This is a genomic window from Bradyrhizobium sp. 141 (genome assembly GCF_023074055.1).
GTDB lineage: Bacteria > Pseudomonadota > Alphaproteobacteria > Rhizobiales > Xanthobacteraceae > Bradyrhizobium.
Genome location: NZ_JADPKR010000013.1, coordinates 115343 through 230685, shown reverse-complemented (window position 1 = coordinate 230685; position 115343 = coordinate 115343). Strand labels below are relative to the sequence as shown.

At 60.7% G+C, this 115343-nt stretch carries 99 protein-coding genes (2 of these 99 running past the window's edge); 28 read left to right on the top strand and 71 right to left on the bottom strand.

The features are described 5' to 3' along the window. The 7 genes from IVA81_RS03325 to IVA81_RS03295 form a co-directional block, all read right to left on the bottom strand. On the bottom strand, positions 1-1501 hold the 5' portion of the coding sequence (locus tag IVA81_RS03325) for an Ig-like domain-containing protein (RefSeq protein WP_247312189.1). Its footprint begins 905 nt before the window's first position; the window shows 1501 of its 2406 coding nt (coding positions 1-1501); its start codon is at positions 1499-1501; its stop codon lies beyond the left edge, outside the window. 604 nt (positions 1502-2105) lie between these two features. Further along, a complete protein-coding gene (locus IVA81_RS03320; protein WP_247312186.1) occupies positions 2106-3143 on the bottom strand; it encodes a glycosyltransferase family 2 protein in 1038 nt (345 codons plus the stop codon). A 107-nt stretch (positions 3144-3250) separates the two neighbouring features. Beyond that, entirely contained in the window at positions 3251-3976 is a 726-nt protein-coding gene (locus IVA81_RS03315) for a polysaccharide deacetylase family protein (protein WP_247312183.1), read from the bottom strand. After that, entirely contained in the window at positions 3973-5139 is a 1167-nt protein-coding gene (locus IVA81_RS03310) for a glycosyltransferase family 4 protein (RefSeq protein WP_247312180.1), read from the bottom strand. Before IVA81_RS03310 ends, IVA81_RS03315 begins: the two co-directional genes overlap by 4 nt. A 598-nt stretch (positions 5140-5737) precedes the next feature. Continuing rightward, complete coding sequence (locus IVA81_RS03305; protein ID WP_247312178.1) at positions 5738-6619, bottom strand: glycosyltransferase; 882 nt, start codon at positions 6617-6619, stop codon at positions 5738-5740. Between the two features lie 82 nt (positions 6620-6701). Continuing rightward, complete coding sequence (locus IVA81_RS03300; protein ID WP_247312176.1) at positions 6702-8075, bottom strand: O-antigen ligase family protein; 1374 nt, start codon at positions 8073-8075, stop codon at positions 6702-6704. 99 nt (positions 8076-8174) lie between these two features. After that, positions 8175-9182 carry a glycosyltransferase family A protein gene (locus IVA81_RS03295; protein WP_247312173.1) on the bottom strand — a complete coding sequence of 336 codons (1008 nt, stop codon included), beginning with the start codon at positions 9180-9182 and terminating at the stop codon, positions 8175-8177. Between the two features lie 545 nt (positions 9183-9727). Between IVA81_RS03295 and IVA81_RS03290 the strand changes: the two genes are divergently transcribed. Next, the gene (locus tag IVA81_RS03290) at positions 9728-10483 is read left to right on the top strand and encodes a class I SAM-dependent methyltransferase (RefSeq protein ID WP_247312170.1); all 756 of its coding nucleotides are present in this window, start codon (positions 9728-9730) and stop codon (positions 10481-10483) included. A 377-nt stretch (positions 10484-10860) separates the two neighbouring features. Here IVA81_RS03290 and IVA81_RS03285 read toward each other — a convergent pair whose 3' ends face one another. The 20 genes from IVA81_RS03285 to rfbC all read right to left on the bottom strand — a co-directional run bounded on the left by IVA81_RS03285 (position 10861) and on the right by rfbC (position 37682). Beyond that, positions 10861-11775 carry a glycosyltransferase family 8 protein gene (locus IVA81_RS03285; protein ID WP_256469293.1) on the bottom strand — a complete coding sequence of 305 codons (915 nt, stop codon included), beginning with the start codon at positions 11773-11775 and terminating at the stop codon, positions 10861-10863. A 63-nt stretch (positions 11776-11838) separates the two neighbouring features. Next, positions 11839-12819 carry a glycosyltransferase gene (locus tag IVA81_RS03280; RefSeq protein WP_247312164.1) on the bottom strand — a complete coding sequence of 327 codons (981 nt, stop codon included), beginning with the start codon at positions 12817-12819 and terminating at the stop codon, positions 11839-11841. A 26-nt stretch (positions 12820-12845) separates the two neighbouring features. Then, positions 12846-13979 carry a DegT/DnrJ/EryC1/StrS family aminotransferase gene (locus IVA81_RS03275; protein ID WP_247312162.1) on the bottom strand — a complete coding sequence of 378 codons (1134 nt, stop codon included), beginning with the start codon at positions 13977-13979 and terminating at the stop codon, positions 12846-12848. Next, positions 13976-14134, bottom strand: a complete 159-nt coding sequence (locus IVA81_RS03270) for a hypothetical protein (RefSeq protein WP_247312160.1) — start codon at positions 14132-14134, stop codon at positions 13976-13978. Before IVA81_RS03270 ends, IVA81_RS03275 begins: the two co-directional genes overlap by 4 nt. A gap of 282 nt (positions 14135-14416) precedes the next feature. Beyond that, positions 14417-14932 (bottom strand): UDP-N-acetylglucosamine--LPS N-acetylglucosamine transferase, encoded by a 516-nt coding sequence (locus IVA81_RS03265; protein WP_247312157.1) that lies wholly within the window; start codon positions 14930-14932, stop codon positions 14417-14419. Positions 14933-15111: 179 nt separating this feature from the next. Then, positions 15112-15969, bottom strand: coding sequence for a glycosyltransferase family 2 protein (locus IVA81_RS03260; RefSeq protein ID WP_247312154.1), 858 nt, complete (start codon positions 15967-15969; stop codon positions 15112-15114). Positions 15970-16119: 150 nt separating this feature from the next. After that, on the bottom strand, positions 16120-17142 hold the full coding sequence (locus tag IVA81_RS03255; RefSeq protein WP_247312151.1) for an NAD-dependent epimerase/dehydratase family protein: 1023 nt from the start codon (positions 17140-17142) through the stop codon (positions 16120-16122). Then, positions 17115-18293: a DegT/DnrJ/EryC1/StrS family aminotransferase gene (locus tag IVA81_RS03250; protein ID WP_247312149.1), complete on the bottom strand. Its 1179-nt coding sequence runs from the start codon at positions 18291-18293 to the stop codon at positions 17115-17117. The genes IVA81_RS03255 and IVA81_RS03250 overlap by 28 nt, the downstream gene beginning before the upstream one ends. Positions 18294-18384: 91 nt before the next feature. Continuing rightward, positions 18385-18909, bottom strand: a complete 525-nt coding sequence (locus IVA81_RS03245) for an acyltransferase (RefSeq protein WP_247312147.1) — start codon at positions 18907-18909, stop codon at positions 18385-18387. 28 nt (positions 18910-18937) lie between these two features. Continuing rightward, positions 18938-20437 (bottom strand): lipopolysaccharide biosynthesis protein, encoded by a 1500-nt coding sequence (locus IVA81_RS03240; protein WP_247312144.1) that lies wholly within the window; start codon positions 20435-20437, stop codon positions 18938-18940. Between the two features lie 22 nt (positions 20438-20459). After that, positions 20460-21521, bottom strand: a complete 1062-nt coding sequence (locus IVA81_RS03235) for a Gfo/Idh/MocA family oxidoreductase (RefSeq protein WP_247312141.1) — start codon at positions 21519-21521, stop codon at positions 20460-20462. 268 nt (positions 21522-21789) lie between these two features. Next, entirely contained in the window at positions 21790-22302 is a 513-nt protein-coding gene (locus IVA81_RS03230; protein WP_247312139.1) for a glycosyltransferase, read from the bottom strand. A 587-nt stretch (positions 22303-22889) separates the two neighbouring features. After that, positions 22890-24317: an HlyD family type I secretion periplasmic adaptor subunit gene (locus tag IVA81_RS03225; protein ID WP_247312136.1), complete on the bottom strand. Its 1428-nt coding sequence runs from the start codon at positions 24315-24317 to the stop codon at positions 22890-22892. Beyond that, a complete protein-coding gene (locus IVA81_RS03220; RefSeq protein ID WP_247313306.1) occupies positions 24314-26455 on the bottom strand; it encodes a peptidase domain-containing ABC transporter in 2142 nt (713 codons plus the stop codon). Before IVA81_RS03220 ends, IVA81_RS03225 begins: the two co-directional genes overlap by 4 nt. A gap of 55 nt (positions 26456-26510) precedes the next feature. After that, positions 26511-26831, bottom strand: coding sequence for a hypothetical protein (locus IVA81_RS03215; RefSeq protein ID WP_038948915.1), 321 nt, complete (start codon positions 26829-26831; stop codon positions 26511-26513). Positions 26832-26842: 11 nt separating this feature from the next. After that, positions 26843-33856 carry a DUF4082 domain-containing protein gene (locus IVA81_RS03210; protein ID WP_247312133.1) on the bottom strand — a complete coding sequence of 2338 codons (7014 nt, stop codon included), beginning with the start codon at positions 33854-33856 and terminating at the stop codon, positions 26843-26845. Between the two features lie 402 nt (positions 33857-34258). Next, positions 34259-35146 (bottom strand): glucose-1-phosphate thymidylyltransferase RfbA, encoded by an 888-nt coding sequence (gene rfbA, locus IVA81_RS03205; RefSeq protein ID WP_247312130.1) that lies wholly within the window; start codon positions 35144-35146, stop codon positions 34259-34261. Beyond that, positions 35055-36044 (bottom strand): dTDP-4-dehydrorhamnose reductase, encoded by a 990-nt coding sequence (gene rfbD, locus IVA81_RS03200; protein ID WP_247312127.1) that lies wholly within the window; start codon positions 36042-36044, stop codon positions 35055-35057. The genes rfbA and rfbD overlap by 92 nt, the downstream gene beginning before the upstream one ends. 7 nt (positions 36045-36051) lie before the next feature. Continuing rightward, on the bottom strand, positions 36052-37110 hold the full coding sequence (gene rfbB / locus IVA81_RS03195) for a dTDP-glucose 4,6-dehydratase (RefSeq protein WP_247312125.1): 1059 nt from the start codon (positions 37108-37110) through the stop codon (positions 36052-36054). Between the two features lie 14 nt (positions 37111-37124). Beyond that, positions 37125-37682, bottom strand: a complete 558-nt coding sequence (gene rfbC, locus IVA81_RS03190) for a dTDP-4-dehydrorhamnose 3,5-epimerase (protein WP_247312122.1) — start codon at positions 37680-37682, stop codon at positions 37125-37127. A gap of 344 nt (positions 37683-38026) precedes the next feature. Between rfbC and IVA81_RS03185 the strand changes: the two genes are divergently transcribed. The 3 genes from IVA81_RS03185 to IVA81_RS03175 all read left to right on the top strand — a co-directional run bounded on the left by IVA81_RS03185 (position 38027) and on the right by IVA81_RS03175 (position 44078). After that, on the top strand, positions 38027-40366 hold the full coding sequence (locus IVA81_RS03185; RefSeq protein ID WP_247313304.1) for an AAA family ATPase: 2340 nt from the start codon (positions 38027-38029) through the stop codon (positions 40364-40366). 75 nt (positions 40367-40441) lie between these two features. Further along, the gene (locus IVA81_RS03180) at positions 40442-42457 is read left to right on the top strand and encodes a hypothetical protein (protein ID WP_247312120.1); all 2016 of its coding nucleotides are present in this window, start codon (positions 40442-40444) and stop codon (positions 42455-42457) included. Between the two features lie 151 nt (positions 42458-42608). Beyond that, positions 42609-44078, top strand: coding sequence for an exopolysaccharide biosynthesis polyprenyl glycosylphosphotransferase (locus IVA81_RS03175; RefSeq protein WP_247312117.1), 1470 nt, complete (start codon positions 42609-42611; stop codon positions 44076-44078). Between the two features lie 55 nt (positions 44079-44133). Here the strand turns inward: IVA81_RS03175 and IVA81_RS03170 are convergent, their stop codons facing one another. Continuing rightward, positions 44134-44502: an H-NS histone family protein gene (locus tag IVA81_RS03170; protein WP_247312114.1), complete on the bottom strand. Its 369-nt coding sequence runs from the start codon at positions 44500-44502 to the stop codon at positions 44134-44136. A 710-nt stretch (positions 44503-45212) separates the two neighbouring features. Between IVA81_RS03170 and IVA81_RS03165 the strand changes: the two genes are divergently transcribed. Then, entirely contained in the window at positions 45213-45599 is a 387-nt protein-coding gene (locus IVA81_RS03165; RefSeq protein ID WP_247312111.1) for an H-NS histone family protein, read from the top strand. Between the two features lie 157 nt (positions 45600-45756). Here the strand turns inward: IVA81_RS03165 and IVA81_RS03160 are convergent, their stop codons facing one another. Beyond that, the gene (locus tag IVA81_RS03160; RefSeq protein ID WP_247312109.1) at positions 45757-46833 is read right to left on the bottom strand and encodes a nucleotidyltransferase family protein; all 1077 of its coding nucleotides are present in this window, start codon (positions 46831-46833) and stop codon (positions 45757-45759) included. Then, positions 46820-47935: a PqqD family peptide modification chaperone gene (locus IVA81_RS03155; protein WP_247312106.1), complete on the bottom strand. Its 1116-nt coding sequence runs from the start codon at positions 47933-47935 to the stop codon at positions 46820-46822. The genes IVA81_RS03160 and IVA81_RS03155 overlap by 14 nt, the downstream gene beginning before the upstream one ends. Before the next feature lie 227 nt (positions 47936-48162). Between IVA81_RS03155 and IVA81_RS03150 the strand changes: the two genes are divergently transcribed. Both IVA81_RS03150 and IVA81_RS03145 read left to right on the top strand, forming a co-directional pair. Continuing rightward, a complete protein-coding gene (locus IVA81_RS03150) occupies positions 48163-48333 on the top strand; it encodes a hypothetical protein (RefSeq protein WP_247312103.1) in 171 nt (56 codons plus the stop codon). Between the two features lie 726 nt (positions 48334-49059). Next, positions 49060-49275 carry a hypothetical protein gene (locus IVA81_RS03145; protein WP_247312100.1) on the top strand — a complete coding sequence of 72 codons (216 nt, stop codon included), beginning with the start codon at positions 49060-49062 and terminating at the stop codon, positions 49273-49275. A 932-nt stretch (positions 49276-50207) separates the two neighbouring features. Here IVA81_RS03145 and IVA81_RS03140 read toward each other — a convergent pair. The 9 genes from IVA81_RS03140 to IVA81_RS03100 form a co-directional block, all read right to left on the bottom strand. Continuing rightward, positions 50208-51809, bottom strand: coding sequence for an MASE4 domain-containing protein (locus IVA81_RS03140; RefSeq protein WP_247312098.1), 1602 nt, complete (start codon positions 51807-51809; stop codon positions 50208-50210). Between the two features lie 311 nt (positions 51810-52120). Continuing rightward, the gene (locus IVA81_RS03135) at positions 52121-52591 is read right to left on the bottom strand and encodes a hypothetical protein (RefSeq protein WP_247312096.1); all 471 of its coding nucleotides are present in this window, start codon (positions 52589-52591) and stop codon (positions 52121-52123) included. Then, on the bottom strand, positions 52575-53492 hold the full coding sequence (locus IVA81_RS03130) for a DUF2950 domain-containing protein (RefSeq protein ID WP_247312093.1): 918 nt from the start codon (positions 53490-53492) through the stop codon (positions 52575-52577). The genes IVA81_RS03135 and IVA81_RS03130 overlap by 17 nt, the downstream gene beginning before the upstream one ends. Next, complete coding sequence (locus IVA81_RS03125; protein WP_247312090.1) at positions 53489-55105, bottom strand: DUF3300 domain-containing protein; 1617 nt, start codon at positions 55103-55105, stop codon at positions 53489-53491. The genes IVA81_RS03130 and IVA81_RS03125 overlap by 4 nt, the downstream gene beginning before the upstream one ends. Positions 55106-55201: 96 nt before the next feature. Beyond that, positions 55202-56698 carry an ATP-binding protein gene (locus tag IVA81_RS03120; RefSeq protein WP_247312088.1) on the bottom strand — a complete coding sequence of 499 codons (1497 nt, stop codon included), beginning with the start codon at positions 56696-56698 and terminating at the stop codon, positions 55202-55204. 498 nt (positions 56699-57196) lie between these two features. Further along, entirely contained in the window at positions 57197-57478 is a 282-nt protein-coding gene (locus tag IVA81_RS03115) for a hypothetical protein (RefSeq protein ID WP_247312084.1), read from the bottom strand. A gap of 46 nt (positions 57479-57524) precedes the next feature. Next, the gene (locus IVA81_RS03110; protein ID WP_247312082.1) at positions 57525-58274 is read right to left on the bottom strand and encodes a DUF2092 domain-containing protein; all 750 of its coding nucleotides are present in this window, start codon (positions 58272-58274) and stop codon (positions 57525-57527) included. Between the two features lie 106 nt (positions 58275-58380). After that, on the bottom strand, positions 58381-59613 hold the full coding sequence (locus tag IVA81_RS03105) for a biotin/lipoyl-binding protein (RefSeq protein WP_247312079.1): 1233 nt from the start codon (positions 59611-59613) through the stop codon (positions 58381-58383). Continuing rightward, positions 59606-60049: a hypothetical protein gene (locus tag IVA81_RS03100; RefSeq protein ID WP_247313302.1), complete on the bottom strand. Its 444-nt coding sequence runs from the start codon at positions 60047-60049 to the stop codon at positions 59606-59608. The genes IVA81_RS03105 and IVA81_RS03100 overlap by 8 nt, the downstream gene beginning before the upstream one ends. Before the next feature lie 177 nt (positions 60050-60226). On the opposite strand from IVA81_RS03100, the gene IVA81_RS03095 reads away from it, so the two are divergent. Together IVA81_RS03095 and ppk2 are read left to right on the top strand one after the other, a co-directional pair. Further along, positions 60227-60682, top strand: a complete 456-nt coding sequence (locus tag IVA81_RS03095) for a hypothetical protein (RefSeq protein ID WP_246916299.1) — start codon at positions 60227-60229, stop codon at positions 60680-60682. A 26-nt stretch (positions 60683-60708) separates the two neighbouring features. Next, entirely contained in the window at positions 60709-61509 is an 801-nt protein-coding gene (gene ppk2 / locus IVA81_RS03090) for a polyphosphate kinase 2 (protein WP_247312076.1), read from the top strand. A gap of 174 nt (positions 61510-61683) precedes the next feature. On the opposite strand, the gene IVA81_RS03085 is transcribed toward ppk2, so the two are convergent. From IVA81_RS03085 to IVA81_RS03065, 5 genes are all read right to left on the bottom strand, one after another. Continuing rightward, positions 61684-62118, bottom strand: a complete 435-nt coding sequence (locus tag IVA81_RS03085) for a hypothetical protein (RefSeq protein WP_247312074.1) — start codon at positions 62116-62118, stop codon at positions 61684-61686. A 20-nt stretch (positions 62119-62138) separates the two neighbouring features. Beyond that, positions 62139-63839 (bottom strand): transporter, encoded by a 1701-nt coding sequence (locus IVA81_RS03080; RefSeq protein ID WP_247312071.1) that lies wholly within the window; start codon positions 63837-63839, stop codon positions 62139-62141. Between the two features lie 18 nt (positions 63840-63857). After that, the gene (locus IVA81_RS03075; protein ID WP_247312068.1) at positions 63858-66611 is read right to left on the bottom strand and encodes a decarboxylase; all 2754 of its coding nucleotides are present in this window, start codon (positions 66609-66611) and stop codon (positions 63858-63860) included. 98 nt (positions 66612-66709) lie between these two features. Beyond that, positions 66710-68434 carry a SulP family inorganic anion transporter gene (locus tag IVA81_RS03070; protein ID WP_247312064.1) on the bottom strand — a complete coding sequence of 575 codons (1725 nt, stop codon included), beginning with the start codon at positions 68432-68434 and terminating at the stop codon, positions 66710-66712. Beyond that, positions 68431-69111, bottom strand: coding sequence for a YoaK family protein (locus IVA81_RS03065; RefSeq protein WP_247312061.1), 681 nt, complete (start codon positions 69109-69111; stop codon positions 68431-68433). Before IVA81_RS03065 ends, IVA81_RS03070 begins: the two co-directional genes overlap by 4 nt. Before the next feature lie 124 nt (positions 69112-69235). On the opposite strand from IVA81_RS03065, the gene IVA81_RS03060 reads away from it, so the two are divergent. From IVA81_RS03060 to IVA81_RS03050, 3 genes are read left to right on the top strand one after another with little or no spacing between them, the layout of a single operon-like run. Further along, positions 69236-70924, top strand: a complete 1689-nt coding sequence (locus IVA81_RS03060; RefSeq protein ID WP_247312058.1) for a TrkA C-terminal domain-containing protein — start codon at positions 69236-69238, stop codon at positions 70922-70924. A gap of 12 nt (positions 70925-70936) precedes the next feature. Then, complete coding sequence (locus IVA81_RS03055; RefSeq protein WP_247312055.1) at positions 70937-71824, top strand: dienelactone hydrolase family protein; 888 nt, start codon at positions 70937-70939, stop codon at positions 71822-71824. Between the two features lie 29 nt (positions 71825-71853). Beyond that, positions 71854-72438: an invasion associated locus B family protein gene (locus IVA81_RS03050; RefSeq protein ID WP_247312053.1), complete on the top strand. Its 585-nt coding sequence runs from the start codon at positions 71854-71856 to the stop codon at positions 72436-72438. A gap of 14 nt (positions 72439-72452) precedes the next feature. Here IVA81_RS03050 and IVA81_RS03045 read toward each other — a convergent pair whose 3' ends face one another. Together IVA81_RS03045 and IVA81_RS03040 are read right to left on the bottom strand one after the other, a co-directional pair. Next, complete coding sequence (locus IVA81_RS03045; protein ID WP_247312050.1) at positions 72453-72857, bottom strand: response regulator; 405 nt, start codon at positions 72855-72857, stop codon at positions 72453-72455. A 168-nt stretch (positions 72858-73025) separates the two neighbouring features. Then, complete coding sequence (locus IVA81_RS03040) at positions 73026-73658, bottom strand: response regulator (protein ID WP_247312047.1); 633 nt, start codon at positions 73656-73658, stop codon at positions 73026-73028. 334 nt (positions 73659-73992) lie between these two features. Between IVA81_RS03040 and IVA81_RS03035 the strand changes: the two genes are divergently transcribed. Then, positions 73993-74676, top strand: a complete 684-nt coding sequence (locus IVA81_RS03035; protein ID WP_247312045.1) for a helix-turn-helix domain-containing protein — start codon at positions 73993-73995, stop codon at positions 74674-74676. Positions 74677-74906: 230 nt separating this feature from the next. On the opposite strand, the gene IVA81_RS03030 is transcribed toward IVA81_RS03035, so the two are convergent. The 5 genes from IVA81_RS03030 to IVA81_RS03010 form a co-directional block, all read right to left on the bottom strand. Next, positions 74907-75350 (bottom strand): potassium channel family protein, encoded by a 444-nt coding sequence (locus IVA81_RS03030; RefSeq protein ID WP_247312042.1) that lies wholly within the window; start codon positions 75348-75350, stop codon positions 74907-74909. 187 nt (positions 75351-75537) lie between these two features. Next, positions 75538-75714, bottom strand: a complete 177-nt coding sequence (locus tag IVA81_RS03025) for a hypothetical protein (RefSeq protein WP_247312039.1) — start codon at positions 75712-75714, stop codon at positions 75538-75540. 65 nt (positions 75715-75779) lie between these two features. Further along, on the bottom strand, positions 75780-76130 hold the full coding sequence (locus IVA81_RS03020; protein WP_247312036.1) for a phasin: 351 nt from the start codon (positions 76128-76130) through the stop codon (positions 75780-75782). Positions 76131-76147: 17 nt separating this feature from the next. Further along, on the bottom strand, positions 76148-77011 hold the full coding sequence (locus IVA81_RS03015) for an alpha/beta hydrolase (RefSeq protein ID WP_247312033.1): 864 nt from the start codon (positions 77009-77011) through the stop codon (positions 76148-76150). Between the two features lie 9 nt (positions 77012-77020). Further along, positions 77021-79528 carry an alpha/beta hydrolase gene (locus IVA81_RS03010; RefSeq protein ID WP_247313299.1) on the bottom strand — a complete coding sequence of 836 codons (2508 nt, stop codon included), beginning with the start codon at positions 79526-79528 and terminating at the stop codon, positions 77021-77023. A 133-nt stretch (positions 79529-79661) separates the two neighbouring features. On the opposite strand from IVA81_RS03010, the gene IVA81_RS03005 reads away from it, so the two are divergent. The 5 genes from IVA81_RS03005 (at position 79662) to IVA81_RS02985 (ending at position 83058) form a co-directional block, all read left to right on the top strand. Continuing rightward, positions 79662-80588 (top strand): alpha/beta hydrolase, encoded by a 927-nt coding sequence (locus IVA81_RS03005; protein WP_247312031.1) that lies wholly within the window; start codon positions 79662-79664, stop codon positions 80586-80588. Next, on the top strand, positions 80585-81187 hold the full coding sequence (locus IVA81_RS03000; RefSeq protein WP_247312029.1) for a hypothetical protein: 603 nt from the start codon (positions 80585-80587) through the stop codon (positions 81185-81187). Before IVA81_RS03005 ends, IVA81_RS03000 begins: the two co-directional genes overlap by 4 nt. A gap of 96 nt (positions 81188-81283) precedes the next feature. Further along, positions 81284-81931, top strand: a complete 648-nt coding sequence (locus IVA81_RS02995) for a 3-oxoacid CoA-transferase subunit A (RefSeq protein ID WP_247312026.1) — start codon at positions 81284-81286, stop codon at positions 81929-81931. A gap of 4 nt (positions 81932-81935) precedes the next feature. Continuing rightward, a complete protein-coding gene (locus IVA81_RS02990) occupies positions 81936-82586 on the top strand; it encodes a 3-oxoacid CoA-transferase subunit B (protein WP_247312024.1) in 651 nt (216 codons plus the stop codon). A gap of 13 nt (positions 82587-82599) precedes the next feature. After that, a complete protein-coding gene (locus tag IVA81_RS02985) occupies positions 82600-83058 on the top strand; it encodes a MaoC family dehydratase (protein ID WP_247312021.1) in 459 nt (152 codons plus the stop codon). A 5-nt stretch (positions 83059-83063) separates the two neighbouring features. On the opposite strand, the gene fabI is transcribed toward IVA81_RS02985, so the two are convergent. The 14 genes from fabI to IVA81_RS02915 form a co-directional block, all read right to left on the bottom strand. Continuing rightward, complete coding sequence (gene fabI, locus IVA81_RS02980; RefSeq protein WP_247312019.1) at positions 83064-83852, bottom strand: enoyl-ACP reductase FabI; 789 nt, start codon at positions 83850-83852, stop codon at positions 83064-83066. Then, entirely contained in the window at positions 83849-85063 is a 1215-nt protein-coding gene (locus IVA81_RS02975) for an acetate/propionate family kinase (protein ID WP_247312016.1), read from the bottom strand. The genes fabI and IVA81_RS02975 overlap by 4 nt, the downstream gene beginning before the upstream one ends. A gap of 5 nt (positions 85064-85068) precedes the next feature. Beyond that, on the bottom strand, positions 85069-86031 hold the full coding sequence (locus tag IVA81_RS02970; protein ID WP_247312013.1) for a phosphate acetyltransferase: 963 nt from the start codon (positions 86029-86031) through the stop codon (positions 85069-85071). Positions 86032-86060: 29 nt separating this feature from the next. Continuing rightward, a complete protein-coding gene (locus IVA81_RS02965) occupies positions 86061-88280 on the bottom strand; it encodes a DUF3141 domain-containing protein (RefSeq protein WP_247312010.1) in 2220 nt (739 codons plus the stop codon). Positions 88281-88289: 9 nt separating this feature from the next. Beyond that, entirely contained in the window at positions 88290-89435 is a 1146-nt protein-coding gene (locus IVA81_RS02960; protein WP_247312005.1) for an AI-2E family transporter, read from the bottom strand. Between the two features lie 162 nt (positions 89436-89597). After that, positions 89598-90023, bottom strand: coding sequence for a hypothetical protein (locus IVA81_RS02955; protein WP_247312003.1), 426 nt, complete (start codon positions 90021-90023; stop codon positions 89598-89600). Between the two features lie 266 nt (positions 90024-90289). Next, positions 90290-91414 (bottom strand): mandelate racemase/muconate lactonizing enzyme family protein, encoded by a 1125-nt coding sequence (locus IVA81_RS02950; RefSeq protein ID WP_247312000.1) that lies wholly within the window; start codon positions 91412-91414, stop codon positions 90290-90292. Between the two features lie 44 nt (positions 91415-91458). Next, positions 91459-92496 carry a tagatose 1,6-diphosphate aldolase gene (locus IVA81_RS02945; RefSeq protein ID WP_247311997.1) on the bottom strand — a complete coding sequence of 346 codons (1038 nt, stop codon included), beginning with the start codon at positions 92494-92496 and terminating at the stop codon, positions 91459-91461. Then, on the bottom strand, positions 92493-93452 hold the full coding sequence (locus IVA81_RS02940) for a sugar kinase (RefSeq protein ID WP_247311995.1): 960 nt from the start codon (positions 93450-93452) through the stop codon (positions 92493-92495). The genes IVA81_RS02945 and IVA81_RS02940 overlap by 4 nt, the downstream gene beginning before the upstream one ends. Further along, the gene (gene ugpC / locus IVA81_RS02935; RefSeq protein WP_247311992.1) at positions 93449-94522 is read right to left on the bottom strand and encodes a sn-glycerol-3-phosphate ABC transporter ATP-binding protein UgpC; all 1074 of its coding nucleotides are present in this window, start codon (positions 94520-94522) and stop codon (positions 93449-93451) included. Before ugpC ends, IVA81_RS02940 begins: the two co-directional genes overlap by 4 nt. Before the next feature lie 6 nt (positions 94523-94528). Next, positions 94529-95533 (bottom strand): zinc-binding dehydrogenase, encoded by a 1005-nt coding sequence (locus IVA81_RS02930; protein WP_247311988.1) that lies wholly within the window; start codon positions 95531-95533, stop codon positions 94529-94531. A 7-nt stretch (positions 95534-95540) separates the two neighbouring features. After that, complete coding sequence (locus IVA81_RS02925; protein ID WP_247311985.1) at positions 95541-96368, bottom strand: carbohydrate ABC transporter permease; 828 nt, start codon at positions 96366-96368, stop codon at positions 95541-95543. A gap of 4 nt (positions 96369-96372) precedes the next feature. Then, a complete protein-coding gene (locus IVA81_RS02920; protein WP_247311982.1) occupies positions 96373-97260 on the bottom strand; it encodes a sugar ABC transporter permease in 888 nt (295 codons plus the stop codon). A gap of 61 nt (positions 97261-97321) precedes the next feature. Next, a complete protein-coding gene (locus IVA81_RS02915; protein ID WP_247311979.1) occupies positions 97322-98623 on the bottom strand; it encodes a sugar ABC transporter substrate-binding protein in 1302 nt (433 codons plus the stop codon). Between the two features lie 192 nt (positions 98624-98815). On the opposite strand from IVA81_RS02915, the gene IVA81_RS02910 reads away from it, so the two are divergent. Continuing rightward, positions 98816-99856: a LacI family DNA-binding transcriptional regulator gene (locus tag IVA81_RS02910; RefSeq protein ID WP_247311976.1), complete on the top strand. Its 1041-nt coding sequence runs from the start codon at positions 98816-98818 to the stop codon at positions 99854-99856. A 10-nt stretch (positions 99857-99866) separates the two neighbouring features. After that, the gene (locus IVA81_RS02905) at positions 99867-100601 is read left to right on the top strand and encodes an SDR family oxidoreductase (RefSeq protein WP_247311973.1); all 735 of its coding nucleotides are present in this window, start codon (positions 99867-99869) and stop codon (positions 100599-100601) included. 24 nt (positions 100602-100625) lie between these two features. On the opposite strand, the gene IVA81_RS02900 is transcribed toward IVA81_RS02905, so the two are convergent. Then, the gene (locus tag IVA81_RS02900) at positions 100626-101408 is read right to left on the bottom strand and encodes an SDR family NAD(P)-dependent oxidoreductase (protein WP_247311970.1); all 783 of its coding nucleotides are present in this window, start codon (positions 101406-101408) and stop codon (positions 100626-100628) included. A 163-nt stretch (positions 101409-101571) separates the two neighbouring features. Here IVA81_RS02900 and IVA81_RS02895 point away from each other — a divergent pair, with 163 nt between their 5' ends. The 7 genes from IVA81_RS02895 (at position 101572) to IVA81_RS02865 (ending at position 108772) form a co-directional block, all read left to right on the top strand. Beyond that, entirely contained in the window at positions 101572-102747 is a 1176-nt protein-coding gene (locus tag IVA81_RS02895; RefSeq protein ID WP_247311966.1) for a zinc-dependent alcohol dehydrogenase, read from the top strand. Positions 102748-102758: 11 nt separating this feature from the next. After that, on the top strand, positions 102759-103292 hold the full coding sequence (locus IVA81_RS02890) for a hypothetical protein (protein ID WP_247311964.1): 534 nt from the start codon (positions 102759-102761) through the stop codon (positions 103290-103292). Between the two features lie 17 nt (positions 103293-103309). Next, the gene (locus IVA81_RS02885; RefSeq protein WP_247311961.1) at positions 103310-104908 is read left to right on the top strand and encodes an alpha-amylase family glycosyl hydrolase; all 1599 of its coding nucleotides are present in this window, start codon (positions 103310-103312) and stop codon (positions 104906-104908) included. A 147-nt stretch (positions 104909-105055) separates the two neighbouring features. Then, positions 105056-105244: a CsbD family protein gene (locus tag IVA81_RS02880; RefSeq protein WP_247311958.1), complete on the top strand. Its 189-nt coding sequence runs from the start codon at positions 105056-105058 to the stop codon at positions 105242-105244. Further along, positions 105241-106416 (top strand): DUF305 domain-containing protein, encoded by a 1176-nt coding sequence (locus tag IVA81_RS02875; RefSeq protein WP_247311956.1) that lies wholly within the window; start codon positions 105241-105243, stop codon positions 106414-106416. The genes IVA81_RS02880 and IVA81_RS02875 overlap by 4 nt, the downstream gene beginning before the upstream one ends. A 179-nt stretch (positions 106417-106595) precedes the next feature. Next, a complete protein-coding gene (locus IVA81_RS02870) occupies positions 106596-107375 on the top strand; it encodes a Crp/Fnr family transcriptional regulator (RefSeq protein ID WP_247311953.1) in 780 nt (259 codons plus the stop codon). Between the two features lie 125 nt (positions 107376-107500). Then, positions 107501-108772 (top strand): DUF892 family protein, encoded by a 1272-nt coding sequence (locus IVA81_RS02865; RefSeq protein WP_247311949.1) that lies wholly within the window; start codon positions 107501-107503, stop codon positions 108770-108772. 19 nt (positions 108773-108791) lie between these two features. On the opposite strand, the gene IVA81_RS02860 is transcribed toward IVA81_RS02865, so the two are convergent. The 3 genes from IVA81_RS02860 to dctA are packed head-to-tail and all read right to left on the bottom strand — an operon-like array spanning position 108792 to position 111515. Further along, positions 108792-109631, bottom strand: coding sequence for a bifunctional allantoicase/(S)-ureidoglycine aminohydrolase (locus tag IVA81_RS02860; protein WP_247313296.1), 840 nt, complete (start codon positions 109629-109631; stop codon positions 108792-108794). Positions 109632-109649: 18 nt separating this feature from the next. Continuing rightward, on the bottom strand, positions 109650-110156 hold the full coding sequence (locus IVA81_RS02855) for an ureidoglycolate lyase (RefSeq protein WP_247313293.1): 507 nt from the start codon (positions 110154-110156) through the stop codon (positions 109650-109652). Positions 110157-110180: 24 nt separating this feature from the next. Next, on the bottom strand, positions 110181-111515 hold the full coding sequence (gene dctA / locus IVA81_RS02850) for a C4-dicarboxylate transporter DctA (RefSeq protein ID WP_276578179.1): 1335 nt from the start codon (positions 111513-111515) through the stop codon (positions 110181-110183). A gap of 210 nt (positions 111516-111725) precedes the next feature. Between dctA and IVA81_RS02845 the strand changes: the two genes are divergently transcribed. Continuing rightward, on the top strand, positions 111726-112622 hold the full coding sequence (locus IVA81_RS02845) for a LysR substrate-binding domain-containing protein (protein WP_247311946.1): 897 nt from the start codon (positions 111726-111728) through the stop codon (positions 112620-112622). Positions 112623-113857: 1235 nt separating this feature from the next. Here the strand turns inward: IVA81_RS02845 and IVA81_RS02840 are convergent. Both IVA81_RS02840 and IVA81_RS02835 read right to left on the bottom strand, forming a co-directional pair. Further along, positions 113858-115081, bottom strand: coding sequence for a Bcr/CflA family efflux MFS transporter (locus tag IVA81_RS02840; protein ID WP_247311944.1), 1224 nt, complete (start codon positions 115079-115081; stop codon positions 113858-113860). 136 nt (positions 115082-115217) lie between these two features. Then, on the bottom strand, positions 115218-115343 hold the final stretch of the coding sequence (locus IVA81_RS02835; protein ID WP_247311941.1) for a LuxR C-terminal-related transcriptional regulator. It continues 1053 nt past the right edge of the window; the window shows 126 of its 1179 coding nt (coding positions 1054-1179); its start codon lies off the right edge, out of view — the gene reads right to left on this strand; its stop codon occupies positions 115218-115220.

The window sequence follows — 115343 nt, the reverse complement described above, 5'->3', positions numbered from 1 at the left end:
AGTTGCCATTGTTGTCGGTGTTCCAGGCAGTGTAGTAACCGCCGCCTTCTTTCCAGACAACCTGATAGCCCGTCGCGGTCTTCTCCGCAGCAATCGGTGCCCAGGTGCCATCTGACCCGTCCACAAAATCCACACCCTTGCTCTTCAGCGTGGGGCCCGATCCGCTGCTGCCGTTGAGGTAATATTTGCCGCCGCTCTCAACGAGAGTTGTCGCGCCATTCGACTCGATCTGCTTGCCAGCAGTTGGTGACGTCGGTGTGGTTGGGGACGTCGGTGCGGATGGGGACGTCGAGGTGCCGGTGCTGGCCGTGACCACGGTGGACGCCGCGCTGGTGTTGCCTGCCGCGTCTGTTGCCTTCGCGGTGAGACTGTGCGAACCGGCCGCAAGGCCGCTGGTGGTATAGTTCCACACGCCACTGCTGTTGGCGGTCGCGGTCCCGATCTGGGTCGTGCCGTCAAACACCTTTACGACGCTGCTCGCTTCGGCATTGCCCGACATCACCACCTGATTGGCGCTGTTCACCGCATTGCTAGCAATGGTCGGCGCAGTCGGCGCTTTGGTATCGACGGTGACTGCCAACGCAGACGACGCCGCGCTGGTCTGCCCCGACGTGCTGGTCGCCGTTGCGGTGAGCGTATGTTTGGCGTCGGTCAGGACCTTTGTGATGTAGTCCCAACTGCCGCTTGAGTTCGCAGTCGTCGAACCGATTTGGGTCGCACCGTCGTAGATCTTGACCATGCTGCCGGCAGCAGCGGCACCCTTGAGCTCGATGGTGTTGTCGTTAGTGATCTTGTCGCCAGCCGCACCGCTGTCGGTCGAGAACGAAGTGATAGTGGGTGCATCCGGTACGGTGGGCGCGGAGGGCGCAGTCCCACCTTCAACCGGCCAAGGGGGCTCGATAAGATCACCCGGAACAAGTTGACCATTCACAATTGTTGCGGAGCGTACATTTTCCCACTGAGTGATGTGTATGGGCGCATTGACCTCCTGAAAGAGATAGGTCGTTCCCACAAAGTACACGTCTTTCATGGAGACGTAGATATCGCTTGTATCCGCGGCGACCCGCAAACCAAACTGACCACCTTCGAACACCACATTATCCAATGTAACTGTTCCACTGTATTCGTCTGCAATGAAGATCCCAGCGGTGTCATTACCATTGGCGTGGCCGACAATTGTCGTGTTCGTAACCGTCAAATTCCCGGTGCCGCCGGGAGCATAGGCCTGAATGCCATCGGCGTGATCGCCCGCTTGTCCCGTTGTTTCAATATACGAATTGCTGATGTTTATGTCGCCGCTCCCCGCAATTCGCACGCCTTCCCTTGCCTCGATACGGATGGTGTCGAGGTTGAACGAGCCAAAGCCTCCGACAACGGCGTCGCCGCTGAAATCGGTAATGCTTGCGTTCGAAAGCGTCCCGCCATTTGGAATGGCGCCCCCAGTCGAATTCGTAACGTTGCTGAACATCGGATCATCCCAGCTCAGAGGAATGGTCGCCATCTAGTTTTTCTCCTGGTAGATTAGATTTGATTTACCCCTGGCACGCGCCCATTTCGATTTCCCCGAGCGACGGTACCCAAGCGCGGCTCTGCTGGCGCAGCGCCGTTGGCTTCCTCTTCTCGACGGGGGGAGGCTTTTTTGCGACGACACGACGGCCCACCCAAGGTAATTTCTTAGCTGCCTCGGCCAAGGTGCACCGCGTCATTTTAAATGCGACGATAATTCTTTAGTTCGATCAGGCACTCGTGCACCATTGAAAGAGAGGCCACAGAGAACGAACGAAGACATACGAACGTATGCTCGATTCGAAGATCGCTGTCATCACCAGTTGGCGGCTCGCCAGAAGCGGCCCCCGCAGCAGAAAACAAATTAAATATTCAATGCCGATATTATACCCCGTCAGGCGCCTCCGCTGAGCGACTTGAACCGCTGGAAGAAGCTGAGGACTCATCCCCCAGGAATATGGGTCGCCACGATCATTTCACCTGCGGACAATCGTCGCTGATCTTCAGATCGACAGTGGCCATGCCGGCCGAGCCTCCGGCCATTTCAGCGAATTCAAATCCGTGGCCGGTGCCGAGATGCTGGTCGGGATTGTCGCAGATCAATCGAGCCGTTGCGGTGCGGGCGCGGCATCCGGCCGCCCTGTCTTGCCTTTGGCGCCGTCGAGCAAACCTACGAAAGCGACTCTTCCGGCCGACAGGGAGCCTTTGAGCACGTAGCGCACCACGAACAGCAGTCCGACTCCGAAATGGCAGATCCAGCGCGATCCCGCAAAGCGCCGCGCATAGACAATGCCATTGCGGGCAGACAAATAGATCGAGAGATGTGAGCGCTTCTCCGGGGCAACGGCCGAGCCGATGGTCGTTCCTCCAATGTGGCGAATGATGGCTTTGCTCGCGAAGCCGATGCGGTGCTTTCCCCGCCGCCGTCCCCAATCCAGATCTTCCATATAGAGAAAATAATCCTCAGCCATGAGACCGACGTCTTCGACGAACGCTCGCGTTGCCAGAACACACGCCCCGCTTACCGCATCGATCCGGCCGAGGTCCTCGACAGATGGTGCACTGCCAATTGGCGCATTCCTGCCTATGGCAACAACACGGCCTGTCGTCCGAGACCAACAAAGTCCGTAGTTGATGATCTTGTCGGGGGTATTGTGGAAGACCAGGCTTCCGCCCACCATGCCAAACCCCTCGGCAGACTTGGCAATCAATTCAGACAGGCCGCGGCTGTCCACTTCGGTATCGGGATTCAGGACAAGCACCGAACCCCAGCCGGGGACGCCAAGCAACGGCTCGAGCCACGCGTTGACGCCGCCTCCGTAACCGAGGTTATCGATTGCGAGTCCGACCCGGACTGTATTCGTGCGGTCCTGAAATCGGCATTTGACCACTTCGGCCAGTCGCTTCTGTGGCCGGTCAAGAGTGTCCGACGCATCTGAAATTCGTTGCAACGTTCGGTCCGGTCCCACGAGCGCCACCAGCAACTTCCGGTAGGCTGCTTCCCCGCCATTTTCGCAAATGAAGACCTCGAACTGATCCCAGTCCGAACGAGCGAGCGACTTCAAGCAGCGATTCACGTCATCGGCGTTGCGGTAGGAGACGATGATGACGGCGAGGTTGACGCTAGCAGTCGGCATAGCCCAGACACCTTCTCATTGCCCTCGACGATGAAGAGCGACCACCGCCGACCCAAACGCTTGCGCAGTTCCGAATGCGACGTCCGACAGACCCCGCCCCAGAGAAGCTATCGATATCGCCAGCGCATCAGTAGACGATAGAGCCCAAGCTTTGTACTGATCCGCCAGCCAAGGCCGCGCATCGCATCCGGATCAAGCAAGTGCTGGCGCATGTATTCCGCATCCATGTTGTTCGTCAGGCAAAGGCGGGAAGAGAGGAAGGGCTCGAACCCACGATGATGCCCAAGCTGGATTGTAAAGAGGTGTGTGTAGCCAGCCCTTAGCGCCGCCTCCCAGACCCGTCGGGAGAAGCGTCCGTATGGAAAAGCGAAAAGAGTAACCTCTTGCCCGAGGCGATCCTCAAGCATCGACTTCGACACCCTAAGCTCGCGGTCGAGGTTTGCATCCGAGACAGTCGTCAAATCGACGTGGGCCATGCCATGTGAGCCGATCGCAACGCCACTCCTGCCGAGTTCCTCAATCATTCTCCAGTTCATACGTCCGGGCGAGCCTACCAAGTCCACGGGGATAAAAGACATGTACCCTGGGATCCGACCCGTCGTCATGTAACGAGCGTAGACATGCGTGTAGTCAGAAAGAAATCCATCGTCGAAGGTTAAGAGGACACCACCGGTGCGGCTGGCCTTCGGATCGGGGCAATGCCTCAGAAAACTCTGAGGCGAGACCAGCCCATCCGAGCAAAGCGAAAGATGCGCCTCGAACGTGTCGTGCGTCAGGGACCACGCATTCGAAGGCGAGGCTTCCACCAGCTCGTGGTAGTTCAGGACAATCATAGAGCTTGTACCAGATCTGAGACGCGCCGGGCCCAAGCATGCCAGTTCAATCGGGCCTCGAAGGCATCACGGCTCGATTGTCTCAGGCGAGCCAGCCGATCCTGATCCGAAAAGGCCTCGAAGATGACCCGCGCATAGTCCGCCTTCCTCGCATCCGGCGGCAATAAGATGCCTGTCTCTCCGTCGCGGATAGCACAGCAGACACCACCGGTCGCAGGCGCGATGCTCGGTACGCCGTGAGCTGCCGCTTCGCAAAACACGATGCCGTAGCAATCTGCCTGGGTCGGCAGCAGAAAGAAATCCGCGTCGCGATAGAGTTGATCGAGCCGGTCGCGCTGTTCACGATCATTCTTGTTGAGGTAAGGGATGATCGTCAGGCCATCCTGGTTGATAGGCTTGGGCGGAGTGCATCCGCAGATCACGAGCTCCGTCTCCAGGCCCGCGTCCTTTAGTTCGGCGAGAGTCCCGATCGCGATGTCCGCGCCCTTCTCTTCCCAGTTGGCACCGATGAAGAGAAGCCGGCACGGACCCGGCTTGCGGCGCCCCAGCACAGACTCACGCTTGGGTGCTTCTTTGAGGTTGGCGCCCCAGGGAATGACATGCACCCGCGTGGGATCGGCACCGTAATCTCTAACAGCAGATTCGGCGGCCCATTCCGACGGGTAGAGGACGAGATCCGCGCGTGCGATCGTATCGCGTTCCAGGCGATCAGCTACCTCCCGGGCGTTGCGCGACAAGTTCCGATAGTTCGGATGGTAGTTGTCGACCAGCCGAAAGGTCGCGTCGGACGCATAGACGAGGGGGATGCCCTTGGGTACTCCCCAGGCGAAGGTGGAGCCGGCGGGCGCGAAGACGAAATCGGGCGAGACAGCGTGAATTTTGCGCGCAGCGTCCGCGGCATATTGTGCAACGACTGGCCCCGCATGGAATGGGGAGAGGCCCCGCCCGCGAAAGGCTCGGCGAACCTTGGAATACGTCTTGTAAAGAGGCAGGATCGGTGCGCTGAGGGGCCCGATTTGGACCACCTCATGACCTTCGGCTGCGAGAGATTCCGCCATATGAAAGGGAGTGCCGGACCAGAACCTGACTTCGCTTGCGTCGCCGATCGTTGCGAAGGCGATGCGCCGCGCCGTTTGGCTATCGGAGAGGCCACTCTGACTCATTGTCTTCCCTTACACGGCGCGGACAACCGTACAAAAAGGAACGCGGCAGGTTTCGGAACAATGCGTCCCCCTATCCTCCGCGCCAATTCAATGACTGGAATCTGGGCCGATCTCCCCCTCCTTGCCGCGGTGACGAAGCCGGGCGACATGGATAATTCCACCAATTCTGCTTCGAGATCCCGAAACAACTCAGCGCGATGATGGAGCATTTGAAGTCCGATCTTAACCCAGTCCGGATGTAGAGGGTTCATCAGGCGAGGACACTGCAGGCAGCAAGGCCTTAAAACGAGACTCGACGCCCCAGAACAAACCTACGATAATACCTATTTCTCGGCCATAAGGTGCCTTGCTTTAATCCGGCGACCGACTCCTCACTCTTCACACCGTTGTGTCGCAGCCCTATCGGCGGCTGATTTATTATCCGAATATTATATATATAATGCAACTAATTTAATTATGATTATAGCTCACGCAATCTCTGCTGGGCAGGACACGCTATAAGCTCCGAATTGGGCCACTTCGCGCATGCGAAACTGCGCCGTCACCGCGAGCGCAAGGTGCTGCCGCCGAACTTCATTCGGTTCCGATCAGAAGGCTCTTAGTGCCCATACGGCTTCGTGGAGGCCACGGGGGCGCACGGCGCTACGCCGGGCGTCTTGAAGTGGCGATATACATTGCGCACCTGGGAATAGAGATGATGTACCGGCATGGAGAGCCATCCGTCCATCGAGACTATGGGGTCTGTTAGCAGCCCGTAATACCTGCCGAAAAGATTGGAATGATCGGCATATATGTTGAATTGCAGCGACAGCTCCGTCTCGTTTGCGACCATGCGGTAACTGTTGCTACTCATCAGCGGCTCGATAGCCAGCGTATAGACTATCGGCCCCGTTGTTCTCCAGACTCCCTTGTTTCCGACGCCGTGCACCCACGATCGGTAGTTCTGGATATTCGTCAACACTCGCTCAATCACCGCCTTCAGAAATGGATGACCGGCCGCGGCGATGATATGCCACTGTTGCAGTTCCCGTTTTCTGTCAGAACCAAACTCTTTGTGCACGCCCCAGCCCGCATGCAGCTCGCCAGGGCCATTCCGCCAAAGGGACAGAATGAACCTGTCGTCTGACCGAAGGACTCGGTCGAGCGGCTGGACCGTTGTGCTTTTGATATCGAGATAGACCCCACCGCACCTGTATATGAGGAGATAGCGGAACAAATCAGCCCGTGCCGCCCCGTACTGCGGATTTATCTTCGAGAACAAGTTCGCGATCTCTGGGCCGTAATGCTCAAGGATAAAAGCATTGATCGCTTGATCGTCGTACAGTCTGTGCTCCCAGCCAGGGTTCATCGCCTTGATGGCTTGTATATTGTTTGCCAACCCGACCGGTAACGGATTCTTTGAGAAATATACTTGGTGAATCACTTGGGGAATATGATCCCCCGCATCAAAGGTCGGAATTCGAATATCCGGGATGGCCATGACCTACATCCTTGGCTCGAACTTTCCTTGGCGTGCGAGCCACGGCCTCGCAGCAGAACGCGCTTCCGCTAAGTGAATCACATCAAGTCTCCGCCGCTCTTGCGGCTCTTTCGCGCAGTACCGCGATTTCCGCGAGATTTGCTCGCATTCCGGCAAAGACAGCGATAAGGATGAAACAGATTCCCCAAAAGTGGACTATGAACCCCACAAAAACGATAGTTGCGATGACAATTCCCAGCGCCACCGACAGCCGTCCCTCTTCGGGCGTGAGATAAGGCGATCTATCGATCGCTCCAAGCCAGCATGAGCTCACAAGCGTAAAAAGGATCAGTGCGCTGCCTGGAATTCCATAGTTCATTGCGGCGCCAAGCCAAAAGGCATCCACGCTCGCACTCACAAGCGCGCCATGAGACTGCCAATTCCAGTCGCCGTTCAAACCAATCCCGAAGATCGGCGAAGCAAGTACGACAGGTCCTCCCGCCTCCCAGATCGCCTGACGGTACCAGGCCGCCTCGGCACTCACGCCGCCAAGGCGCACAAGTGTTACAACAGGCTTGCCAGAGAAGGTGAAAACAACAACGAGCAGAACGGTCACAGCCAGCCCGACCAACTTCCATCGCTTTGTGAAGCGAGGCGTTGCAGCATAGAGGATCGCCAGAGCAAATCCGATTACATAAGCCAGCAATGGACTCCGCGCCTGCGAGACCAACACACCGACGAGCGCGATGCCTGCAACAACCCAGCCAAACACCCGGGTCCTGAACGTGGTGAAGGCCAAGGTCCCGAACCAAACGCAAACGGCACCGAACAATATCGAATGCTCCATTGGACCCATGGCGCGAATGCCCCCGTTCCTAAAGAACGTTTCGGACCTCAACGCTAACGCGTCCTCATAACTGGGTTTCACATAACCAGTGATGCCTTTGATGAAGTCATAGGTGAACGGCCTATCAGTCAGAGGATCGAGAAGCGCGACACCGATAACCACAAGAATGAGTTTGCAGGAGAAGCGTGCGACACGCACAGGGTTGTCACGGGGACCAAGAAGATACCGGAAACACAGATATGCACCGGTGAACGAAATGGCCTCAATCCCAGCTCCTTTAAGACCCGTGAGACCATCCGTAACGGTGGCGGCCAACATCATCCAAATGCCCGCAAGCGGAGCCACGATATCTGACGGGACGCAGACCACAGCTCCCCTGCCGCGCTGGGAGAGCCGCGAGATCGCCGCAATGGACATTACGCAAATCAGAACTCGAGCGACGGTGAGGCGAAAGTCCCCGATAAAGAACGACAGGCCCTCGGGCAGAAAGATCGTGACTAATAATAGCTTGAGGTACAGTTCGGAATTTGAGGGCGTCCCTTCTGCCGCACGCCCAACCAAGCTCTGCTGCCGATCCTGCAGATAGGCGAGTTGAAAACCCTGGTTCAGCTCCAAGCTCTTGCGGTTCAATGCGAATACCTCAAATTCCCAAGACATTCCGCCAACAGAAGCAGCGCTCGAAAATCGAGACGCCGCGGCAAGTCGACTATTCCATCCTGAACAAGCACTTCATTTCGTCGTCTCCAAGGGAATCGCCAGGACGTCTCGACGTAACCGACTCGTCACGCTGGGTGGCATCAGCGCGTAGGCAAGCGCCTTGTAATAGTATGGATCGGTGGGATGCAGACAAGCGCACTGCCAAGCCGTCTTTAGAGCTGATAACCGACGGTTTGACCGGCGTGAATCCAGTACGCTGTTGATGAAATGGGCAGCGATATTGTTGTCCATCAAGCTGTTGCGGGACCGGGGGCCTTTATCATCAACCTGTTGCTCGAACCGCAGACCTCGCCGCTCGCACGCTCTCCTGAAGGCCTCACCCTCGAACTGCTTGCGCCACGTTGGCGCACGTCGAGTAAGTGAATTGGGAAGAATGCGGTACGCATACAGGCACTCGCCCAACACAACCATCGGGTGCTCTTCGCCAATCCTCAATATGTAGTCGTAGGTCTCGGCAACCTGCAGCGAGGGCTCGAACCGCATATGGCCGACCAACGACATTCGAAACATTCCTGTGGGATCCAGAGCAGGCATTCGAAAAGCTCTATTCTCAGACCGGCAGTGGTCTTCGCTCTTCGGTGAAAACACCGGCGCCATAAATGTCCCATCAATGATAAGCTCGTTACCGCAGAATACGGCAGCCAAATGCGGCTTACTCAGCAGCGCACCAAGTTGCCTTTCGATTCTGGTAGTATGACTGATGTCATCGGCGTCTTGAATTGCATAGTACTCGCCGCGGATCTGATCAATCGCTCGATTGATAGCCGCGGGCTTTCCTGAATTCGCCTGATGGATCACGCGAATCCGTTCGTCGGTCAGCAGGTCCCGAATTGTGTCGAAACAGCCGTCCGTGCTGCCATCGTCGACAATCAGTATATCCAGCTTCTTGTAGGTCTGATCCATTACGCTCAGCAGCGAAGGCCGCAAATAATTTCCTGCATTGTAAACGCACATCACAACAGTAACGAGGGGCTGCTCAGCCATCCCTTCAGCTTTGGGCGAATGTGCTTGGGACGCCATGAAGAGCTCCTGATCAGCAGAGGATATTGGCTTGGCTTCGGCAGGCTTGCGTATCCATCAAGGGGGTCCCGCCGTTGAGCCCGAGATGATGATTGACTTTTGCGGCAGGTCGCAAACCGAACTGCGGACCAAGGACTCCCGTCTCGGGACAAATTGCATGCTCTCTCGCGCGCGCTCGCATCATCGACCTTGGCAGATCTCCCGGTCGTTTCGTCCGGAAACTGGTATGTTCCCACCTCTCGCCCTGAGCCCGGCTGGGGCTTTCCTCCACAATCAGAAAACCGAATGATTTAAATCACATTAATTCGACAAAGAAAATAGATTTTGTCCAAGCACTCTAATCACCTCCAAGATCGATCAACGTCCGAGAGCCCGGGTCCGTTAACACCTGATTTCCGTCGATTCCCGCGCGAATCCGCTCGAAGGAAGGTGCAGGCCGGGGCAGTACAATATTCATCATGACGGGGATTAAAGTTCCAGTTGATTCATGCTAATCTAAATCACATTAAAAAACCGCGCTTGCGATTAAATATGGAGATGGCGTGATGACCACAGTTTCTTCGCGAACTTTAGAGATCGCGCGCGATTGGAAGAGCACAAATTACTACGACAAAGCGGAATCGGACGCCTGGACCGATCCGTTTTGGAAGTCGGGGACGGAATTCCGACGCCTGTTCGAGAAACTGGACACGACATCGACCGTGGAACTCGCCTGCGGGCACGGCCGGCATTCCGCGCGCTTGTTAAACACGAAGCGCGATCAGGCTGCGCCTCAATCGCTCGTCCTGCTCGACGTCGTCGAGGAGAACGTGCTGCATTGCAGGAAACGATTTTCGGACGTTGCAGGAGTGAGCGTTCATACCATTAGCGGCTACGATTTTCGTCCCGTCGCGGATGGGTCTGTCTCCGCGATATTCTGTTTCGATGCGATGGTGCATTTTGAGTATGACGCTGTTTTTTCCTACCTGCAGGATGCTTCGCGTATTCTGAGACACGGCGGTCGAGCACTGTTTCATCACTCGAACTTGGACAGGTATCCCGGTTCGGATTACAGAAATAATCCTCATTGGCGCAATTTCATGAGCAAGAATCTGCTCGCGCACGCGGCCGCTAGATCCGGATTGCGTGTCCTCGAACAAGTTACGATGGATTGGGACGAGGCTCGGGAATTGGACTGCCTGACTCTTGTCGAAAAGGGGCAGGATCGTTCGCTGAACGCGGAGACGTCAACATCGCGCAGCGCCGGCAACCTGCTAACTCGTCTGGCGGGCAAAGCCAGGCGCATGGGCTTCCAAAAATAGAAATGGACTGGCCGACCCACCGATGTGAGTAGCCGGCTCGCCGCTGCCACCGCTTGCCGAGTCTTGGAGCCGTAGCAGCGGGGCATGACTTACCAGTTTGGGTGACGAAGCCGCCTTCTTCAACTCCAACCCGATCGCCCGAAGCAAGGCATCGTCCGACGAAGTCTCTTCGCCGGCGTGCCACGCGGCCTCCTTGGTCTCTGATCAGGTCGAGCAGGCTTTGCGACCTCCAAGCTTCGGTCGGGCGGCGGCGAGCTTGAGGAAGGGCATGGATGGACCAGCGACTTGAATCCCGCCCGGACGGCAGTCCTCACTTCGGCATCAGCCAACTCTCGCGATCTGAAACGGGAGACGCCGTTCGACTATTTGATGCTCGTCTAGTCAAGCTGGCGATCAACCATCGCGCCCGACCGAGTTGATTTGCCTCGTCTCGCGTCCCTGAACCTTTTTATGCGGGACCAGCCGATACGCAGCGTGCTCTCCATTTTATCCATAGAGTTACGCGCGAAGCGCGTGCGGCTTCGGAACGAGTCGTACAATGCGGCATTTGCGTTTGCGACGCCAGGTCTCCAAGGTTTATTCCAGGTCGTGAAGTGAACGATGCTTGGTTTGTACTCGCCTGCCAATTCAGAAACGTCGAGGTCCGTGTTGTAAGCTAGATAGTTCCATCGGGAAGCGAGCCTTTTCCAAAGGCCATCGCACGCAACATTCAATGCGTCTTGGTCCGAGTACGGCGATTCAGGGTAGCTCTTGAGATAATCCAACGCTGTCTCGGAAATCTTCGCCTCTCGCCATTTGTGGAGGTCTATCAGAAGTACACCGGCGTTGAAGTAATCTTGCACGCGGGGTACCGCTCCACGGATAGTTTGATTTTTCAGCTGAGAATCGAGACCATCCAGCACCGCACCAAGAACATTCCCCCCGAGATCTGTTGCGCAGAGCGCCTGCAAGTCATCAAGGGCGAGGAGATCCGAGTCGAGATACAACACTCTCGATACGGTACCCGGAAAGATGCGAGGGATGAGGAAGCGGGCGTAGGTGACTCTTGAGATGTACCTGATGGTCGAGAAATCCCGAAACATCTCCAGGTCTACTTCGATCCATCGGATCGACGCAGAACCATGCGGGAGAGAATCGAGTATTCTCTTTCGGAAACGCTCGGAAACACCGTCGACAAGCACGTGAAACTCGAGCGGTTCGCCGCTTCTATCCGTCTCCACAATTGACCGCAAGGTCGTTGCAAGTGGCATGGCATAGCGCCGGTCACAGGCGAGGACGATCGGGCATCGCATCTGTTTTGATTCCATAGGGAAACGAAATGATTGTTGTCGACCTCGCATGCCGGGATGTATTCGTCACTCCAACAGCCTGCCTGGCACTCTTCTGATAGCGGACAATGCCCATTGACGGCCGTCTTTGCCTGGGATCTTCAGCACGCGCCAAACTGGAGGAAAGTATCGCAACCGGCGATCCATGGTCATGGCTTCGCGTATGTAGCAAAGGCCGTCCCTAAGGCGACCACGTCGCAGCAATCCGATCCCGCTGCGAAAAACCTGGTGAGCCAGTGTATGGCGCGCCTGGGCACGTAAACTTCGCGAATTCGGAACGCGCTCCTCGCAATCATCAAAAAAGCTCTCGAATGCGAGCAAGCACTGCCGATAATCCAGTATCCTCTTGGCGAAGTAGGCGTTGGACATCGCCGACGAATGCTTCCGATAGATACCCTGTACCGCATCGATCTGGGCAACTGTGCCGTGCGCGGCGAAACGTAACCACATCTCCATATCCCCGGCGTGAGGAAGCGACGTGCGGTATCCGCCGATCGCCTTCTGTGTCCGTGTCCGCGCAATTGCGGTCGCTGAGGGGACGTCATTTCTGGCTGTGGTGCACATCTCCTTTATCAGATCTTGCCGTCTCCAGGAACGGTTCTCGTCCGCAGGTAACTTGGGGAACGGTAGATCGTCAAACCAGAGGACGCATTCGCCATACGTAAGAACAACGTCCGTGCTTGCGTCCATGATCTCCGTTGCCCGCTGGAGAGCTCCGGGAACCAGCAAATCATCAGCCGACAAGAGCAGGAAGTATTCGGATGATGCCCACGCAATTCCTTCATTGAAGGTATTGATGTGACCATGATTGCGCGAATGCGCTATCACCGTCACCCTCGGGTCGCTTTGCTCCAATCTCCTTGCAACTGACACCGAATCGTCGGAGGAGCAGTCGTCAATGATAAGTACGCGCACATCCGAAATGGATTGGCTGAGAATGCTCGACACGCACGCCTCGAGGAAGCGCCCGTAATTGTAGCAGGGGACAACAATATCGACCTTCGCCATTCCCGTTATCCTGAGTATTAAGCCATTCAGATATGCTGCAGCAGAGCATCCACGACCCGATTGACATCGTCCTGGCTCATTTGCGCATAGATCGGCAGAAGTATCGATCGATCCTGTGCGATCTCGGATTGACGGAGATCATGGTGCCGCTTTCCATTGGCGTAAGCGGGTTCGCGGTGCGAGCACATGATCCCCCGCCGGGTCGCGATTCCCTCATCGAGCAGGCCTTGCATCACCGTGCGCTGGTCGAGGTAGTCAGGCAAGCGCACGCAATAGCTCTGCCAATTGGATCTGGCCCACTCGGGCTCCTCTGGTACGCGCAACCCCTCGAAATTCGAAAGTAGCTCGGTGTATCTGGCGGCGATGGCGCGGCGTCGCGCCACTAGGTCCGGAAGGCGCTCGAGCTGTTTGCGACCGATGGCCGCTTGTATGTCGGTCATCCGGTAATTGTAGCCTACAATCAGATAATCCTCGAAGATTACTTGAGCCGAGCCGTGCCGCACCGTGTCAGGGACGCTCATGCCATGTTGGCGTAACAGTCGGAATCTGCGGTCAAGCTCTGGATCCGCAGTGGTCAGCATCCCGCCCTCGCCAGTTGTAATCACTTTCCGAGGATGAAAGGAAAAGCAGGCGATACGGCCATGCGGCTTTCCAATCGACTCCCATCGCGCATTCATGAGGATTTTGCTGCCGGCAGCACACGCCGCGTCCTCGATCAGGACAATGCCATAACGGTCAGTTATCGCGGTTAGTGCTGCAAGATCACAAGGCATGCCCATTTGGTGCACGGCGATGATCGCGCGCGTTCGGGGGGTTATCGCTTCCACCAGCCGGGCGGGATCGATGTTGTAGGTTGACGGATCGATGTCCACAAAAACGGGTGTCGCGCCTTGAAACCGGACCGAATTGGCCGTTGCGATGAAGGAATGGCTCGGTGTGATCACCTCGTCACCCGGTCCGATGTCCAGCGCCGCCAGCGCGAGCTGCAGGGCTGTGGTACAGTTTGATACGGCACATGCGAATGGTGCGCCGACAAGGGTGGCGAATTCTTGCTCGAAGGCCGCCACTTGCGGACCTTGCGAAACCCAGCCCGATAGAACGGCGGCACGCGCGGCACCAGCTTCTTCATCGGCGAGGAGCGGCAGTGCGATCGGAATCACGACGCGACCGCCTCTCGCGGGCTGACCGCCACGAGCTTGCGTTGCAGGCGCCGCCACTTCACGAGTTGCGCCGGGCCCTGCTCAAGCGCACTGGACGTCCGAACTTTCAGCAAGTGCTCGTCCACTACATGCGCGCCAGCGTGATATTCCTTCATTTCCACTTCCTTTGGCGAGGTCCGTTGTCCAGGAACTGCTTTGTACAGGCGCCACGCGGTAGGCTCAAAATCGAAGACGCGCGCCACGGATATCTGCGTCTCTGCCCGCTCCACATTGCTCGTTTCCCGCCCACAACAGTTCCTATCCGACCGACCACTGCATGGGGCCTAGATAAGCGGCGTGAGATGCTTGTGTGCCGAGCCGCGCGGCCGCTCCGGCCCACTCGTCAACCGTGTAAGTGAAGCGCTCAGGATATCCGCGCGTTACGACCATCGCAAAACTCATAGCACCGCGCCTGTGTAGTAGGGTCCATCGGGGCGGGCCAGATGAGGCCACTGGGTCAGCCAGAGGTCAGCGCAATGGCCAATTCGGTCTCCCGACATCGAGAGCTGCTCGACATTGGCGATGCTGTCGAGCCAGATGGTGCGCGCACCCATCATTTGTCCAAACCGCAGCGCCAAATATCCCGGCGCAGCCCCCGTCGAAACCACGATGTCCGGCTTTTCATTCCAAACGATCCAGGCGATTTTGCGCGCTGCTTTCAACAGCGCGATCTTGGTCCAGCGATTGGCATCGTTGACGAGGTAGAATTTGTGGTCGGGCACCTGCGCGCGATACGATTCATGGACGGTGACGAACGCAACATCACAATGCTCGAAAGCGGGTTTGATCCGTAAGAGCTGCACCCAATGGCCTCCACCAGAAGAGACTGCCAGCACTTTCGGCCTGGTGCCGCGTGACCGCTGCGTGTAGCGGTTCAGCACCGGGTTGCGGTGAAAGACCGGGCTCCTAAGCATTGGCTGGCCTCCCTGAAGTGCTGTAGGTTCGCAACTTCCCAGAAAGGTTGGATCGGGCGCGCGAAGTGCCTGCATTTAATATTATATAATAATTAAATTAACAACCGGATTATTTAAAATCAAGCGTTTTATATGGAACAACAATCGATTTCCGTCCAACCCCCAACCGAACTGCGGCCTCATTTGATCGAATCTGACACCGCTACCCGCGAAGTCTCATCTCGTTGCCAGAGATGATCTCCACGTCGCGAGCCTATGGTTGCGTTGCACTGAGCGGCAATGTTGACGCCACAATAAGTCAACAATCCGGGCCATAGCCGAGGTCTTTTGAAAAGGGCAACGAGCGTCCGATTATTGGGGGCTCCATTGTTTGCGCGCAGCTCGGGAAAGAGGCGGGCGAGCTCGAATGTTCCCCTATAGGCCCGTGTTCTGACGGCTATGAGCTGCAGCAGAGTGCGTGGAGCGAATACCGTAGACTTCACATGGGGCAGAGTCTGCCGCTCATCCCGTCTGAACTGCAGTCGAACATAGGTGTCGTCAGCCGTAAGGTCTGGAAATTGGCCGAACCGCCTGCGCCCCTCCTCGGATAAGGCATAGACGCCTGAACCGCCGATTCCTTCGCGCGATGACGGCAACCGTGACCGAATTCCGAAGTATCGGCGGACGAGCCAGGAACAGCCCGTCAGGTTGATCTCTGCCGTGGGCGCCACCGCCAGAACCTCACCTTCATTGAGGCGTCTTGCTAAAGCCAGAATGGCGTCAACGGTAATGACAATATCGGCGTCGACATAAATCCGCGGAAACATGTCCGCGTTTTGATCACCAAGATTCAGGGCGTGGGTCTTGCCTGCAATGTCCGACTCCACGACCTTGACCGCCGGGCCGAAACACCGGGCGACATTCGCAGTGTCGTCTGTACAGCCGTTACAAACCACAACGACGTGCAGCTGATCCGAAGCTGGCTTGTCGACCCATTGGCTCAACGTCCGTGCAATCACGGATCTCTCGTTGTGGGCGGGGACGACGATCGAAATCATGGCTGGCCGGTGGAATGGATCAGATTTCCGTACCTTTCTCAGGCTGCCGCAAGTCAATCAGTGTCAGCCGCAAACTTGCAAAAGCTGCCATCCGTAGCCGCCACGAAATCTATCCGGATGGGGCGGCGGCGCGTTCCGCCGCAGCCTCAATCACGATGCGGCGGCCTGCCGCTGGTCCGAAGCGAACTCGCGTTCGGATCGCCACCATTTCACGAGGTCGGCGAGCCCCTGCTCCAGCGAAACTGTGGTGCGGAAACCCAGCAAACGCTCGGCCTTGCCCGTTGATGCCAACCGTCGCGGCACCGGGTTGACCGAGCGCTCCGGCGCGAATTCGGGTGTCAGGCCGCGGTGTCCCATCACGGACGCAAGCACCGTTGCCAGCTCAGCCAGACTGGTTTCGGTGCCGCTGCCGACGTTGAAGACCTCGTCAGTAACCTTTGACCTGGCCGCAAGAATGTTGGCGCGTGCGATGTCGCGGACGTGGACGAAATCCATGGTCTGACGACCGTCACCAAAGATAATTGGAGGCAGGCCGGCTTCCAGCCGCTCCATCCAACGGATCAGCACCTCGGTGTAGCGCCCATGGATATCCATCCGGCTGCCGTAAACGTTGAAATATCGGAATGCCACATAGTCGAGGCCGCACGCATCGTTGAAAGTTCGCAGGAGCCCTTCATTAAACGCCTTTGCTGCTCCATAGAGCGTTCGGTTGTTGTATGGATTTTGCCGCTCTGTCGTCGGAAACTCTTCGGCCATGCCATATACGGATGCCGACGACGCCGCGATGAGCTTCTCAATGTCGTGCTTGATGCAGAGCTCCAGCAGGTCGAAGATAGCATCCACCATGACCTCCTTGGCGAGGCGTGGTTCGGCTGCGCAATGGGTAATGCGGAGCGCGGCCTGGTGAAAGACGATATCGGCAGCCTTGACCAATGCTTCCATCAGCTTGCGATCGCGAATGTCGCCGTGCACCAGTCGCACGGGCCCACGCCCGAGCGCGCGCCGGAGATTCTCCGGCCGACCTCTGATCATGTTGTCGAGGGCGACGATTTCGATGCAGCCTTCATCGCAGAGCAGATCGATGATGTGTGAGCCAATGAATCCCGCGCCGCCGGTGACCAGAACGCGCTTACCCTTGAGATCGATCAAGACGCTCTCCTGTTGTGGGACCATGTCATGACGTTTTGTGGATGCTCCGCCCGGTCGCTGGCGGCTACGCTGGGGTGCAGCGCCGCCGCACTCCTCAATGTCGCGACAACTTCCGCCACCTTTTCCGGCGGCAACTCGGGATAGATCGGCAGAGAGAGGAAGTCCTTCGCAAGCGCTTCAGTGACCGGCAGATCACCTGCCCGATAGCCGAGCTCCGCATATGCTCTTTGCAGATGCACTGGAACGGGATAGTGAATCCCGGCGCCGATACCGGCATCACGCAACAGCGTCAGCGCGTCGTCGCGCCGCTCCAATCTAACTGCGTAGACGTGATAGACGTGACGGGCGTAACGGGGTGGCTGGGGACGTGCGCATGAAACATCGGACAGCAGTGCATTGTATTGCTCAGCCAGCGACCGACGCGCTTCCGTCCAGCGCTCAATGTAGTCCAGCTTGACGTTCAGGACCGCGCTCTGAATTTCGTCCATGCGGTAGTTGTATCCGGGGATCGCGTGGTCGTATTTCGCCTCCTGCCCCCAATCCCGCAGCAGTGACACGCGGCGTGCGAAATCGGTCCTGTCAGTAACGACCGCCCCACCCTCGCCGAACGCTCCAAGATTCTTACCGGGGTAGAAGCTGAAGCACCCTAGATCGCCGATCGAGCCTGCGCGACGTCCGTGGTATTCCGCGCCGTGCGCCTGCGCCGCGTCCTCAATGACGACCAGCCCGTGACGACGCGCGATCGCCATTATCGGATCCATGTCGGCCATCAACCCGTGGAGGTGAACCGGCAGGATCGCCTTGGTTCGCGGAGTTATCGCCGCTTCGATCAAGCCGGGGTCCATCGTCCACGTTACCGGGTCAACGTCGACAAACACCGGCTTGGCGCCGCTGTAAAAAATGGCCGCGGTTGTTGCAACGAACGTCATCGACACCGTGATGACCTCATCACCCGGTCCGACGCCCGCCGCCAGCAGCGCAAGGTGAAGCGCCGAAGTGCCGCTGTTCAGTGCGCGGCAATGAGCGGTCCTGCAATAATCCGCAAAGCGTTCCTCGAAGGCCGTGCCCTCGGGACCGAGCACGAAGTGCCCGCTGCTGACGACCCTCGCGACCGCGGCGTCGATTTCCGGCTTGATCTGGCTATATTGCGCTTTGAGATCCAGAAAGGGTATCAATTTTCAAGACCTTGGTTTTGGGCCTAAATATCTTTGTTATTTAAATATCATTATCAGATTTAATCAAGCATTAAATTAGGATCAAAATATATTAACGGCAATCCTGGTTTCGGAGCGCCTCTGATGAACAGCGACCGTTCAACACAACGTCTTCTGCGAACAGAATCCGAGCGGGCACTCCGGCGACGACAGCGCCGGGAGGAACGTCCTTCGTGACCACCGCACCCGCGCCTACAGAGGCGCCCGCGCCGATCGTCACACCACACAGAATGGTCGCGTTCGAGCCGATGGAAGCTCCCCTGCCGACATGCGTGCGCTGCAGTGTCCAATCCGAAGCTTGTTGAGGACGACCATCCGCCGTTGTCGCCTTGGGAAATTTGTCATTCGTGAACATCACGCCGTGACCGATGAACACTTCGTCCTCGATGGTCACACCCTCGCAAATGAAGCTGTGCGACGAAATCTTGCAACGCGCCCCTATTTCTGCTCCCGCCTGGACTTCGACGAAGGTTCCGATCCTGCTCTCCTCACCAACGGTGCAACCATAAAGGTTGACCAGATCGGGATGAAATATCCTGACATCTCTGCCGAGCTTCACGTCGTCTCTAATAGGCATGTCCGCCTCCAAGAATCGCCAGAAGACCTCACAGGGCCGAACGCGATGGCCTCAGTTTTGGCGCGGCACGGGCGAGACTAGCCGCGGCGAGATGCAGCTGATGCAGCAGCGGGTGGCCGGTCAGTAGCAGACCCAGGCACCAGCAAAGCGCCGCAGCACACAATCCCGAGGCCAAACCTGCAAATGACGTCAGGATTCCTCCTTCCGTCAGCGCCGCACAGCCGGATGCGCCCAACGCGGTTAGCACCGTGACCACACCACTCTTCATCAGCGCGCGAGTAATGTCAGTTGGCCTAAGGCCTAGGTGTCGCCCGATAAAATAGATCGCAACTGCCGTTTGGAAGGGCAACGTCAAGAGTGCTGAGGCGGCGACAGCCTCCACACCGAAGAACGATGCGCAGAAAATTACGAGCAGCGACGGAGGTAGCGAGATGAAGGAGGAGATCAAGGCGTCCCGCACACTTCCGACCGCTACAAGCATCGGATAACTCAAGCAGGCTGCAAAAAGCGCCATGTTTGCAATGCAGAGCAGACGCACGAGAGGCACGACCTCCAGCCACGTCTCGCCGAGCCAGATCGCGATGATCGGTCGCGCCATAAGGGCAACGAATATCAGGAACGGCCAATGCGCGGCGGAAAGCAGCTCAATAGCCTCGAGATAAACGCTTTTCAGGTGGTCCCCCGCTTGGCGCCTTGCGACGATCGCCGGCATGATCACAGGGTTCAATACCTGCGTAACGAGCTTGTCGAATGTCTGCGTCAGGTTAATCGCGCGGCTGTACAGACCGACGGACATAAAGTCCAGAATTCTGGCAAGGAACAGCTGGGGCGCCAGGTTGTAAAAGACGTTGATGACGCTGACGCCGCTGGCATAAAGGCCAAAGCTGACGATCTCCCGATATTTGAGGAGCGAGGGACGCAGTGCGTTGAAGTCGCGATGACTGGCGAGAAGGGCCAAGGTCAGAACCGCGCTACCCGCCAGGGCACCCCAGACCGGGGCCATATAACTGAATCCCGCCATCGCTAGCCCGATCGAGACCAGAGCAACGGCCACACCTGCAGCGAAGTTGCAAATGGCCAACGTGCCGAATTTCATGTCTCGGCGCAACAAGGCTGAAATCGTCCCGGAAAAGGGTGCCAGGAAAAAATTCAGCGCCGACACCTCGATGCCTCGCTTGAGGCCGTCCTGGGCGAAGAGACTTGAGAACGCGCCCGCAAGGACAAACAGAAGAAGCGCAATCGCTACCGAGATCCCCAGCGAGATGGTGAAAGCCGAGCGAACATCGGCCGGAGACAAATCACGCTTCTGAATCAGATAATTCCCGCCCCCGAACTCCTGAAAGGATGCGCCAATTACCGCGGTGACGGCATTGACAACCGCGTACACACCGAATTCCGCGGGCGATAGCAGACGAGAAAGGACGGCGGTCGCGACGAGGAACAGCACAAGGCTGCCATAGCGATCGACCGCCGAAAACAGGATGGAGCGTTGTACCGCACTCATCGCGAGACCGCGCTGTTCGCGCATTTGAATGTCGCCCGCCAATGATTCAAACCGCCGCCGCACGTTCCGCGACCCTGCGCTGCTGCCGCTTCAGCAAGACCGGTTTGCCGTGCTCGGCGATCGAACGGGATGCAGCCTCTAGCACTTCGATCACCCGCAGTCCGGACATGCCACTTGAAATCGGCTGCGTCCCGTTACGCACACAATCGATGAAGTGGTCGACCTCGACCTGCAGCGCTTCCTTTGGGGCAACGTGGGGCGCCCACATATCGCCGGCCCGATAACCGATCCGGAATTGATGGGCCTTGTCGCAGGTTCCATCGACCGTGATGCCCTTGTCATACACTTTGATCTTTTCTGTCGGTTCAAGATCGTTGTAAACAATCATCTTCTTGCTGCCTCCGATGAACGTCTGGCGGACCTTGATAGGCGAGAGCCAGTTGACACTGATGTGGGCCACGCAGGCACTATCGAAGAACAACGTGATGTGGGCCATGTTTTCCGGCGAGCCGACCACATGGCATGATCCTGTGGCCGAAACGGCAACAGGCTGTTCATCGAAGATATACTGGATGATCGAAATGTCGTGCACCGCCAAGTCCCAGATCACATTGACATCGCTCTGGAACAGGCCAAGGCTCGCGCGTGTGCTGTCGTAGTAATAGACACTACCGAGCTCTTTCTTGACCAAGAGCTCGCGGATCTTACGCACCGCGGGCGTGTAGACGAAAGTGTGGTCCACGCTCAAGATCAGACCGCGCCTGGCCGCCTCATCGATCAGGCGTCGGGCCAGTTCTGAATTTTGTGCAAGCGGCTTCTCCACAAGAACGTGCTTGCCCGCCTTGAGTGCGGCTAGAGCCAATTCATAGTGCGTATGAACCGGCGTAGCGATGGCCACCGCATCGACTGCAGGGTTGTTGAGCAATTCGTCGCAAGAGGACGTCGTTATCACCCCCGGATAAAGCCGCTTGCTGGCCGCGAGCTTTTCGGAGTCGAAGTCGCATACGCCGACCAGACGCGCCGAGTGATGAGCAGCGAAATTGCGGACCAGGTTCGGTCCCCAATAGCCGTATCCGATAACTCCAATTCCTATTGTGTCGTTCGACATATTTGCACCAGTAATTTGAAATCGGGTGAAATGTTTGATTTAATTGGGTGATCGCTCACGGTTGCTCGACGCCCAGTCGAAATGAACGCCGGCACACGCGCAGTCTGTCTCAGACACTCCAACTCAGGATCACGGAGGATACGTCGAGCAGGGCTGCGCATTCCTGCGGCAGTCTTCCTTGTTGGCGTATGCACCCCCCTCCATCATCCTTCCGGCATGACCGGCGACGAGAAGAGGCTCGGCTCTGTTGTAGCTCCATGGTGACCGCCTAAGCTGAAGCGCTGGTAGATTGGGAGCGGATATGTCCCGTTTCAATGAAATTCCGAATTGTCAGGATCAGCTGCGGTGATGCTTCACCACCGAGGCGCTCGCATCGATTGAAGACGTCCAATTGATCCAGCTTGTCGGCCAATTCCCTCTCCTCGAAAGCGACCTCAATCCGGCCCTGTGCGGCGAACTGCTTCGCCGTTGCGACCTGATGATCGTTTCGGTGCTCGCCCAAGCTCGCACGGCGCGGCATGACAATGATGCGCTTACCGAGTTCCAGGGCGGTGATAATGGAGCCCATGCCCGCATGAGCGATCACCAGGCTTGCAGCTTCAACGCAGTTTCTGAATCCGCTGGGGTCAACGAAGCGCTCGGAGCGGATGTACTTGCATTGATGCTTCGATGGCCCGATCTGAGCGAATACATCGCTTCTCGCCCGTGCACCGGCCCAATCGTCGACCGTTTGGATCAGACGGTCAAACTGGACTTGCGTACCGACTGTTACGAAGATCATGACACGCGTCCTTCTGGCTCAAGCGCTCGGCAAGATTGCATTGGCCGCCTCGCGAGTGGCACGATCTCGGCTGCGCTTCGAAGTCGACGCTGCGCTCCCATGGCGGCTCCTGCGAGGAAACACGACTCTTCAAATGATTTAATGATCTATTTAATTTGAAATTGAATAATACAGATCAAACTGTTATTTTCAAGTGGCTATCTTATTAGATTTTTAAAACCAGCAACCACCTACAAATGCAGCGGATTTTGAACTTCTCTCGCGCTTCGTCGATTAATCCGAGCCAGACAAGAAATTATTATACCGGACCTCAGCGGCCGGGCGCGCTCAGCCGCTCACTCTGCAAATACGCTGGAATTGCCATTGCCCTTAGCTGGCATCGTCACGCCGCTAACGAGCAGTCCTGTGCAATCCGTCGGCGCACTTAGGCCATTGCGACCCTGTGCGCCATCCGACCCATCGGGTCATTTCGATGGTGGTTCTGCTGTGCGGCCGGCGAACCACAGCCTGCAATCGCCCGCCAACTCCACCGCCGCGTGCTGCAGCCGCTGGAATGCTTTCATTGAATCGCCGTCCGCGCTGAATGCCTAGTACTCCCGGATGCTTTCATCCAATCCGCGTAGCAATGGATAGAGGAAATAGGAGATCACGGTGCGCTTGCCGACTTTCAATTCGGCCGTCACCGCCATACCCGGAATCAGTTGAATGCGCTCAGCCGGCAGCCGAAGGTGCGTGTCCGACAAATCGACCAGTACGCGGTAATAGGGAGCTGGCGCGCGGCGCGCACCTTCGGCCTTCGTATCAGGCGAGAACGTGTCCTGACTGATGACGCGGACTTCGCCCGTTGCAGTTCCATACTTCTGGAAAGGAAACGCTTCGAACTTGATCCGGACCGATTGTCCAAGCGCCACCTGACCGATATCCCGCCCCTCGACGTTGACCTCCGCCTGAAGCGGCACGTCACGTGGAACCAGGACAAACAGCGTTTCCGCTTCGCGAACCACCGAGCCGACTGTCCGGTTTGCGATATCCAGCACCACGGCATCTGCGGGTGCCTGCAGCACGATCAACTGCCGCCGAAGCTCGGCCTTCTTCAATTCCTCTGCTGCGCTATTGCGCTTCGGCAACGTCTCCACCAGTTCCTGATAGGTGGTGCGACGAAACTCCTCGGCGAATACCTTCTGATCGGCTCGGGCCTTTTCCAGCCGATGGGTGGTATCGGCGATACTGCCACGGACACGCGCCAGATTGCTCTCGACCTCAAGTCGTGCATCGCGAGACAGCAGGAAGTTCAGCCTCGAACCGACCTCCTTGTCCATCAGCGTGGTGCGCATCGCTTCAATCGAACGCATCGTGTCGAGCCGCTGAAGCAGAACCGCCTCTTCATTCTGCGCTGTCTTGAGATTGGCTCGAGCGGACGCGATCTGCGCGTCGTAGTTCTGGATCTGCGCCTCGTAGGCGGCCTTCCTCTGCAAGAACAACTTGCCCTGCAGGACCTGGTCCACATTGATCAGCTCCTTGACCGCGTACTCGGTTCCATTCAATTCGGCGCCAAGGCGATCAATCGACGCATCGAAACCAGCCACTCTGCCACGCAATTGGTCGAAATCCGCCTGCGAGAAAGTCGGATCGAGCGTAGCCAGAACGTCGCCGCGGTTGACGCGATCGCCGGCCTTGACGTGGATCGCGCGTATGACCGACGTTTCCAAGGGCTGCACGACGATATTGGGACGTGTCGTGGTCAATTTTCCCTGCGCCGTGACGATCATCTCCACTTGCGAAACGGATGCCCAGGTGACCGCGAAGACGATCAGCGCAAGTATGCCGTAGAGGGTGAGACGCGCGAGCCGCGGCGGCGCTTGCTGCTCGACCTCGGTGGCATCGGACTGGAATTCGGCGATGACTGGCGCTCGCCTCGGCGATGACCTGAATAGCTTTCGCCGTCGCTCGACCGGTCTGGCCGGGACCAGACCGATCGGCTTCGCATCTGCGCGTGATGGCCTCGTCTCCTTCATGCAATCTGCTTCATCTGTTGGTTCCACAAGTGTCTGTAGATGGTGCTTTTCGACAGGAGATGGTCGTGGCGATCCACGTCGACGATTCGGCCGCGGTCCATCACCAGGATCTGACTTGCCTCGGTCAGCATCGACAGCCGATGCGAGACGATGATGACGGTACGCCCTGCCGCCAAACGGCGGAGATTGCGCCGGATGATCATTTCGCTTTCGGAGTCGAGGGCACTCGTCGCTTCATCGAAAATCAAGATTCGTGGATTGACAATCAGAGCCCTCGCGATCGCGAGTCGCTGCTTCTGCCCGCCGGACAGGTTCGAGGCATCTTCCTCGAGCATGGTGTCGAAGCCACGGGGCAACCTCTCGATGAATTCGTCGGCGCCAGCGAGCTGCGCTGCAGCGACGACCTCGGCAAAGGTCGCGTCACTTTTCACGCAGGCGATATTGTCGCGAACCGTCCCGCGAAACAGGAAGTTGTCCTGTAGGACGATTCCGAGGTTTCGGCGCAGATGTGCGAGGTCGAACTCTCTCGAATCATATCCGTCGATACGCAGCAGCCCCTGCTGCACCGGATACATGCCCGAAATCAGCCTTGTGAGCGTCGTCTTGCCGGAGCCGCTTCGGCCCACGATCCCGAAGATCGAGCCTGGCTCGATGGTGAAGGAGACATCGTCAAGCGCCGGCGCTCCCTCGGCTCCGTAGCGGAAAGAGACACTGTCGAACTCGATTTTGCCGGCGAGGTCGGGCCGCAGCCCATCTTTCCGACCGTCACGTTCAGGCTTCTGATTCATGACCTCGCCGAGCATTTTCACGGCAAGCGCCACTTCCTGGTATTCGTGCACCATTGTCACGAGCTGGACCAGTGGTCCGGAGACCCTGCCGGCCAACATGTTGAAAGCGACTAGCGCGCCGATTGTCATTTCTCCGGCGAAGACATCGAGTGCTCCGACAGAAATGATTCCAAGCGTCATAATCTTCTCGAGAAATCCGGTGAGCGCCTGGGCGCCTGCGGAAATCTTCTCGACACCGAATCGCATGGTCACGGACTGCGCACATCGGCTATCCCAAACCCTGCTCTGCGCTGGCTCCATGCCCAGCGTCTTCACCGTGCGCATACCATGGACTGTTTCGACGAGAAGAGCCTGCCGCGCACCTTCCGCCTGGTAAAGATCGTAAAGACGTCGCCGGAAAGGGCCCATGAGCAGGCCGACAACAGCGCCGCTCGCGGCGGTGAAGGCCAGGACCATCAAAGTCAATTTGACACTGTAGAGCGCAAGGACCGGCAGGAAGACGAACAACGAGAGCGCGTCGAGGGTCGTCAAGAATAGTCGCCCGGTCAGAAACTCGCGGATCCGCGCCGCTTGTTGCATGTGCTTGACCAGTACCCCCGCGGCCATGTGCTCGAAGAAGGTGACCGGCAGCCCGAGGAGATGACCGAACGTCTTCGTCGCAACGCGAATGTCGACCCTGTTGGTCGCATACAGCAGCAGGTAGCGCCGCAGAAAGCCGAATATGGCGTCGAAGACGAGCGCTACGCCTGCTCCTGCCGCGAGTACATAAAGAGTGGTGAAGCTCTCGTGAACCAGAACCTTGTCGATGACGAGCTGGAAAAAGATCGGGACGACGAGGCCCAACGCGTAGAGCAGGATGGCGGCAATGGCGACGTCCCTAAACAGTCGCCATTGAAGAAGCAATTCCGGTACGAACCACCGGAGGCCGAAACTCCTCCGACCATCTTGTGTCAACGGCTCGCGCTTGATCAGGATCGTGTCGCCGGCCCACTGGGCACAGAAGCGGTCGCGATCAACAACCAAGACCTCGTGCTTGCGGTCGGCTAGCGGGTCGAAGATGCTGACGACCTCGGCGCCGTCAGCTCGCCGTCCCGCGCCAAGAACAACGATCCAGTTGCCATTGGCGAGCCTCGCCAGCGCCGGATAGGCTTCTCCGAGACGAATCAGCGCGCCCCAATCCAGTTCCGTGCTTCTCGCGCGCAAGCCCGCATCTTTCGCCATGCGCAACAGAAGATTCAACGAGATCGGGGCGGCTACCGCGTAGGCATGCTTTAAGCGCTCGACTGGCAGATCTATGCCATGGTGACCGGAAACCCTGGAAAGGCATTCCAATGCCGTCTGCATTGACAATCCGGGCGCGGGCGTATCCGCAACCTGGTCTTTCGCGCCGCCAGCGACGTCCATTTCAGCGGAAATTCGAAGAGACATTCAGAGACCGTGTGTTGGGCGCCAGCGCATCATGTATTCCCGACGCACCGTTGTGCGACTGAACTGACGGATTCTTCCGGACCACGCCTGCGTCAACTAGGCCCTGAAGCGCCTTCTGCATCACATCGACCGAATTGGCGAAGGATTCGACCGAAAAAATCAATCGCTGCGAAAACACTCGCTTGGGGGCATTGTTTGCGTCGCGCTCCGTCGGTGAAAGACTGACCAGATCGACACGGACGATGGTGCCGCTGACGGTAATTTCTTCGATTCCATCGGTATAAAGTTCGGCGTGCATCTTTACGTCTCCTATGCTGCCAGCTGCGGCCTGAAAACAACGTCAACGCCATAACTTGTTGAGTTGTAGGTGTTGGTCGGGAATAGGCTATCTGTCCCGTACGCAAACACACCGTTGCCACCGATCGAGCCCGAGGATGGGGCCGTCAGGGGACCGTTGGTAATTGCGTTGGCGAGCAGGCCCGGATCGGCCGCGTAATTCCCGGCGGTGTGATACGAGGCGACGTAGGTGGTTCCCGGCATGATCGTCACGGGCGTGGCGAAATTGACCTGCTGCCAGCCGTTGGCCGTTTCGCTGGTAAAGGTCGCAGTAGCCAGCAAAGTCCCGGTGCTGCTCCAAAGATCCGCAAGGTGTGTGCCCGTGTTGGTTGGCCCCTTGTAGAAGCGAATGCCGATGATATCGCCTGGGGTAGACGTCTGAAATTTGACGCCCAGTTCCACTGAGTTTGGATCATTGGCCGCCACAATGCTGGGTACCTGACTCGCGCTGAACAGGCTCGCAGTCGTCGAAGACGCAGCGGTCACATTGAGGGCGACGGATGTACTGGCGGCGCCACCATGGCCGTCGGAGATGCTATAGTTGAACGACGCCGCTCCCGTGTAGCCGGTCGTCGGAATGAAGATCACGCTGTTGCTTTGGGCGTTGAAGCTGGCGACGCCATTCACACCACCGCTCGCGCCCGTGATCGTGAGCCTATCGCCATCGGGATCTGTGTCGTTGGCGAGCAGTACCGAAGCCGGGATCCCGAAGGGGACGTTCTGCGTGGCGTAGAGACCGCTATCGTTCGCAGCGACCGGTAACTGGTTGGCGCCGCCGCTCAAGTTGTTGAACATGACATCCACCCAGTAGTTGCTTGCGCTATACCTACTGGTCGGGAACAGGTTGCTCGTGCCGTAGGTGTAGAGGCCATTGATGTTCGCGGGAGCCGTGAGCGGACCATTGGTGCGAGCGGTGGTGAAGTAGCTGGTGCTGGAGGCATAGTGGCCGTTGCTGTGAAAGCTCGCGACGTAGGGGATGCCAGCCGCGATGGACACGGGATTGCTGAATGTGACGGTCTGCCAGCCGCTGCCGCTCTCGTTGGTGAACGTTGCGCTCGCCAGCAGCGTGCCGGTGCTGCTCCACAACGAGCCCGTATGAGTCCCGGGGTCATTTGCACTCTTATAGTACTTGATGCCAGTGATCGTGCCTGCCACGGAGGAGGTAAATTGCACGCCAAGATTGACTTGCGCCGCATCGGAATTCGACAGAATGGCCGGCGTGTCCGAGCTCGAGAACAGGCTCACGCTTGAGGGCGCCGTCGTCGCCGTGAGATTGAACGTCTCGCTGGCTGACAGACCGCCGAGATCGGTGACCGATGTCTTGACGCTGAGGGTGCCAGCATTGGTGGACGTTGGTGTACCGCTGAAGGTCCTTGTCGCGGCATCGAAGGTCAGCCATGCGGGAAGTGCCGTGCCGTCGGCGAGGGTCGCTGTGTAGGCGAGCGAATCCCCGGAATCGACGTCGGAGAAGGTGCCCACAGGCAGCGTCAAGGAGAATGACGTACCGATTGTCGCGGTCTGATCGCCGGTCTGGGCGGCCAGCACTGGCGCGTCGTTGGCGCCATGAATTGTGACGGTGAGCGTGGTCGATGACGCGGCGCCGGCGGTGTCGCGCATCGTGTAATTGAAGACATCGGTGAGCGTGTTGGTCGACAGCCGCAACGCCTGCACGGCTGAATCCGTCTCGTTGACCGCGTACGTAAAGGCGCCCGAGGCATTGAGCACCAGGCTGCCGTGCGCTCCGGAGAGTGCTGAACCGAGTGTGCCACTGGTCGAGCCGAAGCTGACGGCGGTCACCGTCTTGGTATCGCCTGCGTCGGGATCGGTGTCGTTGGTCAGCACGTTGCCGATAGCCGCCGTGCCACCGGTGCTGTTGTTCACGCCGCCCTTCTCGGTGGCATCACCAACATCAGCAATCGCGGTTGGCGGCGTATTATTCGTGGTGGAGGATCCGTCGAAGACGACGTCCACCCAGTAGTTGGAGGCGTTATAGCTGCTCGTTGGGAACAGGTTGCTCGTGCCGTAGGTGTAGAGGCCATTGATGTTCGCAGGAGCCGTGAGCGGACCGTTGGTGCGAGCGGTGGTGAAGTAGCTGGTGCTGGAGGCATAGTGGCCGTTGCTGTGAAAGCTCGCGACGTAGGTCGTGCCAGCGACGATGGACACAGGATTGCTGAATGTGACGGTCTGCCAGCCGCTGCTGCCCTCGTTGGTGAATGTTGCGCTCGCCAGCAGCGTGCCGGTGCTGCTCCACAACAGGCCCGTATGAGTCCCGGGGTCATTTGCACTCTTATAGTACTTGATGCCAGTGATCGTGCCTGCCACGGAGGAGGTAAATTGCACGCCAAGATTGACTTGCGCCGCATCGGAATTCGACAGAATGGCTGGCGTGTCCGAGCTTGAGAACAGGCTCACGCTTGAGGGCGCCGTCGTCGCCGTGAGATTGAACGTCTCGCTGGCTGACAGACCGCCGAGATCGGTGACCGATGTCTTGACGCTGAGGGTGCCAGCATTGGTGGACGTTGGTGTACCGCTGAAGGTCCTTGTCGCGGCATCGAAGGTCAGCCATGCGGGAAGTGCCGTGCCGTCGGCGAGGGTCGCTGTGTAGGCGAGCGAATCCCCGGAATCGACGTCGGAGAAGGTGCCCACAGGCAGCGTCAAGGAGAATGACGTACCGATTGTCGCGGTCTGATCGCCGGTCTGGGCGGCCAGCACTGGCGCGTCGTTGGCGCCATGAATTGTGACGGTGAGCGTGGTCGATGACGCGGCGCCGGCGGTGTCGCGCATCGTGTAATTGAAGACATCGGTGAGCGTGTTGGTCGACAGCCGCAACGCCTGCACGGCTGAATCCGTCTCGTTGACCGCGTACGTAAAGGCGCCCGAGGCATTGAGCACCAGGCTGCCGTGCGCTCCGGAGAGTGCTGAACCGAGTGTGCCACTGGTCGAGCCGAAGCTGACGGCGGTCACCGTCTTGGTATCGCCTGCGTCGGGATCGGTGTCGTTGGTCAGCACGTTGCCGATAGCCGCCGTGCCACCGGTGCTGTTGTTCACGCCGCCCTTCTCGGTGGCATCACCAACATCAGCAACCGCGGTTGGCGGCGTATTATTCGTGGTGGAGGATCCGTCGAAGACGACGTCCACCCAGTAGTTGGAGGTTTTGTAGGTGTTAGTCGGGAAAACGCTTCCGGATCCGTAGCCATAGACACCATTGCCGCTAGCCGGAGCCGTTAACTGGCCGTTGGTCAGCGGCGTGGTGAAATAGTTCTGCGTACCGGAATAATTGCCGTTGGTGTGATAGGACGCGACGTAGGTTGTGCCTGCCGTGATGGCCACAGGGTTGGAGAAGTTGACTTGCTGCCAACCGCTCGCTGTCTCGTTCGTAAATGTGGCAGTCGCAAGCAGGGCTCCAGTCGAGCTCCAGAGAGCCGCAACATGTGGACCGGTATTCGACGATCCCTTGTAGAAACGCAGACCGGTTATTGTCCCGTTCACGGATGCGGTAAACTTAACTCCAACTTCGACGGGGCTTGTATCGCCGGAATTGGGGGCCCCTGGCGCATCATTGGTGCCAAACAAGCTCTGCGCAGAGATCGGATAGCTGACGTTGAGCGATACCTGGCCGGACCCACTTTGGCCTGCCGTGTCTGTGATCGTGTAGGTGAAACCCGCTGTCCCGGCATAGCCATTGGCAGGAGTATAGGTCACGGTCTGGTTTTGCGCATTGTAGCTTACGCTTCCATTGACCGGATTACTGACGCCGCTAAGTGAGAAAGACAATCCGGACGGGTTGGTGTCGTTCGCGAGCAGCGTTGATGCTGGAATGTTCAGCACACCATTTTGGGTAACCGTGAAGCCACTGTCCCCGTTAGCTTGCGGCGACGTCAAGCCTGAATCAGAGAAAACGACGTCGACCCAGTAATTTGCGGCTTTCGCAACAGAAACGTCGTCGGGGAAGATCGGGCCACTGCCATAGGCAAAGACGCCGTTGAGGCTGCTGCCAGGCGCAGTCAGCGCACCTTTCGTAAGGCCTCCATAATTGATGAAGTAGAAATCGGTAGAGGAATAGTGGCCGGTGTTCGTGTGATAGGAAGCAACATACGTCACACCAGCGGTCACACTGACAGGCGTGGCGAAGTTAACCTGCTGCCAGCCGCTCGCGGTTTCGTTGGTGAAGGTGGCGCTCGCAAGCAGGGTTCCGTTTGTGGTCCAGAGATCACCGATGTGGGTGCCAGTATTCTCAGCCCCCTTGTAGAACCGAATGCCGCTGATCTTGCCCGATGCGGCGGGGACGAATTTGACGCCAAGCTCAACTGAGCCGGAATCGCTGTTCGATATCACCGCAGGCGTGTCGGTAATACTGAAGAGCGTCAGGTTGGAAGATGGTGTGACCGTGTAGGTCCTGCCCGCACCGGGCGTTTCTAGGTTCAGGCTGTCGTCGACCGCCCTGGTCTTGAGATTATAAGTCCCCTGAGCGCCTGTTACGAACGAGTACGACCATGTCACGTTCGCCGCGCCGACGTTGCTCGTGGCTGGATGCCAGGTTGCCCCACCATTCGTGGAGATTTCGACGCCGGCAATCTTTCCACCCGCGTCAGTGGCCGTCCCCGTCACCGTGATCGATTGCCCCTCGACAACGCTGGCAGCCGAGAGACTGGTGATACCAGAGGTCGGTGCCGTACCGTCTGTTGACTGGGTCGCGGCCGTCAGGTTCGCTTGCAGCGTCGCCGGCTGAACGCCCATGTCGGCGAACAGGTTAGCCATCGCCTGCTGTACATTGGGATCTACCGGAGTCGCAGGTCCGTCGTGGTCGCTGGCAAGCGCCCACGGCCAGTTGATTGAGCCGGCCGAGAATATCAGTGCGCCACTAACGGGATCCCGATGCAGCACGAGATTGTGCGTCGCTGTGCCATCGGCGAACGTGTTGCCATAATCAAGGAGATACTGCCCAGTCACCTGGACTGTTGAAGATGAGACACTGATCAACCCAGCCGGGCGAAATCCGTTGTCCGGCGCCGTGTCCCATTCCACGCCTAATAGCCCAGGCACAAGCGACGCGGTCTGCCCGGGTGACGTTTGCGCGACGGACGTATTGCGCCAGAAGCGCAATTGGGTCATTGGATACGGTATCGTGATCGTATCGTACCGAAATGCGTTGACCGCGAACAATGTACCGGTCAGCTCATTCGAGGGAAGAGGCGAGGAACCAAACCGCGGGTCAGAGTAATTGCCGGTCGGCTGTCCTCTTGGATCAATCAGCGCATTTGCGTGCGTATCCTTGTAGCTAATGAGTGTGCGGTTGGCTGATCCGCTGCCATCGATGCTGGGTGCCAACCTTGTTTTCCAAAAGATCTCGTTGCCCGTGAGAAACGCAAGGTTCACGCCAGCATGCGCTGCGGCCTCTACGTTGGCGCGCTGAGCTTCGGTCCAATATTCGTCATGCCCCGCGTCCATGAAGACTTTGTGATTGAGCAACAACGAGCCGTTTGTCGCGGCATCGATTCCAGAAATGTAGGAGACATCGTACCCGTTTTGCTCGAGCCACTGAATGGCCGCAAACTCAGCCGTGAATGGGGAGTCTCCTCCCTCGGAAAAGGTTCCCTCGCCGTCACGTGTTACGAGGGGGCGATTGTAACTGACCGCGAAGGCTGATCCGTTGATGCCTGGGCCGTTTCCGAAATATAGGTTGGCCCCTCCCCAGCCGTTGTAGGCTTGCCAGTCCTCATCACTTGTCTGGAGAACGATGTCGCTGTGCGAAGCGTCGTTCCTTATGATGAACGGGATCTGGAAAATCTCGCTGCCGTTGACGACGTTGGCGATGTAGACGCCCGAGACCGCATCGGTTGGCACGCTCCAGGAGTCGGTCACGCTCCAATTGCCGGCATCTACGAGGCCCCTCGACGGGTCAGTCAATGGAGCCGGCTGGACGACCGCGGCTGCGGCCTGATGCTGCAGGCTCGTAACCAGTCTAGCCCCATCGCCGCCGTAATAGCCCAGCCGGTAAACGTCGACGCGATAGCTCGGGTTGCCGGTCAAGTTGTTGATCTTGAATTGGACCGTCCCGCCGACATTGGTGCTGATTGCTGTCGCAAACCCCTGGGTCAGATGCGAATTGTCGCCCGGCTGGATCTGCCAAACACTTTTCGGCGTACCTGGCTTCTGATTTTCCAGGACGATGGGATTCGTGGGTGGATCGGAGACAATCGTTCCTCCCTGCCCATCGCCTTTCAAATTCCAGTTCAGGTCCATCCCCGAGAACAGCAAGGTGACATTGGCCGCACCATTGCTGAAATCGACTGCGCTGATATTCGAGCTATTGTCGTAGTGGACCGTCGCCGACATCGACGGTGTGAAGGGCAGATCCTTCAAGTCGATGAGATTCCCCGGCGAAAGCGGTGCCCCCGGCGATGAACCCGCGATCAACCCGTGGAAATTGGCCGACTGATCGAGGACGAGCGTGCCAGTTCCCGTGTCGAACGACACGGTTATGCCGGAGAACGATCCATTCGAGAACTGGCCCGAAACCGAACCTCCGATCTCCAGGACCGCATTGTCTGAAATTGCGAAAGATCCTTTGCCGCTGACGTCACCCTTGAAGTCCGCCGTAGCAATGCGATCGCCAAGGAACGCCCCGACTTCGACAGTCCCATTGTTCACTACATCGCCTTCGACGACAAAGGGCGTCCCCGCACCGAACGAAAGCGTCGCACCTGCATCAAGGACCAGACTCCCGATATCAACGTTGGCCGTGCTCGTGACGGTATACGTTCCGGCTGCATCGAGTAACGCAGAGTCAACGATCCCCGGGACGCCCGCACTCCAGTTCGCAGCGACATTCCAGACCCCGTCGCTCGGATAGGTCCAGTGAGTCGTACCTGAGGTCGAAAACGTTGATGTTGTCGGCGGCGTCCCTTCGTTTGCCACAAATGGGAACGTCAGGCCGAAGGCCTTATGGCCGCTCGTCAAAGACGTCGAAGACAGCAGGGCGGACAATCGCGACTGGGAAGATGCGGAGAAGAGAGCGGGCATAACGCCACGCAGGTCCGGCGGAACGCCTGCGCCGGCCCGGGACGACGGTTGGCGGAACGAGGGGTCACCAACGAGAAGTGGCACAGTGAATGACCCGCTCGTCCGCGGATCAGCAAACGGCGAGGCCCAGAGGCCGGGCGGCCCGATGCCCGCGAATGCATGCCAAAACGCCGACTCCTGTAAAAGGGCGGGGATATCTTCCCCCTCTAGAACGGCCCGAGTTCCCCGGCCGAAGACGCTCGACTTTTGAATCAGCATGGCCATACCGATTAAATAAAGCACCTTATCAATTTAATTCTATTTTAAACCGACCGTCAATTCAATACGCATATATTTAACATGATTCCAGACCTCGGCTGAGCGGCGCTATTGCGAGGCGAATTGCGGCAGCCGCGTGATTTCGCTCAGATATTTGCCGTAGCCGCTCTTCTCCAGCGGCTTCGCCAGCGCGAGAAGTTGATCACGATTGATAAAGCCGAGCCTGAAGGCGACCTCCTCGAGACAGGCAATCTTCATTCCCTGCCGCTTTTCCAAGGTCTGAACGAAGGTCCCTGCATCGATGAGAGACTCGACCGTGCCGGTGTCCAGCCAGGCAAACCCCCGCCCCATGCGCTCAACGTGGAGCGCGTTGGCCGAAAGGTAACGCATCTGAAGATCGGTGATCTCGAGCTCGCCGCGCGCCGACGGCTCAACGCGACGGGCGTAGCGGACAACGCGATTGTCGAAGAAATACAGGCCCGTAATTGCCCAGTTCGAGGCCGGCCGTTTGGGCTTCTCCTCGATCGATACCGGGCGGTCCGTCTCATCAAACGCGACCACCCCATATCGCTCCGGGTCTCGCACGTGGTAAGCAAAGACCGTTGCTCCTTCCTCACGTCCGGCTGCCTTGGCAAGTAGTTCGCTCAAGCCGTCGCCGAAGAAAATATTGTCCCCGAGCACCATCGCCACACGATCGTCTCCGATGAACTCGGCGCCCACAATGAAGGCGTCCGCGAGACCGGCGGGACGAGTTTGTTCCGCGTAGCTGAGCCGGATGCCCCATTGGCCGCCGTCCCCCAGCAACTGCTCGAACTGGCACCGGTCCGAAGGCGTGGTAATGATCAGAATTTCGCGGATCCCTGCCAACATCAGCGTCGACAGCGGATAATAGATCATCGGCTTGTCATAGATCGGGAGCAACTGCTTGCTGACCACGCGCGTGATCGGATAGAGGCGCGTTCCGCTGCCGCCAGCCAGGACGATTCCCTTCAGCATCGATTTCTCCTTCTCCGGCGGGCTGGTCGAGACAGGCTTGGAGTGAATGGCGCCAGGGCGCCAATCGAATCCCGAACACACGTTCGGCCTTGGATGAGTCCAGGCGCGAGTTCCGAGGCCGACGCGCAGCGGTCGGAAACTCTTCAGTCGTGATCGCTTCAAGCGCCGGAATCCGCGCTCCACGACGGGAACGCTCGTGGAAGATTGCCTGCGCAAAGTCGTGCCAGCTTGTCTCGCCTTGACCGGCGAGATGATAAATACCCGCCGTGGCTCTGCGATCGTCCGTTACTGACCGTTCTGCGATCCGAAGGACGGCCTCCGCGAGGTCGAATGCGTAGGTCGGATTTCCAAGCTGGTCCCGTACAACCCTTACAATGGGCTGCGTCTCACATAGCCGCAGCATCGTTCGAACGAAATTGCTGCCATAGGGGCTGTAAAGCCAAGAGCATCTGATCACGGTCGCGAGCGGATGCGCGGCCAGTACAGCGGCTTCACCGGCAAGCTTCGACGCACCGTAGACATTCAATGGCGCGGGAATGTCGTTTTCGTCGTACGCATCCGGCTTCGCGCCGTCGAACACGTAGTCGGTCGAGACATGAAGGAACGGAATGTTCATCTGCCATGCGACATCTGCCAACGCCGCCGCGCCATCGCGGTTGATGCTGAACGCTTTCGTTGCCTCAGATTCGGCTTGATCCACCGCCGTATATGCTGCCGCATTGATGATTGCAGACGGCGCGAGCGACGCGATGATCTTGTCGATCCCTTCGCGGCTCTCAAGATCTAGCTCTCGCCGCCCGAGCGCCACCGCAGGCAGATCGCGCACTGCAGCGAGATTACGAAGACACCTTGCCAGCTGCCCATTCCGTCCGGCAATGAGGATCGGCCGATCTATCATCTTCACCTCAGTGTTGGGTAGCCAGGAGACCCAGACGCGAGCCGTCATAGACACCCCGGCGAGCACGCTCCCACCATGCGCGGTTCTTGAGGTACCACCCGACGGTTTCGGCCAAGCCCTGTTCGAAGGTTCTCGTCGGCCCCCAGCCAAGTTCGCGATGTGCCTTCGACGCGTCGATTGCGTAGCGCGCATCATGCCCCGGCCGATCCGGCACGAACGTAATGAGAGATCGTCTTGCCTCCGCGCCCGGAGCTAATCGATCCAGCACGTCACACACCTGCGTGACGACCTCCAAGTTGGATCGCTGGCCATCTCCGCCGAAATTGTACTTCTCGCCGGGTCTTCCTTCGTGGAGCAGTCTTATCAAGCCGGCGGCGTGATCATCAACTTGAAGCCAGTCGCGAATGTTTTTGCCGTCGCCATAGACCGGTAGCGGCTTGCGGTCGATGGCATTGAGAATCGTCAGCGGAATGAGCTTTTCCGGGAACTGGTACGGCCCGTAATTGTTCGAGCAATTCGATACGATGACCGGCAGACCGTAGGTTCGATACCAGGCGAGCGCGAGGTGGTCCGAGGCGGCCTTGCTCGCCGAGTACGGCGAACTCGGCGCGTAGGGCGTGTCCTCGCGAAACAAGTCGTCCGGCCCCAATGAACCGTAGACCTCGTCTGTCGATACATGGATGAAGCGGAACTGCTTCCGCCTCGGCAGCGGCAGACGCTCGTAGTAGACCCTCGCGGCCTGCAACAGCGCATAGGTGCCAACTATGTTGGTGTTGATGAAGGCGTCGGGGCCGTTGATCGAACGGTCGACGTGGCTTTCAGCGGCCAGGTGGATGATCGCATCCGGCTCGTAGTCGACGAACGCGAGATCCATCACCTCTCGGTCACAGATGTCGGACTGCAGGAACGCATAAGTCTCGCGTCGTTCAATGCTCGCCAGCGAGGTCAGGTTGGCTGCGTATGTCAGTTTGTCGACGTTGATCACTGCGGCACCGGTCTGCAGCACCAAACGACGACACACCGCAGAACCGATAAAGCCCGCTCCGCCGGTCACCAGGATACGCATGCTACTCGTCTCCACTAATCGAAAACGCAACCGAGCTGGTTGAGCGCGGGAAGGGTCTGGTCCTTTGGCGAGAGCTGAGCCTCCGACGTTGTCACGGGCCACTCGATTGCTAACGCCGGATCAGCCCAATAGACCCCGGCATCATGGCTCGGGGCGTAGACCTGATCGACCTTGTACAGGACGACGGTCTTGGGCTGCAGCGTACAGAAGCCGTGCGCGAACCCCTTCGGAATGAACACCTGCTCACCGCTTTCACTATCCAACTGGATGGCGATGTGCTTGCCGAAGTTGGGCGATGAACGCCTGAGATCAACGGCAATATCGCGAATGGCCCCGCTCAACACCCGTATGAGCTTCGCCTGGGCGAAGGGCGGTCGCTGGAAGTGCAAGCCGCGCACCGTGCCGGTCCGATCCGAGCTGGACTGATTGTCCTGAACGAAGTCGTGAAGAATGCCCTTCTCCGCAAAGGCCGATCGTTGGAAGGTCTCGCAGAAGTAGCCTCGGACGTCGGAAAACCGATCTGTCCGAATCACCTTGACATCAGGGATCGCGAGGGATCGCAGCTCCAGCATTAGGTACTCTCCTGCCCGCCCTTATTTTGGATCGGGTTTCATGCAGCGGATCATAATCCTCCATAGGATTACTTTTCCAGCCCCCTGAGATATCCGCATTATTTTGGAGGCGAATAATGATCTGCCACCAAATCTCTGAAATATCTTCAACTTTCAGCAGAACGAAGCTGAAATGTCCAGATTCGCCGTTATCTACATTCTGATTTCAATTAATATAACCATCATTTAATTTGGCAAGCAAATTTTTATAAGGTATATAATCTCTCACCGTCCGCAGTCCTGCATTCAACGTTGGTCTGCGGGCGGGCAGCCGCAACGCGACCAACCGTCGGACAGGTTACGTGATGCTTCAGAACAATATTCAACACACAGATAGATTACGGCTGCCGGCGAACGGGCTGCCCCAGTCCGCCAAGGCGGACGGCGGAGGAATCAGCGACATCATCAATTTCGGTATCGGGCTTCTACGGCGCCAATATCTCGTGATCCTTTTCACCGCTGGACTCGCCATTGCGGCCAGCCTGCTTTATCTCCGGTTGGCGCCTCCGACTTACACCGCGCAAGTTCAGATCCTGCTGGCGAATCCAAGGCCCCAATTTGTCCAGCAGCAGTCGCTGCTCGCCGAGACCGCCTTCGATCTAAACCAAATCGAGACCCAGCTTCAGCTCTTGAGATCGAAGGGCACTGCCGTTGCGGTCATCAACCAGTTGAAACTGGCGGACGACCCGGACTTTGACGGATCTGGGCTATCTCTACAGTCGCTCTGGCAGCGAATTCGGCCGTGGGGCTCGGCTGGAACGAAGAAAGCTGGTCCATCCGATGCCCAGGGCGAACCATCGGAAGGGCTCGTAGATGCATTTCTGAGCCGGCTTTCAGCGGGGCGTGTCGGGTTCAGCAATGTCATTGAGATCAGCTTCAGTTCGAGCAACGCCGCCCGAGCAGCGGAGATCGCCAACGCGGTAGCTAATGCCTATGTTGCGGACCAGCTCAATGCAAAATTTGAAGCCAATCGCAGAGCAACAAGTTGGCTACAGGAGAGGCTACGCGATTTGGGCGACCAAGCTATCGCTGCACAACGGGCCGTCGACGTCTACAAGGTCCAGAACAATATCGTTTCTTTGGACGGGAAGCCCATCGACGAGCAGCAAATCACAGAGATCAACAACCGATTGGCTGCGGCGCGCGCCCAAACCTCTGAGGCGACGGCCAAACTGGCCCGCTATGAAACGCTCCTCGCCTCCGATCCGAAGAATCCATCCTCGATGGCAAATCTGGATGCTATCGGGGCGGATGCGCTGAACAGTCAGATCATTACTGGACTGCGCCAGCAATACCTAGAACTTATGAGACGTGAGGCCGAGCTGGCGGCAAAGGTCGGCCGTGATCACTTGGCAGTCGTCAATATCCGGAACCGCGTTCGGGAATTTCGCGTCTCCATATTCGACGAAGTCAGAAGACTTGCCGAAGTCAGCCGAAGCGAATTCGAACTTGCCAAGCAGCGGCAGCAAGAAATCGAAAAGCAGCTGTCCAAGGCTGTTTCGCAGTCCCGTTCAGTCAATTCTGCCGAGCTGACGATCAAGGATCTGGAAAGCAGGGCAAAGGGCTTGCGTGCCTTGTACGAATCCTTCCAGCAGCGCTACATGGGCTCCGCACAGCAGGAGTCATTTCCCATCTCAGAAACGCGTGTGCTTTTTCCCGCTTCGCCGCCGCCAAGCAAGAGCAAGCCAAAAACAAGATTGGTGCTAACGCTCGGCATCCTAGGCGGTCTCGCGCTTGGCATCGGCTTGGCACTCCTCAGAGACCTCATGGACCGCGTATTTCGCACTTCTTCACAAGTGGAATCTGTGCTGGAATTGCCTTGCCTATCTTTGGTTCCATTATTACCGGTCCGCAAATCATCGAAGCCACCAGTTCGCCTCCAACCAACTGCTGATGATGATGCTCAGCAACGGATCGTTTCATCTCCAACCGCAATTCATCGAACCGTGGTCGGGATGCCGCTATCGCGATATACCGAGGCAATTCGTTCCATCAAGCTAGCCATCGACCACAATCCGGCGAAGATCTCCTCCCAGGTCATCGGCATTACCTCGGCCCTGCCGAATGAGGGGAAAACCACAATTGCAGCCTCGCTTGCGCAATTGATCGGGCACACCGGCAAGAAAGCGATCATCGTCGATTGCGACCTCAGGAATCCTTCGCTATCCACGATCTTTGCACCAAAGGCTGCCGCTGGAATCCTCGAAGTTGCAAACGGCAGCCGGTCTCTCACGGAGGCCATTTGGCGGGATCCGGCGACCAACCTTGCATTCTTACCCGCCGTGCGACGGGGCCCCCTGCTTCACACCAGCGAAATCCTTTGTGCCGACACCATCAGCAAGTTGTTCGACCGTTTGCGGGCCGACTATGACTACATCATCGTCGACCTTCCCCCGTTGACCCCATTAGTTGATGTCCGAGCCACCTCCTCCCTGATAGACTGCTACATTCTGGTCGTTGAATGGGGCCGGACCAAAATAGATGTCGTACAGCACGCGCTGCACACGGCGCCCAACATTCACGAGTCGCTGATCGGGGCAGTCCTCAGCAAGACGGATACCAAGGCGATGGCTCGATATGATGGTCATCGGAGCTACTATTATCATGACAGCCATTACATCCGTTATGGTCTTACTGGCTCTTAAGGCTGTATCGTAGCGGCCTCCACGTTCTCCGGCAAGCGGATCAGCGGAGTGGCCGCACCACACGATGGTGTTCACATGATTGTCCGCCTCGTCATGTTAGCCGAGTTGGTGGCGATTACCGCCGCGCTCGCGATGCCGGAAAGCCTGCCAGGCTGGGTGTTGGCATCCTTCCTACTTGCAACAGCTGCGCTGGCTGTCGCGATCTTTCCATTGTCCGCCTCCCTCGGACTCGCGAGGCTGCTCCTCCGGCCTGGCCTGGTCGTTGTGCTCGCAGCTCCGGCGCTCTGGATGGCGTTGCAGGCAGTGCCGATGCCTACGGGCACACTCGGCAATCCCATCTGGGCAACCGCATCGGCGGCCCTGAGCGAGCCCCTCCCCGAAATGATCACCGTCGATACCGCGACCACGATGTTCTCGCTCGCGCAGTATTGTGCTGTGCTCGCGACAGCCCTCGTCACCGCGGTCATCACGCTTGACCGATATCGCGCAGCGCAAGTCCTGCATATTCTATTGGCGATAGCCACGGTTGCCACGGCCATGTGGTTCGGCAAGGAAACAAATGGCGCCGCCGGACCGGATGGCTCGACCGTCGCAGTGCTCGGCGTGCTGCTCGCCTACGCGACGGCGATACGTGCGCTCGATCAATTACGGCGGCACAGTCGGCCAGGAACAATTGCGCCGGCCCCGCTCCCTGCTCTGCTCGCCGCAATCATCGCAATGGTCGTCTGCATGGCCGCGCTGGTCATTCGGACCAACGCCACCACTGTCGTTGCCGCCCTCCTCGGATCTGGAATCTTGCTCTCGGTGTTCGCCATTCGCAGGTGGTTCTTGGGCTCGTGGGGTACCGCTGGCGTTCTCGCAACCGCCGCGATTGTCTCCATTGCCATAGCCACAACCATTCCCTTCAGGACGAACACCGATCTGACGATCGCCTTTTCGACGAGCAGTCAGACCGCAACAGAACGGATGCTCCAGGACGTTGGGCCAACGGGATCCGGCGCGGGTGCTTCGACCGTGCTCTTGCCGATTTACCTGGACGTTGAAGGCGGCGCCTCGCGAGAAAGGCCGACTGCCGCCGCCGCGATTGTTGTAGACATGGGGTGGGCCTTCCTTTGCGGACTCGTGGTTATTGCATTGCTCGGCGCTTGCATTCTGATCAGGCGTTCTCTGTCACGGACCTACGATTACGTGTTCGCCGCGCTGGGCGCCGGCGCTTCGATTGCAGTGACGATACTGGCCTTTTCCGAGCACGGAATTCTGGGTTTGGGCGCATCGCTTTTGCTCGGTGCGCTTTTTGGGTTGTCGTTCGGTCAAAGCGTCCACTCCCCGGGACGCGACGTCATATCCTCAGAATCGAAAGAGGCCTCCGACCGGATTGCAGTTCAAGCACAAGCCTCTCGTTGGAGGTTCGCGTCAGCGTTAGTCACCATGTGGCCGCGCATTCCCCTGATGGTGCTTGGAATCGCACTGATCACGCAGGCAGTATGGATGGCCCTCCCTGAGTTGTATCTCAGTGTACGACCTTCTTCAGTGTCGGTTCTGTCTACTGCTGCAGCCTGGCCGAACGGGATCTCGAAACCGGTTTCGGTTGCGGCAGCGCGTGAAGACCTATGGTTCCGAGGCGGATCAAGATTCAGCTCGGATTCGGCTCCTGCTGCCGACGAGCAAAGCACGGCTCCTCTTGTGACTTCGAGTGCGTTTGCTCGTGCATTACGCTCTTCGCCGCTCCGGGGTGACATTTGGCTCATGCTTGCGGCTGGGTCCAAGCATAATTCGTCCCCGTCCAGCACGGCAGCGATGCTCAAAATGTCATACTATACTGCCCCCAATGATCTGGATTTACTTCCGTTACGCGTATCCGTCGCGCTTGCTACAGATACCGTGGTACGAGAGCCTGAGTTTCGTGAATTGGTCAAGCGGGACATAACCCTCGTCGTTAGACATCGGCCTGCCCTCAGACCCGCGCTTGTGACCGCGTACCGGTCAGCCTCGCCCGACGGGAAGATCTATCTCGAGGGCCTGATTTCGGAACTAGATCCGGCGTACCTCGACCAAGTGCGCACGCGGAGCTCTCGACAGGGTTCTCGATAAGATAAGATCGGAGGAAGCGGCGACCTTTGGCCAACAGGCGATCACGGTCCGGCGACAGGAGTGTGCCAATCAAATCAATGGGAACCGCAATTTTCACTTGAAAAGTTTGTTAATTAATAATAAATTAAATATTAAATGCAGGGCCGCGACAATGAATTTCGTGAACCGAGATTTCCGCGAGCGGGAGGTTACGGATCGTCTCAGTCCCGAGCTGGTAGCGTCCCGCCAGCACAAATGGCCCCTCCGTTATGACGCGGTCGAGCACGTGGCGCTCTGTGCGGATATTGCGACCATTCTATTTGCGAGCATCGTTTCCTCATTGCTGCACCAAGCCCAAAATGGGCAAGCCGCAGCCGGCGTGAGCAACGCACTTGGCCTGGCGCTGATCAGCGCAGCTTGTCTCGTTTGCCTGCTGAAGACGCACGGGCTTTATCAGCCAGTTGAACTCCTCGCCCTCCGAAATCAGATGCGGGCGGTCTGTCTGGCTTGGACGTCATCGGTGCTTTTCATTTGGTCGGTGTACGGCTTTGCAATTCACCCGGGGACCTCACAGCAAGCAGGACTACTCTTCGTCGTTATCGGTCTGAGTTTGCTTTTGGCCGAACGGTGGGGAGTCAAGGTGCTTCTCGGAAGGGCCCTGAGCGGCAGAAAGTTCGCCAACACAAATATCGTTCTGATCAGCGATCAACCATGGTCGAAGAACGTGGGGTTGTCCGAAACCCTATCAATGCACGGATATTGCGTGAAGGGACGATTCAGCTTGCCTCCGCTTGGCTTCGGTCCCGCCTGCCGAAGGCGGCTCACGGCCCGCGTCATCGACCACATCCGCACCTGCCAGCTCGATCAGGTGGTGGTGGAAGCCGCCCCGGAGCGATGGCCCGAATTGCGAGCCTTTGTTGCCGATTTACGCGTATTGCCGTTCCCGATCATTTTCGTGCCCGTCGGCACAACGTCCGAATTGCTTCGACACCCTAAGCGGAGTCTTGGAAGTGCCGTTTGTGTAGAACTACAGCGTGGCCCCCTGACGCCGCTGGAGTCCGCGATCAAGCGGACGATTGATATTATCGGGGGTAGCCTCGGCTTGGCGATGCTCGCCCCGCTGCTTGCGCTGGCTGCAATCGCGATCAAGCTGGATTCTCCCGGCCCTATATTCTTTCGGCAGCAACGCTGTGGCTTCAACGGCCGAATATTCTTAATCCGCAAATTCCGGACCATGCATGTGCTTGAGGATGGGCCCGTAATCCTTCAGGCTAACCGCGCCGATCGACGCGTTACCCGCGTCGGCAAATGGCTGCGTCGGACCAGTTTCGATGAACTGCCGCAACTGCTGAATGTGGTCGAGGGCAGCATGTCGCTGGTGGGTCCGCGTCCCCACGCCTTGGCCCACGACGGACAGTTTGACAAGCTCGTGCGAAACTACGCGTTTCGCCGCAGGGTCAGGCCGGGACTGACCGGATGGGCCCAGATCCACGGCTGCCGCGGCGCAACTCCCACAGCCTCCATGATCGAAGCACGTGTACAGTACGATCTCTGGTACATCGACAATTGGAGTCTTCGGCTGGATCTCGCAATCCTGTTGCGAACTCCGATGGAAGTATTGCGGGGCCGTAACGCCTACTAGGCTGGATCTCCGCTCAAAGCGCCAAGCTACGCCAGCCTGCTGGCGTAGCGCCGCTTCACGCCCGCTGCCGAAGCTTCGGACCCGCTCCCCCTATGCGAAACTCCTCGATCCGACGGCCGGATTTCATGGCAGCAACCAACCATCGCGGCTGCTTACCACGTCCCGACCAGGTTTCCGAAGTCTGGGGATTGCGATATTTCGGCAGCACGCGCGGATATTTGCGCCTCTGTTTGCCGGGCGGGGAGACGCCCGACTCTCTTCTTTCGGCTAACACAGCCATCCCGCCGCCGAGAACCGCTAGGCGCTTCTCCAGTTCCTGCTTTTCCGCCTTGATCCGATCCGACAAAATGCCGCTAATTTCCTCATGAAGCGACCATAGATCGTCGAGGGACATGGATTCTAATTCGAGTTTCTTAGCTGACATTCTCGCACCGTGTAGTTGCGCCCACCTAGTTCCATCTAATATTGCCCCAGTCGACATTAATCAAGACACAGAGCCAAATTATCCAAAGCAATGTATGGAACCAAACTCGCCCCCCAGATAACTGGGTCGCGGTTAGTAATCAAGCTGGTAAAAGGAGCGAGCCGCTAATCCAACTTGAGGGCAGGAAATACCACACGTCCTACTTGCGGCGAGGAAACCGCCCAAGCGCCCAGGATTTAAGCTGACCGCCTGAACAACTGCCCCGCCTCAGCCTGCATTTAAGAGACCGATGTCCACTTTTCCTTCGTCCAGGAAGCCCTACCGCCGCGCGGCATAAGAACAAACGGGAGCGAATAATCTCGATCTCCCTCAATGCGCGCCGCCTTAGTTCGATTTGGGCCCTCAAGGCCTGGATGTCCGACAATGCACCTGAGGGAACGATAAACCGGCCGATTGAATCTCGAAGACGTTCGAGAGGATACTCGATCAAAACCAATTCTCCTCTTGCGCCTTCCCGCAAGCTTCTGAGCCTGCTGAGGCTTATTAATAAAATAATCGTCGCAATAATTATTAAATAATATATAACAAATCTATTGTTAGGTCAAATCGAGTGCCTGACCACGTTCATTCTTCGTTCGGCCCACGATGTTTGAATATGACCGATGGTCGATGGATAGGCAGCCAGTCCAACGGTGACGAGAATGCTATCTATGCACAGGCAAGATCTCGAAGCCATGGATTTTGAAGAATTATGGCTCCTCCACGAGGAGCTAACAAAAATTCTTGCTGAAAAGATCACGGCCGAAAAGCGGGAGCTGGAGAAGCGCCTGGCGCAACTCAATCAGCCGGAACAAGTCGGCGGGCCCGAGAGCGTAGCGGCAGAGATGGGCCTAGGCCAGCCGCCACGGCGCAAATACCCGAAGGTTGTGCCGAAATATTCCAACCCGCTCCAGCCGACCGAGACCTGGTCGGGACGAGGCAAACAGCCTCGCTGGCTAGTTGCCGCCCTCCGGTCAGGCCACACGCTGGAGGAGTTCAGAATCCGCGAGAACGGCGACACGTCCGACCGGAATGATGGTGGTCGAGAGCACTCGTAGCCCTGCGCATTTGCACGTAAGGTTGCCTGAAAACGTTCAGCCCTGCGCATTCCGGAAAACGCTCTACCGGCCTGGGGCCGTAACATCGGAAAGCCCGGTCCGCCCTGGGATCTGCCTCCGCCCTTCCCGAAAGGCGCTTGTGTGACCCTCGCGGGCCCTACACCTTTCCCGTACGAACCGCAGTCGTCGCCCTCAACAGATACTCTAAGGTGCTCGCTCTGGGCACAGTCCACAATCCACGCCGACGCGCGCTGGTTTTTTCGGAACCAGTCCCCTCCCGACGGTAATTTCTAAGGTCCAGAATCGTCATCGCGAGAAAGGGCACACGTGTGACCGGATAGCGTGCTTGCATCAATTGTCTCATGAACTGCAGACGTGGGATTAGTCGGGAGCGCAGCGGGCGCGGGATATCGACCCCAAGCAGCTCAGCTAAAGCGAGCAGCTGGGTTTCGACCGCGTTCTTCATCAAATCGCCTGACATATGAGAGGTAAGCTCAGTCCAATCGATGCCACCGGAGGAACTGTTCAGATCTCGCAATTCAAGGAGATGCCGCAGATCGAGGTCCCCGAGCCAATAGCCAAAGTCTTGAAACTGATCGTGGATGATCAACATAAGCGCTCGGCAGGTAGTCGTGGGGACATACGCGCTTCCCCGCCCCAGCCTCGCAGCGAAGCAATGACTCAGAGCGTGTTCGCGGTCGCAGCCGAAATAGGCAGAATCTGGAGCGGCGCGCTGCAGATCGATGGTGCCGACATCCTGCGGCCGGTTCATCTCGACATACCATCTCTTGCTTTCGGGAGGGGGCCGCTCGTGAACTTGATAGCCAATCGCGCCCAGAGCGGTGACTGCTCTTTCAGCTTCGTCCGGCATAACCATAATATCCAGATCAGACATCAGCCGAACGCCTCGCCGCTCCTCGGGCGCGGACGCCAGGGTCGATGCCCCCTTGAGTAGGATCGGCGTAATTCCCAGGCCGTTCATCGCAACAACGGCCTCCTCCAGTTGAGCAAGGAGGCGATTGTTGCGCAGCACGTTTCGGCTGTAGATATGGCGGACATATGTGCGGACGTCCTCCGGCAGGATCTGTGCAAATTTGTCAACGAAATCGATGAGAGCCGGCGTCGTTAGAGTCTGGTTTGCGAGCCCGATTACGGACGTCCACTCGATGTCGACGGGTGGCATGCCTTGCAGGCAATTGCAGAGGCTCGTCAGCGCCGTGCTATGCCTTGCCATTGCATAGATCCATAAGCACGCGCCGGGCCTCCACGGCCTCGCAGTAGGTGAGTTGAAGCGATGGCGCGCCAGCGACGATCCGCTTCAAAGCGGAAAAGCCGGCCTGCGAAAGTCGTCCGTCAGCAGCAAATGCATTATCGATGAGCCGCTTCATCGAATCCAGTTGATCTATCGCGGTTAGTTCGGCCGGACCGCTCGCGACACGGTTCAAGAAGATGATCCAGCTTGCGGAAAAGCATTGGTGGTACGCATCCGCAATGGGCACGTACCGCACCAGAACGCCGTCGGAGCGGCAATGCGTCGCGTCGTACCGGTCGCCATGTAGTCGCGAGAGCAAGTCCCACGATCCTTCCTTGACGGTGAGAGCAAACGGGATCCCGCAGATCGCTCCGTCAGTTCCAACCAGCGCAACGTCATCACCGGCGTACCGAAGTCCGGCGTCCACCAACTGCAGTGTGAGGGTGGACTTTCCGGCTCCCGGTTGTCCGCATAACAATAGCCCCGCACCGTCTTTCACGAGGGAAGCGGCATGGAGGGAGAAGGTCCAGCGATTGCTTCGAATAAGTCGCTCGGTGATGTGTGCTTTGATCGTAGGGGCCAGTGCTTCGATTTGACACCTCGAAATGCTGGAATCCTCTCCGCGCCAGAGCACTTGCTCGTCAAGCATCATTGCCTCGATCGCAATGTCGTCGCCGCCGGCGCTCTGGCCCGAAACACAAAACAGCGAGCGCAGCCATCTCAAGAGGTCCGGATTTGCAGCCCGGACCCCTATTCGGTGCCGGCCTAGAACCGCCGAGAAGGCAACATCGGTCGGCATTCGCCAGTCGACCTCGAGCAACGCTCGATCGATCCATATATCTACAACCCGTCGCGTGAACTGGCGTGCCGTGTGCGCGTCAACGCCTAGCGTCCCAAGCCCCTGATAGATGTCCTCCAGAGAGGCGCCTTGCGCCAGCTTACACCAGATGAATGCTCCTACTCGGTCCAGTTCAAAGATCTTCTGCCCTGTTTCGCTGAAGAGCATTGATCGACCTTCCAGCAGCGCGAACACTGCATCCGCAGCCGGTCTCAAAACCATCTCGGCCGACGATCTTTCCAGCACGGCTCCAACCAATGTGAAGAACTCTGCCTCTTCCTGCAGCGACGAGGCGACGACAGCGTCTGGGATGCTCTCGCCGCCCTCGGCAGCCTATGAAGATCAATCTGACCCGTCCGCGGCACGGCAATTCCCGTCTGCCGGGCACAAGTCACCTAATCGGTCTCGTTTCGAAACGACAATCCGGTCAGTCATGCCACAGCTGACCGCCCCTGCCCCCTCCCTGCGGAGAAATGTTCAACACCTTCTCTCAAAGAAACCGCGCTCGCGCTCAACCGGTGAGCATCCAGAAGGTACCGATAGGCTTCGCGATCGGCACTGCGTTCTCGCAGAATGCGCTCCTTCTCTCCAATACCGACCAATTCCGCGCGCATCTGGGCCAACTGCGGCGCATCGAGGGCTAGGTCGTACCCGCCAAGTGTTAAATCCCACATTGTCTCCTCCAGCCGAACGAAACCTGGGCGAGCTTAGCTTAGTTGATTGGCAGCAATTAACAACGATATTTACAACACCGCCATATAACAAAATTTATTTCATATTTGAACCGCGCACGAACCATCCGTTACCAAGTCAAATCGGCGCGGCCCGAACCGGCAACAGGTAGTGAGGAAATGGCTGAAAGTGCGAAGGGCTTGACGCTTTCCGATGTGACATCCCGCCGCGACAGCCCCGCAAAATAAATCGGTCGAAAGTCGCAAACCGGACCGACAATGCGAATTTAATTGCGCATTAAATGAAAAACGGAGAATATTAACGGACTGCATGAGGGGGGAGTGACCAGTGATCCGGTTGGCTGATCTGTCCGACAAGAGGAAGATACTGGCTTCGTTGCGAGCGGAATATTCCGCACGAAGCCGCAGGGATTGGACATGATAATTGTGAGGGGCCCCCCAGAAGCTTTCGGTTGAGGTCGAATCCTCATTTCATAGGCCTGCCGGGCCAAAGTCGGCAGTATTCCCAAGAATTCGCCCAGCAAGAATCCGGTCGGTTGGAGAAGCGTCGTCACGAGCGAGCTGCCCTTTGCTCGAACATCGACCCAGGTGCGATGCCCCCCAAGTACCCCGCACCGACGAGAGCGCACTCCAGCCGACCGGCCCCTTTTATTCGGCAGATGTTTCAGGGAGGCTCACATGGGTATGATTATGGTCAAGTGTCCGAAAACCGGTCGCGCGATTCCGACCGGCATCAAATCCGATCGTGAGACTTTCCTGCGGAGCATCGTGTTTTTCGGCAATACTCGTTGCCCCACTTGCCAGGCCGATCACAACTGGTTCGCTCGCGAGGCCTGGGTCGAAGAGCCAATCGTTCGGACGACGGATATTCTTGGTGCGGCTTCCTCGTGCTGATGCAAATGTCGAGGCCGTTTTGAGAGAGTGCGTCCAAGTTCTCTTTTTCGAGACAGGCATTTCTGTTGCAGCGCATTAGAACGCTCGAAAATATTTCCGCCTATCGTCGTAAAGCGAACGGACGGCTCAAGGAGCCATCGCTTAGACGTTATTGGCACGTCATCACAAATTCGAGCTTCCCGTCACGGATTCGGCAAGGCCTGTTTAGGGGTGTGGTAGTGAGTAGTGGAGTTTGCAGCCTGGCTGGGCTGCGTCACACAACGATCGAACTCGTTAGCCTGCTGGCTCAATTACAGCGGCTCCGGGAGAGAGTACGAAGGGCGGAAGCACGGCGCTCGGTAGAGAGACGGCGGTCAACGTCGTCGCCGCACGCGCGAAGACCCCGAACAACGAGGTATCGTCCGCGCGGGATTCCCAAGCCAGTGCGTTTCTGATCACCGTCTGGCTGGATTGAAGACCAGCACGGATGTGCAAGCCTTATTCTCTGGAACGCCGCAAGCCTCGTGTCCTATCTATCCCGCTTCCACAAGTACCGGCTCGGCTTTCCATGATGGATTTCTCTTGATCTCCCGGTGCACACATCGTGCACACGCCCTCCTCCTGACCGCTAGGAAACCTTGAACTCTCGCTCCAATCCATCATGGGCACCATGGGTTCAGTAACTTATTCGGCACCACAATTCTTGAGCTGTGCATTAACACCTGGGCCTTGGACGTCTCGTGCGCATCCTGCGCAAGAATGCGCTTCCTGTGCAATCGGAATAAGATCGCGACAGGCAAGAGAGACCCATGCAGTTCACGAGTGCTGCAACAAGGAGGTCGTTCCAATTTCGGCCCAGATGGGTCCCACACCTCAATAGAGGGTGAACAGCTCGCTTCAGTTGGACAAACCGCGCCGGAGAGACCGACGGCGTGAGCGTCGCTCTTCGGAACTTAGACCAGATGCATGGCCGGCAAAGCCACCTCGAAGGTCGAGCCACGACGACTGGATTCTGCAAGAACCAAACTGCCATCATACCTTTCGACGATCATGCGGCAGATCGGCAGGCCCAGTCCCATCCCTTCCCGCTTGGTCGTGAAGAACGGCTCAAAAATGCGGCCTTGGTCGTTCGGACACATTCCCGCGCCGTTATCGCGAACGAAGAGGATAACAGCCCCACCGTCGAGCCGTGTTCCAACGTTCAATCTGCGACCGTCGGTCAAAGCGGCGTTCACCGCTTCGATGGCGTTTTTCAGCAGGTTCAAAATCACTTGTTGCAGTTGCACGGGATCCGCACGCACCAGGGCGCCATCGACCTGAAACTCGGTCACGACAGACACTTCGTTCAACTGCAATTCGTGCTGCAGTAGCCGCAATACTTGGCGCGTGACTTCCTCAATGTTTATCGTCGCAGGTTGATCAGCGGCGTCCTTGAAAAGCCCGCGAACGCTCCTGATCGTCTCATTCACCCTTAAACTTGCTTCTTCCATATCCTTGAGAATGACGTTGATCTCTTCCAGCCGAGGAGGTTGTGCCTGAAGCATCTGGAGAGCCGTGCTTGCATTCAAAGTGATTGAGCCCAGAGGCGACCTGACTTCATGAGCGATCGCGGCGGTAGCAGCGTCAATGCTCACCAGGCGGTTGGCCCGCTCACGCCGCTGCATCGTCAGGGCACTGGCGAGCCGGGAATACAGCAGGGTCATTTCGGTCAGCAGGACCGACAGCAGCATGCAGCTCGCGACCAGCGCAAAGCCGCGAGCCGCATACCAACCAACCGAAAAGCGAACCGAGCTCGCGACGGCTGCCACGAGGAAGTTGGGCAGCCACGCCAACAAGGTCACCATCAGCCAGAGATCAAGCACCGTTCGCCCACGTGTAAAGAGCAGCAAGAACAGGAACGCGCCGAAAACGAACAATGCGACGTTGATCTGATTACCGAGCCGCGTCTGCAGCGTGACACTCGTCGTGTAGAAGCTCGGCAGATCCCCGACCCAAGTGGTCACAAGCGTCGCCGCTACAACCACCACCCCGAACACGAACGCAAGCGTGAGCGCGATGCTGGCAGCGGGCGACCGGGGGATTGCCGCTTTCATCTCCTTCAGCAAGACGTAGGACAGCACGCACAAAGAAAACGTCGTGTGCCAAAGGACGAAGAACCAGGCCGGCGTGTTGAAGCCGTCACCGATGATGCCGTTAGGTGCGTAGCCTCCCGGGAAACTCAACGTCTGCAAGAAGGCGAACGAGGCGCTGAAGAGGTACGCGCTGGCGATGGCAAGCAGCGATCGATGCGGTTGGACCGAATACTGGGCTAACAGCAGAATTGCCGTAAGCAGGTCGGCTGCGCTCAGGACGGTTTGAAGAACCGGAACAAAGCTGTCGATCCTGCCGATCTGGAGATGCGCAAACGGAGCAACCAGCGCTGCAAGGACGATAATCACAACGGCAAGGCCAACCGCGACTGCTCGCTGTTTCGGCGTTGCGGGCATCAATGCGACTACGACAGGAAGATCCCGATCCGATGCGGGCGTGTAACGCTGAGTTTCGACGTTCAGCATGGTGGCCGCCTGTGCTCCGGCGGTTGTTGATACTGTGGTTGTTCGAGTGCGCGGCGGCCCGGAGATCAGTCCATGGCTCCCGCTCGCCTGGGCAGCCTCGGGTTTTAACAGGGGGCATCCTGCCACGGTGTCGTGACCGCAGCAACTGAGCTTCCAGGTGCGGGCGATGAGGCCGTTCTCGTCATCGAACCTTCCCGGTCCCCGACAAGCCTGGCGTGCAGCCTTCTGGCCAGCAGTCTTGGGTTGGCGGTCAAACCCTCGACACTGAAACTCGCCGCCTAATGTGCGACAGAAGTGTCAATCGCATGACCTCATTTCGCAAGCGATATTGTGATTCCACTGAGGTTGGCGGCAAACTCCAGGCCAGCCTTCGGCCCTCGCAGAACGATCACGACCCCCTTGTCGTTGCGCAAGTGGACGCCGTTCACTCCCCCGACGAGCGCCGCCCCGCCACCAACCGAGCTGTAGGAACCCGCAAAGTCGGAGATTTCGCGGATGCCCGAAGCCCGGCCATCGAGCCGGCCGATGGTCGCGCCGGCCGTGATGCCGAGGCTAATGCCGGTCACTTGGAAGGGATAATCGTGACCGCGATAGGTCAGCACCCCGTTGCCCGCGCCAGCGCCGACAAGCAGGCCCGCCTTCACAATTTTGACCCGGACGTGCCCTGAGGCCTGCGCGAAGGACGGTGTTGCCGGAACCGCCAACGCAAGGAGCGCGATCGTTCCGAGGTAAATCACCGAAGTCCTCAACAAGGCAACGCCGCGCTCAAGGTTTCTCTGCATCGACTTTCTTCCAGGTCTGGTCGGGATCAAACAAGGAGGTACGCCTGGCAACGAAGTCCGTGCGCTTGCCGAGATCCTTCTGGTAGACGGTACCGTTATGATTGACGAGGAAGGTCATCACGCCCGAATTGCCATACTCGGCAGGCCAGGCAATCAGCCCGAAGCCGCCAATCATCTTGCCTTTGACGACGTAGTTGAGCGGGCCGCCGGGCGCGTCCATTCCCTGCCCCTTCAAGATCCGAAAATAGTATCCGTGATATGGATTCGGCCCTACACCTGCCGCTTTGTAGCCTTCGGCTGACGCCTCCGCCGCAAGCGGGCCGAGCGGGCTCGGGTCGCTGTCGTCGCGCCAGAACAGCCCATCCTTCTTGCCGGGATTGCTGACGATGCGTTGCGCGTAGACGCCGACGCCCTCACCGCGATCCTTGCCTGCATATTCATTCTGGGCGTCGACATAGGCGAGTGCGGTCTGGATCGCGTCGAGCTCGTTGCGGCCGATGCGGCGGCGGAGCACTTCGATCCGCCCCTCGTCGGTGTCAAACTCCCAGCCGGATTCAGTGTTGATCAGCGGGATCGGGAACGGAAAATCGTCCGGGCCCAGCATCAGGGATGCGGTCTTGTTACCCTCCGCCTTGATGCCATGCTTGGCGTCATACATCGACGTGAAGCGCTGGCGTATATCGTTGTCGGCGATCTCGTCACCGGAGAAGACGATGTCCTCGGCGGCCTTGCCGAGCACCTTCAGGAGGTCGCCCGGCCCGCTCTTGACCGCCGCCGCAAGCGCAGCAGCAGCGTCTTCGGGCGTCTTGTACGATTGCTGGGCCTGTGACGCAGAGCCAAGCAGCACCAGCGCCGTGATGCCCGGCAGAATTGCCCGGCGTAGCGATTTCAGACCGGTCATGGTGTCACCTCCGCGGGGATCTTCGCGCCGCTGGCGAGCCAGTCGCGGTAGGTGCGGAATGTCAGTCCGAGCTTCTCGTAGTACACGCGCAGATATCCGTCGCTTCCGCGCGTTACGGCGTTCGGCATCACCTGCTCGACCTCCTGCGCCATGACACCGACATAGGCCTTGTCGCTGCCGACGTAGCTGAAGCGGTAATAGCCGAGGCCGTTACCGAGATGGCCGAGCAGGACGACGTCGTGCTTCAGCGCGATATCGGAACGCCGGCCACCACCACCGCGCCCGCCTCCTCCGCCGCCACCACGGAAGCCACCGCCGCCACCCATCGACATCCCGCCACCGCCGCCACGACCGGCCATGCTCGGTCCGCCGGCGCCACCGCGGGGCATGCTGGCCATGCTGGATCGTCCACGTGCCGATGCCGCGGCCGCCGACTGGCCGGAGGAAACGTTCATCGCGCCTCCACGATTGCCACCTCCGCCACGGTTGGCCGCACCGCCACCTGCGCGGTTAGCGGCCTTGGCGCGATCGCCGCCGCCCTTGCCAGCATTCTTGGCGCGGTCACCGCCGCCCTTGGCGCGATCCGTAGCACCGGCGCGGTCGCCCGGGCCACCACGATCACCAGCACGGTCGCCCGCGCGGTCACGCGCTCCCTGATCCGGACGCAGCACCTGGTTGCCGTCACGTCCGCGGAAATCCATCCGGTCCGCCGCGCCAGTCTTTAGATTGTTATTACCGAAGCGCTGCTGAACATTGGCGTTGTTGTAGCGCACGCCCTGGCGGTGCGCCGCATTATGCTGCCAGCCGGTATTAATATTGGTGTTGCGATGGTTGACGTAGACGTTGCGATTGCCCCAGTTGCAGCCGCCGCCCCAGTAATTGCCCCAGCGTCCGATCGCCCAGGCGGTGCCGAAGGCAAGTCCAGCCGCGACAACGCCTGCGCCGATATAGGAGGGATAGCCGAAATAATAGGGCGGGTATTCCGCGTAAGGCCATGCCCCGTAAACGGCGGCTGGCTCGTAATATGGCACGTACATCGTCCCGGGCTCGGCCGGTTCGATGACGACCACCTGCTTGTTTTCCTGCGTCTTGACGCTGACCTTCTGCTGCTTGGTCGTAACGAGCTTCTTGTTGTCATAGGCCTTGGTGCGCAATCGCTGGATCGCATCCATCACATCTGCCTGCTGAGCAAGAAAGGCGTCCCCGAGATCCTTGGTCCAGTCGAGCTTGTCGCTCATCATGGTCAGCACCTCTGCGGTGCTCGCCAGCGCCTTGACGCTGTCATCCCATGCCTGCTTCTCGACCTCGACCCTGAGCGCTTCGCCCTTCAGCGACTTGCGCTCCTTCAGCCAGCGATCGGCCTGCACGACTTCCAGCGGATAGGTCGAGGCCGCCAGCACATTTGCCAACAACTCGTCGGGATAGAGGGCGACCGGCGCGACCAGCGCTTCGAGCTGCTCAGGCTTCAGGAGTTCGGCGCTCGGCGACGGCTGGCTCCCCGGCTGCACTTGAGCCGCTGGAGATGCAGGTTTGTCTGCCGTCTGCGCCGAGGCGACGACCGGCATAGCGGTCAATAGCGCAAGCGCCACCAGAGCTTTCGCACAGCCACGCATGACAATCCTCCATCGAATTCGCGATTGGCAGGATCGGTCCGCGACTGGATCGCTCTTTGACAAAGATCAAAGGAAGCTCGCTACGCCGAGGCTGGCTCAACCGCCCTGCTGCAACGCGAAAGTCGATCGCAGGATCGGAAGCTTGACCGTGAACACAGCTCCGCCGGACGGCAGATTTTCCGCCGAAACCGTGCCGTGGTGGGCCTCGACGATGGTACGGACGATCGCCATTCCCATGCCCATCCCCTGCGGCTTGGTGGTGAAGAACGGATTGAAGATCGTCTTGAGATCATCCGCCCGGATGCCGGGACCGGTGTCACGGACCGTGACCTCGGCGTAGCTCCCCGTACGACTCAGGGCCACGCTGATTTCACGCTTGCTTGTCTGAACTTCAGCAGTCGCATCCAGGGCATTGATAATGAGGTTGAGAAGGACCTGTTGAAGATGAATCGGATCGCCCCGAACATAAAGTTCGCTCGCCGCGGGAGCGTAGCTCAAGACGACGCCGCGTCCCTGCGCCAGATCAGCGACGAAACCCACGACCTCGCGAATGGTACTGTTCAGTTGAACGTCGCGCACCTCAAAGGGCGTCTTTTTCAGCATGCTGCGCAGCCGTCGGATCACTTCGCTGGCCCTCTGGTCGTCGCGCCTGATGTCGGCGAGGATCGCTCTGAGTTCATCGAGGTTCGGCGAGGCGCTCTTCAGCATGAGCTCCGCTGTCTCGGCGTTGGTCAGGATCGAGCCGAGCGGCTGGTTCAGCTCGTGAGCGATGGAGGTCGTCATCTCTCCGGCAGCCGCATAGCGGCTGAGATGCGCGAGCTCCGCGAGACGCTGCCTCGACTCGACGTCAGCCAGTCGGCGCCGGCGACGTTCGTGCAGCAATCCGCTGATCAGCCCGCCCTGGACTAGGAACACCGCTGCGATCATTGCAATCTGCCAACGATACCGCTCCCACAATCTTGGCTCGCGAAACAGAACCTCGCTTCCCGGCGGCAAATTGCTCTCGCTGATGCCCCAGCGCTGAATCTCGCGCCAGTCGTATTTTGGAGGCCCGAATTCAATTGGTTCGTATTTGATATGGGCGGGCTTCTCGCCGTGAAGGATGCGGATAGCGGCATCGATCGTCTTCGAACTGGTCTCGCCAACCGAATGCATCGGGCCACCGACGCTGCTCCCGCCGAAGAAGGGCTCTTGGTAGGAAAAGATCGGCGCGTTAGCGACCGCGTGCAGGCTGCGCAAGGCGATGTCGCCTTCGTGAACGATGCCTGCAGCGTCGACCGACATCAGGCCCCAGAACAGCACGGTGTGGGGCGGAAGCGTTGATGCGCTCTTCAGGATCTCCTCGAACGGCAGGTCCGAATACCAGATGAGGTCAAGCCGGCCAGCCAGGGGCTTCAGCTCCCGCTTCACCTCATCGATCCAGAACTTCTCGAGCGGTGAGGCACCAACGACGACGGCCACCGTCTTGGTGTCCGGCAGGACCTGAAGGATGTTGCCGAAGGCGGCCATGAAATCGTTGCGGACGGCCACGACAACGTCGTTGTCCGTGAGGTCGAGGCCGTTCACCAGCCGCTGCTCGACGACGGACAGCACCGCCGGCGTTTTGGGGAAGAGCTTTGCGCGGTATCCCTGCACGAACCGCGCCGCAGGCGCTCCGATGCTGAGGACGATGTCGGGAGGCGCGCCCTGGTAAAGCGAGCCGAGATAATTGACGAAGGGCGCTTCCGGCCCAGGATCGTTGAAGCGCGCAGTGAGAAGCGTGTGCTCCTGGATGTCGAGCGGCCATGGCGACCGCCGCTCGAGTTCGGCCTTGATGCTCCGCGCATATTCGCTCCAAGGCCGGAAATCCCGGCCGAAGGAATGGAGCAGCAGAACCCGTTTGGGCTCGTTGCGCTCGGCGGCGAGCGCCGCGGGCCGCAGAGCCCCCCAGACCAGCAGGCAAAGAATGAGCCGGGCAGCCGTGATCGGCCAACTCGACTTGATCGGGGCTGTGAAGATGCGCCCGCTCATGCTTTCTCCGGAAGAGTGGCGGCCTGCCGGACTTACTCTCGCTCGAACCGGGCGGGAGCCAATCATCCCGTTGGATTACCATTAACAGCGCGTGGTCACCCTGCCGTAGGCGTCCACGACCTGCACACAGGACGAACCATAGGCGCCAGCCGCGCCGGCCGCCGCACCGACAGCCACCGCCCGGCGCGTCGTCCTGCGGGCGACGCCGGCATAGCTCATGGGGGTCAGCGGTCGCCCTACTCTCGCTTGCGCCTCCGAGACAAAGGCACCGTCGGCGAAGTGGCGTGTCCCATTCATGAATAATCCTGCGGCAAGCGCCATTGCTGCGGATGCGTAAATGAGGACTTGTCGCGACTTGATCATTTCTTTGCTCCTGACGGAGTTCCGGGAGGGAGTTCGTCGAATTCGGCTATCGCGACGGAATCGAGGCCGACCTCGGTCGCGCCCGCGGGGCCTTGAAGACGAATGTGTCGGCATCCGCAAAAGCATCGGTCTTCCAGTCCCTGATCCGCAGCGTGTATTGGGGCGCACCTGAGAGCGTCTTGCCGGTGATCACGTATTTCCGCGGCACGGGCTTGGCACCCGACTCGATCCAGATCTGCCAGTCGATGTCGGGGCTTCGAAAAACAAGATGCTCACATTCGACGCCATCGACTACGCCCTGGCCGATATGCTTGCCTTCGCTGGCGCTGGCCATCAGCTCGTCGAACGCGTTGGAGAGGATGAGGTCGTTGCCGGGCATGCCGAGGCCCGAGCTGGCTTGCATCGTCGCTGTCATCTGGTCCACCGTGCCCGGCGCCTCCGCCTGGACATAGGACTTGGCATCGTTGCGGTAGAGCGAGACCGTCTTTCCATCATGGATCAATTCGATATCGGCATAGCCGCCGATGCGCCTGACGCGGAGCTTGTCGGGCCGGCTCAATTTAAACTGGCCCGAGCTCGCAAACTGGATCTTCTGCAGCTCCGGCGTAATGACCTCGATGTCGCTGTCGAAGGCAGCGGACAGTGTGTTCTGTGCGCCGAGATAGTCGGTCATGGATTTCAGGAGCCTGGCTGGATCGTCAGCGCGGGCCGAAGCGGTCGCGGCAACCATCAGCGCTGCTGCGGCAATCGCCGAGGTGGCGCAGCATTTTGCGCGAAGGAAGTCTTTCTTCTTCATGATGATACTCCCGTGATGGAAGCGCATTCAGGACGCACCGGTTCTCGCCTTGTTGATTTGAATCAGGAAGAGCGTTGGTGGCTATTTTCCGTTGCGTGTACCCGTGTCAGTGCCCGCTCAGAACCAGCGTCTTGATGGGCAGCAGCAGCGCCTGGATGCGCAGGAGCAAAGCGTGCACCAGGCCGACGCCATCGACGACATGCAGCGCGATCTTGCGGCCGGTACTGGTGTCCTTGGCAGATATTTCTTCGTGGTTGCTGGTGTAGGCATTGACGATGCAACTGCTGCCCGGCGTGACCCCATCCAGGCCCCCCTTGTAGAGCGGCTCCAAGAACACCAGGATCGTGCCGGGACGCGCGATGTTTTGCGGATCGATCAACTGCTCGCCGGCACGGAACTGCCCGGCCGCGATGTAGTCCTGCACCGTCGTAACAACCATCGGAATGATCACCCAAGGCCTTGAGATGCAGGTCGCCTCCGCCACCATGCCTTCCTTCATCACCTGGGCCTCGATCTGACCGAAGCCAGCCTGCAGAGACTTCCGGCCAGCCCCCTCGGGAACCAGCACACCGGCGGGCCGCATCAACTGATTGACGACGTCGCCTGTGCGGATCAGGAACTGTTCGACCCGTCCGTCGATACCGGCCCGGATAAAGGTCTTGTCGAGATCGACCTGGGCTTGGGCGAGAGCAGCCTCTGCGCTCGCCTTCTGCGCAGGAATCAAGGTCGATACTTGCAGCGTCTCGGATTCCTTTACGGCTTTTGCCGCGTCCACTCCGGCTTGGCGCTGGTCGACCATCACCTGGAGCTTCTCGATATCACGCTGCGGCACGATACCGGGATTGCGGCGCTGAAGGTCGGACTTTGTATCGAGTTCGTCCCTGGCTTGCTGGTAACTGGCCTTCGCCTCCTGGATTTGGGCTTCGGCCTTGACCACATCGGATTGCGCCGCCGTCATTGATGCATCGACCTCGGCAACCTTGCGCTTTGCCGTCTCGAGTGCAGCCTGCTGTTTGGAACTATCGAGCGTGAACAGCACGTCGCCCTGCTTCACCGGCGCGCTGAAACCAACCTTGACCTCGGCCACCCGTCCCGACCCCTCGGGCAGGATCGGCACGGTGCGAAAATAGAGCGCTGCCGAGGTGGTGGACGGATGGAAGTAGAAGATCATGGTGATCAGCGAGACCGTGAGCATCAGGCAACCGGTGATGCCCCATCGCAGCTCATACCAGACCGAGAAGAAGGTGATTTCCTTGCCGAAACGCTTGCCCTGGACATACCGGCGATAGAGGTAATCTGGCAGTATCGTGAGGAGAGAGCAGAACATGAGCTCAAACATGGCTATGCTCCTTCTCCTTTATGACAGGGGATTTTTCTTCCGGCGGCGAGCCGCCCTGATCATCTGGACGCGGCGTTCCGTCCTCGAGCATCGACGCTTTCGGCTCTCTCTGCGGCCCGTCAGCGATCCTCTCGACGGAATCGGCGATGCTGCGCATCGGCGTACCGAAATCGGGGAGATCAATCAGTGCAAGCAACAGGCCGGCCACCCAGAAGATATGCATATGGGTAAAGAGCGAGATCAGGCCGAGCACGGCGACAAATTCGAATTGCAGCTTCTGCGACTTGTGCGCCATCCGCTCCGGCATGCTGTGCAGCTTCCAATAGAGCGTGCCGACCCAGAACACGACGCCGATCAGGAAGATGCCCATCACCACCATCAGCGTATCCACGCCACTCCCCGGCGCGAGATAGAACGGCAGATGATGCGGAGCCATCGGATGAAGTTGCTCGCTCAACGCTCTCTCCCCATCTGACGCACGTCCGCCTGATTTTCGAACGCAGTGTCGGCAGCGGACTGCGGAATTGCTTGATCTGGATCAACGGCCTGAAAACGACGCCACCTAGCGTCGCCTAAAAGCTGAAGCAAAGCAACCAAGCAGGAGCCGCCCGTCATGCCCGGCATCGATGATCTCATTCCCAGTGCCACGCAGATCCGAAAGGAAGCGGCCCTCAAGGAGGCCGAAAAAGCGGACGAATATGTCCGCCTTGCCGCCGCCGCCGAAGCAGAGAAGCGGGCTCTGATTGATCGACTGACCAAGCCGTCGGGCAAGACTGAGGACGAGAAGATCAAGCTCGCCTCGACCATTATCCAGCGTGCAGTGCGAAACGGATTGACCGAGGTTCAGGTCTACCGCTTTCCCAACACCCTGTGCACCGACAAGGGCCGCGCCATCAATCAGCAGGAAAAGGGCTGGGAGAGCACCCTGACCGGCATTCCGAAGGAAATCTTCCAGCTCTGGACCGACTATCTGAAGCCGCGCGGCTATCGCATTGCCTATCAGATCATCGACTTCCCGGGCGGCATGCCGGGCGATATCGGCGTGACCATCTCCTGGGGCGATGACTAGCGCGCAAGGCAGTCGAAGGAACGGACATGGCCAAGGACGACTCCTCGGAGCGGATGAAGCGCAAGGACTACGAGAAGGAGCTGGAAAAACTCCAGGTCGAGCTGTGTGAGCTCCAGGACTATGTGAGGCAGAACAAGCTCCGTGTCATCGTCCTGTTCGAAGGCCGCGACGCAGCCGGCAAAGGCGGCACGATCAAGGCGATCACAGAGAAGGTCAGTCCGCGCGTGTTTCGCGTCGTGGCATTGCCGGCACCGTCGGACCGCGAAAAGACGCAGCTCTTCTTCCAACGCTACATGGAGCAGTTTCCCGCCGGTGGTGAAATCGTGATCTTCGACCGAAGCTGGTACAATCGCGCCGGCGTCGAATACGTGATGGGCTTCTGCACGCCCGCCGAGCACGATCGCTTCCTCTCGCTGTGCCCGCAGATGGAGAAATACGTCATCGACGGCGGCATCATCCTGATCAAGATCTGGCTGGAGGTCGGGATGGACGAGCAGGAACGCCGCTTCAGGGCGCGCATCGACGACCCGGTCCGGCAATGGAAGCTGAGCCCGATGGACCTGGAATCCTATCGGCGCTGGTATGACTATTCGCGCGCCCGCGACCTGATGCTCCGGAAGACGAGCACGAAGGACGCGCCGTGGTATATCATCCGCTCCGACGACAAGCGCCGGGCGCGGCTGAACTGCATCGCGCATCTCCTGAAGTCCATCCCGCACAAGCGCATCAAGAAGGACAGCGTCAGACTGCCGAAGCGGTCCGACAAGGGGCGCTACAACGACCAGGCGGGCTTGCGCGGAATGAACTTCGTCGCCGAGCAATACTGAAGATCAGGCCGCGCAATGGCGCGGCCCGATCGCATGACGCAGACCTGCCGACGGACCTCTATTCGGCCCCTCGACGATGCCTCGCGAACGCGGACGGCACTCGACGAAGAGGGGCCGCCGCACTTCAGTCCTCGCGTCGAGCCGCGCTTTGGGCAGTCCGACAGCGTTCCGCGTCTATTTCAAACGAATGGTCACACCACCGACTGCCGCGGAGACTTCCGCTCCGACCCTTGGACCGGTGAGCTGAAGGATGACGCCATTGCCATTCTGGAGCTGAACGGCACCGGCGCCCGCGGCAACCGCACCGCCCGCTCCGCCCACGACATAGGAACCTTCGATCGACGCCGGCCCCCTCAGATTGAGGGCGCGGCCCACGAACTTCGTGGTCGAGGCCCCAATCGTGAAACCGACGCTCATGCCAGAGACCGTGAAAGGATACTTCTTGCCCCTGAGGAGCAGAACACCCTCACCGCCACCGATGCCGACGATGAAGCCGCCCTTGGTGAAGACGACGGCGACTTCGCCGGTCTCGGCACGCGACGGCGTGCTGAAACCAGCGGTGGCTGCAAGCGGCGCAATCAGAGCGGCGCCGATGGCAAGCTTTCTCATAACTCTTTCCCCCCTTGTGATCATTGCGCCAGGATCATTGCGAAATACCCGAAGATGGTGAGCAGGATGCCCGAGACGGCATAGCCGACCGGGAATCCGATCCAGGGCACAGAGCTCTGGATCTCGACCGCGGCTTCACGACACGGACCGGAATGCGACCGCGCCCCGGCCACCCCGCCCATCAGCACCGCGGGGTTGATCTTGAAGACGTGATAACCGATCGCCCAGACAATGAAGGGCGGGATGGTGCAGGCGATGAAGCCGGCGATGAAGATCTTCAGGGCCACGGCGCCCGTGAGCTGTGAGAGCAATCCCGCGCCGGCGTTGATGCCGACGATAGCGACGAAGACGACGAGGCCGAGATCCTCCAGCACGTTACGCGCAGCGTTGGGGGTGTTTCCGAAGAAGCGCAGCCGCGACACCGCCGAGGACACGATGACGCCAGACAGCAGCAGGCCGCCGGCATTGCCGAGGCCGATTTTGGCACCGAAGGCCGGGAATTCGATCATCCCGATCAGGAAGCCGAGGATCATGCCGGTGGCCAGCGTCAGCAGGTCGGTGGAGGTGTTGGTGCGCGCGATGCGGCCCCACATCTCACCGAGCTCGTTGACGGCGGACTTCAGGCCGACCACGGAGACGATGTCCATCCGTTGCAATTCGGTCTTGAGACCGGCGGGTATCTGCACGCCGCCGCGCTCGACCTTGGTGACCTGCAACTGGCCGGCGATTGCCGTTTCGCGGAAGGACTCGAAGGTGCGTCCCACCATCGCCTTGTTGGTGACGAGAATGTCGGCCTGGTCCATGGGAATACCCAGAGTCTTGGCATCCGCGACCTCCGGGCCGATCAATCCCATTTTGTCGGTGAGATGCTCGGTCGAGCCGCCCAGCGCGACGATGTCGCCCTTTCGGAGGACGAGATCGGGATCGGCTCCTTGCGGCTCGCCGTTACGTCCCACATTGAAAATCCGGTATTCCGGATTGATCGTGCGGAACTTTGCGATGCTCATGCCGACCGTGGTCGGATTCTCCAGCCGGTAGGCACGCAGGCCGAACTGGCGATAGCCGGTCAGGCCGCCGCCTTCGAGGTCCTTGACGCCGAACTCAGTCTCATACTGCTTCGCGGCGGCTTTTGCGTCGACGCCCCACCAGCGCGGCAAATATTTGCAGATCAGGATGATGCCGACGGTGCCCCAAATGTAGGTGATGCCGTAGGACAGCGCGATCATGCCCGACGCGTCCTCGGCCTTCATGCCCTCCGGCAGCTTGACGACGCCTGATGTCACCGCCTGCTCGGCCGAACCAATCGCGGCTGACATGGTCTGTGAGCCCGCCAGCATGCCGCCGGCCGCACCCGGCGGCAACGCGAAGAGTTTTGCGAAAATAACGACCAGCGCCAGACCAAGTACGCTCGACACCACTGCCAGGACGACAAACTTAAGTCCGTCGCCTCTCAGGCTGTTGATGAAGGACGGGCCGACCCGCAGGCCGACGCCGTACATGAAGAGATAGTAGAACAGGCTCTTCGCAAACGTGTTCAGCTCGAGCTTGACGCCGTAGGTCGAGGCCCAGACCGAGAGGCCTGCGCCCACCACGATGGCGCCGGCGACCATGCCGAGGCCGTAACCCTTGATGCTGGCCCGTCCGATCCAGACGGCGAGCCCGACGACGAAGAACAGCAGCAGATAAGGATTGTGCTGCAAAAAAGAGAAAAACCCTAGCATGTTCGTCCCCTTTGCGACTTATGATGCGGCCTTGAGCTTCGGCTTCGCGTCTGGCTTCGGTCGGCCGAGCTTCGCCAAAGCTTCCGTACGCACGAGCTTCAGCCCTTCCTTGGCGTCGTAGCCGTGGATTTCCTTCACATCGAGCTTGCGCATGAAGTCGATGGTCTCCTGAGTGATGACCTGGCCGGGCACCATGATGGGGAAGCCCGGCGGATACGGGATCACGAAGTTCGCCGAGACGAGTTCGGGACCGGCCTTCAGCCGACGGTCGATCTCGGGATCGTTGAGGCGGAGATGCTCGCAACCCGCGAGGTCATAGGCAGCGTAGAACCCGGTGCGGATGTCGCCTTCGTTGGTCTTGGCGCCTGCATCGCCGCGGAAGCTCGGGTGGAAATGCGAGAAGTTCGGCAGATCAGGCACGTCCTTCATCAGGCTCGTGACCCGTGCCTCGAAGGTCTTCCGGGCATTGGCGCCGCCCTGGGCCAGGCCGCGGTCGATCTCGCCCGCGACTTCGGCGAGGACTCGAATGAGATGCGCAACGTCGCTGCGGGAGTTGTTGATGTTGGACTGGACCAGAACCGAGTTGCGCGAGGTCTTGTTGACCTGGATGTTATACTCATTGGCGAGAATGCCCTTGAACTGCGTGCCGTCATAACCGGCCATGCCGCACACCAGCGTCATGCGGGTCGGGTCGAGGCAGAATTCGTCATCATCCAGGCTCTTGACCGTATTCGCCCAGTTGACGCCGGGGGCGAGAAAGTCGGTGAAGCCGCTCTGGCGGTATTGTGCCGGCACCATGACGTCGGCACCGAGGATACGGAAATATTTCGAGATCAGCGGATTGTTGTTGACCGCTTGGCGGATCGCGAACGCGATTTCGATCGCATTGGCGACGAGGCCATACCCCTCCAGCTCCATCTGCCGCCGCGAGATGTCGAGGCTGGCGATCAGTTGCTGGTTCGGGCTGGTCGAGGCATGGGTAAACACCGCTTCCTTGAACTGCTGTTCGACCGTGTGGAATTCGACGTCCTTGACCGAAAGCATCGAGCCCTGCCGGATCGCCGACATCGACTTGTGGGTCGAGTTGGTCTGGTAGACGCGCAGGCGGATTTGCCTCGGGTCGGGAATGAGCCGGGTCTTGAGCAGCACCTCGTCGGACGGATTTTTGCCGAGCTCGGTCTGCTGCTTCTCATAGGCCGCGACCGACTTCGGATCGCGCATCCACGCCTCGATCTCGTTGGCAGCGCCGAGGCCGGTGCGGCGGCGCAGGAACGGCGAGAAGCGCGCGAAGCCGAACCAGGCTTCGTCCCAGAGGAAGATCAGGTCCGGCTTGATCGCGAGACATTCCTCCATTACCCGGCGGGTGTTGTAGATGTGACCGTCGAACGTGCAGTTGGTCAGGTCTAGCAGTTTGACGCGGTCCAGCCGGCCGTCGGCCTTGGCCCCGAGCAGCGCCTGCTTGATCGTCTTCAGCGGCACCGCGCCATACATCGAATATTCCGTCATCGGGAACGCTTCGACGTAGAGCGGTTGCGCTCCGGCCAGCACCATGCCGTAGTGATGCGACTTGTGGCAGTTGCGGTCGACGATTGCGATGTCGCCGGGCGCGAGCAACGCCTGCACCGCCATCTTGTTCGACGTCGAGGTGCCGTTGGTGACAAAGAAGACTCGGTCGGCGCCGAGCGCCCTCGCCGCCTTCTCCTGCGCCTTCTTGATGTTGCCGGTCGGCTCCAGCATGCTGTCGAGACCGCCCGTAGTGGCGCTGCTCTCGGCCAGGAACAGGTTCGGGCCGTAGAACTCGCCCATGTCGCGGATCCAGTCCGACTTGAAGATGGATTTGCCGCGGGCGATCGGCAGCGCATGGAACGTGCCGATCGGGCGCTGTGCGTACTTCTTGAGATTATCGAAGAACGGCGTGTCGTAGCGATCCTGGATGCCTTCGAGGATCGACAGGTGCAGCTCCAGAAGTTCTTCCACGGAATAGAAGATGCGGCGAACCACGTCCGCCTCGGAATTGCCGGCGAGCTCTTCCACGTCGCGGTTCGAGATCATGTAGAGATCGAGTTCGGGCCTGACGCGCTTGATGATCTGGGCGAGCCGCAGCGCCGACGCGTCGGTTTCGTCGTTCAGACCGGCTGCGGCCATGATCGAACGCAGCACCGGCGCGTTATGCCGCGAACGCAGGCCAAAGCCCTCGTTGATGATGACTGCTCCGATGTTCGGATTGAGCATCGTCGCGCAAAAGGCGTCCTCCAGGCTGCCGACGATGACAGGTTCATAAATGAAGGCATCGACCGGACGCCGCAGCTTGCGCCATTCGGCGGCGAGCGCCGGCCACTGGCCGGGTGACACACCGGTCACGATCAGGGTCTCGAAATAGGGCCGGCGCGCCGCGTGCGCGCCGAAGCTCGGCGGCACCAGTTCGGGCGCATCGCCATTGCCCTCATCCTTGGCGCTCCAGTCGCCGGCATGCTGGCGGAAGGACCGCGTGGCCAGCGCCTGGGCAATCCTCGTCGAAAGGGCGAACGAGGTCGCTCCGTCGCCGGCGGCGGCAGCTTCCCGAAGCGCCGCCATCAACTGCAGACCGGGATAGCCGTGAAATTCCTCGATGATGCAGAGATCGGCCAGCGCCGCATCGTAAGCCGCGCGATTGCCCACCCGCGCCCAGGTCTTCGCAGCCTCCACGAGATCACGCCAGTCGTCCGCCCGTGCGCCTGGGCCGGAAAAGAACTGGTCGATGCGCTTCTGCGCGGGTTTTGTGTCATTGGCCATGCGTCTCTCCCGATCCCTTTGAAGCGAAGGTGATGCGGGATCGTGAGTACGGGGGCGGTCGCTCCATTGATCCAAGTCAACGGTCGTGCGCATTCTGATCAGTCCTGACGACCATTGGCAGCGCAGCGCGAGAGTGTCAGACCGGCCTGACCATCGCCCAAGACGCTGTCGAGCGACCGTAGCCACTGGCCGCTGTCGGTCTTTTCCGCGAGCCCTTCGGCCCGTAGCAGGTCGCGGAGCTGCGCATGCGCGCCGACGATACAGAACTTGACCTCCCGCGCGGCGAGTTCGTCGTACAGATCGTGCAGCATGCGCGCGCCAGCGAGATCGATATAGGGCGATGCCGAGAGGTCGCAGGCCACCAGCCGAATGTCCGGCGATCGCCGGAGCGCGATCAGGACCGCCTCGAGGATTGTTCCGACGTTGATATAAAGTAGTGACGCCTCCGGGCGGAACGCGAGGATGCCGGCCAGGGGCTCGACGTCTTCGTGGCGCGCGCTGTCGGAATAGCGGCCGCTACCCGGTAGCCGGCCCAGGAATGCCACATTGGGCCGCGAGGCCCGTGCTAGCAGCAGGAAGATCGATGCAATCGATGCCAGTAGGACACCCTGCAGGATGCCCAGCAGCAACACGGAGACGAGTGCGATTGACGCGGCCCAGAAGTCGATGCGGCTGACCTGCCACATACGTAGCAGCGCGCGGATATCCACGAGCTTGTACACCGCGGCAAAGACGATGGCCGCGAGCACCGCCTTGGGCAGGTTGGTCAAGAGCCCGGTGAAGAACACGAGGCACAGCCCGAGCGTCACCGAGCAGATCACCAGTGCCAGCGGCGTTCGCGCGCCGGCACTGTCGTTCACTGCGGATTGCGACAGGCCGCCGGCGACGGGGTAGCCATGGCCAAAGGCGGCCGCGAGATTCGCGGCCCCCAACCCCAAAAACTCCTGCCTGACGTCGAGCGGATAGCCATGTTTCGCCGCAAAGCTGCGGGCGGCAGAAACGCCTTCGATATAGGCCAGCAGCACACATCCGGCGGCGAGCGGGAACAGATCGTCGAACTCCAGCAGCCCGAATGTGGGCATCCCCAGTGCCGGCAGCCCCTCGGGTATCATCCCCGTGACGGGCACACCGAGCGCCGGAAGGCCCAGCAGGGTAGCGGCGAGGATCGCCAGCGCCACGATGGTGATGCCGATCGGTTTGCCCGGTAGCAGCCGCTCCCCGAGCAAGAGCAACAACAAGGCAAAAGCACCGATCGCAAACACAAGCGGGGCGACATCGCCGAGCTGCCCCATCAGCTTGATGGCGCGGTCAAAGAAATCATGGCCGCCGCCGGAAACCCCGAGCAGGCTCGGCAACTGGCTCATGATGATAGTGAGCCCCGCACCGGCCTTGAAGCCAACCAGAATGCTGTCGCTGACGAGGCAGACGAGCACACTGAGCTTGAACAGCCATGCAATGAAGCACAGCACCGCCACGGCAAAGGCGGCAAAGCTTGCGATCTGCGCATAGCGTGCCGCATCGCCGCCGGCCAGTGCGCCGACGGTACCCGCAATCATCAGGGAGATCGCGGACGTCGGGCCAATCGCGAGCTGCCGGGATGATCCAAGCAAGGCATAGCCGATGCCTCCGAGCATGTAGCCGTAGACGCCGACCTGCGGCGGCAGGCCTGCCAGCGCAGCATAGGCTAGCGAAACCGGGATGGCGTAGGCGGCCAGCGTGATGCCGGCGACGGCGTCGGAGGGAAGCCATTCACGCCGATAAGCGGCAAGCCAGCCGAACGGCGGAAAGAACCGCGTCCAACCGAGGCCACGTGGCGCGTTCACGACGCCACCTCGCGGGGCGTCGCCTCGCAGCGCAGCAATACGGCGAGCAATGCAACCACGGGAATGCCGAGCGCGAGATCTGGGATGCTTTTGGTGGCTAAGGCGCCGACCGCCGCGCCAAAGCCAAACACGGCGCACAAGGCGGCGAAGATGCCTGAGCGGCGCAGTGTTCCGACCGGCGCGTTGCCGGATGTTACGGCAAACATATTCTCGACCGCCTGGCGCATATTGCCCGTGATCATCACGGTGCTGCAAAGGACGCCTTCCACCTTGGTGAAGATGGCGGTTTGCATCGCGGCGACGAGCGAAATACCGAGCGTACCTGCAAGATCAGGAATCCGGTTGTGTACAATGCCGATTGAAACCAACAACAGGATCTCGATCAAGGTGCTGACCGCGCCAGCCCGTTCGCCGGTGGCGCGACGGAGCCATGCCGCGATGACGATGCCCACCGCGAAGGCGAGGATCGGCGGCACGAAGTGAAATGCCTTCGCCCAATTGCCGGCGGTCGCGTAGCCCCAGAGAAATATCAGATTGGCGGTCTGGGCGTTCGCCAATACGCCATGGATGATCCAGGTATAGGCGTCGATATAGCCGCCGGCAAAGGCCAGCAGCAGCACCACCTCGACGGTCTCCTCGGGGCGCACCACGCCGGCTGCGACGTCCAGAGTGCTCATGTCGGCTGTCGCAATAACTGCATGAACTCATAGCGGCATCCCGTCGCCAACGGGGCTTGATCTGGATCAAGCAATCGCTCCGCGCCGCAAATCATATCAGCCCAAAGCGCCGGGGGATTGCCACATGGACACCGTCAGGTGGATCATCACCACCGCTCCGGAAATATTCCTGCTGCTGGCGGTCGCCATCGGCACGATCCTCGGCCGCATCAGGGTTCGCGGCTTCTCGATAGGGACCACCGCCTGTATCCTGGTCGTCGCGGTGCTGATGGGGCAGCTCGGAACGTTCACGTTTCCGTCGCTGTTGCGCGTCATCCTGTTCAGCCTGTTCGTGTTCACGATCGGCTCTCGGTCAGGACCGGAATTCTTCGCTTCCTTGAGCTTCCGTACCCTTGCCCAGGTCGCCCTGGCGCTGGTGCTGGGGGGCACCGGTCTCGCAGTCGTCTTGTTGTTCGCGCACGGCTTCCGGCTAGATCCTGGCACCGCTTCCGGAATCGCGGCCGGAGCACTGACGCAATCCTCGGTCATCGGCACCGCGTCGGGCGCTCTGGCCCAGCTCGGCCTGCCCAAGGATGTGCTCGGTCAGCAGGAGGCGAACATCGCGGCGGGTTATGCCGTCACCTATGTCCTCGGCTATATCCTGACACTGCTGTTCGTCCCCTTCGTTGCCCCCAAGCTGATGGGGATCGATCTGAAGGTGGAGGCCAAGAAGCTCGAGGCGGAGCTTGCCGGCAGCGATCCGCCCAAAAGCGAAAATCTCTCCTACCGCAAGTTCCAGGCGCGCGCCTACCGCGTGACCGCAGCCGCCGGCCGCACGGTTCGGTCGGTCGAGGAGGAGATCGGAAGCCGCACGGTCGTCGAGCGCATCGTCCGCGGAGGCGCCGACATCGAACCGCATCTCGACACTGTGCTCGAAGCCGGCGACGACATCGTCCTCGCCGGTCGCACTGCCGTCATTGTCGCGGCAAAACCGATCATGGGCACCGAGATCGATGCAGATGAGATCCTAAAGACGATACCGGGCAACGTGCTCGAAGTACTCGTGGACGATCGCAATCTTCACGGTCGCTCCATCCAGGAGGTCGCGTCGCGCGTCGGGACCGACGCCCGGGGTGTTTTTCTGCGCGCCCTCACCCGTATGGGCCGCGAGGTGCCTTTGAGCGCGGACACGCGGATTTATGTCGGCGATGTCATGACCCTGGTCGGCAGCACGCGCAACATCGAACGTGCGGCAACGGCAGTCGGCCAGATCCTGCGTTCCGACGATCGCACCGACATCGCATTTCTTGCCGCCGGCATTGCGACCGGCCTGCTCGCGGGGCTCGTCAGTTTCAAGATCGGCGGCGTCGCACTCACGCTTGGCGGCGGCGGGGGCGCGCTGATTGCCGGCCTTGTCTGCGGCTGGCTGCGGTCGCGCAAGCCGACCATGGGAGCAATGCCGCGGCCTGCGCAGCAAACCCTGAGCGATCTCGGACTCGGCGGCTTCATCGCGGCGATCGGGCTAGGCAACGGCGCCGCCGCCTGGGCTGCGATCCAGGCTCACGGATTGCTTCTGGTCGGCATGGGCCTCGTCATCACGATCGTGCCGCTGATCGTCGCGACGCTGTTTGCACGCCACGTGCTGCGCATGAACCCTGTCATTACTTGCGGCGCGCTGGCCGGCGCCATGACAGTCGATGCCGCCGTAACCGGGGCCTGCGACGTCGCGGAGAGCCAGACGCCGGTGCTCGGCGTCGCGGTGCCATACGCAGTCGGAAATGTGGTGCTGACCGTACTCGGCCCGATCATCGTGGCCGCCACCTACACCGGATGAAGGAGACCTGCAATGCAGCAACCCGTCAGCCCGGCGCTCAGGTGGTTCGCGGCCTTGCTGCTGATGCTCGCCGTTTTCACCGCGACCGCACGCGCGGAGGAAGACATCCGGATCCAGGAAGAGATCTGGGCGCTGCCACTGCCGCTACCGATGTTCGCCTACCTGGTCCGTCCGGTCGGCGACGGGCCATTCCCGCTCGTCATAATGAACCACGGGGTCTCACTCAATCCGACGGACCGCAGCTTCTTTCCGCTGGTGGAATTCCGCGACGCCGCAAAATGGTTCGCAAAACGCGGCTCCCTGGTGGTGGCGCCCGTGGGGACTGGGTATGGCGCCTCAGCCATCGACGTCCCCGAGCGCGGGATTTACGGCCCGTTCTTTTCCAAGGTCGGCAAGTGCACCAACCCTAATTTCCGCGACGCCGGCCTGGCGGTGGCGCAGGTCGATCTCTGGATCATCGACTATCTGGCTGCCGAGAAGCGCATCGTGCCCAGGGATGTCATTGTCGTCGGGCAATCCGCCGGCGGCTGGGCCTCGATTGCGCTGTCCAGCGTGAACCCGCCGCAGGTCAAGGCGATCATCACCTTCGCCGCCGGCCGTGGCGGCCGTGTCGGCGGCAAGCCGAACAACAACTGCGCGCCGGGCAAGCTCGTCGAGGCGACCGCGAATTTCGGCCGCACTTCGCGCGTTCCGATGCTGTGGATCTATATCGAAAACGACACCTTCTTCGGCCCCGAGCTGTCGAAGCGCATGCACGACGCCTTCACTGCCGCCGGGGGCAAGGCCGAGTACCATCTGATGCCGCCATTCGGCAACGAAGGACATTTCTTCATCGGCTCTCCGGATGCCATTCCGATCTGGTCGCCGCTGGTGACGAAATTTCTCGACGCGCCGCACTAGGCGCAAGGATAGATGCTGGAGGTGTGGCCATGGCCCATGCACGTCACTGCTTGTCGGGCCTTCTGGTAGTCGTCACTGCCGGCGTAGCGACCTCCGCGGTTGCCGCGACACGGCAAAATTCACAGGCAGCGAAGCCCGCCGAGGTGACGACCCGGGGCCAACGCGAGGCAAAGGACATCACCTATGGGGATTGGCGCAAGCTCTGCTTCAAAGCAGGCGGCGCCAAGATGCTGTGCCGGACCTCGATCACGGGCATCTTTCCAACCGGTCAAACCGCCGTGCGCATGGACCTGATCGAGCGCGAGGGCGAACCCGCTGCCAGATTGCAATTGTTTGTTCCGGTCGGCATGTATCTGCAGCACCCCATCAAGCTGACGGTGGATCAAGGAAGCCCTTACCGCCTACCTTATAGCTGGTGCGTCGCCAATGCCTGCATTGCCGCCGATGTCGCCGATCCCAAAATCGTCAAGGAGCTGGAATCAGGAAAAGTGCTGGTACTGGAAGTTGTCGATTCCAACCTTCTGTCGCTGACGACGTCACTGCCGCTGGCGCAATTTTCCGTCGTGCACAAGGGAGCACCAGCGCAGACGTTCGAGCAGTATGTCGATGAATGAGCGTCTCGGCCGCGCTAGACGATCCCGCCGCAAGCCTGCTCAATTGGCGCGATAAGTGAGTGCGCCGCGAATGGCTTAGTCAGATAAGCGATACACCCTGAGTCGATCGCCGCCGCGCGGTTCGCCGCGCTGTCATTGCCGGTAATGTAGACTACCGGGGCCATCACGCCTTCGCTCGTAAGCCGCTTCCGCACCGCAATCCCGGATTGATCGCCCAAATTGATGTCGATGATGATGCAGATGACGTTTCTGAAATCACCGTGGTCGAATAGCGCCTCCGCCGAGGCGAACAACAGCGCGCCAAAACCGTGTTCTCGCAGCAGTCGCTTGATGCTCATGCGCATCGATGAGTCATCATCCAGGACGAAGACGGGTTTTCGGATCGGCACGATTGTCGGCCTCTGCGGTACGAAACGCATGCTGGGAGATCGTCAGATCAACGGCTTGTTCGCGAGCTATGATCTGCCTCGACAGCCGACGATCTCCAGCATCATTGCGCGCCTTCGGCGGCATCCTGTCAACAATCTATGTTATTGTACCAACGTGCAGGTCTAGCTGTCGCAGCTGGCGCGACCTTTCATTTCCGGCTAGTTGCCAGCAGCGCCGTTTGGATCGAGCATTCCAAGTCGCTCTGCGACGGAAACGAGCTCCGCGAACGAATGCACCTGCATTTTCTCCATCACCTGATGACGGTGAGCCTTTACGGTGCGCTCGGTCGTTCCGAGCTGGTAGGCAATCTGCTTGTTGATCTTGCCACGCACCATGAGGTCGAACACCTGACGTTCTCGCGGTGTCAGCGACGCGACCAGAGCACGAAGCGTAACGAGCTTGCCGTGCTGCGCGCGCACGACCTCATGGCGTGACATGGCCCGCTCGACCGCGTTGATCAATTCCTCTGACGACACCGGCTTGGTCAGGAAATCTTCCGCACCGGCCTTGATGGCCCGCACCGTTGTCTGCGTATCAGCGTGCCCGGTGAGGAAGACGATCGGCAGCGTCGAACCGAGTTCGAGCAGGCGCGCTTGCAGCTCCGGCCCACTCAGCCCCGGTATCTGCACGTCGAGCAGGATGCATGCCGGCTTGTCTTCGCTTGGCAGGAGATCGAGCAAGTCCTGCGCCGACGCGTAGGTGACGACGTCATAGCCTGCAAGCTTGAGACGGCGTTCCATCGCCGTTCGGAATGAAACGTCATCGTCTACGACGTGAATGAGGCCGGGCAATTTCACCTCTTAGCCGCAATGACCTCCGGCCTGGCTTCGTTGGAGCCAAGCCAGCGGGAACAGACGTCGATGCAGTCAACGCTATGAACGATATCAGGCATAGCGAAACATGTGCTAATTAGGCAAGGAACGTTTACTTCCATGCTCGCGGCGCATTCTCATCGCGCGCACGCCTCTACCCCCCCTGTCCTTTGGTACAATGCCCCTAGAGACAATGGTTGGAAAGGCCTCCTTCGTCTTAGATCAACTCCAGCGGGAGTGGGACAGCGCGCATTCCTTGCGATGAAATACTCGGTTGAGACCAATTCAGCGATCGACGTTGAGGAGTTGGCCTATGTTTGTGCGCACGAACACCGACCCGCTGCCCCGCCCCAATTCGCTCCACGACTTCGGAATGAGGAGTGATTCAAATCCGATCATCTGTTTAAACGAATTTACCTACAAAAAAGGAACGGAGGTCTACGGGGAGAAGGAGCCTGCCGACTATGTATATCAGATCAAGTCTGGTGCCGTACGAAGCTACAAGCTGCTGTCAGACGGTCGCCGCCAGATCGGCGCATTCCATCTTGCCGGCGACATTTTTGGCCTGGAGAACGGCAGCGAGCATCGGTTTACCGCCGAGGCGATCGTGGACACCACGGTGCGGCTGATCAAGCGGCAAAGCCTGGAACTGGTCGCCGAAAGCGACGCGATGGTCGCGCGTAACCTGCTTAGCATGACGACAATCAATCTGCAGCACGCAGAAGACCATATGCTCCTGCTCGGTCGCAAGACGTCGCTGGAGCGGGTGGCAGCCTTCTTGCTCGAAATGGACAAACGCCTGACCGCATCCGAAGTCATGGCACTGCCGATGTCCCGGCGCGACATCGCTGATTATCTCGGCCTGACACTGGAGACCGTCTCGCGTGCGATATCGCACCTGCATGATCTCGGCGTCCTCGGCTTCATCGGCAATACCCAGCGCCAGATCGTGCTGCTGGACCGGCAGGAGCTCGCCAGTCTCGATCTACAGCATTGAGCGGCAGAAAGTCGCACCACGGCGCCTTGGGCCAGTCGCAGCCTCTTCTCGGGGAATGGTACAAACTGCACATGGCACCGGCTTGTCCAATGCTAACATCGTTCCATGGGAAACGAGATTTCATTTCGGATCGCAGTCGTTGTGTTTGGGACGTTGCCACTCGCGCTCATCGCCATTGTTCTTTTGCTGGGATGAGTCCGCCTCCGCCGGTTTCCATCGTCGACGTCAAATCACCGAGCACCCGGCAGCTTGGTCATTCCGAGATCGTCGAGCGTCTTGCGCAAGACTTCGAACAGGACCGCGGTTGACCAGCCGAACATCAGGATCCCGTTCATCGCGGTCATCGGCCCCGTCAGCCGCCATTTTTGTACGGGTGTGACGTCGCCATAGCCGAGCGTGGTGTAGTTGACGAAGGCGAAATAGAGCAGGTCGCTGCCGGCAGGGGCCGCGCCGACCATGGCGTAGGCCAATGCCCAGACCAGAACCTCGATTGTGTGCGCCACCATCAGCGCCGCCGCTGTCGCAACCATCACGACCATCAGTGGCAGCCTTGGCCGCGCAAGATACCGAAGCCCGGCGGCTCGGGCGATGCCGATGGCCGTAACGGTCACCAGGGCGTGGATCATGATGTTGATCACGCTGACGATCGAGCCGACCAAAAATTGAACTACCATCGAACCGTCCCCGGTCTCAGTCGCATTTTGGTCGGTTCCGCGACAGGACCAGGAACACCCTACTTACGCTTCGCATGTCGCGCTCTCCTTCCCAAAGCTGCGTTCGAATTTGGCCGGACACGGCGTTGGTCTCCATTGAGCACAGTCAAAAGGAGCGAATCGATGCGCCGCTCGGACGGCGGCAATTCTAGCCACGCGTCGGTGATTTATGATCGAGACGCGATCGCTGCGCTCTCATGCGCTTGATTTCCTCGTTTAGTTTCTCGGCCCTTTCATCGCGCCGCTGATCTTTTGATTTTGTCTGATCACTGCTTCGCAATTTCTCAAGCGCCTTCTCTACCGAGAGCTTTGTCGTATCCGCCATTTGTGACCTCATATCAATCGCGAGTGCCTGCGAGCCAATAGCCGTGTCCCTGCCTCACGGCAGTCTCAGTTCTTCTGTCCGAACATGCCGGTTGCCGCCTTCATGGCCGACTCACCGGCGCTCCTCGCCTGGTCGGTCAAGGCCTGCATCTGGCCCTGAAAGAACTCGGACTGAAGCTTGAGCGCGTCCTGAGCGTCCTTGGCTTGAACGAGCTTATCGCCAAGGTCGAACGTCGCGTTGACGTTGCGCTGCATGAAACTGCAAAGCTGCTTGGCCTGGTCCGCCATCGGCAGCGGCGAGGAGCCGAGCCCCCTTTCCAGTAGCTCAAAATACTCCGTATGGGCCTTTCGCAACCGGCCAAGGGCTTCGGTGAGCATCCCTCGGATATTCTCGACGGATGGATTGATCTCTGCCATGACGTTACTCCTTGTGATTATGCCGCAAGCCCCCCGAACCAGGCGCCGAAGTAGCCGGCGTAGAGCGCCGGCCGCTCGAGGTTCATCGAATGCCCGACACCGGGCACGATCACGAGCCGGCAGTCCGGCATCGCCTCCGCCATGGCGTGAAGATCCGCAGGCAGAATCCAGCCATCCCACTCGCCCCACAGCACCAAATGCGAATGCCCGATATCGGGCATGCGCCGCTCGAGTTCGCGGCTCTCCCTCTCGCGGGTGAGGTTGACCGGCGTTCCGATCCAGATTCCCTCGGAGACGCTAAAGGTCTGCTCGATGATCCGGTCGAACAGGGCCTGGATTTCGCCGAGCCCTTCGCGAAAGCGGGGGATCGCGTTCGGGGTCATGCTATCCGGCACGAACAGCGAGGCTGCGGCGGTCGCCATCACGGTCCGCGTCAGCTCCTTGCTCGCCATCATTGCCCGGAAGAGGCCGATCCGGTCGGCGTTGAAGGACATCCCCAGCGGCGTGACCGGATCGAGCGCGAAAACACGACCAAAGCGCCGAGGCTGCATCAGCAGCATGCGGGCTGCGATGATGCCACCGGTCGAATGGGTGGCAAGGTGGCAGTATCCGATGTCGAGTGTATCAAGCGCCGACAGCATGTCTTGCGCATGCTGCTGCATCGAATAGTTGGCATAATCTGCGGCGGGCTTTGGCCGGTCGCTTTCGCCGCAGCCGCGCCAGTCGATCGCGACCACCCGCAGCCCGTTCGGAAACATCGGCGCGGCGAGCTCGATCCAGTCCTTGCTGGCGAGATTGCCGTGGATGAAGACGACGGTAACGTCGCCTCGTCCCCACTCCCGCCCACCCAACTCGATTTCGCCCGCCTGCACCTTCGGCATGGACCGGCCTTATTTGTTGAGGCCAGCCGTCGGAGCCGCACCGGGCGGCGTCGGCGCGACCGGCAGGGCCGAGATCACCGCGCCCTTGATCATGCGGTCGGTGCCCAGCGGCGAGGAGGTGTCGACGGTCCCCTTGGTGACGAAATCAACCACGTCGGCGGAGAACTCCACCGGGTTGTCGGTGTGGATGAAGTGACCGGTTTCCGGATAGATCTTGAGCATCGGCCGGTTGCCGGCATTCGTCATCCTCGTCACGAAGGGCGTGATGACGTCCCGCCCGAGCTCAGTCAGACCGTTGAACGCAGGGGTCGGAATGAACGGCTCCTTGTCACCGAATGAGAGGAAGATCGGCGCCTTGATCTGGGGCAGCCTCTCGTAGAGGTTCTTCGGGTCATCCTGCTGCAGCTCCGCTCCGATCGTGTAGATGTCGTAGATGAAGATGTTGCACCACTGCTCCAGCTCCTTGGGGCTGCCCTTGATCAGCCCGACGCGCTGCTCGGTGTGCAGCCGGGCATACTCGCTGTCATTGAAGAAGTAACCGCTCTTCGCCGCCGACACCGTGCCCGTGTCCGGATCGCGCTTCTTGAAGTAGAAGAAGTCCCGGATGCCCTGCTCATCCCGTGCTTTCTCAGCCGCCAGGATGCCGGTCTGATCCCATGTCTGCCTCCACTTGTCGAAGTCATGCCCGAAAGCCTCGTCGAACAGAGGCGCCTTCTTGCCTTTGGCAATGGTGATCTCACGCGGATATTCCTCGAGACCCGACGGCGCTTCGAGCGCAAGGCCCTGCACCGCGTCCGGCCAGGTCAGGGCGTAGCCCATCACAAACTGGCCACCCAGCGAGTGGCCGAGATAGGTGGCCTTCTTGACGCCGAGCTGGTTGACAACGAGGTCATAGATCACCTCGCGCATATCCTGCATGGTACGGCCCGGGCTCTTGTCGAGATTGCCGGGACCGGACATGCCATAGTGCGGCAGGTCCGGCACGATCACGCGCAGCCCGCTGCGCAGCGCGTATTGCATGATGTTGCCGTAGTGCCCGCCGAACGCCCCCTTGCCGTGGATGATGACGAGCACCTTCGGATCCTTGTCGGTCCCGGCATACTCGTCCATGTATCCGATTTCCCAGGAATTGCCGCTCTTGTCCTTGGCGTTGCCGAATTTGACCGGATAGGGATAGGTCACATAGGTCTTCCAGAACGACTTCTTCGGGTCGATATCCTCCGCGACACCGGGCACCCGATAGTTCTTGTCGACGAATTTCTGCGCACGATCGAGAGCCGCCACGTCGTCCATGAAGGCGACGAACTTCGGATCGTTCTTGCGCTGGTTGATGATCGGGAACACGCCGTAATGAGCGACCGGGCTCTCCTGCGCGATGAGATCCGCGCCCGGTACGCGATCGACGGCCTTCTGAGCCAGCTTGAAGTTCAGCCACAGGTCGTTGGTGATGTGCATCACCAGCGTCCGTGCCTGGATGCGGCCGAGATAGGGATTTATGTTATGGGTCTCGCCGACCCGGTTGCGCCAGACGAGGTCGACAGCGTCATAAAGCTTGGCGCGATTGATAACATTCAGCGCCGCCTTCTCGTTCGGCGGGGTCCAGTAGAAGATTTCAGGCTGGACTGCGGTCCAGTTCTGGGTCGTGCGGAAGCCGAAATCGTAACCCGTCATTCCCAGGATCGACCAGCCGAACGCAACGCCCGGCATGGGGTGCTTCTCCTTAGGCTGCTTGTAGTAGTCGCCGTTGGTCGCCTGCCAGACCGGATCGGACTCGATGGCGGCCGTCATCATCTGGAACGTCCAGTTGCCGACGGGATCCTCGCCGTCGGACTGCGTGGTCCCGCCGATGGGCATGAGCGCGCCGATATACTCCGGATGCATCACGCCCCAGACATAGGTCTGCGTCCCGCCCATGGAGACGCCGGTGACCAGCGCGACGCGGGCGACCTTCAGCTCGTCCCGGAGCAGCCGGTAATTGGCCTGCACCATGTCGTAGTAGCTGTACTGCGGAAATTTGATGCCGAGGCCATCGGACGGTTTGCTGGCGCCCCAGGTGCCGAGCGGATCGACCATGATGACGTAGTAGCGGTCGGTGTCGATCGGCCGGCCCGGCCCAATGATCGGCACGCCGCCCGACAGCGCCGCGCCCTTGACCCACTGTTCATACATGTCGGTGGAATCGCCGGAGTAGTAGGAGTTGATCACGATGGCGTTGGTGATCTCGCCCGCAGCATTGCGCCGTGCGTTGCCGATCGCGATGTAGCCTGTGCGGAGCTTGCCGCCGCCAAGAGATTCAAGCGTGACGCCGCCCTCCCCTCCGTTCTCCCATTTGGCGGGCGTGGACAAATCGTACTTGCCGCCCAGGCGAAAATTGGCGATTTCATAGGTCTTCTTCAGGCCATCGTGCTGCACCTGCGACGAGCGACGCGTCAAAGGTTGCGCCAGTGCGAGAGCAGTACCGATCAGCAACACGATCAGACTGACGAAGCAACGCTTCACGGCGTCTCTCCCGGTCATCATGGCACGGTCCTCCTGGCGGTGTTTTGCCCAAACGCTAGGGAGGGCAACCTGAGGAGCTTTGATCTAACGCAAGGGAATCCCTTAGCAGCGGCTCAAGATCGCAGCGACAGAACACCTGCCGGTTTCACGCATGCCCCGCCTCGTTCATGGCTCATACCGGATCCGCTATGAGCTCGATGGGCCGGCGAACGCGCCCGCCTATGTGCTGGTGAACGGGCTCACGCAATATTCCGAACTCTGGTCCGCCTATCGCGAGGCGCTGCTGGCGCGAGGCTTCCGCATCGCGACTTTCGATTTGCTCGGCCAGGGCGAATCCGACAAACCGGCACTCTTCATCAGCCAGGAAGACCAGGTGACCGCGCTCCACCTGTTGATCGGCGAGCTCGGTGATGGCCCGATATTCCTGAGCGGCATCAGTTTCGGTGGGCTGATTGCGTTGCGCTACGCCATCGAGCACGGCGAGCGCATCTCCGGCCTCGTGCCAATGAGCTGCTTCGCCGAGCTCTCGCCGCAGCTGCTTTTGCTCGGCAACGCACTGCGGACCGGTCTGATCCTTGGGGGCACGAGCTATCTCCAGGACCTTCTGCTGCCGATGAACCTGTCCGACCAGTGGCTGAAGCCGCTGCTCGACAAGCTCGACAGCGTCAAGCGGCAGGGCTGGCTCGTCAACGATCTCTATGCGCTCCAGAACCTGATGGAATCGTTTCTCGAGTTCAAGCCATTGACGCCGCGCCTGTCCACGATCGCCGTTCCGACAATGATCCTGAACGGCGAATTTGACTTCCTGACGCCGCGCGCAATGCACGAGACCCTGCGCGTCGAGATCCCCGACAGCTCGCTCGTGATCATTCCGAAGGCCTATCACGCCTTCACGCTCGAGAAGAGCGCGCTCACGGCGGACCTGCTCGCCCGTTTTGCCGATGACGTCCTCGCCGGGCGCTGGCATGGCAACAGGGCAGTCTGGATCGCGCCGGAGGAGCCTGGTGGCGAGCTCGCGCCATTTCCCGCCGGTTATGATCATTTGCGCGCCATTCCTGTCCGGGCAGCGCCGCCATGAGCCGATTTCTCGGACCGCTGGATTCGGAGGGCCGCATACCATCGCACCAGCAGACACGCATCGCCGCGTTCCTGATCTCGGCTCACGGCGCCTTGGCGCGACAATACGCAATCGCCCTGCCGATGCGGATCGAGGCCGCTTGGCAGTCCGAATTGAACGCCCAATTCTATCGCGAGTCCGAGATTGTCTCGCTGTTGCAGCGCTCGACCTCCTGGGTGCCCGACATGGCCCTGCCCTACATGGCGGCCTCGTGGGAGACGGCCTGGCTTCCGAAGCCGGTCGAGGGGATAATTGATCAGCCTTCCGCCCTCCCGATCGATCTCGCGACACGAGCACATGCCATTCATGCCGGCATCCGGCCGGCGGCTCTGCTGCCGGTTGACGCCAATGCCAACGATCCTTTCGTATTGGCCTTGCGCCGCATCGAATTCGAAAGCGGCCGGCTGTTGCAGGCACAAATTCCCTTGCTGAAGAGTGACAGTCTCGTGCCGTTTCGAGACGCTGTCAGCACGGCGCTGGAACGGCGTCACGCCGAAGTTCGCAAACTATGGGCGGACGCGCTTGAGGGCGTCGGCATCATCGTCAGGCAGGAACGATGAGACTCCTTGACGCAGATCAATGGAGCCGGCCGCCCGTCCGCCAATTTCATCTCTCCGTCGCCTTCCTTTGATCGCCTGTTGACTGGAGCTCCAATCATGAAGGCCGTTTCTGTCGAAGAAGCAGTCGCGATGATCCCGGCCGGCGCGAGCGTCATGGTCGGCGGCTTCATGGGTGTCGGAACACCGGAGCGACTGCTCGACGAAATAACCCGGCAGCGCAAGTCCGGTCTGTCGCTGATCTGCAACGATGCTGCCATTCCGGGGAAAGGCGTCGGAAAGCTGTTCGACGCTGCCCTGGTCTCGCGTCTGACCGCGACGCACATCGGGCTCAATCCGAAAGCGCAGCAGCAGATGTTGGCAAACCAGATCAACGTCGACCTCGTCCCTCAGGGAACCTTCGTCGAGCGCATTCGTGCAGGAGGATGTGGACTGGGCGGCGTTCTAACGCCGACCGGTGTCGGCACACTGGTTGCAGAGGGCAAGCGCCAGATCGAAGTTGACGGCAGGCCCTTCCTGCTCGAGACGGCGCTGCGCGCGCAGTTCGCGCTTGTTCACGCCTTCCTCGCCGACTACCTCGGCAATCTCAGCTACGCACTGACCTCTCGCAATTTCAATCCGATCATGGCGATGGCCGCCGATACCGTGATCGTAACGGCGGAGCACATCGTGCCCGTCGGCGTCATCGCACCCGACCATGTCGTGACGCCGGCGCCACTCGTCGACTACCTCATTACGAACGGGTGATTTCATGGATGCTCAGACCATCATTGCCCGGCGCGTCGCCAAGGAGCTCAGGAGCGGCGACCTCGTCAACCTCGGTATCGGGATTCCGACGCTGGTCGCAAACTACGTTCCTCCCGATCTCAAGGTGTTCTTTCAGTCTGAAAACGGCTTGATCGGCACGGGGCCGATTCCGGAACAAGGCATGGCTCATCCGACGCTGACGGACGCCGGCGGACGCCCGATCAGCGCCCTGCCCGGCGCCAGCACTTTCGACAGCGCCATGTCGTTCGGATTGATCCGTGGCGGCCATGTCGACGTGACTGTCCTCGGCGGGCTTCAGGTCGACGCGCAGGGACATCTCGCCAACTGGATGATCCCCGGCAAGATGGTGCCGGGAATGGGCGGCGCAATGGATCTCGTCAGCGGAGCCAAGCGGGTGATCGTCGCCATGCAGCACGCGGCGAAGGGAAAATCAAAGATCGTTCCCAGATGTTCGCTGCCGCTGACTTCTGCGCGGGCGGTTAACCTGGTGGTGACCGACATGGCGGTCATTGGTTTCCCGGACGGCAGGGCCACTCTGCTCGAAACCGCACCCGGCGTCGGCATCGGCGAGGTAATGGCGGTGACCGAAGCTGAGCTGGTCGTCCCCGACAAAGTCCCCGAAATGAAGATCTGAGCAGGTCAGCACCATGCGCATATTCAGCGACTTCAACGAGATCAAATCCGCTGTCGGAACCGAGATCGGCGTCAGCGACTGGATCGAAGTGACGCAGGATCGCATCAATCGTTTCGCGGAAGCGACCTGCGACGAGCAATGGATCCACGTCGACCAGGAGCGCGCAAAGAAGGAGCTGCCGGGCGGAACCACGATTGCTCACGGCCTGCTGTCGCTCGCACTGGCCCCGATGTTCATCCGCTCGGTCATCGGGCTGGAGGGACTGCGAAACACTCTGAACTACGGCGCCGACAGGATACGTTATCTGGCGCCGGTCCCCGCCGGTTCGAAGCTGCGCGGCCGCATCACGGTCGCAGAGGCGGAGGACGTGCCGCCGGACGGCCTTCGCGTCAACTACCATCTCGTGATCGAGGTCGAAGGCGGCAAGAAACCCGCATGCGTCGCCGAGCTGATCGCCCTGCACTATCGCTGAGCGCCTCAGTCGATGATGTGATAGCCGCCATCGATGTAGAGGACGCCGCCGGTGATCAGCTTGGCGCCGTCGAGGGCCAGGAACGCCGTCGCATTGCCAACATCGTCGATGCTGACCAGGCTGCGCGCCGGCGCCTTCGACTGGGCCTTGTCCATGAGCTCATCAAACTCGGGAATCCCGGACGCCGCACGCGTCGCCAGAGGTCCAGGCGAGATCGCGTGCACGCGGATGCCTTTTGGGCCCAGTTCGGCGGCAGCGTAGCGAACGGCGGCTTCCAGCGCCGCTTTCGCTACGCCCATGATGTTGTAATTCTCCACCACCATTTGGCTGCCGTAATAGGTCATGGTGAACAGCGTGCCGCCATTCTTCATCAGAGGTTCGGCGAGGTGCGCCATCCGCAGGAACGACCAGCAGGACACATCCAGCGTCTTGAGGAAGCCGTCGCGGCCGACGTCCACGACGCGGCCGTGCAGCGCCTCCTTCGGCGAGAAGGCGATCGAATGCAGCACGAAATCGAGTTGTCCCCATTCCTTCGCGATCCGCTCGAATACCTGTTCGGTCTGCCCTTCCACCATCACGTCCAGCGGCATGAAGATCGGTGCCTCCAGCGCCTGCGCCAGCGGCTCAACGTGCTTTTTGGCGCGCTCATTGAGATAGGTGACGGCAAGATCGGCTCCAAGCGCGCGAAACGCCCTGGCGCAACCCCAGGCGATCGACTGGTCGTTGGCAATGCCCACGACAAGGCCCTTCTTTCCCTTCAGGGCTACCTTGGTATCCGGGAACACAGGAATCATGACACCCTCTCTTGTCTCGGGTTGGTCGACGGCCTGGTCATCAGCAGCGACAGCGTGTGCTTTGCGATCATCAATTCCTCGTCGGTCGGCACGACGTAGACGGGAATGCGGCTGTCGGAGCGCGATATCTGCTTCGAATGGCGGGCATTCTCAGCCGGATCAAGCGTAACGCCGAGCCATCCGAGCTGCTCCACCACGCGCGCGCGAATGGTTGCGGAGTTCTCGCCGATGCCGGCCGTGAAGACGAAGGCGTCGAGGCCTTGCAGGGCGGCGGCAAGCATCCCGGCATTGAGACCGATCCGATAGGCGAAATAGTCGATCGCCAATTTTGCCTTCGCGTCCGAGCTGGCTTCCAGTTCGCGCATGTCGTTGCTGACGCCCGAGAGCCCCTTCAATCCGCAGTCGCGATAGAGGAAGTCCTGCACATTCGAGGCAGACATCCCCTTCTCGGAGATCAGATAGAGCACGACACCAGGGTCGAGCTGACCGGGCCGCGTTCCCATCGGAAGGCCATCAAGCGCGGTAAAGCCCATGGTGCTCTCGACGCTCTGCCCCCGGCTCATCGCACACATCGAAGCGCCACTGCCGAGATGGGCAACGATCACACGGCCCTTGGCGATATCCGGCGCGATTTGTGGCAAGGCATTTGCTATGTACTCGTAGGACAAGCCGTGGAAACCGTAGCGCCGCACGCCTTCGGCATGGAGCTGATGCGGGATTGCGTAATGGTCGGCGAGCGGGCCGTGCGTGCGATGAAACGCGGTGTCGAAGCAGGCCACCTGCGGAAGCGCTGGGAAACCGGCGAGAATCGAACGAATGGGTGCCAGATTGTGCGGTTGATGCAGTGGCGCCAGCATCACGAAGCGTTCGAGACGGGCAACCACGCCGTGGTCGATCAACACGGGCCGATCGTATTCCGGACCGCCATGCACGACGCGATGCCCGACAGCGATCGGATGGATGCGAAGTTCGTCCCGCAACCATTCGCCGGCGGTGCCCATTGCGGCGGGAACGTCAGGCACCGCCTCGATCGGGTAAGCGCGATCGGCGATCGGATTGCCATTCGCGTCACCCGCCCGCAGCCGCGGACGGCTGCCGATGCCATCGATCTGGCCCTTGATCTGGCGCCGGAGCTTGCCCTCTCCTTCGACAGAATAGACCTGGAACTTGACGCTGGAGGAGCCGGCATTGACGACGAGGATCGTATCCATGGCGATCACGCGGCGACTGTTGGCGCACGTTGGCGCCTGGCGTTGGCATAGAGCGAGGCCACCGCACACGATGCCATGCGCCCACGCGGCGCGTCCGCGCGCGAGGTCAGGACGATCGGAACGCGGGCGCCGAGCACGAGGCCCGCACCATCGGCCTTGGCGAAATAGGCCAGATTCTTCGCCAGCATGTTCCCGGCTTCGAGGTCCGGCACGACAAGGATCTGCGCCCGGCCGGCCACTTCCGATCTGATGCCCTTGATACGCGCGGCCTCGATGTCGATCGCGTTGTCGAAGGCCAGCGGTCCGTCGAGCACGCCGCCGGTGATCTGGCCGCGATCAGCCATCTTGCAGAGCGCCGCGGCTTCAAGCGTCGATGGAATCTTGGAGGTCACGGTCTCGACCGCCGAGAGGATCGCCACCCGCGGCGATGTGCCGAAGCCGGCCTGAATGTAGAGATCGATCGCGTTCTGGATGATGTCTCGCTTGGCATCGAGATCGGGAAAGATGTTGATGGCCGCATCCGTCACAAACAGGGTTTCGGCATAGGCCGGCACGTCCATCACGAATACATGGCTGATGCGGCGGTCGGTGCGCAGGCCGCCCACTTTCGCGGTCACGGCCCGCATCAGCTCGTCGGTATGCAGGCTGCCCTTCATCAGCATCTCGCCCTTGGCCGCGTGAATGAGCTCGACGCTTCTGGCGGCCGCTTCGTCGCTGTGAGCGGTGTTGACCATCTCGAAGCCGGCGATGTCGAGGCCGTGCTTTCCCGCGATATCCCTGATCCTGTTTTCAGGCCCGACCAGGATCGGGCGGATGATGCCGGCTTGCGCGCTGTCGACAGCGCCGCGCAGCGAGGTTTCGTCGCAGGGATGCACCACGATTGTCGGAAGCGGCGGAACGGCCTTTGCTGCGACGATTAGTCGATCGTACTTGCTGGGAGACTGTGTTTGCCTCGTTTCGGCTGACATGATCTGGCTCCCGGTCCTTTCAGACAGCCTTACGACGCCTTCGCCTTTGGATCGAAAGGGGCGACGTTCGACACGCCCTCCCCGGCATCGACGTCAAACAAGGCGGCGACACGCCGCAACCTTCTTGCGCGCTCGCCCGTGATGTCGCCGCTCGCGGAGAGCACCTCGCTGATCGCCGCGAAGGCGGCACGCCGCTGGCCCATATCCTCGGGCAACAGCTTCCGGATGGCTTCAACGGCGCCTTCCCGGTCGATCAGCAGCATGAAGAACTGTTCTCGAACCAGCATCTTGAACTCAGGCAACGTCATTCGCGGCCCACTGTAGTCCCGGCGGATCTGGCGCAAGGCCTCAATGCTGCGCTCATCGACCATTCCGCGCGCTGAGCCGATATAGAGCAGGCTGCGGATGGCTGCCTCGCGCAGGCCGCCTTCGCCGATCGTCGATTTCAGCTGCGCAATCCGTCTCTCCAGCATCGCGCGATGCTCGGGCGTCATCTCGCGCCGCCGGGATGGTTCGGACTTCGGATCGATTCCGACGGCCGCCTGCAAGGCTGGAGAGCCGTAGACGTTGAGGAAGATCGTTTCGCTCAGCGCTTCCTGTGCATCGCGCCAGCTATCCAGTGCATGCACAATCTGCTTGGACATCTGCTCCTGGAAGGCGACGAAGGGATTATCCGCGGAAGCCGGCTTGCGATTGTCCTCGATCTCCTCGGCGGCCGACTTCACCGCCGTCATCCATGGGTTTTTGCTGCTCGCGGCCTCATATTGCAGCCGAAGCGGATGCAAATTGCGCATCATCTCAGCCATCTGGGGCGTCACCATGTTCTTGATCCAGGGCTGCACGAACTTCTGGTAGGCGGCGAGGTTGAGCTCCGAGACACGCTTGGCGGCGGCGAAGCGCCGCTCGTCCTCGGGGGAGTTGCCGCCCATGGCGCGGATGTCGTCGAGCGATCGCGCCTCGCAGCGCATCACCCACTGGCCGACGACGAGGTCGGAACTCGTGGTCTCCGCGCCCTTGGCTTCGAACGTCGCTTCGTAGAGCCCCGGCGGCAGCACGTCGATCAGGTCGATATTACTGGAGAACTCGGCGTGCTCCTTCTTGGCAACGCCGCCAGAGACAAAGATGCCGAGATGACCGATGCTCTTGTGAACGGTGTAAACGATGGTCTGTCCATAGGCCCGGATCTCGTCGACATCGGCATAACAATCGCGGATCCAGTCCAGCGCCTGCTGCGGCGGGGTGACATTGTCGCCTTCGGAGCAGAACACGAGAATCGGCGATCGGATGTTGCGCAAATCGACCTTCTGGCCGTCGGACATCACGATTTTGCCAGCGGCGAGATTGTTGCCGATGAAAAGCTCGTCGACGATGAACTGGATCTCCTCGGCGTTGAGGTTGACGTGCCCACCCCACCAGCGTTCGAATTCGAGATAGCGGTCAGCCTCGGTGTCGACCTTGGAATAGACGTTGTATTGCTTGGTCCAGAGCGTATTCGAGGGATTCTGGTTCTCGAAATTCTGCACCAGCCAGGCGCCGTCGAACTTCCCGGCGCCGAGATCGGAAGTCATCGCCGTCAGCCAGCTACCGCCCAGCAGACCGCCGGAATACCGCATCGGATATTTGCCGTGCACGCCGGCCCAATAGGCCAGCGGCGCGCCGGCAATGATGAGCGGCCCGAACAATTCCGGCCGCAGCGACGCCAGGATCATGACGGCCCAGCCGGCCTGGCAGTTTCCGATCACGCACGGCTTGCCGTCAGCCTTGGGATGGAGGCTGATGACCTTCTCGATGAACAACGCTTCGGCCCGTGCGACGCGCTCGATGGTTTGTCCCGGCATGGGTTCCGGCAGGAAGCCGACGAAGTAGCAGGGATGCCCAGCCTTCATCGCAACGCCGATCTCGCTGTCGGCCTTGAAGCCGCCGATCCCCGGCCCGTGGCCGGCGCGCGGATCGACAACCACGAACGGCCGCCGCTCGAGATCAATCTCGACGCCCTTGGGCGGAATGATACGGACCAGCGCGTAATTGACCGGCTCGCCCAGCCTGCGGCCGTCGATGATCAATTCGGCGGCATATTGCAGGACATGCGGCGCGGTCTGCGCGACATGCTCCCGGTACTGGTCGCCGCGCCGGCGCATGATGTCGAGGAACAGGACGCTCCGCTGGCCGGCATCGACCATGTATTCGACGGCCGAGGCGACAAGGCCCGACAAGGGGCCACTTGGCATTGTAGGTTTTTCCATCGACATGTTCCGACCTCATCGTCGCGCGGTTTCATCCAAGGCGCTCAGGGTTGGCCGATGTTGATTTAGGTCAACGGTCGACGATGCTTGCGGCCGCGGAACGGCGCGGTCGGTCCTGATCCAGGCCACCGTGAGCTCCCAAGCCACCGACAGGATGATCGGCCCGATGAAGAGCCCGACGATTCCGTGCCCCAGCGTGCCCCCGATCACGCCGATGAGGATCACGAGGGTCGGCGTCGTCAGGCCGCGCCCCATCACGAGAGGTTTCAATATGTTGTCGAGAATGCTGACGATTCCGAGGAAAATCGTCAGCAGCAACGCCGTGGTGAGGTCTTTGTCGGTCCAGATCCAGATGATCACGGGCAGCATGATGACGGCTGCGCCGATCTGCACCACGGAGAGCAGCAGCACGAGGAAGGCAAGCAGCCCGGCGATCGGGATGCCGGCCAGCTTGAACCCGATGCCGGCCAGCAGTGCCTGGATGACCGCGATGCCGATCACGCCCTGGGATACCGCACGGATGGTTGCACCCGCGAGGTCCAGGAAGTGCTCGCTTTGCTCGGGCACGATCCGCGACAGAAACTCCCTGCCCGCCGTCACGAGCTGCGGCCCATAGGGAAAGAGAACGCCGGCGACCGCGACCGAGAGCAGGAACTTGATTGTGCCCACGCCGGCATCGCCCGCGACGCCAAGCAGCGTACCCGCGAAGGGTTTCAGATACGGCACAATCCGTTGCAGAACCGACCGGAGATTGGTCGAGGCCTGATCCCAGAAATCGTAGAGCTGCGTTCCAATCAGCGGCCAAGTCTTGATCGTCGCGGGCGGCGACGGAATGGCCAGATCGCCCGCCGCCAGTTCGCCGGCGAAATCCCTGATCCCCTCGACCGCGCCGAGACCGAGCCAGGCCGCGGGCCCGATGACGATCGCGAGATTGATGGCCGTGAGAATGGCCGCAGCGAGCTTCGCCCGGCCGCCCAGGATCCTTGCGAGCAAAACAAAGACGGGATTGAACGCGACCGCGAGCACGAGAGCCCAGACCAGAATCGTGACGAAGGGACGGATCAGATAGAACGTCCAAACGATCAGCAGAGCTAGCAATCCGAGCCGGATCACGAGCTGGATCACGTCCTCTCCGGTGAGAAGCTGGCGAAGTGTCTTCAAGGCGGCGTCCAGGACTAGACCAGCGACAAACGTAGCCGGCGCCTTGTCGAGGCGATCTTGATCTGGATCAAACAATGCGCGAGGCCGTGGAGACCTGATCAGCCGATGCCGGACACTTGCGAGACGGCAGCCTGGTCAGCACACCGGCTTGCAGTGGATCATTCATCGACGCCCGATAGGCGAGGAGAAAACCGGCGGCGCCGGTCGGTACGGAGCGACAGACACACCGAAGTTCCGGCCATATTGCTGCTGTATACCGGGGATGTTGACCACCCCGACCTTGGAGTCCGGCGACCTGGCATCTATTGGCGGCAGGTTGATGCTCGGATTGACTCGATCGACCTCCTTCCTGAGTCTCTGGTTGAGGCAGTCCATCGATCGGCTGGATCCGATTTCCACCTCCACGCATCTGTCGGGCGAAGCCGGCGCACGGCTGCCGCCGGATGAAGCCGGTACGCGGCCATCGGCGGCGCTTTTCGGCGCGCTGCTTCCGACCACGATTGGCGGAAGAACGTTGACCGTCTCTTCGGCCACGCCCTGTGACACGAGACAGGCTGTCAGAACGAATGCAGACACCGTCAGGCGCATCGTGATCTCCTCTTCTCCCGCAATTGGGTAAGAACCAGCTCAATCCGGACCGTCCGCTTCGAACGCACGGCTCCTACCGCCCTGCCCGCGCCTGGGCGACGATCGCACTGAGCAGCGATCTGCGAAGCCGAACCACACGGAACGCATGGCGCCTTCAAGACGCAGTCATGCGCCGCTTTGGTCAAGATCGTTGGGTCTAGGAAGACCGTTTAAGAACTCAGCTTCGACCGTCAGCATCTTCGGACGCTGACAGGTGTCCCACAATGCTAGATGCTGCGATAGCGCTCGATACTGGAGAGATCAGGCGCGGCGCCGAGCCCCGGTTCGTGGTCCAGTTCGACCGTGCCGTCCCTCACATTGAGGATCGGGCCGCAAAGCAGATCGCGCAACGGGTTGTCGTTGGCATCGACTTCCAACCAACCATCCCCTCCGACACCAGCAAGGAGATGCGCGGACGCAAGCAAGCCAATGCCTCCGCCGAGATAGTGCGGGCAAAACGTCTTGCCCGCCTTCAGGATGTCGCGCGCCAGCCCGGCACAGACGCTGAGGCCGCCCCATTTCGCGATATCGGGTTGAACCACGCCGAGCACGTCTTCGGCCAGAACCTCCTTGAAAGCATCGATGCTCGCAATGTTTTCGCCGGCGGCAATCGGCATCTTCGCCAGGGCGTGCAGCCTGCGCCACTCCTCGCGCGGGCGATCGGCGCGGATCGGTTCCTCCAGCCAGCGCAGATCGAATTCGGCAAGCCGCGGCAGCATCTCCGTGGCCTGCGCGATTGACCAGCCCTGGTTGGCATCGCTCGCAAGCATGCCGGCGCCGACGATCCCGCGCAGCGCGGCCAAATTGGCCAGATCGGTTTCGGCGCCGAATCCGACCTTCAGCTTCAAGGCGCGATGGCCGCGCCTGAGCGCAGCTTCCGCCGTCTGCGCGGCATCACCGGGATTGATGCCGCTGGCATAGACCTTGACATTGTTCGACTGGCCGCCGAGGAGCTGCCACAGCGGCAAGCGCTGGCGACGCGCGGAGAGGTCCCACAGCGCGAGGTCGATGCCCGAAATCGCCTGCGCGAACGGACCGGGTTCGCCGCATTGAAGCGCCAGCACCTCGGTACCCTCCGTCAGCGCCTCGAAGGCCTGGACGGGGCCGTCGAATTTGCGCCCGACAAGACCGGGCGCCAGCACCTCGTTGACGAGCCGGGCACGATGCTCCGCGCCTGGCGCTGGAAAGTTGGACCAGGCTTCACCCCATCCCTCGACGCCGTCTTCGTCGATGGCGTGAACGATGACGGCGGGACGGTTGAGCATCTTGCCGAACGACGTCACCACCGGCGTCGCCAGCGGATAGCGATAGCAGAACGCCTCGATCGAACGGATGGTGAAGCCGTCAGTCATGTTGCGGACCCTGCGATCGGGATGAACCACGCGGAGCCACTATCTCAATAGGCGCGCGCGAAGTCACCTTCCTGCTTGATGTCAGCGAACACCGGAAAACGCGCCTTCCACGGCGTGCCTTTGGCCGTGGTGAGCTTGTTGAGCCGTTCCAGCACGCCGAGACCATCCTTGCGCAGGCTCGCCGACACCGCCGCACGGTCCGGAAAGTTCTTCAGAACGGCGTCGAGCCAGATGGTGCGGCCGGCGAGGAAGCCGCTTGCGCCGGCGGCATAGGAGTAGTCGAGAACGCGTTCGAATTTTTCAGGGGCGGCGCCGCCCGACAGCAGCACCCAGGGGATACTCCGTTCGCGGCAGATGTCGCCGATCGCATCGAACTCCTTCTGCGCGGCCTTCGCCTCCGCGCTGCCGTCGCGGGCCGGCAGGCCGCCCGCCGCAAGCGGACTCTCCAGCTTGAGCAGATCGACGCAATATTCCGGCTTGGCAAACTCGCGCACGCTGTCGATGACGAGGCCTGGCAGCTTGCCCGGCGATTCCACATAGTCCGCGGTGTGGTTGGCGCTGCCGAGGAACGGATAGACCAGCAGTTCAAGGACGTAGGGAATGTCGTGGCGGGCGCAATCCTCGCCGACCTCGCGGACGAAGCGCTTCTGGTGCTCGTTGACCGCGGCATCGGCGTCCGGCCGGTACCAGGCCAGCACCTTGACGGCGTCGCCGCCCATCGCGCGGATCTTCTCCACGCTCCAATTGGTGATCGCGCGCGACTTGCGGCCGCCCGTGGTTTCCTCGACGCGATGCTCCTCCAGCGTCATGATCAAGCCGCAGCGCGGCGGCAACAGATCGATCGCCGCGGGCACCGCGAAATTCGGGTCGAACAGCATCGAGCTGCAATGCGGCGCAAGATTCTCGACAAGAAGGCGCTTCGCCGCCGTGACGTCGGAATATTCGACCTGCTCCCGGGTGATGCCTTTTGCTTTCGCGATGGCATCGAACAAAGGCGGCCGCTGGTCCAGCGCGACCATGCGAAAGTGGCCCTCCGCGTCAGCAAGCCGTGCCAGGCCGCGGTTCTTTCCAATCGTTCTCATGGCGTCGTCCTCATGAATGCAAGACACTCGTTGATATCGGGGATTCCGTTGCGGCCACCGGCGTGGCGGCATTTCATGGCGGCTGTCGCCGCCGAAAACGCCATGGCTGCGCGCACATCGGATCCGACGCCGATCGCAAGCGCATAGGCGCCGTGGAAGACGTCGCCGGCGCCTGTGGTGTCGACGACCTCGACGGCATAGGCCGCCTGCCGGTGCAGCTCGCCGTTCTCGTACCAGCTCACGCCCCCCTCGCCGCGCGTGACGGCAATGACGCGACAGCCGAAACGCGCGAGCGCTGCGAGAGATTCATCCTTGGCCGATCCGGCAAAGGCGGTGAGCGCAGGTTCGGAGAAGATCGCATGGTCAGTCAACGGCAGCAGCCGCTCGAACACCTCGGGATCGGCCATGTCGCCGTCGAGCACCGTCGGAATGCCGCGCGCGCGAGCCTCGCCGAATAGTGTCGCGGCGCCCTCGACCCAGCGCGGATCGGCCAGCACCGAGGATGCACGGGCGACGGCTTCGAGCGGCAGCCAATCCGCGGCTTCCGGATAGAGTCCGCGGAAGTTGACGATCTGGCGTTCACCGGAACTGTCGACGATGATCCCGGAGACCGACGAGCGGCCCTCGGGAAACAGCCGAAAGCTCTCGACATCGACGCCTTCGGCCATGAAGGCCGATCTCATCTCTTGTCCTGCGGCGTCATTCCCTGCCCGCCCCCAGAACGCGACGGACGCACCGAGCTTTGCTATCGCGACCGAAGCGTTGGCAGACATACCGCCGCCAAACGTGCGGTATCCGGTCGCCTTGATCTTCTCGCTTTGTCCCGCGAACAGACGATCGACGCGCCAGACCTGGTCGAGCGCGGACAGGCCAAGGCAGATCACATGCACCGGCCTTTGCCGCGACGCGACGTCCGCCAGTGCCGACAAATCACCGATGTCCGCCGACCCGCTCACCGCAAAACCTGCCCGTTGGAGGCATCGAACAGATGCGTCTTGCCCGGCTGCGGCCGCAGGCTGATGCGATCGCCGACCTTCGGCCGCAGCGACGGATCGACCCGCGCGATCGCGGAGACGCCGGCGAGATCGAAATGGATCAGCGTATCCGATCCAAGCGGCTCGACCAGCTTGACGTTGACGGCTATGCCGTCGGCGGCCTCAGTGGTCACGGCGAAATGCTCCGGGCGAATTCCGAGCACGGCATCGCCCGCCAGCCTTAGACGGCCTGCGCTCTCGCCTTCCAGCGGCACCACCATCCCGCCTTGCGAGAGGATCGCGCGCTCCTGCCGCCACGCGACCGGAAAGAAGTTCATGGCGGGCGAGCCGATGAAGCCGGCAACGAACTGATTGGCCGGTCGTTCGTAAACTGTCTCGGGCGTGTCGTATTGCTGGATCGTGCCGCTCTGAAGCACCACGATCCGGTCGGCCATGGTCATGGCCTCGATCTGGTCGTGGGTGACGAAGACCATGGTGGTCTTCAGTTCCTGCGACAGTGCCTTGATCTCGGCCCGCACCTGCCCGCGCAGCTTTGCGTCGAGGTTGGACAGCGGCTCATCGAACAGGAACGCCTTGGGATTGCGCACGATGGCGCGGCCCATGGCGACGCGCTGGCGCTGGCCGCCGGAGAGCTCCTTCGGCTTGCGGTCGAGATATGGTTCGATGTGCAAGAGCGCCGCGGCGCGCTTCACGCGGGCGTCGATCTCGGCCTTCGACACCCCACGCAGCTCCAGCGCAAAGGACATGTTGTCGTAGACCTTCATGTGCGGATAGAGCGCGTAGTTCTGGAACACCATCGCGATGTCGCGGTGGGCGGCCTGCACGCCGTTGACGCGCTTGTCGCCGATATAGAGCTCTCCCGACGAAATCGGCTCGAGGCCGGCGATGATGCGCAGCAAGGTGGATTTGCCGCAGCCGGACGGGCCGACGAACACGACGAATTCATGGTCCGCGATCTCCAGATTGAGATCGGGGATCACGGTGAAATTGCCGTAGCGCTTGACGAGGTTGCGGATCGAGATCGAGGCCATGATCGCTCAGTCCAGCGCCAGCACAGGCTTGATCAGCTCGCCCTTGGCGAAGCGAGCGAAATTCTCGGGCAGAGCCGACAGGCCGAATTCGCCGTCGACGAGGACGCGGTATTCGTCCTTGTACTTGCGCAGCAGCTCGACATTCGGCTCGAAATCGGAAACCGGGAAGTAAAAGGTTCGGATCATGTAGAAATCCTTGCGGCGGAACACCTTGCCTTCCTCGATGGTCCAGGGCGCGGCGTTCTCGCCGACCAGCACCAGCGCACCGCGCGGCAGGACCAGCTCGATGCCGAGGTTGCGCGCGGCATGCGCGCCAGAGCATTCCATGATGAGGGCAAAGCGCTTCGAGGTATCGCCGACGGCGTGCGCCTTCGCACCAAAGGATTGCGCGATCTTGAGACGCGCGGCATTGGGATCGGCGACATGAACGTCATCGTAGCCGAGTGCGCGGAGCGCCAGAACGACGCCGAGGCCGACAGGCCCTGCTCCCATCACGAGAACTGGCCCCGCCTCGATCGGCGGCACGACGCGGCTGACGAAACGCACGGCGTGTCCCGACGTGCCGATGGTGTCGAGCAGCAACGGTGCAAGACTGTCCTCGATATCATCCGGCACCGGCAGCAGGCAGTTTTCCGGCACCGGCACATATTCGGCATACCCACCCGGCCTGTTCCAGCCGATCAGGCTGGAGACTTCCAGGCACATCTGGGTGTCGCCGCGCTTGCAGGCGGCGCAGCGGTCGCAGTGCAAGGGGATATAAACGGCGCAGCGACGGCCATGCAGGCGATGACCGGGCTGCTCGACCACGCCGAAGATCTCGTGCCCCGCGGTGAACTCGGCGCCCTTGTGCCAGAGCTTGAAGTCCGAACCGCACAGCGCGGTGCGGGAGACGCGCACCAGCACCTCGCCTGTGCCGATTTCGGGCATCGCCACGCGCTCGATGGTGATGCGATCATTGCCGTGGAAGACCGCGGCCTGCATGATCGAATTGGAACGGGGTGATACATTCATCAGAGACCTAGCCTTTCACCGCGCCGAGCGTCAGTCCGGAGACGAGCCAGCGCTGAACCAAGGCCGCCAGCACCAGCGGCGGCAAAGCGATCAGCGTCGCCGCAGCCATCAGAGCGCCCCATTGGGTCGAACCTTCGCCGATGAAGTTGAAGGCCGCCGCGATCAGCGTCTTGGTGTCGCCATTGGAGAGCACCAGCGCAAACAGGAAGTAATTCCACGAGAACACGAAGGCGAGGATCGCCGACACTGCGACGCCGGATGCCACCAGCGGCAGCGCGATGCGCCAGAGGATGCGCGTGACGCTGCATCCGTCCACCTGCGCCGCTTCAAACACGCTGCGAGGAATGCCGTCGAAGGAAGGCAGCAGGACCCAGATCACGATCGGCAACGTGATCACGGCGTGGCTGAGGATCAGCGCGGTATAGGAGCCGATCATGCCGACCTGCCGGAACATGACGTACCATGGCAGCAGGAACAGCGTGCCGGGCGCCATGCGCGCCGCCAGCGTCAGGATCGCCGGCCAGGAAATCCGCGTCCAGGAGACGGCAAAGGCGGCGGGGATCCCAAATAGCAGCCCGAGCGCGGTCGAGCCGACGGTGACGATGAGGCTGTTGAGCGCATAGCTCAGGAATGGCGTGGTTCTCGTCAGCTCGACATAGTTTTCCAATGTCGGCGTGAAGATCAGCGCCGGCGGATAGGCGGTGACCTCGAAGGACGGCTTGAACGAGGACAGCACCATCCAGACCGTCGGGGCCATGATGATGATCCCGGCAAGCACGAGCTGCACCAGATTGAGCCAGCGGATCCAGCGGTCGGTGTTGGCGGCATCGGTCATGGCGTCACCAGGCCACCGCGCCGCGGAGACGGTTGAAGGCGAGCACGGCGCCGAACACGATCGCGGTCAGCGTCAGCATCAACGCGCTGGCATAGCCGATGTTGAAGAATTCGAAGCCGACCCGGAAGCCATAGATGTTGAGCGTATTCGAGGCGTTGCCGGGGCCGCCCTGGGTGGTGATGTAGATGATGTCGAAGAAGCGTAGGAGATCGACGCTGCGCAGGATCGCCGCGGTGACGATGGTCGGCAGCAGCAGCGGCAGCGTGATGCGCTGGAAGGTCTTGAACGGCGATGCGCCGTCGATCTGCGCGGCTTCATAGACGCTCGGCGGGAGGGATTGCAGGCCGCCCAGCACGATCAAGGCGACGTAGGGCGTCCACTGCCAGCTGTCTATCAGAGCAACCGTCGGAATGACCCATGTCGGCGAGGCCAGCCAATCCGACGGCGGCAGGCCGAACGTTTGCAGGACGTAGTTGGCCGCACCCAGCGACGGATCAAGAATCACCAGCCACATCATGCCCGCCACCACCGGCGGCATCATGAAGGGCGAGATGAACAGCGAGCGCACGATGCCCGGCAGGCGCTTGGCGTGAAACAGCACCAGCGCGAGCCAGACGCCGAAGACGAGCTGCAGCACCAGCGACAGCACATAGAGCGCGATCGTGACCCATAGCCCGTGCCAGAACTCGTAGTCGGAGACCAGCTTGGAATAGTTGGCGAGGCCGGCGAAGGACTGCTTGCCGGTCGAGGAGAAGTTCTGGAAGCCGAGCCAGACCGTGTAGACGACGGGAAACGCGATCATCGCGACCGTGAAGATCACGGCCGGCGCGGAGAGCGCCGACATTTCCAGCTTCTGCCGGTCCTGCGCGAGTGTCGCAGCCGCATCAGACATGCGTGCGTTTCCTTGGGAGTGAGGAGGTGCCGGCAGGCAGCAGCCAGCCGGCGCTGAACCGTTACTTCTGTGCGATCAGCGCATCGAGCGCCTTGTCGGCATCTGCGCAAGCCTGCTCGATCGGCTTCTGCTTCAGGATCAGATCCTGCACCGCCTGGCCGATGAACTCGCGCGATTCCGGGTTCGCAACGATAGGATAGCCGACCTCGGACGAGCCCTTGGTGGCGAGCACATCGAGCGCGGCCTGCCATTCCTTGCGGACCGGCTCCTCGTCGATCCACTTGCGATATTCAGGGTCCTTGGCGACAGACGGACGCGGCGGGGCAATGCCTTGCAGCGCCATCTTCTTTTGCACCTCGGGGCTGGTCGCCCACTGCACGAAATACCAGGCTGCATCCGGCTGCTTGCTGCGCGAGGATACCGCCATACCCCAGCCGATCGTGGTCGGCACCTGACCGGCCTCGCCCGCCGGGAACGGCAGCAGGCCGGTGTCCTTCAGCCGGGCGCCGCCTTCCATCACCGTGCGCAGCTCATTGGACGATTCGAACGCCATCGCCGCGCGGCCGCTGCGATAGAGCGCCGAAATCTGCTGGAAGCTGTAGTTGACGACGCCGGGCGGTCCGAAGTCGCGCAGCAACCGGCTATAGGTGTCGAGCGCTTCCTTACCCTTCGCCGAGCAGAGGTTCGACTTGCCGCTCGCGATATACGTCCCGCCGATATTGTGCAGCATGTTGCTGAAGGTGTAGGCGATCGCGGGCTTGAGGCCACGCGAGACGAACGGCGTCACCGCGCTGTCGCAGGTCTTGATTTTGCCCGCCGCAGCTTCGACCTCCTTGATGGTCTTCGGCACCTCGATGCCGCACTTCTTGAAGATGTCGGTGCGGTAATAGAAGATCGGACCTTCGATGTTCATCGGCATGCTGGTCAGTTTGCCGCCGAAGGTCGCGGCCTTCAGCAGCGCCTGGCTCAGCCCCGCCGGGTCGTAGTCCTTGGCGACGTCGGTCTTGGCCATCGTCGTGAGATCGCCGTACCAGCCGGCGGCGGCGAACTGCTCGCCCTCGCGCGAGGGCAGCGTCATGAAGACGTCGACCTCGTCGCTGTTCGCGTTCATGACGGTGACCAGACGCTGGCGCATCTGCTGTTCCTGATAGCCGTCGACCTTCAGGGTCATGCCGGTCAGCTTCTCGAAATCCGCCTTGTAGGTCAGCAGCGCCTGCGCGACCGGATTGTTGTTGGCGAGAAAGGTGACGGTCTTGCCCTTGAACTTCATCCACTCGAAATCGGCCGCATGCGCCTGCGCGCTGGCGGCAGCGATCGCGAGAACCGGCAACGCGACGTGGGTCGCGAGCATCCTGGCCTTCATCGAACTCTCCTCCCGGCTGGCCGCCTTAAGCCGGCGGACCATTTTGAACATCTTCGAGCACAATCTGAAAACGGTTACAAAATAGACCTCAGCCCAGCCGTGTCAAGCGATGGACAGATCGTGCAATCTGCCGCAGACTGGAGCCATTATCACGATCACGCGGCGCGATCCGCAATATGTAACGTTACATCCATGAGCTTGACCGACGCCAAATCCGTCAAACAGGGCATCCGCGCCGTCGCGGCTCGCGCTGGCGTTTCAACCGCCTCGGTCTCACGCGCCCTCAACAATCCGGACGCGGTGAGCCCTTCCCTGCGCGCGCGGATCGAGCAAGCCATCGACGCACTCGGTTACATTCCGCACGCGCCGGCGCGCATCCTGTCGTCCCGCCGCTCGCGCACGCTCGGCGCGATTGTACCCACCATCGACAACACGATGTTCGCGCGCGGCATCGCCTCGCTGCAGCAATATCTATCGTCAGTCGGATACATGCTGTTCCTCACCACGAGCGGATATGACCTCGATGTCGAATTGCAGCAGGCGCGCAATCTGATCAGCCGCGGCGTCGACGGCCTCGTGCTGCGCGGCGATTGCCACCACGACGGATTGCGCAAGCTGCTTGCCGACAACAAAGTGCCCTTCATCAATGTCGGCATCTACCAGCCCGACAGGCCCTACCCTTGCGTCGGAACAGACAACGAAGCCGCAGCCCACCGCGCCGCCGCCCACGTCATCGAGCTCGGTCATCGCCGCATCGGAATCGTCTCGGCGCTCCAGCGCAACAACGACCGGGCCAGCGCCCGCGTCGCCGGCTTTCGCCGCGCGCTGACGGAGAACGGCCTCGAGCTTCCTCCGCAATGGCACGTCGAGGTGCCCTATACGCTGGACGATGCGCGCGAGGCGGCCCGCTATCTCCTCAACCTCAAGGACCGCCCAACAGCCGTGGTGTGCGGCAACGACGTCATTGCCTACGGCGTGTTGCTCGAGGCGGAGCGCGACGGGTTCTCCGTGCCGCGCGATCTGTCGGTGGTCGGCTTCGACGACCTCGACTGGAGTCGCCATTTGCGCCCGAGCCTCACCACGATCCACGTTCCGACCGGCGAAACCTGGCAGCGCGCTGGCGAATATCTGGTGCGGAGCCTTGCCGGCGAGCAGACCATCATGCATCGCGAGATCGATTTCTCGCTGGTGGTCCGCGAATCGACGGCTCCGCCTCCGAAATCCCTGAGATGAGACGCGTCCAATGAACTCGAATTTTTCCCTTGCACCCGGCTTTCATGCCGTCGTGATCGGCGGCGCTGGGGACATTGGCGCCGCAATCAGCAATCAATTTTGCGATCTCGGCGCGACGGTCACCGCAACGGGCGCGAACGACGCCGATCTGGCCCGCACCGTGCTGAAGCCACGCGCCGGGCTCACGCTCTCGACGCTTGATGTCACCGACGACCCCGCCGTCACGTCCTTCGCCCGCCAGCACAAGCGCGTCGACGCCCTCGTCAATTGCGCCGGGATTCTCGCGCGCGACAAGGAGTTCGAAATCGAGACCTTCATGAAGGTGCTCGACGTCAATCTCACCGGCACGTTTCGCACCTGCATGGCATTCCATCCGCTGCTCGCGCAGACGAGGGGCTCGATCGTCAACATCGCTTCGATGAATGCGACGCTGGCGCTGCCACGGATTCCCGCCTATTGCGCCAGCAAGGGCGGCGTCGTGATGCTGACCAAGGCGCTGGCTCTGAAGTGGGCCGAGGACGATATCCGCGTCAATGCCGTTGCGCCCGGCTACATCGAGACGGCGATCAATGCCGCGGGCCGCACCGATCGCGCCCACTATCAGCGCATTGCCGACCGCACCGCGTTCAAGCGGTGGGGGCGGCCGGAAGATATCGCCGGTGCGGTTGCTTTCCTTTGCATGCCGGCTTCGCGATACGCGACCGGAACGGTCGTCGCGGTGGACGGAGGGTTTCTCGCGGGATGAGGCCCATCGCGCCTACGGCCAGCGCTACGATTTTGCCGTGCCTGGTTCGGCCATCTTGCGATGCTGCTTTGCCAGCATCTCGTTTGGCGTGACGTTGGCGACCGTGGTCTGGATCTTGTTCTTCAGCCCGGTGACGATATCGGAGTCCCCGCGCAGCATCGCATCGAAGCCTGCCTTGGCGACATCGTAGGCACCGTCCTTCTTCTCGGTGCCGACCTTGGTGTCCATCATCTCGGCACGGCGAAAGAACTCGGTGTCGGTGGCGCCGGGCATCAGGCAGGTGACGGTGACGCCGCTGTCGCGCAGTTCCTCGCGCAGCGCGAACGAGAATGAATCGAGGAACGCCTTCGAGGCATTGTAGGCCGCCTGAAAGCTGCCTGGCGTGAAGCCGGCGATCGAGCCCGTGATCAGGATACGCCCGGAATTGCGCCGGAGCATCTCGTTGCCGACACGATGGATCAGATAGAGCGTGCCCGTGATGTTGGTGTCGACGAGGTGCCTCACCCTTGCAAAATCCTGATCGAGGAAGGCCTTGCCCAGCCCGACGCCGGCATTGGCAAGCAGCGCGTCGATCGGTCGGTCGCCGACCGCGGCGCAGAGCCTGTCGACGCCTTCGGTCGTGGCAAGATCAGCCTCGACCGGCTCCACGCTGCCGCCGAGCCTGCGGAGATCCACGGCCACTCTCTCGATCGCGGGCTCGTCAGCCGCGATGACGAGATTGAAACCTGCCTGGGCGCAGCACCTTGCGAGTTCCAGGCCGATACCGGTGGAGGCGCCGGTGACGACGGCGAGTTGATTGGCGGGCATGAGCGTGTCCTCGCTTGACTGTCGATCACGTCCAATCGCTGCCCTGCACTCTCGTTCCAAATTTCCACGCGCCGGTGCGGTGCGAAGATTTGCGCGCGACGATAGCAACCATCGTTCATTCCTGGACTTGAATGCCAACTGGTTCAGCCCGGAGGACGGACGTATGAAGGCGCTGGTTTGGCACGGCAAGGAGGATATCAGGTGCGACACCGTCACCGATCCGGAGATCCAGGATCCGCGCGACGCCATCATCAAGGTGACGAGCTGCGCCATCTGCGGATCCGACCTGCACCTGTTTCACAATTTCATCCCGGGTATGATGCCAGGTGACATCATGGGCCACGAGACCATGGGCGAAGTGGTCGAGGTCGGCTCCGGCGTCGATGGCAAGCTGAAGAAGGGCGACCGCATCGTCGTGCCCTTCACGATCATTTGCGGCGAATGCGACCAGTGCAAGCGCGGCAATTTCTCCGTCTGCGAAACGACAAACCGCAAGCGGCATCTCGCAGACAAGGCCTTCGGGCACACCACCGCCGGCCTGTTCGGCTACACCCATCTGACCGGCGGCTATCCCGGCGGACAGGCCGAATATCTCCGCGTGCCCTTTGCTGACGCCACCCACATCAAGGTGCCCGCCGGCATCCCCGACGAACAGCTCCTGTTCCTCAGCGACATCTTCCCGACCGGCTGGCAGGCTGCCGTGCAATGCGACATCGAGCCGACCGACACAGTCGCGATCTGGGGCTGCGGTCCCGTGGGGCAGATGGCAATCCGCAGCGCGATCCTGCTCGGCGCCAACCAGGTGATCGCGATCGATTGCCTGCCCGAGCGGCTCAGCATGGCGGAGGCCGGCGGCGCCACCACGATCAACTTCGAGAGCGAGAGCGTCCTCGAGCGGCTCAAGGAGCTGACCGACGGCAAAGGCCCCGAAAAATGCATCGATTGCGTCGGCATGGAATCGCACGTGATGGCGTCCCTGCCCGATACGCTGCTCGACCGCGCCAAGCAGATGGTGATGGCGGAGAGCGACAGACCGCATGTGCTGCGCGAGATGATTTATGTCTGCCGTCCGGGCGGCGTGATCTCCGTCGCCGGCGTCTATAGCGGCCTCTCCGACATGCTGCCCATGGGCGCCTTCATGAACAAGGGCCTGACGATGCGAACCGGCCAGACGCACGTCAACCGCTGGACTGACGACCTGCTCCGCCGCATCGAAGAGGGCGAGATCGATCCGTCCTTCGTCATCACCCACACCGTCCCGCTCGAACAGGGACCGGAGATGTACCAGGTGTTTCGCGACAAGCGGGACTCCTGCGTCAAGGTCGTACTGAGGCCCTGAAGGAGCAAGCCATGTTTCATTTCTCCAACATCGTGCGCACCAAGGGCGACCCGACGATCGTCGAGGGCGGCCCGAGCCTGAAGCGGCCGGTGGATCAACTCGCCCGCGCGCTCGGCTGGTTCAGCATCGGCCTCGGCGTTGTCGAGTTGCTCGCGCCCCGGCGCGTCACGCAAACGCTGGGCATGGAAGGCCATGAGACCATGGTCCGCGCCTTCGGCGTCCGCGAGATCCTGGCCGGGATCATGTCACTGTCGGTCGAGAAGAACGCCGGCCTGTGGGCTCGCGTGGGCGGCGACGGCCTCGACGCCGCTGCGCTGCTCTCGGGACTGACGTCGGACAATCCCAAGAAGGGCAATATCGCGCTGGCGCTGTTGATGGTCGGCGGCATCGCCATGCTCGACTACCGCGCCGCGCAGGACACCAAGCCACGACGCCCGCCGCGCGATGCACGGCGCAAGCTTTATCCCAACCGCAGCGGCTTTCCCAAGGGCATCGAGAGCGCCCGGACCGCGGCAAAGCAGATCGCAGCACACGCCAAGGCATAGCGAGGTCAACCAAGGTAATGAGCGAGTTCAGTGACGAAGCTGCGTGGTGGCAATCCGCCGTCATCTACGAGATCGCACTGATCTCCTTCCAGGACTCGAACGGAGACGGCAAGGGCGACCTCGCCGGCCTGATGTCTCGCATTGACTACCTGAAATGGCTCGGCGTCGGGGCAGTGTGGCTGACGCCGATCTACAAGAGTCCCTTCCGTGACCTCGGCTACGACATCTCCGACTATTGCTCGATCGATCCTGCCTTCGGCAGCCTCGACGAGTTCGACCGCCTCCTCGCGGCCCTGCATGCCGCGGATATCCGTCTGATCCTCGATCTCGTTCCCAATCACACCGCGAACGATCACGCATGGTTCGTCGAGAGCTCGAGCTCGCGCAACAGCGCCAAGGCCGATTGGTACATCTGGGCTGATCCTGCCGAGAATGGCGGCCCGCCCAACAATTGGCTGAGCCGCTTCGGCGGCAGTGGCTGGGAATGGTGCGAGGCGCGGCGGCAATATTACTATCATTCCTTCCTGGTCGAGCAGCCTGATCTCAACTGGCGCAATCCGCAGGTTCGGGCCGCGATTGCAGGTGTCATGCGATTCTGGCTCGACCGCGGCGTCGATGGCTTCCGCGTCGACGCCAGCGCGGTTTTGATCAAGGACGAGCTGTTGCGCGACAATCCGCCAAACCCGCAAGCCAAGAGCAAACCGCCGCCACAGCGCCAGACGCCTGTCTTCACCGACGACCGGCCGGAGACGATGGATTGCATCGAGTTCATCCGGGAGGTGATCGACAGCTATTCGGGACGAATGTTGTGCGGCGAGGTGCAGGGCAAGACCGACCGCATCGGGCACTTCTACGGCAGCGACCGGCCGCGCCTGCATCTGCCGCTCAATTTCGCCCTGCTCGATTCGCGGTGGGACGTCCTGTCGCTGCAGGCGACGATCGACGCGTATTTCAACGCCATCCCTGAACAAGCCTGGCCAGTCTGGGTGATCGGCGGCCATGACAAGCAGCGCATCGCGAGCAAGATCGGCGAGCCGCAAATGCGCGTGCTGGCGATGCTGCTGATGACGCTGCGAGGAACGCCGTTCTTTTTCATGGGCGACGAGATCGGCCGTAAACGCGTTCCCATTCCCTCCGACCGCGTCCGCGATCCCTTCGAGAGACTGGTGCCGGGACACGGTCTTTGCCGCGATCCCGAACGCGCGCCGATGCGGTGGGACGGCAGCGCCGGCGGAGGATTTACCGACGGTGACCCATGGCTGCCGCTCGAGCCCGGCGGCACGCCCAACGTGGCCGAGCAACAGCGCAGCGAGGGGTCGCTGCTCGCACTGTTCCGCGCATTGATCGGGCTGCGGCACGAACATGCGTGCTTGCGTCAGGGTGGTTATGAGCCGCTGCGATCCCAGAACGATGTTCTCGCCTACAGGCGGACCGATGGCCGGGCCGAAATTCTGGTCGCCCTCAATATCGCCGCCGAGCCGCGGAAATGGCACTGGCTCGGCCGCGGCAGCCTGCTGATGTCGACGCATCCCGACCGGCCATCGGAAACACTGCCGGAGGCCTCGATCCTGCTGCGGGGCAATGAAGGCGTGATCATTGCGCTCGAGGCGAGGTGACGGCCGCAGGAACTATCCGCGCGCCAGAGAGTCTCACCAACGCTTCCGGTGTCCCCCTGCTGCCGGAGACCGACTGGACGAAACCGCAAGCCCCGGCGCCCACCCCCTTCAGGCGCCGGGGTCGCGGCATGAGCGCGGAGACAGGTCATGGGCAAGACGAAGGATCTTCAGCGGCAGATCGTCGGCAAGACCAGGCAAGCCATCGGCGAGATCATCGGCGACCAGGATCTCCATGATGACGGCAAGGCGCAAGCGCAGCGCGGCCGCGGCAAACAGGACAAGCAGGACAAGCTGAGCGAGCTCAATCCACTGAAGAAACTCAAGCAACTCACGTGAGCGCCGGGTCGCCACCGGCGCGTTCCCCTGCAGCGCGGCGTACTGACGAAGGCGCCTCGTACGTCGCCGGCGGACGGCGACGATCGCGCTGGATCGCGGCGGCCGAGCTCGGCCTGATCAGCAGCACCTTCTCGACCATCGTCAGCCAGCTGTTCGCCGCCCGGATCGGCCGCGATGCGACGGTCGACTGGATGACGGTCGCCGCCATCCCCGCACGGGATTGGGCCATCAGCGCGGAGCCGTCGTGGCACGCGATACTCATCGGGATCGCCTTCCACCAATGGGCAGACTTCTCCTGGGCGCTGTTGTTCTTCGGCGTGCTCGGACGCTGGACCGCCGACCTGCGCCCGCAGATGATCCTGCTGCTCGCACTGCCCTGGGCCGTGTTCTCTTCAAGCTTGGAATGGTTCGTGCTGGTACCGCTGTTTCCGTTCTGGCAGCCGCTGTTCACGCTGCAACAGCCCTACTGGATCGGATTGCTGGTCCACGGCACCTCGGCCGTGATGTATCCCCTGTTCGCCCGGCTGCGCTGGAGGCGTGGCCATGCGCCGGAACACGACGTCCGCTTCACCAATGCTTGGACCACAGGCGCACTCGGCGTGGTCGCGGTACTTGGAGCAAGCGCATTGTTCGGCGGCCATGGCTACGAGCCGCCGTGGATCGGCCGGGTCAGGGATGCGGACCAGACCTATATCCGCCACATGACGGCACACCATGCGCAAGGCATCGAGCTGGCGCGGATTGCCGTCGGGCGCGCGCAGGCCCCGCATCTGCAGAAGCTCGCGATGCTGATGATCGCGAGCCAGTCCGGCGAGAATCGGATTTTCGAGAACTGGTGGCTGAGCTGGTTCGACACCGACATGCCCGATTGCAGCACGGAGGAACGTGCCGCCATGCCCGGCTTTTTGACCGCCGCCGAGATGCGAGAGGTCAAGACTGCGCCGCGCGATCAGTTCGATAGGGTGTTCGTGGAGATGATGAGCAAGCATCATAGGGGCGCGGTCAGGATGGCAGACCAGATGTGGCACAGCCAGGGAGATCCGCGCCTGCGCATCATGGCCCATGCCATTCGTCACGAGCAGCAGGGTGAAATCGCGCTGATGCACGGCGCGAACGGCATTGCCGCCGTCACCACCGCCTTCCACAACATGCTCGGCGACAAAGTCAATTGAGCGACGGAATTTCGCGCCAAACGCGCCTCTCCTCGCCCGGCAGGAGCCCTGAATATTGCAAGTCGCCGCGTCACGTTCCCGCGGTGCATTGACGATACATCCGTCAACCTATCACAGGTTAATGCTCACTCCCCTTCTGATCGGCCAAGGTAGGAGGCGGGCGGGCCATCGGACATCAGATGCAGGCAGGATTTGCTTTCTCCAGGCTCGCCGATCGACTGACGAGCCTAGCCGAAATAACGGCCGACGATCTCGACCTCCTCGCCGACATGCCGAGCAGCATTGCCCATTTCGGCGCCCATCAGGCCGTCTTGCGGCACGGCGACGAGGCAACCCGATGCTGCCTGCTGCTGCAGGGATATCTCTCCTGGCAGAATCCGGAAAGCCCGGACGGCCAGATTACCTCGATCTGCGTTCCCGGTGACATCGCAGACCCGCACACGCTCTACCGTCCCCGCATTGACGGCAATCTGGTCGCGCTCGGCCCCGCCATCGTCGCTCTCGTGCCACACCGCTTCTTTCACGAATTGGCGGCGCGCTCGCCAGTGATGTCGCGCGCCCTGCTGCTGATGCTGCTGACCGATCACGCCATCCAGCGAAACTGGACCATCAATCTCGGCAGTCGGGACGCGCTGACGCGCGTGGCGCATCTGCTCTGCGAGATCACCGTGCGCCTGCAAACCGTAGGGCTCGCCAGGGATTTCCGATTGTCCTCGCCCTTCACCCAGTCCGACCTCGCAGCCGCTTGCAGCATCTCCCCGGTTCACGCCAATCGCACGATCCAGGAGCTGCGCCGCTGCAACCTGCTGCAGTGGCGGGGCAAGACCATCGCAATCACCGACTGGCGAGGCCTGGTCCGGCTCGCCGGCTTCAATCCGGCCTATTTGAGCATCCGGTCCGGAGAGGATGCGCGGCCGCCACTCCCGAGACCGGCAGCTGCAGATGTCGCGGTCGCGTGACCACTTTCAAGGCGCACCTGCAGTGCACTGCGTACGTTCGACGCGGATCTCGGCAATAGGAACAAACAGTAGCGCCGCCAATTGGAGACACATCTTCTGTTGTCCTCCGAACACCGAGAGCTCCCATGTATCACCACGTCAAAAAGTTGATGTTCACCGTTCGCGTCGATGAGCCGGACCCCCGTTTTGGCAACATGCTGCTGGAGCAATTCGGAGGCGCCAATGGCGAACTCGCAGCTGCAATGCAGTACTCGATACAGGGCTTGAACTGCGAGGATCCCGACCGCAAGGACCTCTTGATGGACATTGGCACCGAAGAGCTCAGCCATCTGGAAGTCGTCGGCACGCTCGCGCGGATGCACCTCAAGCCGTCGAAGTTCGATCGTCAGGCCGCCGAGGCCGATCCCCTGATCGCGATCGCTGGCGGCGGCGGGGTCAACCTCTTCAACTCCCAGGGCAATGCCTGGACCGCTGACTATCTGAAGATTACCGGCGAGCTCGACGTCGACCTGCGCAGCAATATCGCGGCGGAGGCGCGGGCGAAGATCGTCTATGAGCGGCTCATCAACTTCTGCGACGACGCCGGCACCAAGGACGCGCTGCAATTCCTGATGACCCGCGAGATCACGCACATGAAGGCATTCGCGCTGGCGCTCGAGAGCATGGGCAAGCCGTCGCTCAGCATCGGCCGTATCGCGCCGACTCCAGGCCTGGTCGATCAGTTCTTCAACGATTCGACGGGCAGCGGAGATCACGGCGAGATCGATACACGGGGACCCTGGAACGAGGGTGGCGACTGGGTCTTCACGGACTCGCCTGCGATCCAGGCCGGCGAGCCCGGCCCCGCCACCGCCATCGTCACGGAGAGTTCGCCGCCGGTGGACGAGGCCGGTCTCGGCGATCTGCTGATCGATGAGCTCCGCGACATCCTGCATGCGGAAAAGCAGCTGACCAAGGCGCTGCCCAAAATGGCGGAAGCAGCCCGCTTCGATCAATTGCGCGAGCTGTTCGAACAGCATCTGGCAGAGACCGAGGCCCAGGTCGAGCGCATCAACGAGTGCTTCGAGATGCTCGGCAAGTCCGCACGGGCCAAGCCCTGCAAAGGGATGATGGGCCTCGTCGAGGAAGGTCAGGAGATCATGGCGGAAGGCGAGGACAAGGAGGACGCGGCCGCCGACCTCGCCTTGATTGGAGCAGCGCAACGGGTCGAGCACTACGAGATTGCCGCCTACACGACGGCGCGCAATCTCGCCCAGCAGCTTCGCCACAGCGCCGTCGTCAGCCTGTTGTCGAAGTCGCTCGCCGAAGAGGAAAACTCAGATCAGCTGCTGAATCAGGTTGCCCGATCGCTGATGTCGGTCGCGAAGATGCCGGCCGCGGTCGAGCAGACGGAATAGCCTCTCACGGCGCTCCAGGCTAAATCAGCGGAGGTCCCTGCCGCAAATTCATGTGCCGGTTGACGTCCTTGTACAGAAGGTAGCGGAATCGGCCGGGGCCTCCTGCGTAGCACGCCTGCGGGCAGAAGGCGCGTAGCCACATGTAGTCTCCGGCCTCGACCTCCACCCAGTCCCGATTGAGGCGGTAAACCGCCTTTCCCTCGAGGACGTACAACCCGTGCTCCATGACGTGCGTCTCCGCAAAGGGAATTGTCGCGCCCGGCTCGAACGTCACGACATTGATGTGCATGTCATGGCGCATATCGGCCGGATCGATGAAACGTGTGGTTGCCCATCTCCCCTCCGTGCCCGGCATCGCCACGGGTTCGACCGCGTCTTCGTTGGTCACGATCGCCTCGGGCGCGGCCAACCCCGGAACGCGCTGATACAGTTTGCGGATCCAGTGAACCTGCGCAGGGCCCTCGCCGCGGTTGCGAATGCTCCAGGCGCAGCCGGGTGGCACATAGGCGAAGCTGCCGGGCCTCAGCTCAAATTCTCCATCCGCCAAATTGAGAATCAGCTTGCCGCCCACGACGAACAACCCGCCTTGGGCATCCTTCTCCGGCTCGGGCATCTCACTTCCGCCGGCCGGCGCGATCTCCATGAGATAATGGGAGAACGTCTCGGCGAAGCCGGACAGCGGTCGCGCCAGGACCCAGACGCGCGTGTTGTCCCAGTGCGGCAAATGGCTGACGACGATATCGCGTTGCACGCCGTTGGGGATGACGGCGTATGCGTTGGTAAAGACCGCCCGGCCGCTCAGAAGGTCGGTCTGCGGCGGAAGGCCACCCTTCGGTACGTGATAAGTTTGCGACGACATCATCAAGCCTCGTGAAAGTTACCGGTGCGATGCGATCGGCCCGAGATCGAGCTGCATCTCCTCGCTCAGCCAATATTCTTCGAGATTATCGCCGTCCCCCGTCCGGTCCACAACGAGGAACGAGCTTGCATCCTCGAGAACCAGCAGCGGATGGTGCCAGCAGTTCCGGGCATAGTTTACCCCCTGGCGGCCATTCGCAACGAACGCCCGATAGCTCGAGACCACCAGCGGGTCCGCGCAAACGACGACCAGCCAGCTCGCTCCGGTCAAGGGCATGAACATCTGGCTTCCAAGCGGATGACGCTCCATCAGGCGGATGGCAATCGGCGCAGGCCGTTTTGAGGCGACAAACCAGCTGATGTTGATCTGTCCACCTTCCGCGGCGACATCGATATTGGCGAGTCCATTATAGCGCTCGGCATATCCCTGGTTGATCGACAGGGGCGTCATCCCCTCCGTTTCGACGACGTCTCCGAACGGGGCGAACGCCCGCTTCGTCAAAGGTTCGATCGAGAGTGTCACCATCGCCAAGCTGAAATGCCTCCAAGTTCAAAGGGTCTGCAGACTCGCGACGGGAGCCTCCGCACCGACTGGGTCGGCCCGCAGATCCTCTCCCGAAGAATCGACCTCGCCGTTCAGAATACGGTGCGCCTTGGCGTGATCGAGGTCTCCCTCCCAGGAGGCAACGACGACCGTCGCAACGCAGTTACCAACATAGTTGCCGAGTGCGCGGGCGATGCCGATGAACCAGTCCACCGACAAGATGAGCACCAGTCCGATCGCCGGGATGGCCGGAATGGCGGCCAGTGTCGCGGCGAGGACGACGATGGCCGAGCCCGGGACGCCATGAGCACCTTTGGAGGTAAGCAACGCGACACCGAGGATAGCCAGGAGATCGCCCGTGGCAAGCGGCGTATTCGTCGCCTGTGCAATGAAGACGGCCGCCAAGGTCAAGTAGATGGAGAACGCATCCAGATTGAACGAGTACCCGGTCGGGATCACCAGACCGACGGTCGATCGCTTGATCCCGAGCAGCTCGAGCTTTCGCATGGTCTGCGGAAGCACGCTATCGCCCGCGGCCGTCCCGAGAACGATCAACAGCTCTTCGCGCAGATAGGCCAGCAACTTGAACAGGCTGAAGCCGGAGAGCCGCATGATCGCGCCGAGCACGACGACCACAAACAGAACCACTGCGAGATAGAACAGGGCAACGAGGCCCCCGAGCTGCTTGAGCGAGCCGATGCCGTATTTCCCGACCGTGAAGGCGATCGCACCGAAGACGCCGATCGGCGCGAGCCGGACGACGAAGTTCATCATCTTGAAGATGATCTCGTTCACGCGCTCGACGAAATCGACGACCGGCCTGGCGCGCTCGCCGCACAGTGACACGGCACAACCGAACATGATCGAGACGATCAGGACCTGCAGAACATCGCCGGAGCTGAAAGCTCCGACGAGCGTCGTCGGAATGAGCTTCATCAGGAATTCGGAGACGCCGCCGCCGGAGACCTGAGCCGCCGTCTGGCTGAACCCGCTGAGCGCCTTGGCATCCAGCGTCCTCGGGTCGATGTTCATTCCGGCGCCTGGCTGGAAATAATAGGCGAGCGCAATGCCGAACACCAAAGCGATGGTGGTGACGATCTCGAAATAGAGCAGCGAACGAATGCCGACCCTTCCAACCTTTGTAAGGTCGCCGGCCGCTGAAATTCCGTGCACGACGACACAGAACACGATCACGGGCACCAGCATCTTGATGAGCTTGATGAAGCCGTCACCCAGCGGCTTCATCTGCAACGCGATGTCCGGATAGGTCACGCCGAGAGCAATGCCGGCGGCGAGCGCAACGACGACCTGGAAGAAGAGTGACTTGAAGATGCTGGGCATCAAGAACTTGGACATGGCTTTCCTCGCTCGCTGGGCTTCCATCTGGCTTGGTCGGCCGGAGCCTTTCGCCATTCTTATCGTTGGCGGCGAGGTCGCCGCGTACGGAGCCTTTCGTCGCGGCAGGACGCTGGAAGGCTCCATCGGTCATTCGTTGACCAGGTGCGACATCAAGTCCAATATATAGAGCGACACGATTGATAGGTTTTCGCTATGGATCTCCGCCAGCTCCGGTACTTCATTGCGGTGGCCGAGGAGCGCAGCTTCACGCTTGCCGCCCGGCGGCTGAACCTCTCGCAGCCGCCACTCAGTCAACATATCCAGGCCCTCGAGGCAGAGCTTGGGACCCAACTCCTCTACAGGACCAGCCGCAGGGTCGAGTTGACCCAGGCCGGTGAAGCCATGCTGGTGCGGGGACGCGCGATCCTGCAACAGGTCAAGGTCACGGAAGACGAGGTTCGCTCGATTGGGGCCGGCCTGATCGGAACGCTGGATGTTGGAGCGACCGGCTCCATTCTGCGCGGTCGTCTCGCAGAGCTGCTCGCGGCCTACCGGGAGGTCGCTCCACGGGTCAAGATGACGGTGCATGAGCAGGCGCCGGCGCTGCAGATCGCGGCGCTTCTCGCCCGCACGACCAATATCTGTCTCATTCGCGGCATTCCCGCCGAGCGCGACCTGACCAGCAAGCTTGCATGGCGCGAAGAGGTCGTTCTCGCAATGCCCCGCACCCATCGGCTGGTGCGCCGCAGACGCATCGCCCTCGGTGACCTGGCATCCGAGGATCACGTCGTCCTCGATCCCAATAGCTCCGAGTTCGCACGGTACGTGCAGACGTGCTGTGTCGACGCCGGCTTCCTGCCAAAAGTGTCCCAACAGGTCGTCGACGCCCAGTCGATCCCGAGCTTGATTGCCGCCGGTTTCGGCGTGGCGCTCGTGCCGCAGTCGATTGCGCGCTTCACAATAGCCGACATCGTATTCCGTCCGATCAGGCCCTCACCGCCCACGGCCGACGTGTTTCTGGTCTTCAGAGAGGACGAGACGTCGATGGTGGTGCACAATTTCGTCAAGCTGGCTCTCCGATACCTGAATCACCGAAAGAGTGTGGGCTAACGCCCCGGGCGGCCCATGCCGGTCGCGCTTCCTCCGCATCGTCATTGCGAGCGCAGCGAAGCAATCCAGAATCTATTCCGTTGAGGGATTCTGGATTGCTTCGTCGCATCAGCGCAAAATTGCTACGCAATTTTGTCGCGAGCTCCTCGCAATGACGGAGCAAGAGTGCCGTAGGGTGGGCAAAGCGACTTGTCCGCCGTAGCTCGAAGAGCGAAGGCGGAAGCGTGCCCACGTATCTTTCGCGACCGAGAGAGATCGTGGGCACGGCGCAAGAGCGCCTTTGCCCACTCTACGATATCGAGCTTGTGACACGCAGCTTGACTCACAGACATGACCCTTCGGCCTCGCGGCTTGAATGGCCCGAGCTTTGCTTGGTCGCTCCACCCTCAAAGCCAAGAGGGCGCAGGGAAGGCCGGGTGCCGACTGGCACCCGCGGTCCGCTGCGCGAAATGCACACGCAGGAAGAACCGCACAGCAGCATACAGGTGTCGCCGAACACTCGGCCTTCCCTGCGCGATGGTCGGACGGCTTATGCCGTGCTCTCCCGGGAGCCGAACTTTCCTTCTGGCCTCCCTCGCCCCGCGAATTGGATGATGCAGTCTGCCCGGTTGGGCTCGCTCGCACCTTCGCGGAAAGCTTGACCGTAGCAACGACGGCCAGGACCACACGGTTTTGCCGTACGCACGGCCCGCCATTTCGCCGCAGTTTTCCCAGCCCTGTCGACGGAGCCGGAAACTTACAGGCGAGACGAACCTAGCAGCGCCGCTCGTCTGCACGAAGCCTCGGGCTCACAGGGACTACCCGCCCTGCCCGCACCTCTCGTGCCGACGCTGCCGCGTCCACCGCAAACCCGGCTCGCGACAGTGACGACACAAGATCGCCCCTCTTGGATGAGCCGGGATGGACGACACATACGTCATTTCCGAATTTCGGTAAAGTGGAATATTTTTGCGCGGGTGGATTGACAGCGGGGCGACACAGCGAGGTGCCGTAGCCCGGATGGAGCGCAGCGCAATCCGGGACGGTGCGGGATGCCGGGCGAGCGGCCCCGGATTACGCTTTCGCTCCATCCGGGCTACGGGTGAGAGCCTTACCCCTCGCCCCTACCGCCATTCCGTCCGCCATCGTCGTCACCAGGGCGGCCTTGTCCGCTCCTGACGGCACACGCAGCATCAGGATCCCGAGATCCTCTGCGCAAAGGGAATTGCGTCCGGCACTTTACGCATCGCCGCGGATCACCCGCCGCGACGCCCTCGGGAGACGTGCAGCACCAGCGCGACAACAGACGTCGCCGCAAGAACGACCGTAAGTCCCCGGACCGGATCGCTGGAGAGAGTAGCCGCGAGCGAGGCGCCACAGGCTGCGCCTGCCATTTGCGAGCAGCCGAACAACGCAGCCGCCAGGCCCGCCCTGTCGCCGAATGGCGACAGGGCGGCCGCGCTCGAAAGCGGGCTCGCAACCCCGACCCCGAACAGGAAAACCGGAACGATCATGAGAAATGAACCCAGCGCGATCTCTCCGATCAGCATCGCGCCAAGCAGCACGACCGCCCCGGCGGCGGCCAGAGCAAGACCGGCCGACGTCGCACCTTGGCGGCCAAACCGGGCCGACAGTCTTGGCGCCAGCGAGCCGGCACCGAACACGATGAAGACGACGCCCGCAAACAACCAGCCGAGAGCGATGGGCGACAGGCCGAACCCCTCGAGAAGAACCCGCGGCGCGCTCGACAAGACGGCGTACAGACCGGCCATGAGAAGGCCGGCGGTCCTCGCGGGCGCGTTGAAGCGTGCGTCCCGGACCATGCCGAGATAACAACGGATGATCTCGAGCGGATGATGCGAGCCGCCGACCACCTCCAGCGTTTCGCCAACGAACGTCACATACACCGCCCCTGCGCCGACGGCGACGGCCGCTACAAACACAAACTCGAAGCGCCAGCCGAGAACAAGATCGATCGCGCCGCCGAGCAAAGGCGAAAAGCCCGGTGCCGCCGCGGTGGCGATCGTGATCGATGCCATCACCCTGGTCAGCTGCTGGCCGTCGAACAGGTCCCGGGCGATCGCACGCGACAAGACTGCAACAGCGCAGACTCCGGCCGCCTGAACCGATCGGCCAACCAACAAGTTCAGGAAATCTCCCGCGAGCGCACACCATGCCGTCCCGAGCACGAAGATGCAGAGCCCGGCAACGATCGGGCCCTTCCGCCCGAGCCTGTCCGATAACGGACCGACGATGAGCTGCCCTGCGGCAAAGACCATCAGAAAGACCGTTATGCTCGATGTAACGGCCGCGCTCGACACGCCAAGATCGACCGCTATCGCCGGCAGGGAAGGAAGAAAGATATTGGTCGACAGGAGCCCCATCGCAGCAAACGCGCAGATCACGCCTCGACCAGCGATCCCTGTCCGCTGCTTGGGCTTGCCGGCAGCAGCCTTGCCCATGACGACGTCGCTGCTCATTGCTGGTGCTTTCGCTGTTTGACATGCAGGATTGCCGGCCTGACCGTCAGCAGCGCCGACCGGACGCCCGCAATTCTGAGCGGATGCTCTGAGCGTGTCGTCCCAGGAACGGAGGAGAATTCGGCCGAGGAGGCCTTCAACCCGCCAGCGGCGTTGCATACTCCGCCACGAGCTTGACGAGATCGGCCTGCCGCCCCGCACCGGTCTTTTCGAACAGGCTGCTGACATGCGTCCTGATCGTCGTGTCGGCAACACCGAACGC

Bases quoted from the DNA above. Each gene is read 5' to 3' on its own strand.
- IVA81_RS03320 (WP_247312186.1), bottom strand. From the start codon at position 3,143: ATGCCGACTGCTAGCGTCAACCTCGCCGTCATCATCGTCTCCTACCGC.
- IVA81_RS03315 (WP_247312183.1), bottom strand. From the start codon at position 3,976: ATGATTGTCCTGAACTACCACGAGCTGGTGGAAGCCTCGCCTTCGAAT.
- IVA81_RS03310 (WP_247312180.1), bottom strand. From the start codon at position 5,139: ATGAGTCAGAGTGGCCTCTCCGATAGCCAAACGGCGCGGCGCATCGCC.
- IVA81_RS03305 (WP_247312178.1), bottom strand. From the start codon at position 6,619: ATGGCCATCCCGGATATTCGAATTCCGACCTTTGATGCGGGGGATCAT.
- IVA81_RS03295 (WP_247312173.1), bottom strand. From the start codon at position 9,182: ATGGCGTCCCAAGCACATTCGCCCAAAGCTGAAGGGATGGCTGAGCAG.
- IVA81_RS03290 (WP_247312170.1), top strand. From the start codon at position 9,728: ATGACCACAGTTTCTTCGCGAACTTTAGAGATCGCGCGCGATTGGAAG.
- IVA81_RS03285 (WP_256469293.1), bottom strand. From the start codon at position 11,775: ATGCGATGCCCGATCGTCCTCGCCTGTGACCGGCGCTATGCCATGCCA.
- IVA81_RS03280 (WP_247312164.1), bottom strand. From the start codon at position 12,819: ATGGCGAAGGTCGATATTGTTGTCCCCTGCTACAATTACGGGCGCTTC.
- IVA81_RS03270 (WP_247312160.1), bottom strand. From the start codon at position 14,134: ATGAAGGAATATCACGCTGGCGCGCATGTAGTGGACGAGCACTTGCTG.
- IVA81_RS03265 (WP_247312157.1), bottom strand. From the start codon at position 14,932: ATGCTTAGGAGCCCGGTCTTTCACCGCAACCCGGTGCTGAACCGCTAC.
- IVA81_RS03260 (WP_247312154.1), bottom strand. From the start codon at position 15,969: ATGATTTCGATCGTCGTCCCCGCCCACAACGAGAGATCCGTGATTGCA.
- IVA81_RS03255 (WP_247312151.1), bottom strand. From the start codon at position 17,142: ATGGTCCCACAACAGGAGAGCGTCTTGATCGATCTCAAGGGTAAGCGC.
- IVA81_RS03245 (WP_247312147.1), bottom strand. From the start codon at position 18,909: ATGCCTATTAGAGACGACGTGAAGCTCGGCAGAGATGTCAGGATATTT.
- IVA81_RS03240 (WP_247312144.1), bottom strand. From the start codon at position 20,437: ATGCGCGAACAGCGCGGTCTCGCGATGAGTGCGGTACAACGCTCCATC.
- IVA81_RS03235 (WP_247312141.1), bottom strand. From the start codon at position 21,521: ATGTCGAACGACACAATAGGAATTGGAGTTATCGGATACGGCTATTGG.
- IVA81_RS03230 (WP_247312139.1), bottom strand. From the start codon at position 22,302: ATGATCTTCGTAACAGTCGGTACGCAAGTCCAGTTTGACCGTCTGATC.
- IVA81_RS03225 (WP_247312136.1), bottom strand. From the start codon at position 24,317: ATGAAGGAGACGAGGCCATCACGCGCAGATGCGAAGCCGATCGGTCTG.
- IVA81_RS03215 (WP_038948915.1), bottom strand. From the start codon at position 26,831: ATGCACGCCGAACTTTATACCGATGGAATCGAAGAAATTACCGTCAGC.
- rfbA (WP_247312130.1), bottom strand. From the start codon at position 35,146: ATGCTGAAGGGAATCGTCCTGGCTGGCGGCAGCGGAACGCGCCTCTAT.
- rfbD (WP_247312127.1), bottom strand. From the start codon at position 36,044: ATGATAGATCGGCCGATCCTCATTGCCGGACGGAATGGGCAGCTGGCA.
- rfbB (WP_247312125.1), bottom strand. From the start codon at position 37,110: ATGCGTATCCTGGTGACCGGCGGAGCGGGCTTTATCGGTTCTGCGGTG.
- rfbC (WP_247312122.1), bottom strand. From the start codon at position 37,682: ATGCTGGAGCTGCGATCCCTCGCGATCCCTGATGTCAAGGTGATTCGG.
- IVA81_RS03185 (WP_247313304.1), top strand. From the start codon at position 38,027: ATGCTTCAGAACAATATTCAACACACAGATAGATTACGGCTGCCGGCG.
- IVA81_RS03180 (WP_247312120.1), top strand. From the start codon at position 40,442: ATGATTGTCCGCCTCGTCATGTTAGCCGAGTTGGTGGCGATTACCGCC.
- IVA81_RS03175 (WP_247312117.1), top strand. From the start codon at position 42,609: ATGAATTTCGTGAACCGAGATTTCCGCGAGCGGGAGGTTACGGATCGT.
- IVA81_RS03170 (WP_247312114.1), bottom strand. From the start codon at position 44,502: ATGTCAGCTAAGAAACTCGAATTAGAATCCATGTCCCTCGACGATCTA.
- IVA81_RS03165 (WP_247312111.1), top strand. From the start codon at position 45,213: ATGCACAGGCAAGATCTCGAAGCCATGGATTTTGAAGAATTATGGCTC.
- IVA81_RS03160 (WP_247312109.1), bottom strand. From the start codon at position 46,833: ATGGCAAGGCATAGCACGGCGCTGACGAGCCTCTGCAATTGCCTGCAA.
- IVA81_RS03150 (WP_247312103.1), top strand. From the start codon at position 48,163: ATGTTCAACACCTTCTCTCAAAGAAACCGCGCTCGCGCTCAACCGGTG.
- IVA81_RS03145 (WP_247312100.1), top strand. From the start codon at position 49,060: ATGGGTATGATTATGGTCAAGTGTCCGAAAACCGGTCGCGCGATTCCG.
- IVA81_RS03140 (WP_247312098.1), bottom strand. From the start codon at position 51,809: ATGCTGAACGTCGAAACTCAGCGTTACACGCCCGCATCGGATCGGGAT.
- IVA81_RS03135 (WP_247312096.1), bottom strand. From the start codon at position 52,591: ATGCAGAGAAACCTTGAGCGCGGCGTTGCCTTGTTGAGGACTTCGGTG.
- IVA81_RS03130 (WP_247312093.1), bottom strand. From the start codon at position 53,492: ATGACCGGTCTGAAATCGCTACGCCGGGCAATTCTGCCGGGCATCACG.
- IVA81_RS03125 (WP_247312090.1), bottom strand. From the start codon at position 55,105: ATGCGTGGCTGTGCGAAAGCTCTGGTGGCGCTTGCGCTATTGACCGCT.
- IVA81_RS03115 (WP_247312084.1), bottom strand. From the start codon at position 57,478: ATGATCAAGTCGCGACAAGTCCTCATTTACGCATCCGCAGCAATGGCG.
- IVA81_RS03110 (WP_247312082.1), bottom strand. From the start codon at position 58,274: ATGAAGAAGAAAGACTTCCTTCGCGCAAAATGCTGCGCCACCTCGGCG.
- IVA81_RS03105 (WP_247312079.1), bottom strand. From the start codon at position 59,613: ATGTTTGAGCTCATGTTCTGCTCTCTCCTCACGATACTGCCAGATTAC.
- IVA81_RS03100 (WP_247313302.1), bottom strand. From the start codon at position 60,049: ATGGCTCCGCATCATCTGCCGTTCTATCTCGCGCCGGGGAGTGGCGTG.
- IVA81_RS03095 (WP_246916299.1), top strand. From the start codon at position 60,227: ATGCCCGGCATCGATGATCTCATTCCCAGTGCCACGCAGATCCGAAAG.
- ppk2 (WP_247312076.1), top strand. From the start codon at position 60,709: ATGGCCAAGGACGACTCCTCGGAGCGGATGAAGCGCAAGGACTACGAG.
- IVA81_RS03085 (WP_247312074.1), bottom strand. From the start codon at position 62,118: ATGAGAAAGCTTGCCATCGGCGCCGCTCTGATTGCGCCGCTTGCAGCC.
- IVA81_RS03080 (WP_247312071.1), bottom strand. From the start codon at position 63,839: ATGCTAGGGTTTTTCTCTTTTTTGCAGCACAATCCTTATCTGCTGCTG.
- IVA81_RS03075 (WP_247312068.1), bottom strand. From the start codon at position 66,611: ATGGCCAATGACACAAAACCCGCGCAGAAGCGCATCGACCAGTTCTTT.
- IVA81_RS03065 (WP_247312061.1), bottom strand. From the start codon at position 69,111: ATGAGCACTCTGGACGTCGCAGCCGGCGTGGTGCGCCCCGAGGAGACC.
- IVA81_RS03060 (WP_247312058.1), top strand. From the start codon at position 69,236: ATGGACACCGTCAGGTGGATCATCACCACCGCTCCGGAAATATTCCTG.
- IVA81_RS03055 (WP_247312055.1), top strand. From the start codon at position 70,937: ATGCAGCAACCCGTCAGCCCGGCGCTCAGGTGGTTCGCGGCCTTGCTG.
- IVA81_RS03050 (WP_247312053.1), top strand. From the start codon at position 71,854: ATGGCCCATGCACGTCACTGCTTGTCGGGCCTTCTGGTAGTCGTCACT.
- IVA81_RS03045 (WP_247312050.1), bottom strand. From the start codon at position 72,857: ATGCGTTTCGTACCGCAGAGGCCGACAATCGTGCCGATCCGAAAACCC.
- IVA81_RS03035 (WP_247312045.1), top strand. From the start codon at position 73,993: ATGTTTGTGCGCACGAACACCGACCCGCTGCCCCGCCCCAATTCGCTC.
- IVA81_RS03030 (WP_247312042.1), bottom strand. From the start codon at position 75,350: ATGGTAGTTCAATTTTTGGTCGGCTCGATCGTCAGCGTGATCAACATC.
- IVA81_RS03025 (WP_247312039.1), bottom strand. From the start codon at position 75,714: ATGGCGGATACGACAAAGCTCTCGGTAGAGAAGGCGCTTGAGAAATTG.
- IVA81_RS03020 (WP_247312036.1), bottom strand. From the start codon at position 76,130: ATGGCAGAGATCAATCCATCCGTCGAGAATATCCGAGGGATGCTCACC.
- IVA81_RS03015 (WP_247312033.1), bottom strand. From the start codon at position 77,011: ATGCCGAAGGTGCAGGCGGGCGAAATCGAGTTGGGTGGGCGGGAGTGG.
- IVA81_RS03010 (WP_247313299.1), bottom strand. From the start codon at position 79,528: ATGACCGGGAGAGACGCCGTGAAGCGTTGCTTCGTCAGTCTGATCGTG.
- IVA81_RS03005 (WP_247312031.1), top strand. From the start codon at position 79,662: ATGCCCCGCCTCGTTCATGGCTCATACCGGATCCGCTATGAGCTCGAT.
- IVA81_RS03000 (WP_247312029.1), top strand. From the start codon at position 80,585: ATGAGCCGATTTCTCGGACCGCTGGATTCGGAGGGCCGCATACCATCG.
- IVA81_RS02995 (WP_247312026.1), top strand. From the start codon at position 81,284: ATGAAGGCCGTTTCTGTCGAAGAAGCAGTCGCGATGATCCCGGCCGGC.
- IVA81_RS02990 (WP_247312024.1), top strand. From the start codon at position 81,936: ATGGATGCTCAGACCATCATTGCCCGGCGCGTCGCCAAGGAGCTCAGG.
- IVA81_RS02985 (WP_247312021.1), top strand. From the start codon at position 82,600: ATGCGCATATTCAGCGACTTCAACGAGATCAAATCCGCTGTCGGAACC.
- fabI (WP_247312019.1), bottom strand. From the start codon at position 83,852: ATGATTCCTGTGTTCCCGGATACCAAGGTAGCCCTGAAGGGAAAGAAG.
- IVA81_RS02975 (WP_247312016.1), bottom strand. From the start codon at position 85,063: ATGGATACGATCCTCGTCGTCAATGCCGGCTCCTCCAGCGTCAAGTTC.
- IVA81_RS02970 (WP_247312013.1), bottom strand. From the start codon at position 86,031: ATGTCAGCCGAAACGAGGCAAACACAGTCTCCCAGCAAGTACGATCGA.
- IVA81_RS02965 (WP_247312010.1), bottom strand. From the start codon at position 88,280: ATGTCGATGGAAAAACCTACAATGCCAAGTGGCCCCTTGTCGGGCCTT.
- IVA81_RS02955 (WP_247312003.1), bottom strand. From the start codon at position 90,023: ATGCGCCTGACGGTGTCTGCATTCGTTCTGACAGCCTGTCTCGTGTCA.
- IVA81_RS02950 (WP_247312000.1), bottom strand. From the start codon at position 91,414: ATGACTGACGGCTTCACCATCCGTTCGATCGAGGCGTTCTGCTATCGC.
- IVA81_RS02945 (WP_247311997.1), bottom strand. From the start codon at position 92,496: ATGAGAACGATTGGAAAGAACCGCGGCCTGGCACGGCTTGCTGACGCG.
- ugpC (WP_247311992.1), bottom strand. From the start codon at position 94,522: ATGGCCTCGATCTCGATCCGCAACCTCGTCAAGCGCTACGGCAATTTC.
- IVA81_RS02930 (WP_247311988.1), bottom strand. From the start codon at position 95,533: ATGAATGTATCACCCCGTTCCAATTCGATCATGCAGGCCGCGGTCTTC.
- IVA81_RS02925 (WP_247311985.1), bottom strand. From the start codon at position 96,368: ATGACCGATGCCGCCAACACCGACCGCTGGATCCGCTGGCTCAATCTG.
- IVA81_RS02920 (WP_247311982.1), bottom strand. From the start codon at position 97,260: ATGTCTGATGCGGCTGCGACACTCGCGCAGGACCGGCAGAAGCTGGAA.
- IVA81_RS02915 (WP_247311979.1), bottom strand. From the start codon at position 98,623: ATGAAGGCCAGGATGCTCGCGACCCACGTCGCGTTGCCGGTTCTCGCG.
- IVA81_RS02910 (WP_247311976.1), top strand. From the start codon at position 98,816: ATGAGCTTGACCGACGCCAAATCCGTCAAACAGGGCATCCGCGCCGTC.
- IVA81_RS02905 (WP_247311973.1), top strand. From the start codon at position 99,867: ATGAACTCGAATTTTTCCCTTGCACCCGGCTTTCATGCCGTCGTGATC.
- IVA81_RS02900 (WP_247311970.1), bottom strand. From the start codon at position 101,408: ATGCCCGCCAATCAACTCGCCGTCGTCACCGGCGCCTCCACCGGTATC.
- IVA81_RS02895 (WP_247311966.1), top strand. From the start codon at position 101,572: ATGAAGGCGCTGGTTTGGCACGGCAAGGAGGATATCAGGTGCGACACC.
- IVA81_RS02890 (WP_247311964.1), top strand. From the start codon at position 102,759: ATGTTTCATTTCTCCAACATCGTGCGCACCAAGGGCGACCCGACGATC.
- IVA81_RS02885 (WP_247311961.1), top strand. From the start codon at position 103,310: ATGAGCGAGTTCAGTGACGAAGCTGCGTGGTGGCAATCCGCCGTCATC.
- IVA81_RS02880 (WP_247311958.1), top strand. From the start codon at position 105,056: ATGGGCAAGACGAAGGATCTTCAGCGGCAGATCGTCGGCAAGACCAGG.
- IVA81_RS02870 (WP_247311953.1), top strand. From the start codon at position 106,596: ATGCAGGCAGGATTTGCTTTCTCCAGGCTCGCCGATCGACTGACGAGC.
- IVA81_RS02865 (WP_247311949.1), top strand. From the start codon at position 107,501: ATGTATCACCACGTCAAAAAGTTGATGTTCACCGTTCGCGTCGATGAG.
- IVA81_RS02860 (WP_247313296.1), bottom strand. From the start codon at position 109,631: ATGTCGTCGCAAACTTATCACGTACCGAAGGGTGGCCTTCCGCCGCAG.
- IVA81_RS02855 (WP_247313293.1), bottom strand. From the start codon at position 110,156: ATGGTGACACTCTCGATCGAACCTTTGACGAAGCGGGCGTTCGCCCCG.
- dctA (WP_276578179.1), bottom strand. From the start codon at position 111,515: ATGCCCAGCATCTTCAAGTCACTCTTCTTCCAGGTCGTCGTTGCGCTC.
- IVA81_RS02845 (WP_247311946.1), top strand. From the start codon at position 111,726: ATGGATCTCCGCCAGCTCCGGTACTTCATTGCGGTGGCCGAGGAGCGC.
- IVA81_RS02840 (WP_247311944.1), bottom strand. From the start codon at position 115,081: ATGAGCAGCGACGTCGTCATGGGCAAGGCTGCTGCCGGCAAGCCCAAG.